The sequence below is a fragment of the Novosphingobium sp. CF614 genome (assembly GCF_900113255.1).
Classification (GTDB): domain Bacteria; phylum Pseudomonadota; class Alphaproteobacteria; order Sphingomonadales; family Sphingomonadaceae; genus Novosphingobium.
The window spans coordinates 225,225-334,442 of sequence record NZ_FOOR01000001.1; the positions used below are offsets into that span (position 1 = coordinate 225,225).

The 109,218-nt window shown below is 68.1% G+C and carries 123 protein-coding genes (2 of these 123 running past the window's edge); 63 read left to right on the top strand and 60 right to left on the bottom strand.

Annotated elements, in window-relative coordinates; genetic code table 11:
* Positions 1-274, top strand: the 3' portion of a protein-coding gene (locus tag BM052_RS01045; RefSeq protein WP_369821487.1) for a VOC family protein. The gene continues 53 nt to the left of window position 1, outside the view; the window shows 274 of its 327 coding nt (coding positions 54-327); the start codon falls outside the window, past its left edge; its stop codon occupies positions 272-274.
* Positions 275-298: 24 nt separating this feature from the next.
* Here BM052_RS01045 and ubiA read toward each other — a convergent pair whose 3' ends face one another.
* Positions 299-1,228, bottom strand: a complete 930-nt coding sequence (gene ubiA, locus BM052_RS01050; RefSeq protein ID WP_091142194.1) for a 4-hydroxybenzoate octaprenyltransferase — start codon at positions 1,226-1,228, stop codon at positions 299-301.
* A gap of 145 nt (positions 1,229-1,373) precedes the next feature.
* On the opposite strand from ubiA, the gene BM052_RS01055 reads away from it, so the two are divergent.
* The 3 genes from BM052_RS01055 to BM052_RS01065 are packed head-to-tail and all read left to right on the top strand — an operon-like array spanning position 1,374 to position 3,880.
* Positions 1,374-2,132, top strand: a complete 759-nt coding sequence (locus BM052_RS01055) for a 16S rRNA (uracil(1498)-N(3))-methyltransferase (RefSeq protein WP_091143000.1) — start codon at positions 1,374-1,376, stop codon at positions 2,130-2,132.
* Between the two features lie 58 nt (positions 2,133-2,190).
* A complete protein-coding gene (locus BM052_RS01060) occupies positions 2,191-3,579 on the top strand; it encodes a glutamate--cysteine ligase (protein WP_091142196.1) in 1,389 nt (462 codons plus the stop codon).
* A gap of 1 nt (position 3,580) precedes the next feature.
* Positions 3,581-3,880, top strand: coding sequence for a putative quinol monooxygenase (locus tag BM052_RS01065; RefSeq protein ID WP_091142198.1), 300 nt, complete (start codon positions 3,581-3,583; stop codon positions 3,878-3,880).
* Positions 3,881-3,901: 21 nt separating this feature from the next.
* Here the strand turns inward: BM052_RS01065 and BM052_RS01070 are convergent, their stop codons facing one another.
* The 5 genes from BM052_RS01070 to BM052_RS01090 form a co-directional block, all read right to left on the bottom strand.
* Entirely contained in the window at positions 3,902-5,254 is a 1,353-nt protein-coding gene (locus BM052_RS01070; RefSeq protein ID WP_091142200.1) for a methyltransferase family protein, read from the bottom strand.
* A 194-nt stretch (positions 5,255-5,448) separates the two neighbouring features.
* The gene (locus BM052_RS01075) at positions 5,449-6,828 is read right to left on the bottom strand and encodes an outer membrane protein assembly factor BamB family protein (RefSeq protein WP_091143002.1); all 1,380 of its coding nucleotides are present in this window, start codon (positions 6,826-6,828) and stop codon (positions 5,449-5,451) included.
* A gap of 23 nt (positions 6,829-6,851) precedes the next feature.
* Positions 6,852-7,652, bottom strand: coding sequence for a tetratricopeptide repeat protein (locus tag BM052_RS01080; protein ID WP_091142202.1), 801 nt, complete (start codon positions 7,650-7,652; stop codon positions 6,852-6,854).
* A gap of 121 nt (positions 7,653-7,773) precedes the next feature.
* Positions 7,774-8,901: a glycosyltransferase gene (locus BM052_RS01085; RefSeq protein WP_091142204.1), complete on the bottom strand. Its 1,128-nt coding sequence runs from the start codon at positions 8,899-8,901 to the stop codon at positions 7,774-7,776.
* 20 nt (positions 8,902-8,921) lie between these two features.
* Positions 8,922-9,818, bottom strand: coding sequence for an alpha/beta fold hydrolase (locus BM052_RS01090; protein ID WP_091142206.1), 897 nt, complete (start codon positions 9,816-9,818; stop codon positions 8,922-8,924).
* 87 nt (positions 9,819-9,905) lie between these two features.
* On the opposite strand from BM052_RS01090, the gene BM052_RS01095 reads away from it, so the two are divergent.
* Positions 9,906-11,321: a protein adenylyltransferase SelO family protein gene (locus BM052_RS01095; RefSeq protein WP_091142209.1), complete on the top strand. Its 1,416-nt coding sequence runs from the start codon at positions 9,906-9,908 to the stop codon at positions 11,319-11,321.
* Positions 11,322-11,472: 151 nt separating this feature from the next.
* On the top strand, positions 11,473-12,882 hold the full coding sequence (locus BM052_RS01100) for a succinylglutamate-semialdehyde dehydrogenase (protein ID WP_369821486.1): 1,410 nt from the start codon (positions 11,473-11,475) through the stop codon (positions 12,880-12,882).
* Positions 12,883-13,168: 286 nt separating this feature from the next.
* Here BM052_RS01100 and BM052_RS01105 read toward each other — a convergent pair whose 3' ends face one another.
* Positions 13,169-13,885 carry a hypothetical protein gene (locus tag BM052_RS01105; protein WP_091142214.1) on the bottom strand — a complete coding sequence of 239 codons (717 nt, stop codon included), beginning with the start codon at positions 13,883-13,885 and terminating at the stop codon, positions 13,169-13,171.
* A 267-nt stretch (positions 13,886-14,152) separates the two neighbouring features.
* Positions 14,153-14,602 (bottom strand): glycine zipper 2TM domain-containing protein, encoded by a 450-nt coding sequence (locus BM052_RS01110; RefSeq protein WP_091142217.1) that lies wholly within the window; start codon positions 14,600-14,602, stop codon positions 14,153-14,155.
* Positions 14,603-14,933: 331 nt separating this feature from the next.
* On the opposite strand from BM052_RS01110, the gene rarD reads away from it, so the two are divergent.
* A complete protein-coding gene (gene rarD / locus BM052_RS01115) occupies positions 14,934-15,839 on the top strand; it encodes an EamA family transporter RarD (protein ID WP_091143004.1) in 906 nt (301 codons plus the stop codon).
* 6 nt (positions 15,840-15,845) lie between these two features.
* Here rarD and BM052_RS01120 read toward each other — a convergent pair whose 3' ends face one another.
* Positions 15,846-17,171, bottom strand: coding sequence for a dihydroorotase (locus tag BM052_RS01120; protein ID WP_091143006.1), 1,326 nt, complete (start codon positions 17,169-17,171; stop codon positions 15,846-15,848).
* A 293-nt stretch (positions 17,172-17,464) separates the two neighbouring features.
* On the opposite strand from BM052_RS01120, the gene BM052_RS01125 reads away from it, so the two are divergent.
* Positions 17,465-17,791 carry a hypothetical protein gene (locus BM052_RS01125; protein WP_091142218.1) on the top strand — a complete coding sequence of 109 codons (327 nt, stop codon included), beginning with the start codon at positions 17,465-17,467 and terminating at the stop codon, positions 17,789-17,791.
* A 362-nt stretch (positions 17,792-18,153) separates the two neighbouring features.
* Here the strand turns inward: BM052_RS01125 and BM052_RS01130 are convergent, their stop codons facing one another.
* On the bottom strand, positions 18,154-18,732 hold the full coding sequence (locus BM052_RS01130; RefSeq protein WP_091142221.1) for a nitroreductase family protein: 579 nt from the start codon (positions 18,730-18,732) through the stop codon (positions 18,154-18,156).
* Positions 18,733-18,792: 60 nt separating this feature from the next.
* Positions 18,793-19,491, bottom strand: a complete 699-nt coding sequence (locus BM052_RS01135; protein WP_091142222.1) for a pirin family protein — start codon at positions 19,489-19,491, stop codon at positions 18,793-18,795.
* Positions 19,492-19,608: 117 nt separating this feature from the next.
* Here BM052_RS01135 and BM052_RS01140 point away from each other — a divergent pair, with 117 nt between their 5' ends.
* Together BM052_RS01140 and BM052_RS01145 are read left to right on the top strand one after the other, a co-directional pair.
* Positions 19,609-20,514 carry a LysR family transcriptional regulator gene (locus BM052_RS01140; protein WP_091142225.1) on the top strand — a complete coding sequence of 302 codons (906 nt, stop codon included), beginning with the start codon at positions 19,609-19,611 and terminating at the stop codon, positions 20,512-20,514.
* 251 nt (positions 20,515-20,765) lie between these two features.
* Positions 20,766-21,518 carry a CAF17-like 4Fe-4S cluster assembly/insertion protein YgfZ gene (locus BM052_RS01145; protein ID WP_091142226.1) on the top strand — a complete coding sequence of 251 codons (753 nt, stop codon included), beginning with the start codon at positions 20,766-20,768 and terminating at the stop codon, positions 21,516-21,518.
* Positions 21,519-21,584: 66 nt separating this feature from the next.
* Here BM052_RS01145 and BM052_RS01150 read toward each other — a convergent pair whose 3' ends face one another.
* The 4 genes from BM052_RS01150 to rplU form a co-directional block, all read right to left on the bottom strand.
* Positions 21,585-22,142 (bottom strand): GNAT family N-acetyltransferase, encoded by a 558-nt coding sequence (locus tag BM052_RS01150; RefSeq protein ID WP_091142229.1) that lies wholly within the window; start codon positions 22,140-22,142, stop codon positions 21,585-21,587.
* A gap of 154 nt (positions 22,143-22,296) precedes the next feature.
* On the bottom strand, positions 22,297-22,884 hold the full coding sequence (locus BM052_RS01155) for a GNAT family N-acetyltransferase (protein WP_091142232.1): 588 nt from the start codon (positions 22,882-22,884) through the stop codon (positions 22,297-22,299).
* A gap of 259 nt (positions 22,885-23,143) precedes the next feature.
* Positions 23,144-23,413: a 50S ribosomal protein L27 gene (gene rpmA / locus BM052_RS01160; protein WP_091142233.1), complete on the bottom strand. Its 270-nt coding sequence runs from the start codon at positions 23,411-23,413 to the stop codon at positions 23,144-23,146.
* 26 nt (positions 23,414-23,439) lie between these two features.
* A complete protein-coding gene (gene rplU / locus BM052_RS01165) occupies positions 23,440-23,736 on the bottom strand; it encodes a 50S ribosomal protein L21 (protein ID WP_091142235.1) in 297 nt (98 codons plus the stop codon).
* Positions 23,737-24,208: 472 nt separating this feature from the next.
* Here rplU and BM052_RS01170 point away from each other — a divergent pair, with 472 nt between their 5' ends.
* The gene (locus BM052_RS01170; protein WP_255405873.1) at positions 24,209-24,784 is read left to right on the top strand and encodes a hypothetical protein; all 576 of its coding nucleotides are present in this window, start codon (positions 24,209-24,211) and stop codon (positions 24,782-24,784) included.
* Between the two features lie 467 nt (positions 24,785-25,251).
* Here BM052_RS01170 and BM052_RS19295 read toward each other — a convergent pair whose 3' ends face one another.
* From BM052_RS19295 to coxB, 16 genes are all read right to left on the bottom strand, one after another.
* Entirely contained in the window at positions 25,252-25,425 is a 174-nt protein-coding gene (locus BM052_RS19295; protein ID WP_255405874.1) for a hypothetical protein, read from the bottom strand.
* An 85-nt stretch (positions 25,426-25,510) separates the two neighbouring features.
* Complete coding sequence (locus BM052_RS01175; protein WP_255405875.1) at positions 25,511-25,966, bottom strand: molybdenum cofactor biosynthesis protein MoaE; 456 nt, start codon at positions 25,964-25,966, stop codon at positions 25,511-25,513.
* A 1-nt stretch (position 25,967) separates the two neighbouring features.
* The gene (locus BM052_RS01180; protein ID WP_091143010.1) at positions 25,968-26,210 is read right to left on the bottom strand and encodes a MoaD/ThiS family protein; all 243 of its coding nucleotides are present in this window, start codon (positions 26,208-26,210) and stop codon (positions 25,968-25,970) included.
* 43 nt (positions 26,211-26,253) lie between these two features.
* On the bottom strand, positions 26,254-27,282 hold the full coding sequence (gene moaA, locus BM052_RS01185; RefSeq protein ID WP_091142239.1) for a GTP 3',8-cyclase MoaA: 1,029 nt from the start codon (positions 27,280-27,282) through the stop codon (positions 26,254-26,256).
* Positions 27,279-27,623: a Rossmann fold domain-containing protein gene (locus BM052_RS01190; protein WP_255405876.1), complete on the bottom strand. Its 345-nt coding sequence runs from the start codon at positions 27,621-27,623 to the stop codon at positions 27,279-27,281. Before BM052_RS01190 ends, moaA begins: the two co-directional genes overlap by 4 nt.
* Positions 27,623-27,994, bottom strand: a complete 372-nt coding sequence (locus BM052_RS01195) for a dihydroneopterin aldolase (RefSeq protein WP_091142243.1) — start codon at positions 27,992-27,994, stop codon at positions 27,623-27,625. The genes BM052_RS01190 and BM052_RS01195 overlap by 1 nt, the downstream gene beginning before the upstream one ends.
* Before the next feature lie 8 nt (positions 27,995-28,002).
* A complete protein-coding gene (locus tag BM052_RS01200) occupies positions 28,003-28,953 on the bottom strand; it encodes a class I SAM-dependent methyltransferase (protein ID WP_091142246.1) in 951 nt (316 codons plus the stop codon).
* Between the two features lie 123 nt (positions 28,954-29,076).
* Complete coding sequence (gene thrC / locus BM052_RS01205) at positions 29,077-30,477, bottom strand: threonine synthase (RefSeq protein WP_091142249.1); 1,401 nt, start codon at positions 30,475-30,477, stop codon at positions 29,077-29,079.
* Between the two features lie 40 nt (positions 30,478-30,517).
* Entirely contained in the window at positions 30,518-31,090 is a 573-nt protein-coding gene (locus BM052_RS01210) for an SURF1 family cytochrome oxidase biogenesis protein (RefSeq protein WP_091142250.1), read from the bottom strand.
* On the bottom strand, positions 31,087-31,491 hold the full coding sequence (locus BM052_RS01215; RefSeq protein WP_091142253.1) for a DUF983 domain-containing protein: 405 nt from the start codon (positions 31,489-31,491) through the stop codon (positions 31,087-31,089). The genes BM052_RS01210 and BM052_RS01215 overlap by 4 nt, the downstream gene beginning before the upstream one ends.
* Entirely contained in the window at positions 31,491-32,312 is an 822-nt protein-coding gene (locus BM052_RS01220) for a cytochrome c oxidase subunit 3 (protein WP_091142254.1), read from the bottom strand. Before BM052_RS01220 ends, BM052_RS01215 begins: the two co-directional genes overlap by 1 nt.
* A 79-nt stretch (positions 32,313-32,391) precedes the next feature.
* The gene (locus tag BM052_RS01225; protein WP_255405877.1) at positions 32,392-33,015 is read right to left on the bottom strand and encodes a cytochrome c oxidase assembly protein; all 624 of its coding nucleotides are present in this window, start codon (positions 33,013-33,015) and stop codon (positions 32,392-32,394) included.
* A gap of 13 nt (positions 33,016-33,028) precedes the next feature.
* Entirely contained in the window at positions 33,029-33,154 is a 126-nt protein-coding gene (locus tag BM052_RS20175; protein WP_255405878.1) for a hypothetical protein, read from the bottom strand.
* Positions 33,155-33,165: 11 nt separating this feature from the next.
* Positions 33,166-34,008, bottom strand: a complete 843-nt coding sequence (locus BM052_RS01230) for a heme o synthase (RefSeq protein WP_369821488.1) — start codon at positions 34,006-34,008, stop codon at positions 33,166-33,168.
* Positions 34,009-34,246: 238 nt separating this feature from the next.
* Complete coding sequence (ctaD, locus tag BM052_RS01235; protein ID WP_091142262.1) at positions 34,247-35,929, bottom strand: cytochrome c oxidase subunit I; 1,683 nt, start codon at positions 35,927-35,929, stop codon at positions 34,247-34,249.
* Between the two features lie 30 nt (positions 35,930-35,959).
* Positions 35,960-36,994: a cytochrome c oxidase subunit II gene (gene coxB, locus BM052_RS01240; RefSeq protein WP_091142265.1), complete on the bottom strand. Its 1,035-nt coding sequence runs from the start codon at positions 36,992-36,994 to the stop codon at positions 35,960-35,962.
* A gap of 220 nt (positions 36,995-37,214) precedes the next feature.
* Here coxB and pyrE point away from each other — a divergent pair, with 220 nt between their 5' ends.
* From pyrE to ruvX, 6 genes are all read left to right on the top strand, one after another.
* Positions 37,215-37,799 (top strand): orotate phosphoribosyltransferase, encoded by a 585-nt coding sequence (gene pyrE / locus BM052_RS01245; RefSeq protein ID WP_091142267.1) that lies wholly within the window; start codon positions 37,215-37,217, stop codon positions 37,797-37,799.
* Positions 37,796-38,566 carry a pyridoxine 5'-phosphate synthase gene (locus BM052_RS01250; RefSeq protein ID WP_091142269.1) on the top strand — a complete coding sequence of 257 codons (771 nt, stop codon included), beginning with the start codon at positions 37,796-37,798 and terminating at the stop codon, positions 38,564-38,566. Before pyrE ends, BM052_RS01250 begins: the two co-directional genes overlap by 4 nt.
* A gap of 16 nt (positions 38,567-38,582) precedes the next feature.
* Positions 38,583-39,041 (top strand): holo-ACP synthase, encoded by a 459-nt coding sequence (acpS, locus tag BM052_RS01255; RefSeq protein WP_091142272.1) that lies wholly within the window; start codon positions 38,583-38,585, stop codon positions 39,039-39,041.
* Positions 39,038-39,973 (top strand): signal peptidase I, encoded by a 936-nt coding sequence (gene lepB, locus BM052_RS01260; RefSeq protein WP_091142275.1) that lies wholly within the window; start codon positions 39,038-39,040, stop codon positions 39,971-39,973. Before acpS ends, lepB begins: the two co-directional genes overlap by 4 nt.
* A 68-nt stretch (positions 39,974-40,041) precedes the next feature.
* Complete coding sequence (locus tag BM052_RS01265; protein WP_091142277.1) at positions 40,042-41,169, top strand: DUF3089 domain-containing protein; 1,128 nt, start codon at positions 40,042-40,044, stop codon at positions 41,167-41,169.
* A gap of 1 nt (position 41,170) precedes the next feature.
* A complete protein-coding gene (gene ruvX / locus BM052_RS01270; protein ID WP_091142279.1) occupies positions 41,171-41,662 on the top strand; it encodes a Holliday junction resolvase RuvX in 492 nt (163 codons plus the stop codon).
* 11 nt (positions 41,663-41,673) lie between these two features.
* Here the strand turns inward: ruvX and BM052_RS01275 are convergent, their stop codons facing one another.
* The 3 genes from BM052_RS01275 to BM052_RS19775 all read right to left on the bottom strand — a co-directional run bounded on the left by BM052_RS01275 (position 41,674) and on the right by BM052_RS19775 (position 43,264).
* On the bottom strand, positions 41,674-42,453 hold the full coding sequence (locus BM052_RS01275) for an esterase/lipase family protein (protein WP_091142281.1): 780 nt from the start codon (positions 42,451-42,453) through the stop codon (positions 41,674-41,676).
* Between the two features lie 10 nt (positions 42,454-42,463).
* Positions 42,464-43,054, bottom strand: a complete 591-nt coding sequence (locus tag BM052_RS01280; RefSeq protein WP_091142283.1) for a DUF3617 domain-containing protein — start codon at positions 43,052-43,054, stop codon at positions 42,464-42,466.
* A gap of 72 nt (positions 43,055-43,126) precedes the next feature.
* The gene (locus BM052_RS19775; RefSeq protein WP_177198265.1) at positions 43,127-43,264 is read right to left on the bottom strand and encodes a hypothetical protein; all 138 of its coding nucleotides are present in this window, start codon (positions 43,262-43,264) and stop codon (positions 43,127-43,129) included.
* A 10-nt stretch (positions 43,265-43,274) separates the two neighbouring features.
* On the opposite strand from BM052_RS19775, the gene uvrB reads away from it, so the two are divergent.
* The 4 genes from uvrB (at position 43,275) to BM052_RS01300 (ending at position 47,840) form a co-directional block, all read left to right on the top strand.
* Entirely contained in the window at positions 43,275-45,464 is a 2,190-nt protein-coding gene (gene uvrB, locus BM052_RS01285; RefSeq protein WP_091142284.1) for an excinuclease ABC subunit UvrB, read from the top strand.
* 56 nt (positions 45,465-45,520) lie between these two features.
* A complete protein-coding gene (locus tag BM052_RS01290; RefSeq protein WP_091142287.1) occupies positions 45,521-45,763 on the top strand; it encodes a FitA-like ribbon-helix-helix domain-containing protein in 243 nt (80 codons plus the stop codon).
* A complete protein-coding gene (locus tag BM052_RS01295) occupies positions 45,760-46,182 on the top strand; it encodes a type II toxin-antitoxin system VapC family toxin (RefSeq protein WP_177198266.1) in 423 nt (140 codons plus the stop codon). Before BM052_RS01290 ends, BM052_RS01295 begins: the two co-directional genes overlap by 4 nt.
* Positions 46,183-46,328: 146 nt before the next feature.
* Entirely contained in the window at positions 46,329-47,840 is a 1,512-nt protein-coding gene (locus BM052_RS01300; protein WP_091142291.1) for a S10 family peptidase, read from the top strand.
* Between the two features lie 82 nt (positions 47,841-47,922).
* On the opposite strand, the gene BM052_RS01305 is transcribed toward BM052_RS01300, so the two are convergent.
* The 5 genes from BM052_RS01305 to tsaD all read right to left on the bottom strand — a co-directional run bounded on the left by BM052_RS01305 (position 47,923) and on the right by tsaD (position 53,286).
* A complete protein-coding gene (locus BM052_RS01305; RefSeq protein ID WP_177198298.1) occupies positions 47,923-48,474 on the bottom strand; it encodes a hypothetical protein in 552 nt (183 codons plus the stop codon).
* Between the two features lie 153 nt (positions 48,475-48,627).
* Complete coding sequence (locus tag BM052_RS01310; RefSeq protein ID WP_091142295.1) at positions 48,628-49,353, bottom strand: OmpA family protein; 726 nt, start codon at positions 49,351-49,353, stop codon at positions 48,628-48,630.
* 296 nt (positions 49,354-49,649) lie between these two features.
* Positions 49,650-51,170 (bottom strand): lipopolysaccharide biosynthesis protein, encoded by a 1,521-nt coding sequence (locus BM052_RS01315; protein ID WP_091142298.1) that lies wholly within the window; start codon positions 51,168-51,170, stop codon positions 49,650-49,652.
* Positions 51,167-52,180 carry an NAD(P)H-dependent glycerol-3-phosphate dehydrogenase gene (locus BM052_RS01320; RefSeq protein ID WP_091142301.1) on the bottom strand — a complete coding sequence of 338 codons (1,014 nt, stop codon included), beginning with the start codon at positions 52,178-52,180 and terminating at the stop codon, positions 51,167-51,169. The genes BM052_RS01315 and BM052_RS01320 overlap by 4 nt, the downstream gene beginning before the upstream one ends.
* Positions 52,177-53,286, bottom strand: coding sequence for a tRNA (adenosine(37)-N6)-threonylcarbamoyltransferase complex transferase subunit TsaD (gene tsaD / locus BM052_RS01325; RefSeq protein WP_091142303.1), 1,110 nt, complete (start codon positions 53,284-53,286; stop codon positions 52,177-52,179). Before tsaD ends, BM052_RS01320 begins: the two co-directional genes overlap by 4 nt.
* Positions 53,287-53,330: 44 nt before the next feature.
* On the opposite strand from tsaD, the gene hemC reads away from it, so the two are divergent.
* The 3 genes from hemC to BM052_RS01340 are packed head-to-tail and all read left to right on the top strand — an operon-like array spanning position 53,331 to position 55,915.
* On the top strand, positions 53,331-54,278 hold the full coding sequence (gene hemC / locus BM052_RS01330; RefSeq protein WP_091142306.1) for a hydroxymethylbilane synthase: 948 nt from the start codon (positions 53,331-53,333) through the stop codon (positions 54,276-54,278).
* Positions 54,279-54,280: 2 nt separating this feature from the next.
* Complete coding sequence (locus BM052_RS01335) at positions 54,281-54,997, top strand: uroporphyrinogen-III synthase (RefSeq protein ID WP_091142307.1); 717 nt, start codon at positions 54,281-54,283, stop codon at positions 54,995-54,997.
* Positions 54,998-55,915 (top strand): MICOS complex subunit MIC60, encoded by a 918-nt coding sequence (locus tag BM052_RS01340; protein WP_091142310.1) that lies wholly within the window; start codon positions 54,998-55,000, stop codon positions 55,913-55,915.
* Positions 55,916-56,250: 335 nt separating this feature from the next.
* Here BM052_RS01340 and BM052_RS01345 read toward each other — a convergent pair whose 3' ends face one another.
* The 6 genes from BM052_RS01345 to BM052_RS01370 form a co-directional block, all read right to left on the bottom strand.
* Positions 56,251-57,675, bottom strand: a complete 1,425-nt coding sequence (locus BM052_RS01345; protein ID WP_091142312.1) for an efflux transporter outer membrane subunit — start codon at positions 57,673-57,675, stop codon at positions 56,251-56,253.
* 18 nt (positions 57,676-57,693) lie between these two features.
* Complete coding sequence (locus tag BM052_RS01350) at positions 57,694-60,873, bottom strand: efflux RND transporter permease subunit (RefSeq protein WP_091142314.1); 3,180 nt, start codon at positions 60,871-60,873, stop codon at positions 57,694-57,696.
* A 62-nt stretch (positions 60,874-60,935) separates the two neighbouring features.
* Complete coding sequence (locus BM052_RS01355; protein ID WP_369821489.1) at positions 60,936-62,189, bottom strand: efflux RND transporter periplasmic adaptor subunit; 1,254 nt, start codon at positions 62,187-62,189, stop codon at positions 60,936-60,938.
* A 20-nt stretch (positions 62,190-62,209) separates the two neighbouring features.
* Positions 62,210-62,629 carry a hypothetical protein gene (locus tag BM052_RS01360; protein ID WP_091142317.1) on the bottom strand — a complete coding sequence of 140 codons (420 nt, stop codon included), beginning with the start codon at positions 62,627-62,629 and terminating at the stop codon, positions 62,210-62,212.
* 423 nt (positions 62,630-63,052) lie between these two features.
* The gene (locus BM052_RS01365; protein WP_091142318.1) at positions 63,053-63,664 is read right to left on the bottom strand and encodes a TetR/AcrR family transcriptional regulator; all 612 of its coding nucleotides are present in this window, start codon (positions 63,662-63,664) and stop codon (positions 63,053-63,055) included.
* 136 nt (positions 63,665-63,800) lie between these two features.
* Positions 63,801-64,091: a 4a-hydroxytetrahydrobiopterin dehydratase gene (locus BM052_RS01370; RefSeq protein ID WP_091143014.1), complete on the bottom strand. Its 291-nt coding sequence runs from the start codon at positions 64,089-64,091 to the stop codon at positions 63,801-63,803.
* Between the two features lie 50 nt (positions 64,092-64,141).
* Between BM052_RS01370 and ccmA the strand changes: the two genes are divergently transcribed.
* The 3 genes from ccmA (at position 64,142) to BM052_RS01385 (ending at position 66,051) form a co-directional block, all read left to right on the top strand.
* Positions 64,142-64,720, top strand: coding sequence for a heme ABC exporter ATP-binding protein CcmA (gene ccmA / locus BM052_RS01375; RefSeq protein ID WP_091142321.1), 579 nt, complete (start codon positions 64,142-64,144; stop codon positions 64,718-64,720).
* Positions 64,717-65,376: a heme exporter protein CcmB gene (locus tag BM052_RS01380; RefSeq protein WP_091142324.1), complete on the top strand. Its 660-nt coding sequence runs from the start codon at positions 64,717-64,719 to the stop codon at positions 65,374-65,376. The genes ccmA and BM052_RS01380 overlap by 4 nt, the downstream gene beginning before the upstream one ends.
* 228 nt (positions 65,377-65,604) lie before the next feature.
* On the top strand, positions 65,605-66,051 hold the full coding sequence (locus BM052_RS01385) for a hypothetical protein (protein ID WP_091142326.1): 447 nt from the start codon (positions 65,605-65,607) through the stop codon (positions 66,049-66,051).
* Between the two features lie 98 nt (positions 66,052-66,149).
* On the opposite strand, the gene BM052_RS01390 is transcribed toward BM052_RS01385, so the two are convergent.
* The 8 genes from BM052_RS01390 to BM052_RS01425 form a co-directional block, all read right to left on the bottom strand.
* Complete coding sequence (locus tag BM052_RS01390) at positions 66,150-66,923, bottom strand: sigma-70 family RNA polymerase sigma factor (protein ID WP_091142329.1); 774 nt, start codon at positions 66,921-66,923, stop codon at positions 66,150-66,152.
* Positions 66,920-69,028, bottom strand: a complete 2,109-nt coding sequence (locus BM052_RS01395) for a flagellar biosynthesis protein FlhA (protein ID WP_177198299.1) — start codon at positions 69,026-69,028, stop codon at positions 66,920-66,922. Before BM052_RS01395 ends, BM052_RS01390 begins: the two co-directional genes overlap by 4 nt.
* Positions 69,029-69,060: 32 nt before the next feature.
* A complete protein-coding gene (locus tag BM052_RS01400; RefSeq protein ID WP_091142334.1) occupies positions 69,061-69,942 on the bottom strand; it encodes a transglycosylase in 882 nt (293 codons plus the stop codon).
* A 107-nt stretch (positions 69,943-70,049) separates the two neighbouring features.
* The gene (locus BM052_RS01405) at positions 70,050-70,382 is read right to left on the bottom strand and encodes a flagellar protein FlgN (RefSeq protein ID WP_091142337.1); all 333 of its coding nucleotides are present in this window, start codon (positions 70,380-70,382) and stop codon (positions 70,050-70,052) included.
* A complete protein-coding gene (locus BM052_RS01410) occupies positions 70,379-70,693 on the bottom strand; it encodes a flagellar biosynthesis anti-sigma factor FlgM (protein WP_091142340.1) in 315 nt (104 codons plus the stop codon). The genes BM052_RS01405 and BM052_RS01410 overlap by 4 nt, the downstream gene beginning before the upstream one ends.
* A gap of 110 nt (positions 70,694-70,803) precedes the next feature.
* Positions 70,804-71,301 (bottom strand): flagella basal body P-ring formation protein FlgA, encoded by a 498-nt coding sequence (locus BM052_RS01415; RefSeq protein ID WP_091142341.1) that lies wholly within the window; start codon positions 71,299-71,301, stop codon positions 70,804-70,806.
* Complete coding sequence (locus BM052_RS01420) at positions 71,298-71,822, bottom strand: hypothetical protein (RefSeq protein WP_091142344.1); 525 nt, start codon at positions 71,820-71,822, stop codon at positions 71,298-71,300. Before BM052_RS01420 ends, BM052_RS01415 begins: the two co-directional genes overlap by 4 nt.
* Positions 71,819-72,487, bottom strand: coding sequence for a MotA/TolQ/ExbB proton channel family protein (locus tag BM052_RS01425; RefSeq protein ID WP_091142346.1), 669 nt, complete (start codon positions 72,485-72,487; stop codon positions 71,819-71,821). Before BM052_RS01425 ends, BM052_RS01420 begins: the two co-directional genes overlap by 4 nt.
* A 198-nt stretch (positions 72,488-72,685) precedes the next feature.
* Here BM052_RS01425 and flgB point away from each other — a divergent pair, with 198 nt between their 5' ends.
* Genes flgB through BM052_RS01490 form a run of 13 tightly spaced genes read left to right on the top strand, consistent with a single transcriptional unit; the run spans position 72,686 to position 82,406 of the window.
* Entirely contained in the window at positions 72,686-73,033 is a 348-nt protein-coding gene (flgB, locus tag BM052_RS01430; protein ID WP_091142348.1) for a flagellar basal body rod protein FlgB, read from the top strand.
* A gap of 23 nt (positions 73,034-73,056) precedes the next feature.
* Entirely contained in the window at positions 73,057-73,449 is a 393-nt protein-coding gene (gene flgC / locus BM052_RS01435; RefSeq protein WP_177198301.1) for a flagellar basal body rod protein FlgC, read from the top strand.
* Positions 73,446-73,769: a flagellar hook assembly protein FlgD gene (locus BM052_RS01440; RefSeq protein WP_091142352.1), complete on the top strand. Its 324-nt coding sequence runs from the start codon at positions 73,446-73,448 to the stop codon at positions 73,767-73,769. The genes flgC and BM052_RS01440 overlap by 4 nt, the downstream gene beginning before the upstream one ends.
* 37 nt (positions 73,770-73,806) lie before the next feature.
* Entirely contained in the window at positions 73,807-74,619 is an 813-nt protein-coding gene (locus BM052_RS01445) for a flagellar hook-basal body complex protein (RefSeq protein WP_091142355.1), read from the top strand.
* Between the two features lie 24 nt (positions 74,620-74,643).
* Positions 74,644-75,402, top strand: a complete 759-nt coding sequence (locus tag BM052_RS01450) for a flagellar basal body rod protein FlgF (RefSeq protein ID WP_091142356.1) — start codon at positions 74,644-74,646, stop codon at positions 75,400-75,402.
* Positions 75,403-75,415: 13 nt separating this feature from the next.
* Entirely contained in the window at positions 75,416-76,204 is a 789-nt protein-coding gene (gene flgG, locus BM052_RS01455) for a flagellar basal-body rod protein FlgG (protein ID WP_091142359.1), read from the top strand.
* Between the two features lie 5 nt (positions 76,205-76,209).
* Complete coding sequence (locus BM052_RS01460; RefSeq protein ID WP_091143016.1) at positions 76,210-76,923, top strand: flagellar basal body L-ring protein FlgH; 714 nt, start codon at positions 76,210-76,212, stop codon at positions 76,921-76,923.
* An 11-nt stretch (positions 76,924-76,934) separates the two neighbouring features.
* Entirely contained in the window at positions 76,935-78,047 is a 1,113-nt protein-coding gene (locus BM052_RS01465; RefSeq protein ID WP_091143019.1) for a flagellar basal body P-ring protein FlgI, read from the top strand.
* The gene (locus BM052_RS01470; protein WP_091142360.1) at positions 78,044-78,382 is read left to right on the top strand and encodes a rod-binding protein; all 339 of its coding nucleotides are present in this window, start codon (positions 78,044-78,046) and stop codon (positions 78,380-78,382) included. Before BM052_RS01465 ends, BM052_RS01470 begins: the two co-directional genes overlap by 4 nt.
* 3 nt (positions 78,383-78,385) lie before the next feature.
* Entirely contained in the window at positions 78,386-79,714 is a 1,329-nt protein-coding gene (gene flgK, locus BM052_RS01475; protein ID WP_091142363.1) for a flagellar hook-associated protein FlgK, read from the top strand.
* Positions 79,715-79,721: 7 nt separating this feature from the next.
* On the top strand, positions 79,722-80,645 hold the full coding sequence (locus BM052_RS01480) for a flagellin N-terminal helical domain-containing protein (protein ID WP_091142365.1): 924 nt from the start codon (positions 79,722-79,724) through the stop codon (positions 80,643-80,645).
* Positions 80,646-80,701: 56 nt separating this feature from the next.
* Positions 80,702-81,565 (top strand): flagellar motor stator protein MotA, encoded by an 864-nt coding sequence (gene motA, locus BM052_RS01485; protein ID WP_091142367.1) that lies wholly within the window; start codon positions 80,702-80,704, stop codon positions 81,563-81,565.
* Position 81,566: 1 nt separating this feature from the next.
* Positions 81,567-82,406 (top strand): flagellar motor protein MotB, encoded by an 840-nt coding sequence (locus BM052_RS01490; protein WP_091142369.1) that lies wholly within the window; start codon positions 81,567-81,569, stop codon positions 82,404-82,406.
* A gap of 101 nt (positions 82,407-82,507) precedes the next feature.
* Here the strand turns inward: BM052_RS01490 and BM052_RS01495 are convergent, their stop codons facing one another.
* The 4 genes from BM052_RS01495 to BM052_RS01510 all read right to left on the bottom strand — a co-directional run bounded on the left by BM052_RS01495 (position 82,508) and on the right by BM052_RS01510 (position 85,285).
* On the bottom strand, positions 82,508-83,485 hold the full coding sequence (locus BM052_RS01495; RefSeq protein ID WP_143084715.1) for an MBL fold metallo-hydrolase: 978 nt from the start codon (positions 83,483-83,485) through the stop codon (positions 82,508-82,510).
* A 167-nt stretch (positions 83,486-83,652) separates the two neighbouring features.
* Positions 83,653-84,039 carry a type II toxin-antitoxin system VapC family toxin gene (locus BM052_RS01500; protein ID WP_091142374.1) on the bottom strand — a complete coding sequence of 129 codons (387 nt, stop codon included), beginning with the start codon at positions 84,037-84,039 and terminating at the stop codon, positions 83,653-83,655.
* A gap of 27 nt (positions 84,040-84,066) precedes the next feature.
* Entirely contained in the window at positions 84,067-84,300 is a 234-nt protein-coding gene (locus tag BM052_RS01505; RefSeq protein WP_091142376.1) for a type II toxin-antitoxin system Phd/YefM family antitoxin, read from the bottom strand.
* Between the two features lie 160 nt (positions 84,301-84,460).
* Complete coding sequence (locus BM052_RS01510; RefSeq protein ID WP_091142378.1) at positions 84,461-85,285, bottom strand: flagellin N-terminal helical domain-containing protein; 825 nt, start codon at positions 85,283-85,285, stop codon at positions 84,461-84,463.
* A gap of 270 nt (positions 85,286-85,555) precedes the next feature.
* Between BM052_RS01510 and BM052_RS01515 the strand changes: the two genes are divergently transcribed.
* The 19 genes from BM052_RS01515 to BM052_RS01605 all read left to right on the top strand — a co-directional run bounded on the left by BM052_RS01515 (position 85,556) and on the right by BM052_RS01605 (position 102,060).
* On the top strand, positions 85,556-86,857 hold the full coding sequence (locus tag BM052_RS01515) for a sigma 54-interacting transcriptional regulator (RefSeq protein ID WP_091142381.1): 1,302 nt from the start codon (positions 85,556-85,558) through the stop codon (positions 86,855-86,857).
* Positions 86,854-87,231, top strand: coding sequence for a flagellar hook-basal body complex protein FliE (gene fliE, locus BM052_RS01520; RefSeq protein WP_091142384.1), 378 nt, complete (start codon positions 86,854-86,856; stop codon positions 87,229-87,231). Before BM052_RS01515 ends, fliE begins: the two co-directional genes overlap by 4 nt.
* Before the next feature lie 6 nt (positions 87,232-87,237).
* Entirely contained in the window at positions 87,238-89,010 is a 1,773-nt protein-coding gene (gene fliF, locus BM052_RS01525; protein WP_091142385.1) for a flagellar basal-body MS-ring/collar protein FliF, read from the top strand.
* On the top strand, positions 89,010-90,017 hold the full coding sequence (gene fliG, locus BM052_RS01530) for a flagellar motor switch protein FliG (protein ID WP_091142386.1): 1,008 nt from the start codon (positions 89,010-89,012) through the stop codon (positions 90,015-90,017). Before fliF ends, fliG begins: the two co-directional genes overlap by 1 nt.
* Positions 90,010-90,639, top strand: coding sequence for a FliH/SctL family protein (locus BM052_RS01535; protein ID WP_091142389.1), 630 nt, complete (start codon positions 90,010-90,012; stop codon positions 90,637-90,639). Before fliG ends, BM052_RS01535 begins: the two co-directional genes overlap by 8 nt.
* Positions 90,633-91,955, top strand: a complete 1,323-nt coding sequence (locus BM052_RS01540) for a FliI/YscN family ATPase (RefSeq protein ID WP_091142390.1) — start codon at positions 90,633-90,635, stop codon at positions 91,953-91,955. Before BM052_RS01535 ends, BM052_RS01540 begins: the two co-directional genes overlap by 7 nt.
* A 286-nt stretch (positions 91,956-92,241) precedes the next feature.
* The gene (locus BM052_RS01545) at positions 92,242-92,667 is read left to right on the top strand and encodes a hypothetical protein (RefSeq protein WP_091142393.1); all 426 of its coding nucleotides are present in this window, start codon (positions 92,242-92,244) and stop codon (positions 92,665-92,667) included.
* 34 nt (positions 92,668-92,701) lie between these two features.
* Positions 92,702-94,180: a hypothetical protein gene (locus BM052_RS01550; RefSeq protein WP_091142396.1), complete on the top strand. Its 1,479-nt coding sequence runs from the start codon at positions 92,702-92,704 to the stop codon at positions 94,178-94,180.
* Between the two features lie 28 nt (positions 94,181-94,208).
* The gene (gene fliL, locus BM052_RS01555; protein ID WP_091142398.1) at positions 94,209-94,793 is read left to right on the top strand and encodes a flagellar basal body-associated FliL family protein; all 585 of its coding nucleotides are present in this window, start codon (positions 94,209-94,211) and stop codon (positions 94,791-94,793) included.
* A gap of 24 nt (positions 94,794-94,817) precedes the next feature.
* The gene (locus tag BM052_RS01560; RefSeq protein ID WP_091143021.1) at positions 94,818-95,702 is read left to right on the top strand and encodes a FliM/FliN family flagellar motor switch protein; all 885 of its coding nucleotides are present in this window, start codon (positions 94,818-94,820) and stop codon (positions 95,700-95,702) included.
* A 20-nt stretch (positions 95,703-95,722) separates the two neighbouring features.
* On the top strand, positions 95,723-96,025 hold the full coding sequence (gene fliN / locus BM052_RS01565; protein WP_091142401.1) for a flagellar motor switch protein FliN: 303 nt from the start codon (positions 95,723-95,725) through the stop codon (positions 96,023-96,025).
* Between the two features lie 5 nt (positions 96,026-96,030).
* Positions 96,031-96,315 (top strand): flagellar biosynthetic protein FliO, encoded by a 285-nt coding sequence (locus BM052_RS01570; protein ID WP_091142402.1) that lies wholly within the window; start codon positions 96,031-96,033, stop codon positions 96,313-96,315.
* Positions 96,312-97,112, top strand: a complete 801-nt coding sequence (gene fliP / locus BM052_RS01575; RefSeq protein ID WP_091142405.1) for a flagellar type III secretion system pore protein FliP — start codon at positions 96,312-96,314, stop codon at positions 97,110-97,112. The genes BM052_RS01570 and fliP overlap by 4 nt, the downstream gene beginning before the upstream one ends.
* 82 nt (positions 97,113-97,194) lie before the next feature.
* A complete protein-coding gene (locus tag BM052_RS01580; protein WP_091142407.1) occupies positions 97,195-97,485 on the top strand; it encodes a flagellar biosynthetic protein FliQ in 291 nt (96 codons plus the stop codon).
* Complete coding sequence (gene fliR / locus BM052_RS01585; RefSeq protein ID WP_091142410.1) at positions 97,482-98,264, top strand: flagellar biosynthetic protein FliR; 783 nt, start codon at positions 97,482-97,484, stop codon at positions 98,262-98,264. The genes BM052_RS01580 and fliR overlap by 4 nt, the downstream gene beginning before the upstream one ends.
* Positions 98,261-99,397 carry an EscU/YscU/HrcU family type III secretion system export apparatus switch protein gene (locus BM052_RS01590; protein ID WP_091142413.1) on the top strand — a complete coding sequence of 379 codons (1,137 nt, stop codon included), beginning with the start codon at positions 98,261-98,263 and terminating at the stop codon, positions 99,395-99,397. Before fliR ends, BM052_RS01590 begins: the two co-directional genes overlap by 4 nt.
* Before the next feature lie 74 nt (positions 99,398-99,471).
* Positions 99,472-100,914, top strand: coding sequence for a flagellar filament capping protein FliD (fliD, locus tag BM052_RS01595; protein ID WP_091142414.1), 1,443 nt, complete (start codon positions 99,472-99,474; stop codon positions 100,912-100,914).
* Position 100,915: 1 nt separating this feature from the next.
* A complete protein-coding gene (locus BM052_RS01600; protein ID WP_091142417.1) occupies positions 100,916-101,287 on the top strand; it encodes a flagellar protein FliS in 372 nt (123 codons plus the stop codon).
* A gap of 170 nt (positions 101,288-101,457) precedes the next feature.
* Complete coding sequence (locus BM052_RS01605; protein WP_091142420.1) at positions 101,458-102,060, top strand: response regulator transcription factor; 603 nt, start codon at positions 101,458-101,460, stop codon at positions 102,058-102,060.
* Between the two features lie 139 nt (positions 102,061-102,199).
* Here the strand turns inward: BM052_RS01605 and BM052_RS01610 are convergent, their stop codons facing one another.
* The 3 genes from BM052_RS01610 to BM052_RS01620 all read right to left on the bottom strand — a co-directional run bounded on the left by BM052_RS01610 (position 102,200) and on the right by BM052_RS01620 (position 105,046).
* Positions 102,200-102,649, bottom strand: a complete 450-nt coding sequence (locus BM052_RS01610; RefSeq protein ID WP_091142422.1) for a hypothetical protein — start codon at positions 102,647-102,649, stop codon at positions 102,200-102,202.
* 266 nt (positions 102,650-102,915) lie between these two features.
* Positions 102,916-104,046 (bottom strand): aminotransferase class I/II-fold pyridoxal phosphate-dependent enzyme, encoded by a 1,131-nt coding sequence (locus tag BM052_RS01615; protein WP_091142424.1) that lies wholly within the window; start codon positions 104,044-104,046, stop codon positions 102,916-102,918.
* Between the two features lie 76 nt (positions 104,047-104,122).
* Entirely contained in the window at positions 104,123-105,046 is a 924-nt protein-coding gene (locus BM052_RS01620) for an HpcH/HpaI aldolase/citrate lyase family protein (protein WP_091143023.1), read from the bottom strand.
* 526 nt (positions 105,047-105,572) lie between these two features.
* Here BM052_RS01620 and BM052_RS01625 point away from each other — a divergent pair.
* The 4 genes in view from BM052_RS01625 to BM052_RS19305 are tightly spaced (at most 16 nt apart) and all read left to right on the top strand, a layout consistent with a single transcriptional unit that may run on beyond the window.
* Entirely contained in the window at positions 105,573-107,561 is a 1,989-nt protein-coding gene (locus BM052_RS01625; RefSeq protein ID WP_091142427.1) for a phage tail sheath family protein, read from the top strand.
* A 16-nt stretch (positions 107,562-107,577) separates the two neighbouring features.
* Complete coding sequence (locus BM052_RS01630) at positions 107,578-108,102, top strand: phage tail protein (protein WP_008831688.1); 525 nt, start codon at positions 107,578-107,580, stop codon at positions 108,100-108,102.
* Positions 108,103-108,106: 4 nt separating this feature from the next.
* Positions 108,107-108,826 (top strand): hypothetical protein, encoded by a 720-nt coding sequence (locus BM052_RS19300; RefSeq protein ID WP_143084716.1) that lies wholly within the window; start codon positions 108,107-108,109, stop codon positions 108,824-108,826.
* A protein-coding gene (locus BM052_RS19305) for a hypothetical protein (protein ID WP_143084717.1) crosses the window boundary here: on the top strand, positions 108,823-109,218 show its start. Its footprint extends 453 nt past the window's final position; only the first 396 of its 849 coding nucleotides appear in the window; its start codon is at positions 108,823-108,825; its stop codon lies beyond the right edge, outside the window. The genes BM052_RS19300 and BM052_RS19305 overlap by 4 nt, the downstream gene beginning before the upstream one ends.

Here is a 109,218-nt window from a genome sequence, read left to right on the forward strand (position 1 = left end):
CAACACGAAACGCGGCCCTGCCGAGACCATCCATGTCGGTGAAGAGGTGTTCAGCTACATCGCGGTCTATACCGATGGGCAACCGCGCGGGCGCTTCGCCAAGGGCGCGCCGCTCAACCACGTCGGGCTGGTGGTCGACGATATCGACGCAGCGGAACGCGTCGTTCTCGCTGCCGGGCTCGAGCCGTTCAACCATGCCGACTACGCCCCGGGCCGGCGGTTCTACTTCTTCGACTGGGACGGGATAGAGTTCGAGGTGGTGAGCTATGAATGAACCGCTGGGCACGCACGGCGCATGTCAGACGATGCCGGCGTTCCCCACCACCCAGCAGGCCAGCGCCATGACGAGGCCGGCATCGCGGTTCGAGCGGAACCGGACGAGTGCATTATCCCCGTCGTCCGGATCGAGCGTCAGCACCTGAAAGCCCAGGTGCACGGCCACCGGCAGCAGCGCGACGAGCGCCACCCAGTCGGGCCGCATCGCCCAGAACGCCAGCGCCCACAAGGCCACGGCGAGCCCGTAGAAGCCGGCGACGCCCAGGCGCACGCGCGTGCCGAGCCGCAATGCCGAGGAACGGATGCCGACCAGCGCGTCGTCCTCGCGGTCTTGCAGCGCGTAGATCGTGTCGTAGCCGATGCACCATGCGATGCTGCCGGCATAGAGCGCCGCAAGCGCCCCAAGGTGATCGCCGCGAATCTCGACCCAGCCCACCAGCGAGCCCCAGGTGAAGACAAGGCCGAGCCAGGCCTGCGGCCACCAGGTGACGCGCTTCATGAAGGGATAGGCGGCGACCAGCGCCAGGCTGCCGAGCGCGACGAGCTGCGCCTGCCAGCGCAATTGCAGGAGGACCACGAGGCCGACCATGCACAGCGAGAGCAGCCACGTCCACGCCGCCTGCTTCGAGACCCTTCCGCTCGCCACCGGACGGCTCGCCGTGCGGGCGACCTTCCGGTCCAGATCGGCATCGACGATGTCATTGTAGACGCATCCCGCGCCGCGCATGGCGATCGCGCCCAGCAGCAGCCAAAGCACCAGCCCCCACCGCGATTCGCCGCCGGCCAGCAGCACGCCCCAGGCGCAGGGCCAGAACAGCAGCCACCATCCGATCGGCCGGTCGAAACGCGCGAGCATCGCGTAAGGGCGCCAGGGCGACGGCAGCAAGGAAACGAGACCTCGGTGCTGCGTGTCGGGAACGCCAAGGTCCGATAGGGGGGTAGGCTCGGTCACGTCCCGAGGACTAGTCGATCATGCGGCTCGTGTCATGGCCGATCGCCAACTTCCGGCGTTGTCCATTGCCTCCATGGCGCGGTATCGACTATCGCCCGACCAAGCCGCCAACCTGCCAACAACCAGCCTGATGGAAGCCGCATTCATGGGAGCAACCCCCGCCTGGCCGCCACGCTCGGCGCCGCGCCTGTTCGTGCCAGGCCCGTTGGCGGCGGGGACGTCGATCGTGATTGAGGCGGGGCAGGCCCACTACCTGGCCAAGGTCATGCGCGTGGCGCCGGGCGACACCGTGGTGCTGTGCGACGACGTGACCGGGGAGTGGACGGCGCGGGTTGCCGCGGCCGGCAAGCGCGATGTCGTGCTCGAACCGCGCGAGCGGCTGCGCGGGCGCGAGCAGGTTCCCGACTTCTGGCTGTGCGCCGCGCTGCTCAAGAAGCCCAATTTCGACCTCGTGCTCGAAAAGGCGACCGAACTGGGCGTCCGCCGCATCCAGCCGATCGTCACCAGGCGCTGCGTCGCCGACAAGCTCAATCCCGAGCGTGCGCGCATGATCGTCACCGAGGCGGCCGAGCAATGCGCCCGCACCGCGTTGCCGGAGCTGGCCCCGGTGGCCAGGCTCGACGCGCTGCTGCGCGACTGGCCGCGTGAGCGCACGCTGTTCTTCGCGGACGAACAGGGCGGCGATCCGGCGGCGGCGGTCTTTTCCGCGCAGGCTGGACCGGCGGCGCTGCTGGTCGGCCCGGAAGGCGGTTTCGATGACGGGGAACGCGCCGCCGTGCGCGCGCACCCCGGCGCCCGCGCGATCTCGCTGGGTCCGCGCATCCTGCGCGGGGAAACCGCCACGATCGCCGCCTGCGCGCTGTGGATGGCCCTGGCCGGCGATTGGTCGCCGCCCGGAAATTGACCGCCGGATGAACAAATAACGCTGGCGTCGGGCCCCGGGGGCCACTACCTCCGCGCCCATGAGCACCCGCGAGGTTTCGGATCGCGACGATCCGCTGATCGAGAGCCTGGACCAACTCGCCGCGCCGATGGCCGCGGGCGAAAAGCCGCGTGACGCCTGGCGCATCGGCACCGAGCACGAGAAATTCGTCTACGATACGGCCGACCACCACGCCCCTTCCTATGACGAGCCCGGCGGCATCCGCGACTTGCTGATGGCCCTTACCGAATTCGGCTGGGAACCGATCGTCGAGGGCGGAAACGTGATCGCCATGAAAGGCGCGGACGGCACCGTCAGCCTCGAGCCGGCGGGCCAGCTCGAACTTTCCGGCGCGCCGCTGGAGAACCTGCACGAAACCTGCAACGAGACCGGGCGCCACCTCGCCCAGGTCAAGATCATCGGCGACCGCATCGGCAAGGGCTACCTGGGCCTCGGCATGTGGCCGGACAAGACGCGCCAGGCCCTGCCGGTCATGCCCAAGGGGCGCTACGCGATCATGCTGCGGCACATGCCGCGCGTGGGCTCGATGGGGCTCGACATGATGCTGCGCACGTGCACCATCCAGGTGAACCTCGACTATGCGAGCGAGGCGGACATGGTGCAGAAATTCCGCACCAGCCTGGCCCTGCAACCGCTCGCGACCGCGCTCTTCGCCAATTCGCCCTTCACCGAAGGCAAGCCCAACGGCTTCCTCTCCTATCGCAGCCACATCTGGTCCGACACCGACCCGGCCCGCACCGGCATGCTGCCCTTCGTGTTCGAGCAGGGCTTCGGCTACCAGCGCTATGTCGACTACATGCTCGACGTGCCGATGTACTTCGTGTTCCGCGACGGCAAGTACATCGACGCCGCCGGCCAGTCGTTCCGCGACTTCCTGAAGGGCAAGCTGCCCGCGCTGCCGGGCGAGCTGCCGCGCATGAGCGACTGGCAGGACCACCTGTCCACCGCCTTTCCCGAAGTCCGCCTGAAATCCTTCCTGGAAATGCGCGGGGCGGACGGCGGGCCGTGGAGCCGGATCTGCGCGCTGCCGGCGCTGTGGGTCGGCCTGCTCTACGACCAGGGCGCGCTCGACGCGGCCTGGGACCTCGTCAAGGATTGGGACATGGAAGGGCGCGAGACGCTGCGCGGCCTGGTCCCGAAGCTGGGCCTCGATGCGCCCCTGCCCCAGTCGGCCCCGGGGGGAAGCGGCACCTTGCGCGACATTGCCGGCCAGGTGCTGGACATCGCCCGCTCCGGCCTTGCGGCACGGGGCAAGCTCAACGCGGGCGGCGACAACGAGACCGGCTACCTCGAACCGCTGGCCGAGATCGTCGCTTCGGGCAAAGTGCCCGCACAGCGCCTGCTCGACCTCTACAATGACGAATGGGGCGGGGACATTTCCCGCGTCTACAGCGTGAAGAGCTTCTGACATGATCGTTGTTACCGGCGAATTCCGGATTCCCGTGGAAGCCCTTGGTTCCACGCTCGAAGCGCTTGAACGCGTGATCCTGGCCACGCGCGCCGAGGCCGGGTGCCTTTCCTACGCCTATGCCTACGATGTGCTCGAACCGGGCCTGTTCCGCATCAGCGAGGCATGGAGCGACCGCGAGGCCCTCGCCGCGCACTTCGAGCAGCCGCACATGAAGCGCTGGCAGGAAGAACGCGCCGCCCTCGGCATGACCGAGCGCCGCGTCGAGCTTCACGACGTCGCGGCGAGCGAGGTGCTCTGATCCCACTTTGAATGGATGGCATCACTCCGCCGGTTGGAGCGGGGCCCGGCGCGGCCGGATGCGGCCGGCGATCTGCGCGAGCGCACGAGTAATCGGTGCGTTCTCGGTCATCCAGGCATGATATTCGCGGTATTTGGGATCTTCGGCCAGGAGGTGCGCTTCCTCGGTCCTGGCGCGCCAGTAGTAGATGCCACTCACCAGCGCCAGCAGCACGGTGTTGCGCACCATGTCGGTCAACGACCCGTTGGTCACCAGGAACGGCAGCGTCGAAGTCCACCAGAACAGGTTCTTGGACAAGTAGGCCGGATGGCGGGTGAAACGATAGGGGCCACCCGTCAGCACGCCGCGATAGGTGAGGTTGGAAAAGCGGATGCCGAAGGCGAACGTCGCCCAGGCGTAGATCGCGGTCAGGAACACCATCAGCGCCGCCCAGCCCCACAGCAGCACATCGTGGCCCTGCATCCAGTAGGCCCAGCCGCCGGTGTTGACCTCGTAGCCCAGCACGTCGGCGCGGCCCATCGTGCCCCAGACGAAGGGCGGATAGCACAGCAGCGCCGCGACCCAGCCGGCCAGGAACGGATTGCCGCTGCGGATATGCGCGTCGAGCGGCCGCAGGGTGAGCAGGTAGCCGACCGTGCCGATCTGCACGTCGATCAGGAACAGCGCCTCGATCAGCATCGATCCGAGCGCCACCGGGTCGGCCGCGATCTGGCCGAAGTCGATCTCCACCACATGCGCGAAGCCCGGCGGCAGGATGGAGATCATGAAGGCACCGAAGAATGCCTTGATCCCCCAGGCGCGCCAATGCTTCTTCACTTCGTCTGCGCTCCAGGCCTCGCGCCCGATCAGCATGGCGCCGAAGTGCCAGGCATGATCGCGCGGGTTGACCATGTAGCGATCGAGCCAGAACACGTAGGGAACCGAGAGCACGAAGACCGGCACCGCCGCGACGCCGATCACTTCCATCGCGAACAGGTACTGTCCGTCCCAATACCAGCGCCCGACGCAATAGTAGAAGCCGATCGCCGCCCAGGTCGCCCACAGCCCGGCGATCTTGGTGATCGAAACGTCGAGCGTTTGCGACAGCGGGCGCGGCGCGCTCCAGTCGATGCCGGTGGAAGGCCGCAGATGAACCTTGTCGACCATGACCGACCACAGGCTCATCGCGGTGCCGGTCACGAACAGCGTCGCGACGGCGGCGTAAGGTCCGCTCATCGGCGCGTGCGGGCCCGGCAGCGCCAGGGCGCCGGCGATCACCGCCCAGTTGCGGCAGACCACCAGCCAGGCGAACAGCGCGACAAGCCCCGACAGGCCGACGCCTGCCGAAACATCACTGGCGGGCCTGCGGCTCGCGGCGGTCCGGGCATTGCTCATGCTCCACGGAACTAGCCGCAAATCGTTAATACCAAGTCTCTCGGGGCGAGACTCGTCTTCTCCCTTCGCCGCCGCGAGGCGCGCGGCCGACGAAGGGAAGGGGAAACCGCGTTCCGATCAATGAGATTTGGGATTACGACACAAAAAGAGGGCAGGGCAATTTGCCCCGGAAGCGCCTCGGCCCGCCCGCCCCGTCACCGATAGGCCGTGATCCGCCCCGAATCGTCGAGAACGTACAGCGTCTGGTTCGCCACCACCGGCGCCAGCGAGACGCCTTCACCCAGCTCCGTGAAGGGTGTCATCGTCCCGCTCGCGGGATCGACGGTGGCCACCAGGCCGCGCGAATTGGCGATCCACAGCTTGTTGCCGGCCAGCACCGGGCCCACCCAGAAGATCGGGTTCTTGCGCTTCTTCTCGTTCTTGTAGCGGGCCAGCCGGGTCAGCCAGCGCACCCGGCCGGTGGACCGCGCGATCGCCAGGATCTCGGCATGATCGTCCAGCGTGAAGACCCAGTCGCCCGCCACCGCCGGGGTGGAGATGCCGGCAAGGTTGAGCTCCCAGATACGCTGTCCGGTAACCAGTTCATAGGCCGCCATGCGTCCGCCCTGGCCGAGCGCGTAGACCCGGCCGCGATCGATGATCGGGTCGGCATCGACATCGGTGAGGCTGCCGACCTCGGTCGAGATCGAAGTGCGCGCCAGCGCGTCGGACCAGAGCTGGCGGCCGTTTTCATAGCGGTAGGCGACCAGCTCGCCCGAGGAATAGCCGGCGATCACCGTCCCCTGCCCGGCGGCCGGGGCAGCGACTCCGAACACGCCCGCCTGGGTCAGCGAGCCCGACTCGTTCCAGATCAGGCTCCCATCCGCGGCGTTGAGCGCGAAGATCTGGTTGTCCTGGGTCATGACATAGACCGCGTCGAAACCGATCGTCGGCGCGCCGCGCAACGGGCCGCCGGGCTTCTTCGTCCAGAGCTGGTTGCCGCTCGCGGCATCCAGCGCCGCCACTTCGCCGACGCCGGTGGTGACGTAGACACGGCCGCCGTCAAAGCTGACGCCGCCGCCGAACACCGACTGCGATCCATCGCCCTTCACCGCGAAGCTCTTGGTCCATAACTGCGAGCCCTTCTGCGCGTCGAAGGCATGGAGGACGCCCTCGGTATCCATCACGTAGAGCCGCCCGTCACCGATCACCGGCGCCGCCGCGAGGCGCTGCCGGTTGGTGGAGCCCGCGATCTGCACGGACCACGCCCGCGCGGGACTGGCCGCCAGCGAGAGGTGGCCGTAGGACTTGGACGCCGGACCACCGGCCTGCGGCCAATCGGCGTTGGCCGCGTCGGGCGGCAGGATCACCGCCACCGTGGCCAGCGTCGGGTCGACTTCGGCGCCGCTCTCGATGCGCGAGAGGATCGGCACGCGCTCACCCACCGTCGGTGTCTTGGGGCCGCCCTTGCCGCCGCCGAACATCTTGCAGCCCGACAGCCCCATGACCAGCGCCAGGGCGATCAACGGCACCACCTTGCGCGCGCCAAGGCCACGAACGGCCGAATGCCGGGTGTTCGAGACGGTTGTGTTCATGCGCGGATCCTCACCAGACATTCTCACTCTCCGCCGGCATCGGCCGGCTTTATGATTTTCGCGGTCAGCTTGGCGATCGGCTCGCCCTTCTCGTCGACCACATCCTGCACCGCGTCGACGCCCAGCACCGCCGCGAGCTGGCGCGCGCGGCTGCGCAGGCCGTCATCGACGTCCTCTTCCTTGGCGATGGCGGCGAACAGCGGGCCGGCCTGGTCCTGTCGGCCCTGCTTGAGGTAGGCCATGCCCACCAGTTCGCCGGCGGCGCCGAACCACGGATTGCCCGGCGCGGCGAGCGGCTTGAGGCGATCGACCACGTCCTGCGGCTTCATCGCATCGAAATTGGCGGCAATTTCTCGCACCAGGGCCAGGTCACGCAGGGGCTGCGGCGCCTTGGCATCGCCAGCGACCTGCCGATAGAGCTTGAGCGCGTCGGCCTTGCGCTGCTGCTCCAGCGCGATGGCGGCAAGCATCAGCCGGGCCGAGGTGGCATTGCCGTCCGATCCCTGGGCGGCGATCGGCGCCAGCCGGGCCTTGGCATCGTCAAGATTGCCGGCCTGCACTTTGTCGAGCGCCTGCACGAAAGATTCGGTGTCCGCCTCGTACTGCTTGGTCTGGCGATGATCCCAGTACAGCCAGCCGCCGAACGCGAGGAGGCCAAGCACGATCACGGCCAGCAACGGCTTGCCGTAGTTCTTCATGAACCCTTCGATCTGGTCCTGACGCAGCGCGTCGTCGACCTCGCGCAGGAACACGTCCTGCTGGGCGGCCTTCTGCGCGGCGGCTTTATCGTTGGATGAAGAAGTCTTGTCAGGAGGCAGGGCCAATGTGGGCGCTTTCCGCGGTAATCAGGATGGTTGCGGGGCTGTTTAGCGAATGGGCGGGGGTTTTCAACGGGGATGATCGCTGCACGTCCCGGGGTGAAGCACGGCTGAATGGCGTTTGCAGTCAGGGAAAGCGATCACGCCCCATGGCCCGGGCATAAGTCTCGCGATAGGCACAGATCATTGTATTCTCGTCGTAATTCGCCTGGGCACGGGCACGATTGGCTTCGCCGATCGCGGCACGCAAGGCATCGTCCGCCGCCAGGGCCGCCAGCGAAGCAGCCAGCGCCGCCTCGTCCCCGGCGGGGGTCACGAATGCGCGGTTATCCACCGATACCATGTCCGCCACGTCCCCGACGGCGGGCGAGGCGACCGCGATCCCGGCCGCCATCGCCTCCACCACCGAGATCGGGAACTGCTCGCTGTCGGAGGACAAGGCGAACAGATCGAACAGCCCGGCAACGCGCGAGGGATCGGCGATGAAGCCCGGCAGGTGGACGCGGTGGGCAATGCCCAGGGCCTGCGCCTGCGCCGCGATCGCGGCGCGCTCCGGCCCTTCGCCGATAATCACGAGCCGCCAGCGTTCGGGCAACGCGGCGAAGGCGCGCACCAGGCGCGGCAGGTTCTTGACCGGGCGCAGGCCGGCAAGCGTGCCCACCCACTTGTCGCCCGGGGCCTTGGCCAGGCCGGGCACCGCGTCGGGCGGGGGCCGGTGGCGATAGGCGGTGGTATCGATGCCGTTGACGATCAGGCGCACGCGCGCGCGCGGCTGGCGCCAGGGCCCGAGCGCGATCGCCTCCAGCCGCCGCGAAGGCACCACCAGCGCCGAGGCGCGCGCCAGCGCGGCGCGGCGGAACGCGTTGCGCCCGGATTTAAGGCCCTGTGCCTCGTCTTCGTTGAAGCCGTCCTCGTGGTGGACGAGCGGACCCAGGCCAAGCGAGGCGTCCAGCAGCCGGTGCGCCAGCACCGCGTCCATGGCACCCCAGTTGTACGTCAGGATCAGGTCGAACCCGCGCATGGCCCGCGCGATGCGCAGCAGCCGCCAGGGCGTGGGGCGGCCCTGCAGGCTGGGAAAATCCGCCGGGAACCGCACGCTCAGCGCGGGATCGAGCACGACCGAGGCGCCATGCGCGCCGGGCTGGGCCGAGACGACGGAATGTTCGATTTCCGGCCCGAAGGCGTTCATCAGCCGCGCCGCGCGCAGTTCCTTGCCGCCCGCCGCAAAGCTCGAGTGAAGGTGGAGGATGCGCAAGGCCGGTTCGTTCCCGCCGTTCAATCCACGCGCGCCAGCAGCCGCTCGACCGCGGCGACCGCTTCCGGCTCGTCGAGCGTCGGCGCATGGCCGACATTCCCGAGCGTGACTGCCTCCGTTCCCGGCAGGCGGCGCACCATTTCGGCCATGGTCGCTTCCGACAGCAGATCGGACAGCGCCCCGCGCAGGACCAGCACCGGCCTGCCCGCCAGGGCTTCCCACGCCGGCCAGAGATCGGCCTGGTTGTCGACGTCGAACTCCAGGAAGGGTTCGGCGATCTTCATGTCGTAATCGAAGACGATGCGCCCGTTGCTGGAAAGCGTCATGATCCGCTTGGCCATGCCGATCCAGAAATCGAGCGGCTGCCCGGGATGGGCAGCGCCCTGCGTACCCTCGATCCCGCGCGCGGCGTGAACCCAGGTGGCATAGCTGCGCCCCTGCCCGACGTAGTCCTTGATCCGCGCCAGCCCGGCAGGTTCGAGCCAGGGGCCGACATCGTTGACCACCACGCCCGCGATCCGCTCGGGGATCACTGTCGCCAGTCCCATGGTCATCAGTCCGCCCAGCGAAGTGCCGATGGCGACGAAGCGGTCGATCCCCTCTCGGTCGAGCAGGGCGAGAACGTCCTCGCAATACTGCATCGGCGTGTAGCTGGCCGAATCCTTCGCGTACTCGCTGTCTCCCCGCCCGCGCATGTCGGGGCAGATCACCCGCCACCTGTCGGAAAGGCGCGGGGCCAGTACATCGAAATCGCGCGCGTTGCGCGTAAGGCCGTGCAGGCACAGGACCGGCGGCCGCGCCTGACCGCCAGCTTCACCGCCTGCCTGACCATCTGTGTGTCCGGGGCCCGGGTAATCGCGAAAGTGCAGCTTCAGTCCATCGCGGCTCGACCAGAACCGATCTTCGAAATCCGTCATGCCGAAACGGCGACCTCCCAGTGCCGGCCAGTGCCGGAGAAACCCGCCCGGCTTGATCGGCGGGCAAGTGGTCCCCACTATCGCCTGATGCGAAGCGAACCGCAAGCAAGTGCCTATCGGCCCGACCCCCGTATCACGGCTATTTCCGAATGGATCGGCGATCCGGTGCCGCCCGCCGGCTTTCCCCGGCATGAACTGCGCTTCCGCAACGACCGGTGGGCGCGCGCGATCGGCCTCGGCGATCTGGACGAGGCGGCGTGGATCGCCCATTTCGGCCGCTTCGAACCGCTGCCGGACAACCTGCCCCGGCCGCTGGCGCTGCGCTATCACGGGCACCAGTTCCGCTCCTACAATCCCGACATCGGCGACGGGCGCGGCTTTCTGTTCGCGCAGATGCGCGGCGGCGATGGCCGCCTGCTCGATCTCGGCACCAAGGGATCGGGCCGGACCCCCTACAGCCGCGACGGCGACGGGCGGCTGACGCTGAAAGGCGCGGTGCGCGAAATCCTTGCGACCGAGATGCTGGAGGCGCTGGGCGTGAACACCAGCAAGACCTTCTCGGTGATCGAGACCGGCGAATCGCTGTGGCGCGGCGACGAGCCTTCGCCCACGCGCTCGGCGGTGCTGGTGCGCCTCAGCCACGGGCACATCCGCATCGGCAGCTTCCAGCGCCTGCTGATGCGGGACGAGCGGGACCACATGGCGGCGCTCGTCGCCTATTGCCTGGAGACTTATCCCGGCGGCGAGCCGCCCGCCGACGCGCCCGGCCGCGACGAGCCGGCGGTGATCCTGCTGCACCAGGTGGTGGAGCGGCTGGCCGATCTTGCCGCCGCCTGGATGGTCGCCGGCTTCGTCCACGGCGTGCTCAATACCGACAACATGAACATCTCGGGCGAAAGCTTCGACTATGGCCCCTGGCGCTGGCTGCCCCGATGGGACCCGCGCTTCACCGCCGCCTATTTCGACCACGGCGGCCTCTATGCCTTCGGCCGCCAGCCCGAGGCGGTGCTGTGGAACTGCGGGCAGCTTGCGGTGGCGCTGCGCCTGCTTGCCGATACCGAGCCGCTGATCGCCGCGCTCGACCGCTTCGGCCCGCTGTACCAGCAGGCCATGGCCCGCCGCTTCACCTGGCGGCTCGGCGTGGAACCGCGCGGGACCGAGGCCGACACGGCGCTGATCCGGGCGGCCGAGCGCGCCATGGCCGAAAGCGGCGAGGCGCCGGAGCGGTTCTTCTTCACCCACCGCGCCGGCCGCGCGTGCGGAGACGACGCCTTCGGGGAACTGCTGCGCGGCTATCGGCCCGCGGCCGACGCCGACGATCCGTTCTGGCGGCGCGGCGCGGCGCCCGATGCAGTGCCCGGCCTGCCGATAGACGAAGTGGAACGGCTGTGGTCGGCGATCGACGAACATGACGACTGGGCACCGCTCCACAAAAAGATCTCGGAGATTCGCGAACTCGGCCGTAGTATCGACACGCCGCCGGAGCCGCGGGGCTTACGATGAAGGGAAGCCTGGCGTTAGCACCCCGGTAGGGATAGCTGTGGCATAGACGTCCCAGTCTGGAATTCTCTTAGCTAACGGATCATTAGCCGTAATGGATGGTGCAGCGACAAGCAAAGCGGCGGCAACCAGCGACCGAGGACCTGTCAGCAACGTGAACACGGCGGAAATCATCTCCTGCGAACCCGCCACGGGCGCGGAGATCTGGCGCGGCAAGGCCTGCGACGTGGACGATATCGTCGCCCGCGCGCGCCGGGCCTGGCCGGCCTGGGCGGCACAGCCGCTCTCGACCCGCATGGAACTGGTCCGCCGCTTCGCCAACGAAGTCCGCAAGGAATCGGAAAAGCTGGCGACCACCATCGCGCGTGAGACCGGCAAGCCCATGTGGGAAGCCCGCGCCGAAGTGGAGCAGGTGGTCAACAAGGTCGAAATCTCGATTCGCGCCTATGCCGAGCGCACCAGCCAGCGCAAGCTCGATTCCGCGCTGCAGGGCACCATGGCCGTGCGCCACAAGCCGCACGGCGTGCTGCTGGTGCTGGGCCCCTACAACTATCCCGCCCACCTGCCCAATTCCCACATCGTGCCCGCGCTGATCGCCGGCAACGTGGTGATCTTCAAGCCGAGCGAGAAGGCCCCGGCTTCGGGCGAACTGCTCGCGCGGTGCTTCAACCGCGCCGGCATTTCCGCCGCGGTCATGCAGTTCGCCCCGGGCGGACCGGCGGAAGGCCAGGCCTTCGTCGCGCACGACGGCATCGACGGCGTATTGTTCACCGGCTCCGCCAACACCGGCATCACCATCAACCGCAAGCTGGCGACGCGTCCGGACAAGCTGGTGGCGCTGGAGATGGGCGGCAACAACGCGATGGTCGTCTGGGACACTCCCAAGCTGACCGACGCCGCCGCCCTGATCGTGCAATCCGCCTTCGCCACCAGCGGGCAGCGCTGCACCGCCACCCGCCGGCTGATCCTCAAGAGCACGATGTACGACGCGGTGATCGCCGAAGTGAAGGCGCTGGCCGACCGCATTATCGTGGGCGCCCCGTTCGACGAACCCGCGCCCTTCATGGGTCCGGTGATCGACAACGCCGCCGCAGACGGATTGACCGAAAGCTTCCTCTACCTGCTCAGCCACGGCGGCCGGGCGATCAAGCACCTTGTCCGCCTGCGGCAATCGCTGCCCTTCCTCAGCCCCGCGATCATCGACACTACGGCAATGAAGGACCGCCCCGACGTGGAACTGTTCGGCCCGATCCTGCAAGTGATCCGCGTCGAGGATTTCGACGAAGCCATCGCCGAGGCCAACAATACCCGCTTCGGCCTGGCCGCCTCGCTGATCGGCGGGACGCCGCAGGAATACAACAAGTTCTGGGCCAACGCGCGCGCCGGCATCGTCAACTGGAACCGCGCGACGGTAAACCCCAGCCACGCCGCGCCGGTGGGCGGCATCGGCCTATCCGGCAACCACCGCCCCACCGGCTACTACGCCGCCGACTATTGCGCCTACCCGGTCGCGTCCGGAGAGATGGAACAGCCCCGCGCCGTCATCGGGGTGGGGCTGAAGTAGAAGCTTCGCTGCCATTCGCGGGGATGACGAAAAAAGGCCAAGGCAGCGTGGTCGAAAATCTGTCTCCCCCCGCTCGTCCGGAGCTTGTCGATAGGGTGTAGGCCCAAATCCCCTTGATCGGAACGCCTGTTCCCCTCCCCTTGGTCATTGCTTCGGCGGCTTCGCCGTCTCGCAATGACCATGGGAGACGATGAGTCTCGCTCCAGGAGATTTGGTATCGGTTCGTTGGGATAGCCTGCCGCCAGCGGTTCATACCGGCATGCGTTTCATGCGACGCGGCCCGGCATCACTTCCCGCTGGTCACCAGGTCCACTTCGGTGATCCCGCCGTCCAGCTTGCGGGCATAGACGACGTAGGCTTTGCCCTCCTTCCGGCCGCCGAGCACGTGGTCGTTGCCGTCCAGCTTGTATTCGGCGCCGTAGCCGGCCCGGCTGGCCTTGGTGTAGTAGAAGCTGATGACGTCGCCAGGCGTGACCGGGGTGACGAAGTTGACCACGCGCAGCGCGCAGCCATCGCCGTCGATGCCGGCCGCTTCCTGCACGGCGCCGCGCGGATAGACCGGGATATCGGCGGGCAGCCTGGCAGCCCAGGTGTTCGAGTACTGGACCTTGGCCGAGCAATCCGCGCTCGCCGCTTTCGATGCCTGCGCCACTTGGGCGGCGGTGGCGGCGCTTTCGGCCAGCGCGGCGGCGGCGCCCTGGCCCGGCTGCGGCGCGGGAAGCAGCGCGCCGCCCACCATCTGCGCCGCTTTCGCCCTGGCGTCCGCGATCGCTTCGGGAGAGCGGTCCTCGGGCGGGAGGGTGATCTGCCCGCCATTGGGCGCGAGCGCGGCGCCGTCCTGCCCGGCCATTTCCGGATCGACCATGATCCGGTCGCCGAGCGCGCCGCTCAGCGCCGGATCGGTTTCGTTGCCGGTCGGGGCCTTGTCGGAGCCGCAACCGGCCAGCAGCAGGGTTCCGGCAAGTCCCAAAACGGTCAGGCGGGCACTGGCAGAAGTCTTCATCGTCGCGTTCCTTTCCCGCCGCGCGCGATCGCGCGGCCCGGATTCCGTGCGGCAGTGAAACGCGAAAACGGCGGCAAGCGCCAGCCGGAACCGGCCGGCGTCCCATTTCGGGAAAGGCGGGACGCCAAAGGTTGAGGGCGCCCGCGATAACGCGGACGCCCTCCCGCCCGGGGGCACATGGGCCGATGAACCGGCCCTAATGCCTGATTGGCACCGTGGCCGGGCGGGTCCCCCGCGCGTCGCCGTCCGCGCGGAGAACGGGATCGGTCAGCGGCAGCGCGAATCGCCGCGGTCGACCTCGCGGCCGAGCAGGGCCCCGCCGACGGCGCCGAGCACGGTGCCGAGCGTGCGATCGCGGCCGCCGTCGATCTCGCGGCCCAGCAGCGCGCCGGCCGCGCCGCCGACGATCAGGCCGGTGGTGCCGTTGTCCTTGCGGCAGTAATAGCGCCCGTCATCGCCGCGCCAGGCGCGCGAATCGCGGTAGACCGGCCGGTCGTAGCCGCGGTAGGAACCGCGATAGTCGCGGCCGTCGTCGTAGGAGTAGCGATAGCCGCGGCGCCAATCCTCGCGCGAATAGCGCTCGCGGCCATGATTGTAGCTCTGCTCGCCGGGCGCGCTGAACTGCGCGTCGTAGCTGGTCGCGGCCGAAGCGGGGATGGCGGCGGCCAGACTGGCGGTCGCGGCGGCCAGGGCGGTGATCTTCAGGAATGCGTTCATCTCGTCTCTCCTCGGTGGTGAGGGGCGGGCCGGCCGGGACGACTCGATCCGCTATGCATTCATCTTTAGGCGGATAAATATGAACAACATGCAACGGGGTTGTCAGAATTGGCGCGACCGGCGAAATGCCGGGCAAGCTTGCGGCGAACCGAAAGCCTTGCGGGACCAGCGGGGTATCCGTAGAGCCGCGTGACGTTACCTTGATCGCCAGCGCGCGCCGCGAGCGGGGCGGCCAACCGGGCCGACCTGACTTCATCCGCCCAACATGGCCCCCATCATGGCCCCAATCATGGGCGGTCTTCGCGCCGGTGCCCATATCCAGAGTGCTTCCATGCCTTCCTCTCCCTCCTCCCGCCTCGCTCCCCGCCTGAACGGCCTGCTCCAGGCCCTCGGCGCCAACCTGATCTGGGCGCTGTTCCCGCTCTATTTCGCGCTGCTGCGCGCGGTCTCTCCGTTCGAGATCGTGGCCTGGCGCGTGCTGTTCGCGCTGCCTTTCTGCCTCGCCATGATCCTGATGCTGCGCCAGGGCGGCGAGCTGCGCCGGGTGCTGGCCGATCGGCGCACGATCGGCGCGCTGGCGCTGAGCGGGCTGCTGATCGGCATCAACTGGCTGGTCTACGTGGTCGCGGTGATGCAAGGCCACGTGCTGGCGGCGAGCCTGGGCTACTATATCAACCCACTGGTCAACGTGCTCACCGGCACGATCTTCCTGCGCGAGCGCCTGTCGCGGCTACAGTGGATCGCCGTGGCGCTGGCGGCCGTCGGCGTCGCCCTGCTCGCCCGGGATGCGCTGCCGACGCTGTGGATCAGCCTGACGCTGGCGCTTTCCTTCGCCGGCTACGGGCTCACCCGCAAGCTCGCGCCGGTCGATTCGCTGCCCGGGCTCACCGTGGAGACGCTGGTGCTGCTGGTCCCCGCGCTGGGGCTGCTGGCATGGCAGGCGGCCGGCCCGGCGGGCCTGAGCATGGGCGCCGCGCCGGGCATCAGCCTGCTGCTGGCCTGCGCCGGCGTGCTGACCGGAACGCCGCTGCTGCTCTATGCCGGCGCCGCGCGGCGGCTCGATCTGTCGGTGCTGGGCTTCATCCAGTTCATGACCCCGACCGGGCTGTTCCTGCTTGGGCTGTTCGCCTTCCACGAGCCGCTGCGGCCGGTCCAGCTGTTCTGCTTCCTGTTCATCTGGACCGCGATCGCGGTGTTCTGCTGGGACCTGCTCTCGCGGCGCCGGGCGGCGGCCTGAAGGCCCTTACAGCGCCCCGCCGAAGCGCAGCGGCTCGCCCAACGCCTGGTTGGCGAGCTGGCCTTCCCACATCGCCGCGTGGCCGCGCACGATCGTGCCGACGACGCGGCCGTCCAGTTCCATGCCGGTGAAGGGCGACCAGCCGCAGCGGCTTTCCACCCAGTCCTCGGTCACGGTGAAGCGGCCCTTGCGGTCGATCACCGTGAAGTCCGCGTCATAGCCGGCGGCGATCCGTCCCTTGCCGACCAGGCCGAACACGCGCTGCACCCCGCTGGAAGTCATGTCGATCAGCCGTTCCAGCGTCATGCGCCCCTTGGCGACGTGGTCCAGCATCAGCGGCAGCATCGTCTGCACCCCGGGCATGCCGGAGGGACTGGCGGGATAGCTCCTGGCCTTTTCCTCCCGGGTGTGCGGCGCGTGATCCGATCCCAGCACGTCGGGCACGCCCTGGCGCAGCCAGTGCCACAGCCCCTCGCGATGCGCGGCCGAGCGGATCGGCGGGTTCATCTGCGCGAAAGTGCCCAGGCGCGGATAGGCATCCTCGGCGGCGAGGGTGAGATGCTGCGGCGTCACCTCGCACGTGGCGATGTCGCGGTGCCGGGCGATCAGCTCGAGCTCCGCCGGGGTGGTGACGTGGAGCACGTGGATCGGCCGCCGCGCCTCGCGCGCGAGGCGCAGGATCCGCGTGGTGGCGCGCAGCGCGCTCTCGTCGTCGCGCCACACCGGATGGCTGGAGGGATCGCCTTCCACCCGCTCGCCCAGCCTTGCCTGCATCCGCGCCTCGTCCTCCGCATGGACGGCGACGCGGCGGCGGCCGTGGGCCAGCACGCGGGCGAGCTGCTCGTCCTCGGCGACCAGCAGGCTGCCGGTGGAGGCGCCCATGAAGATCTTGACGCCGGCGGTGCCCGGGATGCGCTCCAGCTCGGCCAGTTCCCCGGCATTGTCGGCGGTGGCGCCGACGTAGAAGGCATGATCGCAGTACATGCGGTGACGCGCGCGCTCCAGCTTGTCGTGCACGCGCATCAGGGTGTCGGTATTGGGATTGGTGTTGGGCATCTCGAACACCGCCGTCACCCCGCCCATCACCGCCGCGCGGCTGCCGGTTTCGAGGTCTTCCTTGTGTTCGAGCCCCGGCTCGCGGAAGTGGACCTGGCTGTCGATGACGCCGGGCAGCACGTCCAGCCCGGCGCAGTCGATCCGCCGCGCCGCATCGGGATAGCTGCCGATGCCGAGTATCCTGCCGTCGCGCACCGCCACGTCGGCCACGCCCGCACCGCCGGGGGTATGGACAAGGCCGCCGGCCAGCACCAGTTCGGGGGCATTTCGGTTCATCTCACGCGCCTTTTTCCTGATCGAATCCACACGGTCCTGGAACAGGAAACCAGCCCGGCCGCCCCGGCTCGTCGAACGCCGTCCGGGGCTGGAGCCAGCACCCCAAGCCAGGTCCGGGGTGCGCGGATCTCGATTCGGATTTCGTGTTCCCTGCCTTGGACATTATCCGCTCATGCCATAGCCCCGGGCCTGTAGGACAGCATTACGCGCGGACTTTGCCCCGAAATCACCGCCCCAAAATCGCCGTCTTCGCATGGTCTGGTTCGCATCCAGCAGGAACGCCGGAGATCACCGTGCCCGCCACCGACGCACCGCCGCCGCCCGAATCCCGGCAAGTTCTGTCGGACTTCGATCTCGCCGATCTGCGCGGCAAGCCGGACGGGCCCGGCCTGACCGTGATCCGCCCGCGCTGCGCCCAGGGCAATCCGGGCGAAATCGTCGTCTGCGCGCGCGATCCCGAACAGAACCGCCTTCATCCCTTGCCCGCGACCAATGAAGGGCTGCCGCCGGCCCGGTTCAGCCTGGACGGAGGCGTGAAGGTGGATATCCACGTGGACAGCGCGACTGTCGGCGGCGCGCCCAGCAACCGGGTGATGATCGGGGCAAAGCTGGAATTCTGACGCGAGCCGGCTTTTACCAGTCGCGGCGGCGCCATGCGAGTGGCCGCCGGAAACGGGCCGCACGAAAAGCCGGCCCGCCGCTCGGGGGGAAGCGGCGGGCCGGCGCGCGCGGGCGTCAAGGGAGGAGGGAGACGACGCCCGCGGCGGGGGGTATCATGCCAGGTATCGTTGACCGGGCAGCATCTCCCTTCCCGTTCAGGGACAGGGCCATGACATATAGGCCGACCTTGTCCTTCATCGTCGCCCTGAAACAAGTTCAGGGTGACGACCTTGGGAAGAGAATCCCTACATGCGACGGCCCTGCCGCCGAAGCGAACAGACTTGATGCGCCCGGATCACCGGGAGTCTATATAGCGAACCAGTCAGGCGAAAGTTCCGGCCTTCACGATCTCCGAGACCGGCTTGCGGCCGGCCGGGGCCTCGCGCTCCTGGAGGAAGTCGGGGAGCACGTCCTTGGGCGCGCGCTTGCCGATCACGAAAGCGGCTTCCAGCCGGTGGTCGGCGGGGATGCCCAGCGCCGCTTCCGCCTCGCCGAACTTGATGCCGGTCATGCCGTGGGTGTCATAGCCCATGGCCCGCGCCTGCAGCGCCGCCAGCACCCAGGCCGCGCCGGCATCGAAGCTGTGGCTGTGGTTGTCCGAATTGCCCTTGTCCGAGCGCATCTGGCTGTCCGAGACGACATAGACCAGCACCGAGGCCTGCCTGGCCCAGCCCTGGTTGAATTCGACCAGCTGCGAAAGGAACACGTCCCAGTTGGCATCGCCCTTCTTCGCGTAGAGGAAGGTCCAGGGCTGGACGTTGTAGGCGCTCGGCGCCCAGCCGGCCGCTTCGAAGATCACGTCGAGATCCTCCTGCGGAATCTCGCTGCCGTCGAAGGCGCGGGGGGACCAGCGCTCGATGATGAGCGGCTGGACCTTGGGGTTCGCGTTACGTCCGGTCATGTGCATTTCCTTGCTTGATAGTGCGTGGGGGGAGAGGGGGGAGGAGAGGAAAGCGGATGTTCAGGCCGCGTCGACGAGGACCAGTTCGGCGTCCTCGATCGCGGTGACGGAGATCGCATCGACGCCGGTGATGGCAACGCCGTCGCGCGCGCCGGCTTCGACATCGCCGATCCGCACCTGGCCGCTCGCCGCGACCAGATAGACGTGGCGGCCCGGATCGGTCGGATAAGTCACGGTGTCCCCGGCGCGGATCGTGGCGCCGAGCACGCGGGCATCGGCATTGATCGGCAGCGCGTCGCCGTCACCCGCCATGCCGCTCGCCAGCGGGACGAAGCGGCCGGCGCGGTCCCCCTTGGGGAACGGGCGCGCGCCCCAGCCGGGTTGCTCGCCGCGCCGATCCGGCATGATCCAGATCTGGAACAGCGTGGTCTCCTCGTCCTCGAGGTTGTATTCCGAGTGGCGGATGCCGGTGCCGGCGCTCATCACCTGGACGTCGCCCGCTTCGGTGCGGCCGGTGTTGCCCAGGCTGTCCTTGTGCGTGATCGCGCCCTTGCGGACGTAAGTGACGATTTCCATGTCGCGGTGCGGATGCGGCGGGAAGCCGGTGTTGGGCGCGATGGTATCGTCGTTCCAGACCCGCAGGCGCCCCCAGTTGGTGCGCGCCGGATCGTGATAGTCGGCGAAGGAAAAGTGGTGGTGCGCATCGAGCCAGCCGTGATTGGCGGCGCCGAGGCCCTTGAAGGGGCGCAGTTCGATCATGAGGCTTCTCCTACGATGATTGCATCTGGTCTCGTATGACCCGTTGCACCCCAGATAGGGCTTGCCAGCCAATCGGAAAATTGAGATAAAATCGATTAAAATGTTCGGATTTATTGAATGCCTGATCTCGTTTCGCCCAGCCTGGATCACTTGCGCACGTTTCTGTGCGTGGTGGAGGAAGGCAGCTTCAACGCGGCGGCGCGCAAGCTGGGCCGCGCGATCTCGGTCGTCAGCTACGCGATCGCCCAGCTGGAAGCACAGCTGGGCGTGCACCTGTTCGACCGCGAAGGTTCGCGCAAGCCGCGCCTCACCGAGGCCGGCCGCGCGCTCCTGTCCGAAGCGCATGCGATCACCGACGATGTCGACGCCCTGCTCGCCAAAGTGCGCAGCCTGAAACAGGGGCTGGAAGCGGAGCTGTCCTTCACCGTCGACGTGATGGTTCCCGAAAATGTCCTGGCCCGGCTGCTGCGCGATTTCCAGGCGCGGTTTCCCACCGTCCCGCTGCGGCTGCATGTGGAGGCGCTGGGCGCTGTCGCGGCGCTGGTGCTGGAAGGCCGCGCAACGCTGGGGATCGCCGGGCCCGACATCCTCGACCTGGCGGAGATCGAGCGCGAGACCATCGGCTCGGTCGAACTCGTGGCCGTCGCCGCCCCCAGTCATCCGCTGGCATTGGCGCGGCGAATCGCGCCGGGCGAGGCGCGCAAGCACTTGCAGCTCGTGCTGACCGACCGCTCGCCGCTGACCGAGGGCCGCGACTTCTCGGTGTTCAGTCCCCGCACCTGGCGGCTGGCCGACCTGGGCGCCAAGCACGCGCTGCTCAAGGAAGGGATCGGCTGGGGCTCGATGCCGCGCCACCGGGTGCAGGCCGACCTCGAGAGCGGCGCGCTCGTCGAACTGCGCCTGCCCGAAAGCGCGACGATGGACTACGCGCTGGTGGCGCTGTGGCGCAAGGACTGCCCGCCCGGGCCGGCGGCGGTCTGGGTGCTCGACGAACTGCGCGAACGGCTGGCGAGGTGTGCATGAGGCATCGCGCTGACGAACCGCTCCGCCCGCGCTTGTCCCGATACGAAGCCTCGTCGACCCGAACGCATCGAGCGCGCGCCCAAGGGCGGGGTCGTCCCTTTGGAATGCTCACACGGAGACGCGGAGCGAAGAAGGATTTCGCGCCTGGACGCGAACGGACCTGATCTTCTTTCTTCCTCCAGCCGCGACGATGCGCCGCCGGCGCGACCCTGCCCCTTGCGCCCCGCCCCGGTCTGCCCCACTTTCCCGGCATGACCGCCACTCGCCTGTTCGACCGCGCCGTGATCCGCCTTTCCCCGCGCGAGGGATCGGGCGAAAGCGTCGCCGATTTCCTCCAGGGCCTCGTCACGTCGGACGTCAGGAAGCTGCTTCCGGTCTGGACCGGGCTGCTCTCGCCGCAAGGCAAGGCACTGTTCGATTTCGTGGTCTGGCCGGCCGGCGCCGACATGCTGATCGACTGCGAGGCCGCGGCGGCCGATGCCTTGGTGCGGCGGCTTTCCATGTACCGGCTGCGCAAGGCCATCGACATCGCGCGCGACGATGGCGTGTCCGTCCATTGGCGCGCGCACCTGGGCGACGCGGCGGCCGCCGACCCGCGCCTGCCGGGCCTGGGCGAACGCTGGATCGCCGCCATCGACGCCGCCGATCCCGATGAGAGCGAAACCGGCGCCGACGCCGCCTGGCTCGCCCACCGCCTCGCGCTCGGCGTCACCGAGGGCCGGGCCGAGCTGGGCGACGGCGAAACCCTGTGGCTGGAATGCAATGCCGCCGAACTTCACGGCGTCAGCTTCACCAAGGGCTGCTTCGTGGGGCAGGAGAACACGGCGCGGATGAACTGGCGGCAGAAAGTCAATCGCCGCCTGGTGGTGGTCCCCTTGGCGCGATCCGACGAAAAGCGCCGGCGGGTGGCTTATCCGGAGCTGGGGCTGGCGGTCGATCACCTGAGGATCGAGGATATCGCGCCCGAACTCGCGCCCGCCTGGCTCACGGCGGGGCTATCCTGAACCGTCCTTGGGCGCGCGGTCGAAGGCTGTTGGTCCCCCCTTGGTCCCCCGTCGGTCTCCCCTTGGTCAGGCGCTCAACTTTTCACCGGAACTATCGACGCGCGGCCATGCGCGGCGCTCCAGGTCGGCCACATAGAGCCGCGCCAGCGCTTCCCCGCCCCGGCCCGCGCTGTACCGCATGCGTTCGCTGCCGGAATCGCTGAAACCGGCGGCTTCCAGCACCCGAACCGAGGCATGGTTATCAACGAAGTGCTTGGCCACCAGCCGGCGATGCCCCAGCGCGCGCGCCTGGTCGACCACGGCGCGCAGCGCTTCGAGCGCATAGCCCCGGCCGCGATAGGCCGTGGCGATCCAGTAGCCCACCTCGACTTCGCCGCGATAGGGCCCAAGCCCGATGCCGCCCACCAGCTTGGCCCCGCGGGCGCCGCGCAAGTACATGAAAAAATGCGGCATTAGCAGGTCGCGCGGACGATCGAGGTACTCGCGCAGCGCATCGCGCGTGCTCGGCAGCTGCGCCATTGCCACCTGCCGTTGCAGCGTCTCGTCACGGTATGCCTCCAGCAGGTCGTCCAGATCCTCTGGCCAACCCGGTCTTAGAAACAGCCTCTCCGTGCGGATAAACATGTCACGATTCTCCGTCGCCCTTATTCCGCAGGCGCATCATGTACCCAAACGCCTGCAATTGCACGAAGGTTTCTGCGTGACGGGCACCGCGCGCGGCCAACTGTCTGACATTCCCGAATTAACAAAAGATGACCGGCCGGATAGGGACCGGGCATCAGGCGGCGCGCTTCCGCCCCATGGCATCGTCGCCATCGTCGCAGCCGCTGGGCGCTTCGAACACCAGTTCGTACTCGCGCGCCGGGCAGGCCATGCCGCGCCCCTTGCTGTCGCGCTCGACGATGCGCCCGGTGCGCCGGAAGCCGGCTTTTTCGAGGACCCTGCCCGATGCCGGATTGTCGATGAAGTGGCTGGCGACGATGCGGCCATGGCCAAGCATGCGGGCCAGGCCGAGCACCGCCCGCGCCGCTTCGCTGGCATAGCCGCGCCCCCAATGGTCGCGGGCGATCCAGTAGCCGAGGTTGACCTCGCCATCGAGCAGGTTCAGGCCGGCGCCGCCGACCACCCGCGCGCCCATCGCGCGCCCGCTCGCGCCGGGCACCGTAACCAGGAAGCGGGGAAACAGGCGGTCCTGCGGTGCATTGACGAAGCAGCGCGCGTCATCGCCGGTGTCATCGCCGGTATGGGGCCAGGGCACTTTCGACAGGTTGCGCACGATCGCCTGGTCGCCGATCAACGGCAGCAGTTCTTCCCAGTCCTCGGGCCAGCCGGGCCGCAGGAACAGCCGTTCGCTGCGAATGAACATCTTGATTCTCCACTCATCCGCCCCGCGCCCCGATATCCGGAGCGCGTGACATTGCGATTACGCAAGCGGACGTGGAGCGGAGCAGGCGGCCATCGCATTGTTCAAATACGACAGCTGCTCGCCACGGCGACACGCGCTTGCGGTGAACCGAGGGAGAAATGCAAAGAGGGAGACGGGTCTGGCCCTCTCCCTCGTTCAGCCGGACCAGCTGTCCGGCGGGGCCATCCCGTCAGGATGGCCCATCTATCGACCATCCGATCTATTCGGCGGCTTGTGCCATCATGTCGACCGACACGTACTTGCGGCCAAGCTTGCCCTCATGGAAACGCACGCGGCCTTCGGCCAATGCGAAGAGGGTGTGATCCTTGCCCATGCCGACGTTCATGCCCGGGTACACCCGGGTTCCGCGCTGGCGCACGATGATGTTGCCGCCGATCACTTCCTGACCGCCGAACTTCTTCACGCCGAGGCGGCGGCCCGCCGAATCGCGGCCGTTGCGCGAGGAGCCGCCTGCTTTCTTGTGTGCCATTTCAAGTTACTCCGAATGCGAAGGCTTCAGCCGACCGACACGATGCGCAGCAGCGTCATCTGCTGGCGGTGCCCGTTCTTGCGGCGATAGTTGTGGCGGCGGCGCTTCTTGAACACCACGACCTTCTCGCTCTTGGCCTGCGCGATGATCTCGGCCGAAACCGTGACATTCGCGGCATCCGCGATCTCGCCGTCCTTGCCGGCCAGAAGAACGTCGCCCAGCGTGATCGTTTCGCCGGCTTCACCCGCCAGCTTCTCGACCGCGATCTTGTCTCCGGCGGCAACCCGGTATTGCTTGCCGCCCGTGCGCACAACTGCGAACATGGTGCCCTTACCTAATTTCAATGTGCCCGAAACGAGCCGAAACAACCTTGCCCCGGCCGCTCTGGTCCGACGAGAACCGTGGAGCCTTGCGGGCGACGCGCCGACACCCCGCTAGAGGCGAGGGGCCGGAAAGAGTGCGTGCCGTTAGTGCAACACCCGATTCGTGTCAACCGGGGACTCTGCCGGGGGACTCTGTCGAGGACTCTGCCAGGGACTTCGCCGGCGCGGGGCTCTCGCATGTCGATGCTCTCCCAAGGTGCCATGCTCAATACCAAGTTCCTGGGAGCGAGACCCAGCTCCGCCCCTCGTCGCCCTGGATTGCCGCGCCGCCTGCGGCGGCTCGCAATTGTCGAAGGGAAGGGGAACAGAAGTTCCGATCAACGGAACTTGGGCCGAACGGCGAACGAACCCTGGGCCGCAGGCCTGCGCAGCCAGACGAGGGCGCAAGATCGGGGTCCGGAAGCCACGCGCGATGACGAAAGCCTCTCCCTTCGCCCGCGTGCCATGCTATGGCGGCGTCATGATCCGCGCGAAAGCCCGATTGCTGCCCGCCCTGCTGCCGATCCTGGCGGCCGCCTGTTCCACCGATGGCCACTATCCTTCGCTGGGATTGCGCGGCGTCGAGCGAAGCGGCGGCAGCGCGACGCCGGTCGCGGGCGAAGCCGCGCCCCCTGCCCCGGCCCTCCCTCCGGCGAGCGCCGATCTCGTCACCCGGCTGGACGGCCTGGTCGCCGTGGCAAGGGAGGCGGACCGGCGGTTCCAGGCCGATCGCGGCCCCGCCGAACGCGCCGTCGCCGCGGCCGGCAATGTCGCCAGCGATTCGTGGAGCAGCGCCGGCGTGGCGCTCGCCCGCCTCGAATCGAGCCGCTCCAACGCCATGGTCGCGCTCGCCGATCTCGACACGCTCTACGTCGATGCCCGCGTCGCCGCCCCGATCGCGGAATCGCCAAGCACCAGCGCCATCGCCGCCGCGCGCGACGAGGTGAGCGGCTGGGTCGCCGCGCAGGACAAAGTCATCGAAAGCCTGGCCGCGCGGCTGCGCAGCTGATCGGCCCACCCTTCAGCCGATCCATTCCCCGGCCTTGCGTCAGGCCGATCACGCAGGAGATGGGTTCCCGCCTGCGCGGGAAAGACGAGCGATGTGTTTGATACCAAGTCTCTTTGAGTGAGACTCATCTCCCCTCTTCGTCATTGCGACCCGCCGAAGGCGCCGCGGCAATCCAGGGGCGGTTCGTGCTGCCTGGATTGCTTCACCCGCTTCGCGGGCTCGCAAAGACGAAAGAAAAGCGGGTGAGTTCTTATCAATGCGGGTCAGTGTGATACTTGGTGTGGGCCGTTGATATTCGCCCCGAGCGGGCCTGATCCGGATTTCGGGTTCCGCGCTCAAGCGACAAAAAAGCCCCTCCCCCTTGCGAGGGGAGGGGCCCTCCGAACAGTGACCGTCTGCCCAAAAAGCCCCCCGGCTCAGGCAGAAGCGATCACGCGAAGCTGACGATGGCCGCGACCGCCAGGGTCTCAGCCCAGGATCAGCACGGGCAGCATGAGAACCCGTCCGGCCGCATCGCCCACCGTCAGCCTTCCGCCCGGAGTATCGATACCGCGTGCGCTGCGCTGCCTGGGCGCGAGTCCCGGCACGTCGTCGACGACGGCAAGATCCCGGAGATGGTCCCGATTCAGGTGCTGCGACATGGTGCTGATCTCCCAATGCGATCAGCAATGGCGCAATCGAGACGCCCCGGAATTGACGCGCGTCAAACGATCCGCCTTTTCTCGCCTATTCCCAGCGGGCGATATCCTGGAAATCCTGTTCGCGCGGTTCGATCCAGCGCCATGCCCCGGCGGACTTCTCCCGCTTCCAGAACCACGATTCGCTCTTAAGGTGGTCCATGGCGAAATCGGCGGCGGCGAAAGCTTCGCGGCGGTGGCGCGCGGCGGCGGCGACCAGGACGATCGGCTCGCCCGGCTCCATCACCCCGCTGCGGTGGATCACCAGCAGGGCGTCGAGGTCCCAGCGGGCGCGCACGCGCTCCGCCAGCGCCCGCATCGCCGGCAGGGTGAGCGGTTCGTAGTGCCGCAGTTCGAGCGCCTCCACGCCATCCCCGGCGCGCACCTGGCCCAGGAAACTCACGACGCCGCCCGCCTCCGGATACGCGGCGGTGAAGGCCGCCAGTTCGCGCGCCGGATCGAACGGGGCGGCCAGCAGGCGGACATCGGAGGCGGCCGCGTTCATTTCAGCCGCCCGAGACCGGGGGCAGGAAGGCGATCTCGTCACCATGCCTGAGCACGGGAGCATCGGTATCCCGCAGCAGGATGCCGTTGACCGCCAGCTTCACGCGCGGTTCGCGCAGCGCGCGGGCAAGCTCCGGCTCCAAATCGGCCAGGACCGCCTCGATGCTGGCCGCGAAGGGGACGGTGAGTTCGCCGGCGCCGGCCACGTCCTCGATCCGGCCGAGAAAGACCAGCTTGATGCCCAACGCCCCCTCCCGCGCGGAGGGGGAAGCGGCCCCGGTGGCCACTTCAGCCCCCCGTCATCGACATATGACGCGCAAGCGCCGGGACCGCACCGCGTTGCTCGATGGCGAAGTTGTGGCGGGCCGGCTTGATCCGCATCGCGGTGTCGAGCGCCTCGGTCAGGGCCGCTTGCGGATCGGCGCTGCGCAGCGCGGCACGCAAGTCCACCTGCTCGTTGCCGCCCAGGCAGGCATAGAGCTGGCCGGTGGCGGTAACCCGGATGCGATTGCAGCCTTCGCAGAAATTGTTGGTCAGCGGCGTTATCAGCCCGAGCCGCCCGCCCGTCTGCGCGACATCGAAGTAGCGCGCGGGGCCCCCGGTGCGATGATCGCTGGGCGTCAGCGTCCAGAGCTGCTCCAGCTGCTCGCGCACGGCGACAAGGGGCAGGTAGTGATCGAAGCGGTCCTCCTCGACTTCGCCGAGCGGCATCACCTCGATCAGCGTGGCATCGAAGCCCTGCCCATGCGCCCAGGCGACGATCTCCGGTATCTCGCGCTCGTTCATGCCCTTGAGCGCGACGGTGTTGAGCTTGACCTTCAATCCCGCCGCCTTGGCCGCCGCCAGCCCTTCGAGCACCTGGGGCAGCGAATCGCGGCGCGAGAGCCTGGCGAAAGTCTCGCGGTCGAGCGTGTCGAGCGAGACGTTGATCCGCCTGACCCCGGCCGCGACCAGGCCCTCCGCGAATTCGGCAAGGCGCGTGCCGTTGGTGGTGAGGGTCAGTTCCTCCAGCCCATCCCCCAGCTTGCGGCCCAGCGCATGGACCAGCTCCATCATGTCGCGCCGCACCAGCGGCTCGCCGCCGGTCAGGCGCAGCTTGGTGATGCCCCGGTCGATGAAGCCGAGCGCGAGATCGTGCAGTTCCTCCAGGCTCAGCACGTCCTTGCGCGGCAGGAAGGTCATCCGTTCCGGCATGCAATAGGCGCAGCGCAAGTCGCACCGGTCGGTGACCGAGAGGCGCAGGTAGGTGATGCGGCGCTGGAACTGGTCGACGAGGGGCGCGGGAAGGCCCGCTGGGAGGGGTGCTGGCTGGTTCATTGCTGGCAGCATAACACCATACCGGCGCCGGTTCCATCAAGGGGCAACAACTGTCCGGTGACGCCGGCGGCCCCCTCCAGCCACGCGGCGGCAGCCTCGGTCGCCGCCGGCGCGTCGCCCTCCAGCGCATTGACCCGCAAGGGCGCGAACCGGCGCGCGAGGCCCTGCACCACCGCGAGGCGCCAGGCGCGATGCGCGTGGCCGGCCGGCGGGAACACCAGGGTGAACGCGTCGCCGCCGCTCGAAAGGCCCGCCTCGATGCCCGGCAGCAGGCGCGCGTGGAAATCCGCCGCGGCATCGAGCGGATCGTCCGCCAGCGGGCCGATGCGCAGCAGCTCCATCACCGCCGCTCCCGCGACAGCGTCATCCCGATTCGTTCGCCCGCCTCGCTGATCGCCAGCTTGACGATCTTGACCGTCACCGCCTCGACCCGCGCGTCCTGCAGGAACAGCGTCTCGCAGATGTGGTCGGCGACCGCCTCTATCAGCTTGAAGTGCACGCCCTTCGGCAGCGCCTCGCTCGCCGCGAACTTCAGGTCCATGTAGTTCTTGCTGGCGCCCAGCGGCGTATCGGGCGCGTAGCGGTCGGCCGGCGTCAGGCGCACCGCGATCGAAAAGCGCAGCGGCTGCGGCTTGCCGGTTTCCTCGGAATAGATGCCGGTGAGGACATCCTGTTCGAAATCGGCGACTTCAAGGATCAGCGAATCGGCCATGGCGCCCTTTAGCGGGGATTGGACCAGCGCGCGAATATCGCGGTGGGCAGCAGCCGCCTGCGCCCGTCTTCGAAGATATCCTCGCGCACCGCCAGGTCGCCGTGCTCGATCGTGCCGGGCAGGTCGGCGAACAGCTCGTCCACCAGCCCGGCCAGCGCCAGCGAGGACATGCGCACGGCATAGACGGTCAGGAACAGGAAGCGGCTGTCCGCGTCCAGCAGCTTGCGGCAATCGGCGAGCAGGCCGGGCAGGTTCTCCTCCAGCCGCCAGGTCTCGCCATTGGGGCCGCGCCCGAACTTGGGGGGATCGAGGATGATCCCGTCATAGCGCCTGCCCCGCCGCACCTCGCGCGCGGCGAACTTGGCGGCATCATCGACCAGCCAGCGCACCGGGCGATCCTCCAGCCCCGCCAGCACGGCATTCTCGCGCGCCTGGGCCACCGACTTCTTCGAGGCATCGACATGCGTCACCGGCCCGTGCGCGGAAAGGGCGAGCGTGCCGACGCCGGTGTAGCCGAACAAGTTGAGCGTGGAACATCCTTCCCCACCGGCAGAGGTGGCAGGCCCGCCGGCGCCTGACGGAAGGGGGAGAGGGGAATCGCTCAGCATCGCGCGCATCCAGTCCCACACCGGCGCCATGTCCGGGAAGAACCCGAGATGGCGGAACGGGGTGCACTGGGCGGTGAAGGCAACCTCGTTCCAGGCCAGGCGCCAGCCCTCGGCCGGGACGGGCCGGGCGAACTGCCACCGGCCGCCGCCGTCCTCGTCGGAACCCGGCACGAACTCCCCCTGCGCATCCCACCTCGCGAGCCGGGGCGTCCACATCGCCTGCGGTTCGGGGCGGATGAAGCGATAGGGCCCATAGCGCTCCAGCTTGCGGCCCTGGCCGGAATCGACGAGGCCGTAATCGTCCCAGCCCTCGCCCGCGAGGATCACCGGCTGGGTGACGAGGTCAGCCATCGACCTGTTCCGCCTGAACTCCATCCTTCGACAAGCTCAGCATGAGCGGGACGTTCTTGGTGAGGGCCATGCTCCAGCGTCCGCTCGTGCCGAGCCTGTCGAGGCACCCCCGCCGCGCCATCGTCATGGCTTCGGACTGGCGTGCTCGGCCACGAACGCGGCGATCGCCTCGTATTCGCCCGGCAGATCGACGCACTTCTCCTCGCGGTCGAACAAGTCGCCGACGCGCGCGGGAAGGCTCGGGCGATGACCGGTCGCGCGTTCGACCGCCTCGGGGAACTTGGCCGGATGCGCGGTCGCCAGCGTGACGACCGGCGTGCCGGCAGCGATCCCGGCGGCGCGCGCGGCGAACAGCCCGCAGGCGGTATGCGGATCGATCAGTTCGCCGCACATCTCCCAGGCCCAGCGGATGGCCTGCGCCATTTCACCGGCATCGGCGCGGGCCGACTGGAACAGGGCGGCGGCGCCTTCCCGCTGGGCGTTGGTGAGTTGCATCGTCCGGGTGGCCTCGAAACCCGCCATCTGCTCGGCCATGGCCTTGCCGTCGCGGCCGCCCAGGTCGAACAGCAGGCGCTCGAAGTTCGAGGAGACCTGGATGTCCATCGAAGGCGCGGCGGTGGGCGTCACCGTGCCTTGCGAATAGTCGCCGCTCGAAAGCGCGCGGTGGAGGATGTCGTTGACGTTGGTCGCCACGATCAGCCGCGCCACCGGCAGCCCCATCCGCGCCGCGACATAGCCGGCGAAGACATCGCCGAAGTTGCCGGTCGGCACCGCGAAGGCCACTGCGCGGTGCGGCGCGCCAAGCTGCAGCCCGGCCGCGAAGTAATAGACCACCTGGGCCATCAGCCGCGCCCAGTTGATCGAGTTCACCGCGCCGATGGCGAAGCGATCGGTCATCGCGCGGTCGTTGAACATGCGCTTCACCATCGCCTGGGCATCGTCGAACGAGCCTTCGATGGCGATATTGTGGACATTGGGCGCCAGCACCGTGGTCATCTGCCGCCGCTGCACGTCGGAGACGCGGCCCCTGGGGTGGAGCATGAAGATGTCCACCTTCTCGCGCCCGGCCACCGCGTCGATCGCGGCCGACCCGGTATCGCCCGAAGTGGCGCCGACGATCGTCAGGTTGCGGTCCGAGCGGGCGAGGAATTCCTCGAACAGCAGGCCGAGCAATTGCAGCGCCACATCCTTGAAGGCGAGCGTGGGGCCGTGGAACAGCTCCAGCAGCCACTGCTGCTCGTCCAGCTGCCGCAGCGGCGTCACCGCCTTGTGGGCGAAGCGGCCGTAAGCCTGCGTGGTGAGTTCGAGCAGGCGCTCATAGGCCAGGCTTTCACCGACGAACGGCGCCATGATCCTGGCGGCCAGTTCGGCATATGGCAGGCCCGCCATCGCGGCGATTTCGGAGGACGAGAAGCGCGGCCATTCGCGCGGGACGTAGAGACCGCCGTCGGAAGCGAGGCCGGCCAGCGTCGCTCCTTCGAAATCGAGCGCCGGAGCGCCGCCACGGGTGCTGATATATTCCATGGCACGCGCGGTTAGCCCCGGCGCGCCGGTTAGGCAATCCTCAGGACGCCGACGGGCCCCGCTTCATGAGCGCGAGCGCATAGATCACCAGCGCCGTCGCCGCGAACAGGAACCATTGGACCGCGTAGGACAAGTGGTTGTTCGGAATCTCCGAGGGATCGGGAATGGCGTTGGCCTCAAGCCCGCCAAGCGCCGGATCGGCGACCAGGCGCGGGCCCGGGGCGATGATCCCGCGCACTTCCCCGCCCCGCCAGTGCGCCGCCGCATTGGGCTGGCGCGACCAGCCCAGCACGACGCGCGCCGTGACGCCGTCCGGCAGGGTGCAATCGGCGGTCTGCGCCATTCCAAGGTCGCCGGCGCGACTGCGGCCGGCGATGCTGCTGTGACCGGTCACGGCCGAACACGTCAGGCGCGCGCGGCGATAAAGCTGATTCTCGTCCACCCCCTTCGCGGTCCAGGCGATTTCCGCGGCCAGGCCCCGTGCCGCGGCGTAATGGGCGAGCAGCGCCTCCTTTTCATGGAGGCGCCGCAACTGCCAGAAGCCCAGCGAAATCATGATGCCGACCGCGACCAGGACAACCCCGGTGGCAAGGACGGGAATCCGGCGCCTCATTCGTCCTTGATCCGGCCTTCCCCGGCGCGGCGGCGATATTCGGCGCCGAGCAGCCAGGCCTTGGCGATTCGTAGCCCGCCGATCACCAGCGCGGTGGTAAACGGTATCCACAGCAAGGCGTGAACCCAGAACGGCGGTTCGACCGAAAGCTGCAGCCAGATCGCCAGCACCGCGACCACGGCGCCGACGATCAGCGTCAGGAATGCCGCCGGACCGTCACCGACGTTGAACTGCGCCAGGTCCAGGGCGCAGGCCCGGCAGCGCGGCGCGAACTTTGCCACGCCGTCGAACAGCGTGCGCGCGCCGCAGCGGGGACATAGACCGAAAAAGGCAGCCGAAGCGATGTCCGGCTGCCCCTTGGTGTCTTGCCCTTCGGTATCCTGGTTGCCGGGGTCCGGCATCAGTGCGTCGGGTAGCCCCAGCCGCCCCAGATATAGACCGCGACGAACAGGAACAGCCACACCACGTCGACGAAGTGCCAGTACCAGGCCGAAGCCTCGAAACCGAAATGCTGGCGCGGGGTGAAATCGCCCCGGTACGTGCGCACCAGGCAGACGATCAGCATGATCGTGCCGACGATCACGTGGAAGCCGTGGAAGCCGGTCGCCATGTAGAAGGCCGAACCGTAAGTGTTGCCGCCGAAGCCGAACGGGGCATGAAGGTATTCGTAACCCTGGATCGACGTGAACAGCAGGCCGAGCAGGATCGTTGCCCACAGGCCCTTCTTCAGGCCGTCGCGGTCGCCGTGGATCAGCGAATGGTGGGCCCAGGTAACGGTGGTGCCCGAGCACAGCAGGATCAGCGTGTTGAGCAGCGGCAGCGCGAAGGGATCCATCACCGCCTCGATCGCCTTGGGCGGCCACTGGCCGCCGACCGTCTCTGCGATCGTCGAGGGGAACAGCGAGAAATCGAAGAAGGCCCAGAACCAGCCGACGAAGAACATCACTTCCGAAGCGATGAACAGGATCATGCCGTAGCGCTGGTGAAGCTGCACCACCGGGGTATGGTCGCCCGCGTGCGCCTCGTTGACGATCTTGGAGAACCACGTGAACATCGCGGCGAGCAGCAGCGCCATGCCCAGCCAGGGCACGAAGTGCCCGCCAGGCATGCCGTGCATGAACAGGACCATGCCCGAGGTGAACGTGAAAGCGCCGATGGTGGTCGCCAGCGGCACGATGTCCGGCGGAAGAATGTGGTAATCGTGGTGCTTGGTCCCGGCCATGGTGCCTTCGTCCCCGTTTTCGAAACTGTCTTTGGCTTGCGACCCCCAAAGGGCGCCGCGAATGGTTTCCCGTGGGCCCTTAACCGCCCGTCCCGCTCTGGTCCAGTGCCTTTGCGTCACCGGTGGACGTGACGTGGAAAGTATAGCTCAGCGTGATCTGCTCCACGTCCTTGTTGTCCGGATCGTCCAGGATCGCCGGATCGATGTAGTAGATCACCGGCATGCGGGCTTCCTCGCCCGGCTTCAGGGTCTGCTCGGTGAAGCAGAAGCACTGGATCTTGTTGAAATACCGGGCCGCCTGCTCGGGCTCGACGTTGAAGCTGGCGGTGCCGGTGACGGTCCGGGCCGAATCGTTCCTGGCCCAGAACAGCGCCATGTCGCGCACCCCGATGGAAACCGTGTCGGTATGTTGCAGCGGTTTGAATTCCCACGGCATCCCGCGCTCGACATTGGCGTCGAAGCGGATCGACATCGTGCGCCCGCTGTCCTTGACGGTGGCGGCCTGCGCCTCGTCCACGCGCTGGGTGGTGCCGCCAAAGCCGGTTACCTGGCAGAACATGCGGTAGAGCGGCACCGAGGCATAGCCCAGCCCCAGCATGCCCAGCGCCGCCGCGAACGCCATGAGCGCGACCTTGCGGTTGCGGGCCTTGGGGTTGCCGGCCTTGCGGTTGTTGCCCGGGCTCCGTGGGGGCTGATTCGCCACTGCCGCCATCGCCTCAGCTCATCTTGGCGATCGAGATGAAGAAGACCAGGACGACGAAGGCCGCGAGGCTCAGCGCCAGCACGCGATTGCGGCTCTTGCGGATCTGCTCGGCGGTGCGGGAATCGCGGGGGCTTTCCATGGCGTGGTCTTTCAAATGACGATGAAGCGGTCCACCACCAGCGCGGCGAACAGCGCGAAAAGGTAGATCACCGAATAGGCGAAGAGCTGCTTTTCAGGCTTCATCCTGTCTTCCGGCCCGGTCCGCTCGCGAACGGCGACGCGGATCGCCATGGCCAGGAACAGGCTTGAAAGCACCAGTGCGGCGATGCCGTAGACGGCGCCGGCGTGCTCCTTGCCGGGCAGCCACCAGGGCAGCACGCTCAGCGGCAGCAGCAGCACGGCATAGGCGAGGATCTGGCGCCGCGTGGATTTCTCCCCGGCGACCACCGGCATCATCGGGATGCCGACTTTGGCATAGTCGCTCTTCACGAACAGCGCCAGCGCCCAGAAGTGCGGGGGCGTCCAGAAGAAGATGATGGCGAACAGGACCACCGGCATCAGCGTGACGTGCCCGGTCGCCGCCACCCAGCCGATCAGCGGCGGAAAGGCGCCGGCGCCGCCGCCGATGACGATGTTCTGCGGCGTGCGCGGCTTGAGCCAGATCGTATAGACGACCGCGTAGTACACGATCGAAACCGCGAGGATCGCGGCGGCCAGCCAGCCGATCGCGAATCCCATCAGGAACACCGATCCCGCGCACAGCAGGCCCGCGAAATCGCGCGCGGTGGTGCGGTCCAGCCGGCCCTGCGGCAGCGGCCGCCCGGCGGTCCGCTTCATCCCGGCATCGAGATCCGCTTCCCACCACTGGTTGAGCGCGGCGGCGCCGCCCGCGCCCATGGCGATGCACAGGATCGCGGTGAAGGCGAGCACCGGGTGAATCCGCTCGGGCGCGGCGATCAGCCCGCACAGGCCGGTGAAGATCACCAGGCTCATCACCCGCGGCTTGGTCAGCGCGAACAGGTCGCGCCAGTCGGCCGGCAAAGGAACGCCCGGCGCCGAAGGCGGCTGCCGGCAGTCTCCCCTCCCGCTTGCGGAAGGGGCCGGGGGGAGGGCCTGTTTCATCTTACCCACGCAACGCACAAAGGGAGGGCGGCATGCCCTCCCCCGCCCCCTCCCGCAAGCGGGAGGGGAGATTGAGGTGCCCGTTCCCCTGCGGAACGGGCGTGTCCCGTCAGTGGTGAGCCGCTTCCTCGATAACCGGAAGCGTCTCGAACTGGTGGAACGGCGGCGGGCTCGACAGCGTCCACTCCAGCGTGGTCGCGCCTTCGCCCCAGTAATTGCCTGCCGCCTTCTTGCCGGCGGCGAAGGCGTAGATGATGTTGACGAACCACACGACCAGGCTGGCGGCCATCACCATGTAGCCGATGGTGGCGACCTGGTTCCAGTGCGCATAGGCCTCCGCATAGTCCGGATAGCGGCGCGGCATCCCCTGCAACCCCAGGAAGTGCATCGGGAAGAAGATCATGTTCACGCCGATGAAGAAGATCCAGAAATGGACGTGGGCCAGGAACTCCGAATGCATCCGGCCGCTCATCTTCGGGAACCAGTAGTAGAACCCGGCGAAGAGCGCGGTCACCGCGCCCAGCGAGAGCACGTAGTGGAAGTGCGCGACGACGTAGTAGGTATCGTGCAACACGTCGTCGACGCCGCCGTTCGCCAGCACCACGCCGGTCACGCCGCCCACGGTGAACAGGAAGATGAAGCCGAGCGCCCAGATCATCGGCGACTTGAACTCGACCGAGCCGCCCCACATCGTGGCGATCCACGAGAAGATCTTGATACCGGTGGGCACCGCGATCACCATGGTCGCGGCGGTGAAGTACATCTTGGTGTTCACCGACATGCCGGTGGCGTACATGTGGTGGGCCCACACGATGAAGCCGACCACGCCGATCGCGACCATGGCATAGGCCATGCCGAGGTAGCCGAACACCGGCTTCTTCGAGAAGGTCGAAACGATCTGCGAGATGATGCCGAAGCCCGGCAGGATCATGATGTAGACTTCGGGGTGGCCGAAGAACCAGAACAGGTGCTGGTACAGGACCGGATCGCCGCCGCCCGAGGGATCGAAGAAGGTGGTGCCGAAGTTGCGGTCGGTCAGCAGCATGGTGATCGCCGCGGCGAGGACCGGCAGCGAGAGCAGCAGCAGGAACGCGGTGACCAGCACCGACCACACGAACAGCGGCATCTTGTGCATGGTCATGCCGGGCGCGCGCATGTTGAAGATGGTGGTGATGAAATTGATCGCGCCCATGATCGAGCCGGCGCCGGCAAGGTGCAGCGAGAAGATGCCGAAATCGACGGCGGGTCCGGGCGAGCCGGAAGTCGACAGCGGGGCGTAGACGGTCCAGCCGGTGCCGGCGCCCAGGCCCGTGCCGCCCGGCACGAAGGCCGAGAGCAGCAGCGAGCAGAAGCCCGCCACGGTCAGCCAGAACGAGATGTTGTTCATGCGCGGGAAGGCCATGTCCGGCGCGCCGATCATCAGCGGCACGAACCAGTTGCCGAAGCCGCCGATGATCGCCGGCATGACCATGAAGAACACCATGATGAGGCCGTGCGCGGTAATCAGGACGTTCCAGACGTGCAGCGTGGAATTGAAGTCCGGGTTCACCGCGCCGAACCACCTGGCGAAAGTATCCAGGTACTGGATGCCCGGCTGGGCCAGTTCGATGCGCATCATACCCGAGAAGGCACCGCCGATGATCCCCGCGAAGATCGCGAAGATCAGGTACATCGTGCCGATGTCCTTGTGGTTGGTCGACATGAACCAGCGGGCGAAGAACGCCGGCTTGTGATCGTGATCGTGCCCGTGGTCGTCCGCGTGGGCCTGGAAATGTTCAGCGGTGGTTGCCATGTTCTGGTGACCCTGTCCTTGAAATCGCGCTTATTCGGCTTCGGCGGTGGCTTCGGCGGCCGGAGCCTCCGACGCGCCGGCGGCCGGCACCGTCTCGGCCGGCACCACCTGGGCAGCGGCGGCGGGCTTGGCCTGGCCATCGACCACGCCGCCGGCGTGAGTCAGGACCCAGGCATCGTACTTGTCACGCGGGAGCGCTTCGACGGCGATCGGCATGTAGCCGTGCTTGGCGCCGCAAAGCTCGGAGCACTGGCCGTAATAGACGCCGGGCTTCTCGATCATCAGCACCTTTTCGTTGATGCGGCCCGGCACGGCGTCGAGCTTGAACCACAGCGAGGGCACCGCGAACGAGTGGATCACGTCGGCCGCGGTGATCTGCAGGCGGATCGGCTCGCCGGCGGGAACCACCATGCGGTTGTCCACCTCGAGATGCGAGGGGCCGTCCCAGGGCTTGGAGCCGACTTCGCGCACGCCGTTGTTGATGGTCGGCTGGCCAGGAAGGTTCAGCATGTTCGAAATGACTTCGAAATCGCCGTTGTCCGGGTAGCCGTAAGTCCAGAACCACTGGTTGCCGGTGATCTTGACGGTCAACGCGCCCTTGGGGGCGGGCTTGTACTGCTTGGCGATGAGGTCGATCGAGGGGACGGCGATGCCGATCAGGATCAGCACCGGCACCAGCGTCCACACCACTTCGATGAGCGTGTTGTGGCTGGTCTTCGAGGCGACCGGATTGGCGCGGCGGTTGTAGCGGATCGCGATCCAGACCAGCAGGGCCAGCACCAGCACGCAGATCGCGGTGATGATCGGCATCAGCACGATGTCGTGAATCCAGGCGCCGTATTCGCCGAGCTTGGAATACTGTTGCTGCAGGCCGATGCCGTCGGGCACCGGCATGCCGACGCCGGGGGTCGGCTTCATCGGCACGTAGCTGCCGGCCGCGGGTTCGGAAGCAGCGGCGGCCTGGGCAAGCGCGGGCGTGGCCGCGGCGGCAAGGACACTGGCGAGGGAAAGACCGAGAGCCTTCACGGACTGGCTCGCGGCGCTGGCGGTTTTGCCAAATATCATCGTTGTTGCGCTTCCGTTTTCCTTTGAACGCGCTAGCGAGTCGGCCCGCCTGCACGCACCCCTGATGCGGAGGCGAAAGCCCCCCGTCGGCGGGCCTATACGCGCGCTTGCCGCGTGTCTCAAGCGCCTCTAGGGGAATTTTTGACTGGGCGTGCGTCAAACGTGCGCCGGATCAATGCAAATCGCATCAGGGCAAATCGCATCAGGGGTTACGTTCGCAATGACCGACGAAGAGGTCCTCGCCGAGTTTCGCGCCAGCAAGGCTTTGCTTGAGGGGCACTTCCTGCTCTCCTCCGGCCGCCACAGCGCCCATTACCTGCAATGCGCGCGCGTGCTGATGAATCCGAACCGGGCCGCGCGGCTGGCGGTGGCGCTTGCCGCCAGGCTGCCGCACGATATCCGCAAGCAGGTCGGCAAGGTCGTCTCGCCGGCGATGGGCGGGGTCGTCATCGGCCAGGAAATGGGCCGCGCGCTGCAAGTCGACGCGATGTTCGTGGAGCGGCCGACCGGCACTTTCGAGCTGCGGCGCGGCTTCGCGCTGGAGCCGGGCGACAAGGTCCTGCTGGTGGAGGACGTGGTCACCACCGGTCTTTCCAGCCGGGAAGCGATCAAGGCGATCGAGGAAGCCGGCGGCAAGGTCATCGCGGCGGTCTCGCTGGTGGATCGCTCGGCCGGAGCGGCGGAGCTGGGCGTGCCGTTCTTCCCGCTGGTTGCGCTCAACTTCCCGACTTACGCCGCCGACGAGCTGCCGCCCGAGCTTGCCGGCACCCCGGCGGTCAAGCCCGGCAGCCGGGCGCTGTCATGACCCTGCGGCAAGCTCGGGGCGAGCGGGTCGACGCGCCCAAGCCCGGTCGCCTGCGCCTTGGCGTCAACATCGATCACGTGGCGACCATTCGCAACGCGCGCGGCGGCGCCCATCCCGATCCGGTGCGCGCGGCCGAAGTCGTCGCCCGGGCGGGCGGCGACGGCCTGACCGTGCACTTGCGCGAGGATCGCCGCCACATCCGCGACGAGGATCTCGAGCGCATCCAGGCCGCCACCGGCCTGCCGCTCAACCTGGAAATGGCGGCCACCGACGAGATGCTGGAGATCGCGCTGCGCCACCGTCCGCACGCCGCCTGCATCGTGCCCGAACGGCGCGAGGAACGCACCACCGAGGGCGGCCTGGACGCGGCCGGGCAGCACAACCGCCTCGCCCCGATCGTCGCGCGCCTCTCTGACGCCGGCATCCGCGTCAGCCTGTTCATCACGCCCGAACCGCGCCAGATCGAAGCGGCGATGAAGCTGGGCGCACCTGTCGTCGAGTTCCATACCGGCGAATACGCGCATGCCGGCGATGCCGAAGTCGCGGCCGAACTGACGCGCATCGCCGACATGGCCGCGCTCGCGGTCAAGAACGGCATAGAGCCGCACGCCGGCCACGGCCTCACATACGAAAACGTCCAGCCGATCGCCGCGATCCCCCAGCTCGCCGAACTCAACATCGGCCACTACCTGATCGGCGAGGCGATCTTCTGCGGGCTGGAGGCGAGCGTGCGCAAGATGCGGACGCTGATGGACGAAGCGCGATGAGCAGGATCGCGCGCGCATGATTATCGGCCTTGGCTCCGACCTCTGCAACATCGAGCGCATCCAGGCCTCGCTCGACCGCTTCGGCGCGCGCTTCGAGAACCGCGTCTTCACCGATCTCGAACGCGCCAAGGCCGATCGCCGGCCGTTCACCAAGGCCGGCACGCTCGCCAAGCGCTTTGCCGCCAAGGAGGCTTTCTCCAAGGCGGTCGGCACCGGCTTCAAGGCCGGCGTGTTCATGAAGGACATCGGCGTCGTCAACGCCAGGTCGGGCGCCCCCACCCTGGCGCTGACCGGCGGCGCCCGCGCGCGGCTCGATTCGCTCGTGCCCGCCGGCCATGAAGCGGTGGTTCACCTGACGCTCACCGACGATCACCCATGGGCCCAGGCCTTCGTCGTCATCGAAGCCCGCCCTCTTCCTCCGGAGCAGGCGGCCCAGCAGGCCGCCGAACAGGAACCGAGTTACCCCCGACCATGACCGATACCGCCGCGCCCACCGTTTCCGACGCCCAGGGAAAGGGCGCAAGGCCCCAGAAGGTCAACTGGCTGCACGAGATGCGCGGCCTGGCATTGATGCTGCTGGGCGTGCTGGCATTCCATTCGTTCGTGGCCAAGCCGTTCTACATCCCCTCGATCTCGATGATGCCGGGGCTGCTGGTGGGAGACCGGCTGGTGGTGTCCAAATACGCGTACGGCTGGAACTGGTCGTCGCTCAGCTTCCACCTGCTGCCGCGCGATACCTGGCGAATCCTGGGCCGCACCCCGCAATACGGGGACATCGTCATCGTCGTGCCGGGCAACCGCAAGGAAGATCTCATCAAGCGCGTCGTCGCGCTGCCGGGAGACCGCATCGCCGTGATCGACGGGCGCATCCGGATCAACGGCAAGTTCATCCGGCGCGAGGTGGAACCGCCGGTGCAGATCCCGGCCGACGATTCGCTCCAGTGCGAGGGACAGGCGCCGGGCGAATGCTATCGCGGCTTCGAGGCCTTCCGCGTGCGCCTGCCCAGCGGGCGCGAGGTCTACGAACTGCCGACTTATCGCGAAACGCTGCCCAACGGCGCGAGCTATCAGGTGATCGACTATACGGACCAGGGCCTCGACCACTACCCGGAGATCGCGGTGCCGGAAGGCCATGTCTTCCTGATGGGCGACGACCGCGACCGCTCGGCCGACAGCCGGGCCCCGTTCGACACCGACTTCCTGGGCAATCCGGGCGGCGGGCTGGACGGCCCGGTGCCGCTGTCCGACATCGGCGGACGCGCCGAACTCATCACCTTCTCGCTCGACGGCACGCAGACCTGGAACCCGCTGACCTGGTGGAACGCGATGCGCCCGGGCCGCACCTTCACCAGCCTGCGGCCGCCGATCGATCCGGCCCAGCCAGCGAAGCAGGCGGCGGGCCACTGAGCCACTTGGCCGCGATCACCCACCCATGCCCTTGACCGCGGCGCCCCGGCAGGCGAGACGCAGCGCGCATGGCCCGCAAGTTCCTTTACCTGATCGCCGTCTGTCTCGTGCTCTACGTCGGCGTCAGACTGGTCCTGACGTTCTATGCCGAACAGCTGACGGAATTGACCTTCGTGCCGGACGGCCCGTTCCGCGATCGCCAGGCGCTCGCCGCCAAGGCTTATGACGATCGCCGGATGTGGATCGCCCGGCCCGGCATGAAGCCGCTGGACGATCCGGCACGGTGGCTGCCCCCCGGCATCCGCCAGGCGCCCGGCCGGCTCGGCGCCGAGGCCTTCTTCATCCACCCCACCAGCTATATCGAGAAGGGCGACTGGAACGCCGACCTCGGCGACGCCACCTCGCGTGAGCGCGCCGCGCTGTTCGTCAAGGCGATGGCAAGCCCCTTCAACGCCTCCGAAGCCATCTGGGCACCGCGTTACCGCCAGGCGGCGATCGGCGCCTTCCTGACCGACAAGCCCGAAGCGGAACGGGCGATCGACCTTGCCTATCGCGATGTCCTGGCCGCTTTCGACGTCTTCATCCGCGACGTGCCCCGGGACCGGCCGATCGTGCTGGCCGGCCACAGCCAGGGCGCCTTCCTGCTGCGCCGGCTGCTGCGCGACCGGGTGGCCGGAACGCCGCTCGCGGGGCGCGTCATCGCCGCCTATGTGATCGGCTGGCCGGTCTCGATCGATCACGACCTGCCCCGGATGGGCCTGCCGGCCTGCGCCAGGGCCGGCGATTCGGGCTGCGTGCTGAGTTGGCTCACGGTGGCCGACCCGGCGGACACGGCGATGCTGACGAGGGCTTACGGACGCCGCAAGGGGCTGGACGGGAAGCCGGTGGGCGGCAGCGCCTTCCTGTGCACCAATCCGCTCACCGGGCAGCAGGGCGGCTCCGCCGATGCCTCGCAAAACGCCGGCACGCTCGTTCCGGACTTCAGGAGCGGAACCGGCGAACTGGTGGAACACATGGTGCCCGCCGCCTGCGCGCCGGACCACTTCCTGCACATCGGCCCGCCGCCCAAGCTGGACCTTGATGCCTACGTGCTCCCGGGCAACAATTATCACGTCTATGACATGACGCTGTTCTGGAGCAATCTCCGGTCGGACTACGAAAGGCGGGCGGCGGCATGGCAGGAAGCGCATCGCTGACATGAGCGCCGGAGCGAAGCACGGGCTGGTCACCACCGGCGCCATCGCCTTTCGCGAGGCCTTGCCCGACGCGGGCGCGCTGCTGGGCCTGGACCTTGGCACGCAGACGATCGGAACCGCGTTCTGCGATGCCGGCTGGCGCTTCGCCTCGCCCGGCAAGACGCTGCGGCGCGGCAAGTTCGGTGCCGACAAGGCGCTGCTGGAAAGCCTGATCCGCGAACGTTCGGTGAAGGGGATCGTGATCGGCCTGCCGCTCAACATGGACGGCTCGGAAGGGCCGCGCGCCCAGTCGAGCCGCGCCTATGCCCGCAACCTCGCCGTGATCGGCCTGCCGATCCTGCTGTGGGACGAGCGCTGGTCCACCACCGGCGCCGAACGCGACCTTATCGCCCAGGACATGAGCCGCGCCAAACGCGCCGAACGGATCGATGCCGCCGCCGCCGCGGTCATCCTGCAGGGCGCGATCGACGCGCTGGCGGGCGGGATATTCTGAAGAAAGGAAAGTCAGCCCTCGATATCCAATTGCCGCAGCACTTCCGCCACCACCGCCGGGGCTCTCGCGAAATCGAGGTGGGTGCAGCGGATCGATACCGCGCGGTCGCGTTCCTCCGGCCAGCCGCAGGCGGAGCGCGGGGCGATGATGCCGTCGCGCGGGCTCCACAGCGCGATCGTCGGCACTGGCGGCTTTACCGCGAAGTCGCAATCGATCGGCGGCTGGTCGACCGAATGCCCGGTCACCATCTGATAGGCGCGCCAGGCGTTGTTGGCGCGCGGATCGCCTGAAAAGGGCGTGCCCATGGTAATCACCTTGGCCACCATCCATGGCGCCCGCCGGGCGATCTCGCGTGCGAACAGCCCGCCCAGGCTCCAGCCCACCAGCGCCACCGGCGCCTTGTGCTGATGCGCGATCGCGCCCACGCGGCGCATCAGGAAAGCGAAATTCTGCGGGTTGGGACCGAAATTGAAGCCCAGGCCCCACTCGTGGACATGGTGCCCCGCCGCCGCCAGGGCATCGGCCATCGGCTTCATCCGCCGGGGGTGCGAGCCGAAGCCGGGCAGCAGCATCACCGGCATCGGGCGCGCCGCCGGTTCCACCCGCAGCCCCTTGTGGCGGCCCCGGTAGAACGAGCGCAGTTCGGCAAACAGCAGTTGCAGCGGCGGCTTGTGCACGCCGGCGGGATGCGGTTCGCGCGCGAAGGCCGCGCGCCGGGCAATCGCCTCGCGCAAGGAGCCCGGTTGCCGCCGCGCGGTGATGTTCACGTCCGCTTCCCGCCTTCCTTCCATGGCCCGCGCGTCAGGGCTTGCAATCGCCCAGGCGTTCGGTCGTCATGTGCATGGTCATCTTCATGGCGCCCGCCTGGCTCTTGGGGTTCTTCATGTCCAGGACCATGGTCACGTCGGACCCGGTGGATGCGACGGTGCCGGTCAGGTCGATCGTGCCGGTGCCGCCGTCGGGGCTGGAACACGTCATCCGCGCATCGATCGTGCCGCCGCCGACGTCGAAGCGTTCGTAAGTGCACGACTTGGCCGGCCCCGATTCATGGAACATCTCGCGAAAGCCCTTGTCCGCGTCTTCGGCAGTCAGGCAGGTCGTGCTTTGCTTGGTGCGCGCCATCATCGATTTCATCCGATCGGCCAACTGCCGGGGCGCGCCGGGGACCTCCACGTCGGTCACCTCAATGGTCTGCCGGTACTCGCCGGGCTCGGGCCGGTCGAGCTTCGCGGCTTCCTGCCGCACTTCGTCCGGCGTCTTGGGACCGGTGTCGGCGGTGGCCGCCGCCTCTCCGCCGGTGGCTTCGCCGGCCGGAGACTTGTCGGCCGAATCGCAGCCGGCCAGCAAGAACAGAGCCAATCCCGTGGCCGCGGCACTCCAGTATCGTTTCATCCCGTTCCCTTCCCATCGCCCGTTCGCCACGGGACCGGAGGGCTATCACCGGCTAGTCCGGCTGCCAACGACTCATTGCCCAGCCGCCAAATACTGATTTACGTACTGGCCCGATGCTTTCGCCAGCCCGAACGGGCCGACGGCAGTCTTGCGCCAGCGGGAATTCATTTGCGCCCGGCCAACATTGCGGCGGGCGGAGATATACTCCATATGTTCTCCCATGGCAGAACTCATCATCCGTCGCGGGCTGGAGGAACCCGATACCTCGGGCGGCTTCGTTCCCCACAAGCCGCAGCGCCCGGAAAAGTCCCTTCCCGGCAAGCGGTTCCAGATCATCTCCGAATACCAGCCCGCCGGCGACCAGCCCACCGCGATCGCGGAACTGGTCGGCGCCGCGCGGGAAGGGGAGAAAACGCAGGTCCTGCTGGGCGTCACCGGTTCGGGCAAGACCTTCACCATGGCCAAGGTGATAGAGGAACTGCAACGCCCGGCGCTGGTGCTCGCGCCCAACAAGATCCTGGCGGCCCAGCTCTACGGCGAGTTCAAGGACTTCTTTCCGGAGAACGCGGTCGAGTATTTCGTTTCCTACTACGACTACTACCAGCCGGAAGCCTACGTTCCCCGGTCCGATACCTACATCGAGAAGGAAAGCTCGGTGAACGAGGCGATCGACCGCATGCGCCATTCGGCCACGCGCGCGCTGCTGGAACGCGACGACGTGATTATCGTCGCGAGCGTTTCGTGCCTCTACGGCATCGGCTCGGTCGAAACTTATTCGGCGATGATCTTCGACCTGAAAGTGGGCGATACGCAGGACCAGCGCGAGATCATCCGCAAGCTCGTCGCCCTGCAATACAAGCGCAACGACGCCGCTTTCGCGCGCGGCAATTTCCGCGTCCGGGGGGACAACCTGGAGATATTCCCCAGCCACTACGAGGACATGGCCTGGCGCGTCAGTTTCTTCGGCGACGAGATCGAGGAGATCGCCGAGTTCGACCCGCTTACCGGCAAGAAGGGCTCCAGCCTGGAAAAAGTGCGCGTCTACGCCAATTCGCACTATGTCACCCCCGGTCCGACGATGAAGCAGGCGACCGAGGCGATCCGTTTCGAGCTGACCGAACGCCTCAAGGAACTGGAGGCGGAAGGCCGCCTGCTGGAGGCCCAGCGGCTTGAACAGCGCACCCATTTCGACCTCGAGATGATCGCCGCCACCGGCAGCTGCGCGGGAATCGAGAATTACAGCCGCTTCCTCACCGGCCGCCTGCCCGGCGAGCCCCCGCCGACGCTGTTCGAATACCTGCCCGACAATGCCCTGCTGTTCGTCGACGAAAGCCACCAGACGGTGCCGCAGATCGGCGCCATGTCCAAGGGCGACCACCGGCGCAAGATCACGCTGGCCGAATACGGCTTCCGCCTGCCGAGCTGCATCGACAACCGCCCGCTGCGCTTCAACGAATGGGATGCGATGCGTCCGCAGACGTTCGCGGTTTCGGCCACGCCAGGCTCCTGGGAAATGGAGCAGAGCGGCGGCGTCTTCGCCGAACAGGTGATCCGCCCCACCGGCCTGATCGACCCCCCGGTGGAGATCCGCCCGGTCGAGGATCAGGTGCAGGACTGCATCGTCGAGTGCAGGCAGACCGCCGCCAAGGGCTATCGCACGCTCGTCACCACCCTGACCAAGCGCATGGCCGAGGACCTGACCGAGTTCATGCACGAGGCCGGGGTGCGCGTGCGCTACATGCATTCCGACGTCGAGACGCTGGAGCGCATCGAACTGATCCGCGACTTGCGCATGGGCGTCTACGACGTGCTGGTGGGCATCAACCTGCTGCGCGAGGGGCTGGACATCCCCGAATGCGGCCTGGTCTGCATTCTCGATGCCGACAAGGAAGGCTTCCTGCGCAGCGAGACCTCGCTGATCCAGACCATCGGCCGGGCCGCGCGCAACATCGACGGCCGCGTGATCCTCTACGCCGACCGGATGACCGGCTCGATGGAACGCGCCATCGCCGAAACCGACCGTCGGCGCGAGAAGCAGCAGGCGTTCAACCTCGCCAACGGCATCACCCCCCAGTCGATCAAGCGCCGCATCGCCGACATCGTCGCCGACACCGCCAGCCGCGACGGCGTGCTGGTGGAGATCGACGACGGGGAGCGCAACAACCTCGTCGGCCACAACCTGCGCGCCTACATCGAGGAACTCGAGGCCCGGATGCGCGCGGCGGCGGCGGACCTGGAATTCGAGGAAGCCGGGCGCCTGCGCGACGAGATCCGGCGCCTGGAAGCGACCGAGCTCGGCCTGCCGGAGGGCGAGCACAAGGCGCCCAAGGTCGGGCGGAGCAACGAAGGCAAGCCGGGGACCCGCAAGGGCCGGTTCGGGCGGGAGAGCAAGCGCAAGTGGGGGCGGTGATGCTTGCATTTTGCATGTATTTTCCCTATGAAAATGCATGCATCCGGAGACATCCCATGGCTACGCTTACGGTCCGAAACATTGACGACAAGCAACTCGCCGGCCTTGCCGAGGAAGCGAAGCGCAACGGCAGGTCGGTCGCCGCCGAAGTGCGCGAGATGATCGCCGAACGCGACCGTCTGCGCCGACGCAAGCAGCTTTTCGGGGAAATGCACGCGTTCGTGAAACGCGATCCGCTCAAGCTGCCCGACGGCATGACCTCGCTCGACCTGCTGCGCGAAGAGCGCGACAGTTGGTGATCGTCGTCGACGCCAGCCTGGCGGTAAAGTGGTACTTGCGCGAAGCCCTGACTTTCAAAGCGCTGGACATTCTCTACGAACACGGCGGCGGCATCATCGTCCCGGACCTGTTTGTCTCCGAAGTCACCGGCGCGCTGGTGCGGCGCGCCAATATCGACAAGGCCCGACGCCCCGACAGCGAAATCGCCATCGCGCGCTTCATGGGCCTGTTCGAAACTGACGCTCTCACCGCGATCCGCAGCGCCCCGGAAACCCTGACCCGCGCCGCCGCCCTCGCCATGGATCTCGGCCATCCGCTGAAGGACTGCATCTACCTGGCGCTGGCGATGGAGCGGGAATGCCCGCTGGTGACGGCGGACGCTAAGTTCGCCGTGAAGGCGCGCGAGGTTTGGGAAGCGGTGAGGGTGTTGGGGGCGTGAGGGGACGGAGACGAACGGGGCGCGCGCAAGGGGCGGTCTTGGAAGAAGAGCAAGTGGCGGCCGCCCCCTTGCGGCGCGCCGCTTCGGCGTTACGGTACATGTCTTCCGGCACCCTCGCACCCACCCCCAATCCGAGGTCATCTTCCATGCGCTTCATGTCGCTTGCCGTCTCGGCATTGCTGCTTTCCGCCGCCGCTTCCGTCTCCCAAGCCGCCGACGGGCCCGGCGACGCCACGGCCGCCGAAAAGGCCGATGACGCGTTCGACAAGGACCTCGCCCCCTTCCCCGAACCCAAGTCGATCAGGCAATCGGCGGTGATCGGCGGCAAGACCGTCAGCTACACCGCCACCGTCGGTTCCATCCCGGTGAAGGACGGCAAGGGCAAGGTCATCGGCGAAGTGGTCTACACCGCCTATACCGTGCCCGGCGCGCCGGCGGACCGCCCGGTCACTTTTGCGTTCAACGGCGGCCCGGGGGCGGCTTCGGTCTATCTCAACCTGGGCGCGATCGGGCCGAAGCGCGTCCGTTTCGGGGCGCAGGGCGATGCGCCGTCGGACCCGGCGGTGCTGCGCGACAATCCCAATTCCTGGCTCGACTTCACCGATCTCGTCTTCATCGATCCGATCGGCACCGGCTTTTCGCGCACGCGTGAGGACGAGGAGAAGAGCAAGAAGGACTTCTACACCGCCGATGCGGACATCCATTACCTCAGCCGCGTGGTCTATGACTGGCTGGTCGCCAATGACCGGCTGGCCAGCCGCAAGTACCTGGCCGGCGAAAGCTATGGCGGCTACCGGGTGCCGCGCCTGGCCTACCACCTGCAGACGCAGGTGGGTGTCGGCATCTCGGGCATGACGCTGGTCTCGCCCTATCTCGACCCGCCGGCGATCGGCGAGGACGACGCGCTTTCGCCGCTGCCCTGGATGATCGCCTATCCCTCGATGGCTGCCGGCCATTTCGAACGCCAGGGCCGGCCGCTCGACGATGCGACCATGGGCCCGGTCGAAACCTACATGCGCACCGAGTTCGTGCAGGACTTCATCGCCGGCCCGCGCGACAAGGCGGCGACCGACCGGCTTTCCGCGAAAGTCGCAGAGCTGACCGGGCTCGATCCCGCGCTGGTGCGCCGCATGGACGGGCGGGTCGATGCCTCCACCTACTTGCGCGAGATCCGCCGGGACCTGGGGCAGGTCGGATCGGTCTACGATTCGAACTACACCGCGTATGATCCCTTCCCGGCCAGCGCCCAGCCCAAGTACGAGGACCCGCTGCTCACCACGCTGATCGCGCCGACCACTTCGGCCATGGTCGATTTCATCACCCGGCAGGTCGGCTGGAAGGTCGACGGCCGCTACAACGCGCTGTCCTACGACGTGAACGAGAAATGGGACAGCGACCATACCGACAGCCCTGTCACCGACTTGCGCAAGGCGATCTCGGTCGATCCCCGGATGACGGTGGACATCGTCCACGGCTGGGACGACCTGTCATGCCCCTATTTCGGCTCGCGGCTGATCCTGGCGCAGCTGCCCGGCTTCGGCGCCGGGCAGCGGGTGAAGCTGCACATGTATCCGGGCGGCCACATGTTCTATTCGCGCACCGACAGCGGCGCCGCGCTGCGCAGCGACATCATGGCAAGCTACCGCCAGACGGGGTGATATCACCGCCTCTCGGAATGAGCCGGCAAGTTCCGGATCAAGTCCGGGAAGACGAGACGATCGCCGGCCGCGCCGGCGCACCCTACAGCTTTCCGAATTTCGCCTCATAGGCGCCGGTGTCGCCGCTCGCCAGCAGCCTGGCCTGCTCTACCCAGTTGTCGCGGCGGGGGCGGCCGGCGAAAGCGCCGAGCTTGGTGTCGAGATCATCGAGATCGGCGTCGGTCCAGCCGGCGATCTGATCGAAGCGGGTAATTCCCAGCGTCTGCAACAGGGCAAGCATCTTCGGGCCCAGGCCCTTGATCCGGCGCAGATCATCCGCCCCGCCGATGGCGGGGGCGGGCGGCGGATCGAGATTGTCGACTTCTTCCTGCGCGGCGACCGCGATCACTTCGCCGATGCCGGCCATGGTTCCCGCCATCGCCGGCGGATCGATATGGGCGGGCGCATCGAACCGCGCGGCCGGCGGGGCATCGATCAGCGCCTGGTTGCGCTGCGCGGGCGCGGCGCCTTCGTCGAGCACATCCGGCCGATGCGATCGCCGGGCGGGCTTCGATCCATGGACGAAGACCCAGTACGCGACGACAATGCCGATCAGCAGCGCGGCGACGAAGATCAGCCAGTTGGCCTCGGTCATTTGCAGCACGATCTATCCCCTCCGGTTCCACAGCAACCAGCCGATGCCGAAGCCCGCTCCATAGGTCAACAGCACCGAAACGGCCATTTCAAGCCATAGCGGCATGTTGCGTTTCCTTCATAGTGCTCCCCGGCATAGTGTTCCCCGGCGAATTCATCCCGGCCCCGGCGTGTCGATCGGCGTCGGCTTGATCGGCGCCGAAAAAATCACCGAGAATTCGATGCGGCGGTTGGCCGGGTCGAGCGGATCGAGGCCCGCGATCGGATGCTTCGAACCCAGCCCGGCGGCGCGCAGCCCGTCGGCCGGGATGCCGCGCCCGATCAGGGCCCAGCGCACCGCCTCGGCACGGGCCATCGAAAGCGCGGTGTTGGTCCGCGGGTCGCCATTGCCGTCGGTGTGCCCGGTCACGGCGATGATGCTGCCCACGCACGGGCGCAGCGCATGGGCGACTTCGTCCAGCAGCTTCTCGCTCGCCGGGTCGATCCGCGCGCTCGCTTCGGTGAAACGGATCGTGCGGGTTTCGAGGATGCGCGCGACGTCGTCCTGGCAATGCAGCGGGGCGACCCGCATCCCATCGCCTTGACGCGCCCAACTGATGCCGCCGATCCCGGGGACGTGCGCCACGCGTTCGGCGACGCGGGTGCGGGTGGCGGAATCGAGCCCGGCGCCGCCTGACAGGATCGGATGGCGCGTCAGCCAGCCGTAGCGATCGCGAAAGGCCAGCTTCACCCCCTTGCCGCCGGCCGCGTCGCGCGCGGCGCGTGCCTGGCGGTCAAGCCCGGCGATGAATACCGGGCCATTCCAGTTGGTCGCCGCGAACGACAGCGCCAGGCACAAGGCCGCACCGGCGGCAACGATCGAGGCTCGGCGTGGATTCATGGCGCCAAGCCTAGAGTCTTCGGGCCGATATGTCATACCCAGTTTCCGGGGGAGAGGCTCGTCTGTTCCCCTTGGTCGCTGCAAGCCGTCGAACGACGAAGCGGCCGGAAGCAGGAGCACCGAACAAGCGATTCGGGATCGGCCATCGACGCGAGCAGCGGTCCGCTTGGTTCGGAGCCTGCGAAGCGGGTGAAGCAATCCAGCGCAGCACGAACCGCCGCTGGATTGCCGCGCCGCCTTCGGCGGCTCGCAAGGACGAAAAGGGGGAGATGAGTCTCACTCAAAGAGACTTGGTATCAGACGGTCTTGGTCTTCTGGAACAGCTTGCGGTCTTCCGGGCCGAACGCCTTCTTCCAGATCACCAGCAGGTAGGAGCCCAGGATCGCCGGGATGCCGAAGGCCAGTTCCGCCCATTCGGGCAGGAACCGCGTGGCCAGGTAGCCGAGCACCACCGCCGGCGCCGCCGCCCAGATCAGCGCCCAGCGCCAGTTGTTGATCGGCTGGCCGAGGAAGCGCGCCAGCATCCGCGACTTGACGATCGAGGCGAGCCCCAGCGAGACCATCAGCGCGGCGGCGGCGGTCGCGGCCTGGTACAGCGAATTGTAGCCCCAGCGCTGCATCAGCAGGATCCCCCCCAGTGTCAGCGCCGCCTGCAGGCCGATCGTCAGCAGCGATACGACCAGGTTCTTGACGCGCGCGACGTAGACCAGCGCCGCTTCGCTGACCACGGCGGTAGCCGCGACGACTTCGGCCGCGAGCAGCAGCGCCAGCGCGCCGGTGCCGCCCACGAACTCGCGCCCGACCAGGCCCATCACCCCTTCGCCGGGAATGGCCAGCGCCAGCGCGATGCCGGCTTGCGCGGCGGTGATCCAGAAGCCGACCTGGCAGACCTGCCGCGCGATCGCCCCGTAGTCCTTCAGCTTGAGGTTGCGGGTGATGACGGGCCCCAGCACCGGCTCGAAGCTGGTCTTGAGCTTCTGCGGCAGGCTCGCGACCTGCTGCGCGGCATAGTAGACGCCGACGGCGGAAGGCGGGGCGAGGAAGCCGAGCAGGAAGATGTCGACGCGGCGCGTGCCCCATTCGATCGCGTCGGCCAGCGCGATCGGCAGCGATCGCACCGCCAGCTTGCGCATCTCGCGCGGTTTGGGCCGCCAGCCCCTCGGCACCCCGTATTCGCGGAAGAACGGCACGAAGGCGGTGAGCGCGGCAGCCAGGATCGAGGCGATATAGGCCAACGAAAGGCCGCTTTCCGGCGCGATCCAGATCATCGCGCCGGCCATGATCGAGATCGTCCAGGGCTCCACGATGGCGCGCGACCAGACGGTCGGGCTGATCCGCAGGCGATAGGCGAGCGCGGCCAGCCATATCTCGGTCAACGTGAGCGGCGGAATGGCGATCACCATCAGCCGGTCGATCTCGGTAAAGTTTCCTCCGGGAAACATCGGCGCGGGCACCAGGTAGAACAGCAGCGCCGCGCCGCAGCTGGCGATCACTGCCAGGATCGTGCCGTCGGCGATGACGTTGGCCGGGTGGACATGCCCCTCGGCCTCGGAAAGCCGCTGGGCCAGGCCGCGCTTCTCGCCCATGGTGCACAGCATCGCGGTCAATTCGATCACCACCAGCGCCGAGGCGAAGCGGCCCAGCGCCTCCGGGCCATAGGCGCCGGCGCGGCCGGCGATGAACAGGAACGGGATGCGCGCGGCCAGACGCAGGAAGAAACCGAAGAGGTTCGCACGCCCCCCCTTGGCGAGCGCGGCGATATCGTCGTGCTCGCGGGTTTCCCGTACTGCCGCCTCGCGCGCCGGGGAATCGTTCAAAGAGCAGGCTCCTGTTCGGCCCGGAGCGGCCGCGACAGCAGCCGCGACACGACCGCGCCGGCCGGTGCCGCGCCGTCAAGCAGGAGGCGGACCGCCTCCACGATCGGCATCTGGATACCCTCGCGGCGGGCCAGGTCGGCCAGCACCGGCGCGGTGGCGGCACCTTCGGCGACGCTGTTCTTGCCGGCCAGCGCCTCTGCCGCCGTCAGTCCCTGGCCGAGCGCGAGGCCCAGCGAGAAATTGCGGCTGGAAGTGGACGAACAGGTCAGGACCAGATCTCCCAACCCGCAGAGCCCCGACAGGGTTTCCCCCCGTGCGCCGCGGGCGAGGCCAAAGCGCAGCATTTCCGCGTAGCCGCGTGCAATCAGCGCCGCGCGCGCGTTCTGGCCCAGCTTCAGCCCCTCCACCACGCCGCAGGCGATGGCGAGCACGTTCTTCACCGCGCCGCCGATTTCGGCACCGATCACGTCGTCCGAATAATAGGGCCGCAGCGCCGGCCGGGCGATCAGCGGCGCCAGCCGGTCCCACTGCGGCTCGCCGCCGGAGCAGGCGAGGGTGACGGCGGTGGGCAGCCCGGCGGCCACCTCGTGCGCGAAAGTCGGGCCGGAAAGCACCGCGAGGCGCGCGCCGGGCGCGGCATCGGCGGCGACATCGGCCATCAGGCGGCCGGTCCCGGCCTCGATCCCCTTGGCGCAGAGCACCAGATCGCGCTCGCCGCCGTCCTTCATGGCCGGCAGCCCGGCGATCACCGAGGCAAGGAACTGCGCGGGCACGACCACCAGCAGCACCGGCAGCGCGGCCAGATCGGCGAAATCCCCGGTGGCGCGAATGGAACCGGCGAGCGCGGCGCCGGGCAGGTAGAGGCTGTTGCGGCGCTCTGCGTTGATTTCGCCGACCAGCTCCGCCTCGCGCGCCCAGAGCACCACTTCGCTGCCGTCGCTGGCCAGCGCCTGCGCCAGCGCCGTGCCCCAGGCACCCGCCCCGATCACGCCGATTCGCGCCGCATTCATGCCTTCACTCCCGCGCCGCGCACCGTCTCGGCATCCGGATCGAGCGGCCAGCGCGGCCGCGCCGCCACGTCGAGCGGATCGGACTGGCCCAGTTCGAGCCGCTCGATACCGGCCCATGCGATCATTGCCGCGTTATCGGTACACAGCGTCAATGGCGGAGCGATGAACGGCAGGCCGTGTCCGGACGCCAGCGCTTCCAGCGCGGCGCGGATCGCCTGGTTGGCGGCGACCCCGCCGGCGACCACCAGCGCATTGACCGGGCCCACTTTCGCCAGCGCGCGGCGGGTGCGATCGACCAGGCAGTCGATCGCCGCCTGCTGGAACGAGGCGGCGATATCGGCGTCGGTATAGTCCGGCCCTTCGGCAAGCTCGGGGCCGGCGGCATTCCCGCTGAAACCGATCCCCTCCCCCGCGCCTGCCGGGCCGGTCGAGGCGCTTTTCGCCCGCATCACCGCGCTTTTCAGCCCAGCGAACGAAAAGTGCGGTTCGGCCGAACCCAGCAGCGGGCGCGGCAGCGGCACCTTGCGCGCATCGCCGGCAAGCGCCAGCCGCTCCAGCGCCGGGCCGCCGGGATAGCCGAGGCCCAGCACTTTGGCCGACTTGTCGAAGGCCTCGCCCAGCGCGTCGTCGATCGTGGTGGCCAGGCGGCGGAACCGGCCCACCCCTGTCACCAGCAGGATCTGGCAATGCCCGCCAGAGACCAGCAGCAGCAGGTAGGGATATTCGAGACCAGGATCGGCCAGGCGCGGCGAGAGCGCGTGGCCTTCCAGGTGATTGACCGCGATCAGCGGCTTGCCGGTCGCCATCGCCAGCGCCTTGGCCGTCACCAGCCCGACCATCACCCCGCCGATCAGGCCGGGGCCGGCGGTGGCGGCGATGGCGTCCACCGCGTCCAGCCGCATGCCGGCATCGGCCAGGGTCGCCTCGATCAATGGCGCGAGCCGCTCGGCATGGGCGCGCGCCGCGATCTCGGGCACGACGCCGCCATAGGGGCGGTGCGCATCGTCCTGCGAGGCGATGCGCTGGGCGAGAATCACGCGCTCGCCAGTGACCAGCGCCGCGGCAGTCTCGTCACAGGAAGATTCGATGCCGAGAACTATCCTCATCCCACCTTTCCCTGAACGACATTGACGGGTAGCACAAGCCGCCCATGGAAACGCAGACACATACCCAAGACCAGACTTTCCGCCTCGGCACCCGCCGCTCGCCGCTCGCCATGGCCCAGGCCGGGGAAGCGCGAGACCGGCTGGCGAAGGCGCATGGAATCGATCCCGCGCATATAGAGATCGTGGCCGTCACCGCCAGCGGCGATCGCATCCAGGATCGCGCGCTCGCCGAGATCGGCGGCAAGGCGCTGTGGACCAAGGAACTCGACGCCTGGCTGGCGAGCGGCGAGATCGACTTCGCGGTCCATTCGGCCAAGGATGTGGAAACGCTGCGGCCCGAGGGGTTCGCGATCGGCGCGGTGCTGGAGCGCGAGGACGTGCGCGACGTGCTGGTCGGCGCCGCCAGCATCGCCGCGCTGCCGCAAGGCGCGGTGGTCGGCACCAGCGCGCCGCGCCGCGCCGCGCAGTTGCTCCATGCCCGGCCGGACTGCAAGGTCGTCACCTTCCGGGGCAACGTGGCAACGCGGCTTGCCCGGCTGGCGGCCGGAGAAGCCGACGCCACGTTCCTCGCCGCCGCCGGGCTGAGGCGGCTGGGCGAGGCCGGCACCGGCCACCCGCTCGACGCCGAACACTGGCTGCCCGCGCCGGGGCAGGCGGCGATCCTGGTCGAATGCCGCGCCGACGATGCCCGCACCCGCGCCTTCCTGTCCGCGATCGACGATGCGCCCAGCCGTGACGCGGTCCTGGCCGAGCGCGCGCTGCTGGCGGGCCTGGGCGGCAACTGCCACAGCCCGGTCGCCGTGCTCACCCGCGCCGAAGGCGGCGAGCTGGTCATGCGCGCGGCGCTCTACAGCCCGGACGGGGCCGAGCATGTCGAAGGCGAAGCGCGTTTCGCGGCAGGCGACGCGCGCGGCCCGGCCCGCCTCGCCGCCGACCTGCTCGCCCGCGCGGCGCCCGCCATTGCCGTCCATTTCGGCGGTCCCGGCGGCTGACCATGGCGCTTCCGGTGCTCGTCCTGCGGCCCGAGCCGGGCGCCACGGCGACCGCCGGCAAGGCCCGCGCGATGGGCCTTGATGCCCACGCGTTCCCGCTCTTCGCGGTCCGCCCCCTGCCCTGGGAACCGGTCCCGCGCGGGGAGATCGACGCGGTGCTGCTCGGCAGCGCCAATGCCGTGCGGCATGGCGGCCCGGCGCTGGCGGCCTATCGCGGCCTTCCCGCCTATGCCGTGGGCGCGAAGACGGCCGATGGCGCGCGGGCGGCGGGCCTCGATGTCGTCGCCGCCGGCGCGGGCGGGCTGCAACCGCTGCTCGGCGCGCTCCGGCCGGACCACCGGAGGCTGCTGCGCCTTGCCGGGCGCGAGCGGGTGGAGCTGGACGTTCCCAAGGGCATCGGCCTGGTCACGCGCGAAGTCTATGCCAGCGATCCGCTGCCGCTGCCGGCCGGGCTGGCCGGGCTGCTGGCGCGGCCAGCCCTGGCCCTGCTGCATTCGGGCGAGGCCGCCGCGCGTTTCGCGAGGCTGTGCGACGAAGCCGGGATCGAGCGCGGGCGGATCCTGCTCGCCGCGATCGGCCCGCGTGTCGCCGCGCGCGCCGGGACCGGCTGGGCCATGCTGCGCGGCGCGCAAGTGCCCGATGACGCCGCATTGCTGGCCTTGGCCGTCCGGATGTGCGAAGAGGCGCTTTCGGGATCACAACTGCCAGAACAAGACTGAATGCAGGACTACTCCGCGACAATTTCGCCGCCCCCGCTCCGCCCGCGTTCGCGCGGCGTGACGCTGTTCGTCGCCCTGGTGGCTTTCGTTCTCGGCGCGGCGGTGTTCGCCTGGGCTTCGTCGCAAGGCTATCTTTCGAAAGTCCTGCCCCGGCCTGAAGCCCAGGAAACCGCCGCGGTCGTCCTCGCGGTTCCAACCGACGAGTCCGGCCAGGAGATCGTCCCCACGCCGCCGAAGTCCACCGCCGCGCAGATGGCGGCGATCGGATCGGTCGAAGGCCGGCTGGCGCTGCTCGAAGACCGGATTTCGCGCATCGATTTCCAGACCGACGCGGCATCGGGCAATGCCGCGCGGGCGGAAGGCCTGCTGATCGCCTTCGCCGCGCGCCGCATGATCGACCGGGGCGAACCGCTCAGCTACGTCGCCGACCAGCTCAGGCTGCGCTTCATGAACGCCCAGCCGCGCGCGGTGGAAACGATCATCGCGTTCAGCCGGAGCCCGGTCACCATCGACGAACTGACCGCCCGGCTCGAGGCGCTTTCACCGCAACTGACCGTGGCCGAGGACAAGCTGAGCCTGTGGGAACGGGCGCGTCACGAACTCGGCTCGCTGTTCGTGGTCCGGCGCGATTCCTCGGCGCTGATGACGCCCTCGGCACGCATCGACCGCGCCCGGGTGATGCTCACCGCCCACCGCATCGACAATGCCGTCAGCGAAGTCGAGCGCCTGCCCGGCGCCGAAGCCGCCGACATATGGATCACCGACGCGCGCCGCTATGAGCAGGTCCAGCAGGCACTGGACCTGCTCGAAACCACCGCCATGCTCGAACCCAGCCGCCTGCAGGACGCCGCCGGCCACAAAATCGACCAGCCCAGCCCCCTGGCGACGCCGGCACCGGCGCCGCCGAAGCCCGAGTAGCGCTGCCGCGCGAAAGCGCTTGCCAAAAACGGCGTGGCACTTTTTCCTTGACATGCGTAACCATATAGGTTATACATGTCCTCATCGACGCAAGACCATGACCCCTCGTTTCATCATTGCGAGCCACCGCAAGCGGTGTGGCAATCCCGGGCGTTCGGCGGCCGCCTTGGATCGCTTCGGCGGCATCGCGGCAATGGCGGGCGGGCAAGGGCGGGCGAGATGATACCAAGTCTATCGAAGTGAGACTCAATCTGCGCCCTTCGACGAGGGGGAGATGAGTCTCGCTTCAAGAGACCGGGTATGACCCATCCGATGGCCCACAGCCGGAAAGAAGATCAGGAGGCCGCGCCGGGCCCGTCCTGCCAGGTGCCGCCAAGGGCGCGGAACAGGTCGACCTGGGCGAAGGCCACCGCGCGGGTTGCCTGCGCATATTCGGCTTCGGACTGCGCCAACGTGCGCTGCGCGTCCAGCACGGCGAGGGCGTCCGCCTGCCCCCTGCTCTGGCGCGCAAGGCTTACTTTCGCCGCGCGATCGGCCGCATCGCGGGCAGAGGCCAGCCGGGCCTTGCGCAGCAGCGCATTGCGATAGGACGAAAGCGCGGTCTCGGTTTCCTCCAGGGCATGCAGCACGGCCCCGTCGAACGCAGCAAGGTCCGCCTGCGTATCCGCCTTCGCTGATCCGATGCGCGCGCGGATGGCTTCCTGGTTGGGGAAAGCCCATGAGATCAGCGGGCCGAACAGCCAGCGCAGCGGCCCGCCGCCCAGCACGTCGGTCGCGCCTATTGCCGTGGTGCCGATCGAGCCGCCCAGGGTGATGCGGGGATAGAGGTCCGCGGTCGCCACGCCGGTCCGCGCGGTGTCGGCCGCCAGGCGGCGTTCGGCCGCCCGGACATCGGGCCGCCGGGCCAGCAGCACCCGCCCGTCGCCAACCGGGATCGGCTGACCAACGTCCGGCGTGGTGGTGCGCAGGCGCGCCGCTTCCGGCAGCGCCTGGGGGGTACGGCCGGTCAGCGTCGCCAGCCGGAACAGCGCGGCATCGCGCGCCGCCTGCAACGCGGGGATCGCGGCGGCCTGCTGATCGCGCAACTGAGTCACGCGGATCACGTCGAGCCGTTCGTTGAGGCCGCGCTCGAACCGGGCATTGGTGATCCTGACCGAACGATCGAGCAGATCGACCGTGCGCCGTGCGACCGTGAGTTGCTCGGCAGCGCTGGTGGCATCGACATAGGCACGCACGGTATCGGCGACCACGGTCACGCGCACCGCGTCGGCATCTTCGCGCGTGGCTTCCAGATCGGCCCGCGACGCCTCGATCCCGCGCTTGACGCGGCCGAACAGGTCGAGTTCGTAGGCAACGGAGAACTCGCCGTCGATGGTCCGGCCCTCCCGGTCGGCGCCGGGCAGGACCTGGCTTTCGGAAGCACGGCCATAAGTGCCCGAAGCGTCTATTCCGGTTTGCGGCAAGGCGTTCGAGCGCGATCCGCGCAAGCTTGCGCGGGCCCTTTCGATCCGCGCCACCGCGACCCGGATATCGGTATTGGCGGCGAGCGCATCGGCGACGAGACCGTCGAGCACCGGATCGTCATAGAGCCGCCACCAGGCCGCCTGCGGCGCCGCGGTCGAAACGTCAGGCGACTGGCTCCCGGCGAAGGGCGCCTCGGCCGCCACCGGCGGGGTCGGCGCGACATAATCGGGGCCCACGGCACAAGCGGCGAGGCTGGTCGCGGCAAGCAGCGCCGCGACGAGGTTGCGCGTTTTCATGACGTCGTTTCCTCCTAATTATTCCGCCGGTTGCAGCGCATGGTCGCCGGGGCAACGGTGGGCGGGCCGCAGCCGCTCCGCGAGGCTGCGGCAGACCACGTAGAAGGTGGGCGTGAACAGCAGGCCGAAGCCGGTGACGCCCACCATGCCGAAGAACACCGCCGTGCCCAGCGCCTGCCGAAGCTCCGCGCCCGCGCCCTGGGCGATCACCAGCGGCACGGTGCCAAGGATGAAGGCGAAGCTGGTCATCAGGATCGGACGCAAGCGGGTACGGGCGGCATGAACGGCGGCCTCGACCGGGGACATGCCGCGTTCCTCCTCCGCCTGCTTGGCGAACTCCACCACCAGGATCGCGTTCTTCGCCGCCAGCGCGATCAGCACGACGAGGCCGATCTGGGTCAGGATGTTGTTGTCCATTCCCCGGATCTGGACGCCGGCCATCGCCGCGAAGAGACACATCGGCACGATCAGGATGATCGCCAGCGGCAGAGTCAGGCTCTCATACTGGGCGGCGAGCACCAGGAAGACGAACAGCACCGCCATGCCGAACACCAGGCCCGCGGTATTGCCCGCCGTCGACTGCTGGTAGGCGATGCCCGTCCACTCGTGGCCATAGCCCGCCGGCAGCGTCTGATCGGCGATCTTCTCCATCGTCGCCAGCGCCTGGCCCGAGGAGTAGCCCGGCGCGGCGCTGCCGTCGACCTCGACCGCCGGCTGCAGGTTGTAGCGCACGACGCGGTAGGGGCCGGTCTTGTCCTGGAAGGTCGCGACCGAACCGATCGGCACCATCGCACCCGAATTCGAACGGGTCTTGAGATTGGCGATGTCGGCGGTCGATCCCCGGTAAGGCGAATCGGCCTGCGCCGTGACGCGATAGGTGCGGCCCAGCAGGTTGAAGTCGTTCACGAAGGCCGAGCCGAGGTAGACCTGCAAGGCTTCGAACACCCGCTCGGGCGGCACGCCCAGCATATCCGCCTTGCGCCGATCCACATCGGCGTAGACGCGCGGCGTGTTCATGTTGAACAGTGTGTAGACCTGTTTCAGTTCGGGCGACTGGTTGGCCTGCGCGAGGAGCGCGCCGGTGGCCTTGGCAAGTTCCGCGTAACCGCGCCCTTCCTTGTCCTCGACGATCATGCGGTAGCCGCCGGGAGGGACGATGCCGTTGATCGTCGGCGGCGGGATCAGCAGCACCTGCGCCTTGTCGAAGCCCTGCATCGCCTGCTGCGCCTGCGCCATGATACCCGCATCGGTCACGCCCAGTTTCTTGCGCTCCTCGAAGCTCTTGAAGGGGAAGTAGACCGCGGCGGCATCGGGCGACGCGGTGCGGGAGGGGCCATGGAAGCCCGCGAACATCACGGCGCCGCGCAGCCCCTTGATGGGGAGGATGCGCCGGGCGACCTCCTGCGTCGCCTCGTCCGTGCGCGCAAGCGACGAGCCGGGCGGCAGGAAGATCGCGGCCAGGAAGTAGCCCTGGTCCTGCTGCGGGATGAAGCCGGCCGGCGTGGCCCAGAACAGCCCGCCGGTGGCCGCGATCAGGGCGCCATAAGTCGCCATCATCCGCAGCGGCCGCTTCACGAGCTTGAGCGTCAGCCGCGAATAACCGGCGCTCAGGCGCTCGAACCCGTGGTTGAAGCGATCCGCCGCGCCTTGCAGCACGCGCTTCCAGCGCGGAGCATCGGCGGGAAGGGCATGGCGCTCACGCAGCAGCACCGCGGCCAGCGCCGGCGAAAGCGTCAGCGAGAGCAGCAGCGAGATCACCGTCGCCGTCGAGATGGTCACCGCGAACTGCTTGTAGAACGCACCCGAGATGCCCGAGATGAACAGCGTCGGCACGAAGACCGCGCAGAGCACCAGGACGATGGCGACAAGCGCGCCCGAGACTTCGTCCATCGAGCGGCGGGCCGCCTCGATCGGCTTCATCCCGCCCTCGATGTAGCGCTCGACGTTCTCGACGACGACGATCGCGTCATCGACGACGATGCCGATCGCCAATACCAGGCCGAACAGCGAAAGGTTGTTGAGCGAGTACCCGACCGCCGCCAGCATCACCGCCGTGCCGATCAGCGACACCGGGATGGCGATGATCGGGATCACCGCCGCCCGCCAGTTCTGCAGGAACACCAGGATGACGAGGACGACCAGCACCACCGCTTCGAACAGGGTCTGGTACACCGCGTCGATCGACTGGCCGATGAACTCCGTGGGATTGTAGATCACCGAGTATTCAAGGCCGTGCGGGAACGACTTGGCCAGTTGGTCCATCTGCCCCCGGACCGCCTGGGCCGCATCGAGGGCGTTCGAACCCGGGCGCTGCATGACCGCGATGACCACGGTCGGCTTGCCCGACAGGTAGGTGTTGGTGGAATAGTCCTGCGCGCCGAGTTCCACCCGCGCGACGTCCCGCACGCGGACCTGGCGGCCATCGGCATCGGTGCGCACCACAACGTCGCCGAACTGATCGGGCGTGGTGAGGCGGCCCTGCATCTCGACGCCGATCTGATAGGCATTGCCGGTGTCGAACGGCGGCTGGCCGAGCGCGCCGGTGGAGACCTGGACGTTCTGCGACCGCAGCGCCGAGACGATCTCGCTCGCGGTCAGGTCAAGCGCGGCGGCCCGGCCGGGATCGATCCAGATCCGCATGCCATAGTCACGCGCGCCGAACAGCCGCACGTCGCCCACGCCGTCGAGCCGCGCCAGCTTGTCCTTCACTTGCGTCAGGGCATAGTTCGAAAGGTAGTCCCGGCTGAAAGTGCCGTCGGGCGACTGCAGGTTCACGACCATCAGGAAGTCGGGAGAAGTCTTGCGGGTGACGACGCCGAGCTGCTGCACTTCGGTCGGCAGGCGCGGCGTGGCCACCGCCACGCGGTTCTGCACGAGGACTTGCGCGGCATCGAGGTCGGTGCCGATCTTGAAGGTGACGGTGATCGTCACCTTGCCGTCGCCGGTCGACTGCGAATCCATGTAAAGCATGTTGTCGACGCCGTTGATCTCCTGCTCGATCGGCGCGGCGACGGTGTCGGCCACGGTCTCGGCGGAGGCGCCGGGGTACTGGGCGGTAACCGTTACCGTCGGCGGGACGATGTCGGGATACTGGGTGACGGGCAGGCCGAAGAACGCAAGCGCACCCACCACGGTGATGATTACCGCGATAACGCCTGCGAAGATCGGCCGGTCGATGAAGAACCGGGAAAATCGCATGGATATGTACCCTCGTGTGGGGAGCGCCCGCAGGGTGCGGACGCCGGCCCGTTACGGGTGGATCAGTCGGCGAGCGTTGCCTGCGCGGCCATCGGCGCGGCGGCACCGGGGGGAGCCGCGACCGTATGGGGATCGGCCGCAATCACGCCGCGCCGGGTCACGACCTTGGCTCCGGCAACGGCGGCCTGGTAGTTCGAGATCACGACACGGTCATGCGCCGACAGGCCGGACCGGATGACCCGCAGGCCATCGACCAGCGGCCCGAGCTCGACCGGCCTGGCCGCGACCGTGCTGTCCTTGCCGACAACCAGCACGACCTTGCGCGCCTGGTCGGACTGGATCGCATCGTCCGGCACCAGCAGGGCCTTGACCGTGCCGCCTTCGGCCATGCGCATGTTGCCGAACATGCCCGGCGTCAGGAAACCGTCGGGATTGTCCAGCACGGCGCGCACCCGGATCGTTCCCGAACGCGGATCGAGCCCATTGTCGGTAAAGTCGAGCTTGCCGTTCCAGCGATAGTCGGCCTCGTCCTGCAGGCGCACTTGCACGTCGGCGGCAGCCTTGCGTTCGGCCCGCGCCCGCTGCGTCTTGAGGAACAGCGCCTCGGAGGCATCGAAGGTGAAATAGATCGGATCGAGCGCGTTGATGGTCGTCAGCAGGGTCGCGTTGGCATTGTTGTCGCCCGAGACAAGATTGCCCACGTCGACGCGGCGGTCCGAAATCCGGCCGGAAATCGGCGCGCGGACGGTCGCGAACTCGACTTCGAGCGCGCGCTGGCGTTCGCGGGCCTGGGCTCCTGCCAGCGCGGCGGTGGCGGCGCGCAGCTTGGCACGCAGCTGGTCCACCTCGCTGGCGGCCATCGCCTCGTCGCCGGTGAGCCCGGCCACGCGGTCATAGTCCGACCGCGCCAGCGCCAGCGCGCTGCGCGCCGAGGCTACGTCCGCCTGGGCCTCCGCCAGCGCGGCGCGATAGGGGCGCGGATCGACCGTGAACAGCGGCTGGCCCTGCCGGACATAGTCACCGTCGCGGAAGAATATCCGGGTGACCGCGCCCGACACGCGTGGACGCACTTCGACCGTCTTGCTGGGGGCGAAGCGGCCGACGTAGTCGTCCCACTCCGTCACCTCGCGCGTCAGCGGCCGGGCGGTCTGCACCGACGGCAGCGGCATCGGCACGGCATCGGCGTCGGCATCGTGGAACAGGTTCCAGCCGAGGCCGGCGACAACCACGATGGCGATCACGGCGATCACGGCATTGCGGCGGCGCAAGGATCGCCGGCGCGCTTCGGGGATTTCCGGCGCATCGTAGGCCGGCAATTCGATCGTTGCGGGAGAATTCACGCGGCAAGCCTCCGGAACGGCGTGCGGGCACGATTGACGGCGTCTATGACGGCGCCGACCTGCGCCTCGCTGTAGCCCGCGTCGCGGGCTTCCTTCAGCGCGGAGCCCGGCAGCGCATGGCCCTTCCGCCATGCCTGGACCGCAAGCCTGCGCAGCGCTTCGAGCTTTTCGTTGGCAAGCATGGCCGCCGGCGCGGGCGGACCCAGGATCAGCCGGGCAAGCCATGAGCGCTTTTGCGGGGGGCGCAGCGTTTCGAGACCGTCGGCACGGGCCAGTTCGATGATCCGCTGCTCGAGCGCCGAAAGCTCGTCGGCTGTTTCGGAGGCGGTTTCGGAAATCCGGCCGTGGGCGGACACGTTGAAAGTGGGAACGGGCAGCGTCCGGAGCGCTGCCGCGTTGAAGTCGATGAAGGCCATGTTTCGTGCTCCCTGAAAGGCCCCGGCGCGCGCCCCGGGGGGTGGGGAGAGCGCGCGCGCCGGGGCGATCTCCGGCTGGGGGGACGCCGGAAAATCCGTAGGTGCAGCGGTAATGCCCGCAGGCGAAAAGCCCGACACGCAGCCGCGTTGATTCGTTTGTCAGCAGCCCCCGCAAAAACGGGTGGCGCCAGCCGTCGGCCGGTCAGGACCGGTACGGCGTGTTCCAGCATCGGACCTCCCGCAATGCGGTGATTCGGATGCCTTCATTCTGTACTGATCGGTATATATCGCATGCTGCGCCGCGTCAAGCGGGTTTCTATACTGATCGGTAAAATTAGCGTCCGGACGCCTTTTTCAAGAGCTTGAACGCCGGGCCGGCCAAATTTTTCCCGGCGCGGAAACCGGAACGAACCGATTCGGCCGTCAGCGACTCGGCCAGATCGCCAGGAAGGTATCGACGACGCCTTCCAGGTCTTCCCGGCTGGCACCGCTTTGCGCCTTGACCGAAATACCCTGGACGACCGCCGTAAGGCACTGGGTCAGCGCCCGTGGATCGACGCTTTCGGACAAGTCACCTTCGGCCTTGGCGCGTTCGAAGCGCGCAACCACAGCCGCTTCGGAAGAGGCGCGCCGGGCAACGACGTGTTCGCGGATCGAGGCCGCCTCGCTGGCGCAGACGACCGTGCTGATGACGCCCATGCACCCCTGCGGGTCGCTGCCGCCGCAATGCGTATCCAGCGCGCCGCGAAGCAGCCGCTCCACCACCTCGCGTGAGGTCGGTGCGTCAAGCGCGGCCTGGATGTAGCAGAGCTTCTCGCGCTCGTAGAGATCGAGCGCCTTCTTGAAGAGCGCTTCCTTGTTGCCGAAGCAGGCATAGAGGCTGGGCTTGGTAATGCCCATGGCCTCGGTCAAGTCGGCCATCGAGGCGCCTTCGTAGCCGTGCTGCCAGAACACGCGAAGCGCGCTCGCCAGCGCTTTCTCGGGATCGAATTCCCGAGGACGGCCGCGAGCCTTGATGGTGATCGGACATTCCATACCGACCGGTATATAGGTCCGCGCCGAGCCTCCGTCCAGTGCCGCGACAAGGTTCCGGGCGTCGCGGCGCCCCCGACGCCCGGAAACCGGTTCGTAAAGCGGGCAATGGAAAGTCCCGGCAAGCGGCGGCGGCGTTTCAAACGATCCCGTCGATAAACCGCGCCATCCGCACGTCCCGCGCGCTCAGGCCCCCGGCGTCATGCGTCGTCAACCGCACGCGGATCTTGTTGTAGACGTTGGACCATTCGGGATGGTGATCGGCTTTGTCGGCATATAGCGCGACCCGGGTCATGAAGCCGAAGGCTTCGTTGAAATCGCCGAATTCCAGGTCGATCTCGATCGCCTGGCCACCCTCGCCGAGGCTCCAGCCGGGCAAATCCTTCAGCGCTTGGTCGCGTTCGGCATCGGTGAGGCAGGGAATGGCCATTTCGCTCTCCTCCTTGGCAGTACCTGCGGTTTCCACTATCGCACGGCGCCATGCAAGGGGCCGCCGTTTCCGTCACCGATCTTGCCTGCCGACGCGGCGACAGGGTGCTGTTCCGGGGCCTTTCGCTGCGCCTGAAGCCCGGGGAAGCGCTGCAAGTGACGGGAAGCAACGGCATCGGCAAGTCGAGCCTGCTGCGTATCCTCGCCGGGCTGGCGCCGGCCTATGCCGGTTCGGTGGAGATCGCCGGCGCGGTCAGCCTGCTCGACGAGCGACCCGCGCTCGACCCGGTATTGCCGCTGGGACGCGCGCTGGGGTTCTGGCAGCGGATCGACGGAGCGGCGGACAACGAACTGGCGCGGCTGGGCCTTGCCGGGTTGCTGGACGTGCCGGTGCGCTATCTCTCCACCGGGCAGAGGAAACGCGCCGCGCTGGCCCGGCTGCTCGGGCAGAAGGCGCGCGTGTGGCTGCTGGACGAACCGCTCAACGGGCTGGACGGCCATGCGGCGGCGCTGGCCGAGACGCTTGCCGCCGGGCATTGCGCGGCGGGCGGGATCGCGCTGATCGCCTCGCACCAGGCTTTCGCCCTGCCCGGCATGCGGGCACTGGCGCTGGCGGACTACGCGGCATGACCGGGCGCGCCTGGCCGCTCCTGAAGCGCGACCTCGCCCGGCTGCTGCTGGGCGGGCGCGGCGGCGGGGCGTTGCTGCCGGTGCTGTTCTTCCTGGCGGTGGCGATGCTCTATCCCTTCGCGGTCGGGCCCGACGCGCCGCTGCTCGCCCGGACCGGTGGCGGGGTGATCTGGGTCGCCGCGCTGCTCGCCGCGATCCTGCCGCTGGACCGGCTGGTGGAGCCCGACATCGAGCTCGGCATGTTCGACCAATGGGCCCTGCGCGGCATTTCCGAGGAACTGGTGATCGCGGTGCGCGTGCTGGCCCACTGGCTGAGCTTCGGCCCGCCGCTGATGCTGGCGAGCCTGCCCGCCGCCGCCCTGCTGGGGCTGGACGGCGCGACGCTGCGCACGGTCGAGATCGGTCTGCTGGCCGGCACGCCGGGCCTGGCCGCGCTGGGCGTGACAGTGGCGGCGCTCACCGCCGGTCTGCGCGGCGGCGCGGCGCTGTCCGGCCTGCTGGTGATCCCGATGGCGGTGCCGGTGCTGATCTTCGGCGCCGGCAGCCTGGGCACGGGCGGGGAGAGCGGGCTTGCCTTGACCGCCGCCGCCAGCCTGGTGCTGATCGCGATCGCGCCCTTCGCCGGGGGCGCCGCCGTCCGCACCGCGCGCGGCTGAAGCTTCGTCGGGGGCGCGACTTTCCGCGCGGGTCTTTATCTACAAGGGGAAAAAATGGGCCGGGCGGCCTGGGGAGAGGTTGAAAGGCCGCCCTGGCCCAAGTCTACAGGAGGGAACCGACGCCCCATGACAAGCACCGGATCCGCGAGGGGCTTGACCAGGGAGCCAAGCCGCGTCACATAGCTATTGATAATCATTCGCAATTGCAACCCCCTCTGGAGATTCGGCATGTATCAGTACGTTGACCGCCCCTTGAACACCCTGGACGAGGGTTGCCGCTTCCTTGTCTGGTCGATGCGCGCCTGGGTCACCGCGATCGGGCACAAGCGCTGCCCGGCCCAGCTGCTGGCGCCGGCCTTCGCCAAATGGCAGATGATCGGCGGCCTCCAGCCCTTCCACCGCGCGATGATGCTGTTCAATCGCGACGCCCTGGAAACCTTCGCCTTCTGCGCGCTCACCTGCCCCCACGTTTCCGAACATGAAGCGGTGATCCTCGAACTCATCACCAGCCTGCGCGACCGGGGCGCCCAGGCCACGCGCGAGACGCTGGAAATGGTGATGGCCGAAGAAAGCGTGGGCGACATGCTGGAAACGCTTGCCCGCCTGGGCGCGGCCATGGCGATCGCCGGCATTTTCCCGGGTGAACCGGTGGAAGCCAGGAACGCGGGGGAATAGAAAGCCCATCCCGTCACCGAGCCGGTTCTGGTCGCGGTGTCTTGGCCGGATGCGTGCATTGCGAGGCGAGTCGCCGAAGGCGGGCTGCCCGCCCCGGTTCACAGGAGCTCCGCCACCCCTTCCAGGCTTTCGCGCAGCTTGGCGAGCGCTTGCGCCTTGAGCTGGTGGACGCGCGGGATCGAGACCTGGAGGACCTGCGCGATCTCGGCCAGGTTCAATTCCTCCACGAAGTAGAGCTGGACCACCAGTTTGAGCCGCTCGGGCAACTCGGTGATCGCCTCGATCACCGAACCGCGCAGTTCCTCGTCGGCCAGCAGCGAGAAGCTGTCGGGGGTCTCGTCGGCGAAGGCCATGTTCTGGTCGGAATAGACCTCGTCGATGGGATCGAAACGCAGCGGCTGGCTGGAATCGCGCAAGGCGGAAAGATCGGCCTCGTCGATGCCCATGGCCGCGGCCAGTTCATGCCCATGCGGATCGCGGCCGAGATCACCCCGCAGCTCGGTCTCCTTCTCGGCGAGCAGCCGGCGGCGCTCGCTGGCCCCGCGCGACATCGGCACGGTGCGGCGGATGAGGTCCACCATGGCGCCGCGCACGCGCATCTTCGCATAGGCGGCGAAGCCATCCTCGGTCGGCCCGGAATGCTTCTGCGCGCATTCGGTCAGCGCTACGAGGCCGGCCTGGACGAGATCCTCAAGCTCGATCCCGGGACGCCCGGTGCCATGGACATGCCAGGCGAGGCGCCGGACCATCGGCAGGAAGCGGCGGACCCGGTCGCCGACGTCGCCCTGATAGGCCCCGGCTATGCGATTTGGCCGGACGCCGGGAACCGGCGTGACGGGAGCCGTGGTGAAAACCCTGTGTTCTTGTCTCATGCGGCCATGCTCTCAGCTTGGTCATGGTGGTCGGGGCGGGTGGAATCGGGGTGCGGCAGGCCTGGCGGCTGATGGGCCGGGGGCGCCGCGCCTATGACATCGATGACTTCGATCGGCTGCGTCGCGGGCAGTTCGGCGATCGAGAGGACGAGGCACGAGGGCGCGCGCAGCCGCAGCAGCGCGGCCAGCGCCCGCCGCGCGCGCGGCTGCACGACCAGCGTGAGCGGGATCGCGCCGGGACCGCGCGCTTCGCCAAGCCCGGCGATCCTCTCGCCGATCATGCGCGCGAGGTCCGGTTCGATCACCGGCTGACCGGTGACCGGATCGTGCATGCCCTGGATGATCGCCGATTCGAGCCCGGCGTCGAGCGTGATGACCGGCAGCCGCTCGTGCGGGGGGCAGATGCGCCCGACGATCAGCCCGCCAAGATCGGCGCGGACCAGCTCGACCAGCCGTTCGTGGTCGACCGTCTGCTGCACCGCGCGCGAAAGGCTGGCGAGAATCGGCAGCGGATGCGCGATCGGAATGTGGTCCTCCAGCAGCGAGCGCAGCACCCGGGTGAGCGCGGCGAGCGAAAGCGGCTGCGGATGGATCGTCTCCACCAGCCCGCTCGCGTGTTCCTTCAGCGATTCCAGCAGCACCTTGACCTGATCGGGTCCCAGCAGGTCCTGCGGCCGTTCCGAGAGCAGCTGGTTGAGGTGCGTGGCGATCACCGTACCGGCATCGACAGTGAGGAAACCCTCGGCAGTGGCGTGGTCGCGCGCGGCGGGGTCGATCCACAGCGCGGGACAGCCGAAGCTGGGATCGCGCGTCGCCTCTCCCCGCAAGGTGTGATTGCGGCGCACTTCGCCCGCGTCGATGGCAAGCACCTTGTCGGCGCGGATCGTCGCGCCGCCCAGGTTCACACCGCCCAGCACGATGCGATATTCGTGCGGCGGCATGTCGAGCGCGTCGCGCACCCGGAACTGGGGGACGATGAAGCCAAACGCCTGGCTGAGCTGCTTGCGCACCCCGGTGATGCGCGTGACCAGCGGCGAGCCGCGACGATCGTCGACCAGCTGCACCAGGCCGTATCCCAGTTCGATGGTGACCAGCGTGTGGTCGGAAACGTCCTCCAGATCGATCCGCGCCGGATCGATTTCGGGCGGGGGGACGACAATCGGAATGGCGGCGCGCGCGGCCCGCTTGCGCAAGGCGTGCCAGAGCCAGAAGGCGAGCCCGGCGGCGGGCAGGAACACCGTCTGCGGCATGGCCGGGATCATGCCGATCGCGCCCAGCACGACGGCAACCGGCAGCCAGGTGCCGGGCGCGGCGAACTGGCCGCCGATCTGCCCGGCCAGGTCGCGACTGTCGGACACGCGGGTGACGATGACGGCAGCGGCGATCGAGAGCAGCAGCGAGGGCACCTGCGCCACCAGCGCGTCGCCAATGGCCAGGGTGATGTAAGTCTGCGCGGCATCGGTTGCCGACAGGCCGTGGCTAATCATGCCCAGGCAGAAGCCGGCGATGATGTTGACGCCCAGGATCAGGAGGGCGGCGATGGCATCGCCTTTCACGAACTTGGACGAACCGTCCATCGAGCCGTAGAAATCGGCCTCGGTCGCGACTTCGCGGCGCCGGGCCTTGGCTTCCTCGGCGGTCATCAGGCCGGCGGCAAGATCGGCGTCGATCGCCATCTGCTTGCCCGGCAAGGCATCGAGGGTGAAACGGGCGGAAACTTCCGAGACGCGGCCCGCACCCTTGGTGACGACCACCATGTTGATGATGACCAGGATCAGGAACACGAAGATGCCGACCGCGAAGTTGCCGCCGATCAGGAAGGCGCCGAAGGATTCGATCACCTTGCCGGCAGCCGCCTCGCCTTCGTGCCCGTGGACCAGCACGACGCGGGTCGAGGCGACGTTGAGCGCCAGGCGCAGCAGCGTCGCGAACAGCAGGACCGAAGGGAAGGAGGAGAAGTCCAGCGGCTTTTCGGCATTCATCGCCGCCATCAGGATCGCCACCGAAAGCGCGATGTTGAGCGTGAACGAGATGTCGAGGACGACCGCCGGAACCGGCACGATCATCAGCACGATCAGGATCAGGATGCCGGCCGGCAGCGCCATCGCGCCCGGATCGTTGATGCGCTTGAACGGGTTCACAGGTTGAACCTCGCCAGCTTGGCATAGGCATCACGCACGTGGGCAGGGGCGGCCTCGGCCGAAGTACCGAAAGTGCCCCGCAGCGTATCGGCCATGGACCGGGTCGCGACTTGCGGCGCCTGCGCCGTTGACGGGAGGCCGGCGTGGAATTCGCGGGCGATCGGCCCCATCGGCGGCTGCCAGGCCGCCGCCTGGTAGCCCGGCGCCTCCTGCTCGGCGGGCGCGCCGGAAATGTCCCGTGCGCCGCCGGCGCTGGCCCAGAGCGCGGCATCGCCGCTTTCCATGGCGCCGCTCACCTTGCTGCGCATCAGGTCCATGACGGCGCCGACGCTGCGCGGGGCACCCCCGGCATAGAAGATCGAGCGATTGGCGGCGGCTGCCTTGGGCAGGATCGCCGCGGCGCTCTGCGAAGGATCGGTCGCGAGCGCGGAAAGGAACTGGCTGGCGCCGGAACTGCCGAGGAAGTGGGCGAGGTAGAGTTCGGAAGCATCGGGCTCGCGGCCCAGCTGCGCGGTCAGTTCGGCCTTGTTGTCGCTGGCAAGCTCCGCCGCCATCATCGCCGAGGTATCGGCATCGTAGCGCAGCCCCATGACTTGCGCGCGAAGGCGCGGATCGGAGATGCGCCCGCCCTGGATGGCATCGTTGACCCAGGCCATGCCATGGCTCGAGCCATGACGGTCCAGCGTCTCCAGCCATGTTCCCTGAGTGAATTGATAGAGGCCCGCCGCGCTGGACGTAGCGGCGCGGGCGCTGGGATCGAGGCTCGATTCCAGCTTGGCCTGCGCCAGCAGGTACTGGAAGTCGACCCCGGTGGCCTCGGAGGCCCGGGCGATGGCGGCGCGCGCCTGCGATCCCCTGGTCGCAGCGGCGCCGCCCATCCCCCCAATGACTTGTCCCTCGCTCAACCCGAAGCTCCCGGTACAAATGCTACCGGTCAGGTTCTAGCAAGGGTCGTGCCAAATCCTTTCCCAAACGCTTTGGTGGATCAGGCGCGCCCTCCGGCGACGGCATAACCGGCCCCGGCCCGATAGAGCTGCGGCGCACCGGTCAGCGCATTGAGCCGCTTGGTGACGTTGGCGGCGATAATATTGCGAACCTGGCGGTTTACCTCGTTCAGGCGCCGCGCCGTGTCGAGCATCCCGCGGCATTCCTCGTCGAGCTGGATCGCATCGACCGTGTCGAGCGTGCCGCAAAGACGATCCTTGTCGTGGGTCGCGCCGATGATCGCGTCGAGATCCAGCCCGGCAAGCGCCTGCCGCTCCTCCTCGAGGACGGCAAGCATCTGCCGCAGGATTTCGCGAAGATCGGAAGGGGTCATTGCTTCGGGCTCCTCAGCAGCACGCCGGCTGCGATCATGGCATCGGCGATCTTTGCGGGGATCAAAGGGTAAGTGCCGGATTCGACAGCCTTGCGAATGTCCTCGACGCGTTCCGCATCGACCGGGGCTTCGCCCGGATCGAGCGCGCCCGAAGTCTCCACCGCCGGGCTGGCGGTGGCGCTGGCCTTGTTGGCACTGCGGTTCGCCGCGACGCCGTTGGCGCCAGGCAACGATTCACCGCCCGCCGCGCGGGCCAGCCTTGCATCGATCGCCGTTGCAGCGCGTGCAGGTCCCACTTCGATAGGTGGCATAATGCCGCTCCTTGAAAGTTCCTGCACTAAGAACGGAGCGGCGTGGAATTATTTAAGAGGGGCGGCAAGAATCTGCCATGAACCGGCAAAACACGCAAAAATCCGCCGCCCTACGGCAGCGGAAGCATGACCAGGCCCGGTCTTTCGATGCGTGCCCGCATCGGTTCGCTGCGGGAATTTCCGGCGGCGGCCGGCCGAACGCGAATCCATCCGCCCACCGGTCCTCCCTCCATGGCCTCTCCGGGTTGCGAAACCGTAAAGCCGTCACCCGTAATCGCAATCGCGATGGCATCGCCGCGACTGATCGCATTGGGCGCGGCTGCGGCCGCGGCGGTCGGAACCGGCCGCCGGACCGGCACGAACAGCCGCCAGCCCTGGGCATCGCCGCACTGGACGACGACGCTGTCCTGCGAAGTCGTGCGCCAGGACAAGGCAAGGCCGCTGCGACAAGGCTGCAAGTGCAGGCGCCGGTCGACCGGCGTCAGCGCACCGCCGACATCGCCGACGGCGGCGCCGGTGAACCCGGCCACCTGACGGTCTATGGCGTCGAGATCGGCGAATGTTCCGGATACCGCGGCCGCGGCAAGAAGGACAAGGCTGGGGCTCATGGCATGGACTTCCCGTCGATTGGACTTTCGCCTGGCGAATTTTCGCTTGAGCTAAGCAAGTCTTGTGCCACTTTTGCACCGGAATCCACGCCGCGCGGCGCATCGTAGGCCAGCACCACCCGTGCCGGCCCCTCGCCGGGTTCGACCACGACGCGCGCGGCGCGGCCTTGCGCGCCCGCCTGCGTCAGCAGCCGCGCGGCCTCGGCCAGCGCCCGGGATTGCCCCCCGGGATCGGAACCGTATCGCGCGGTGATGGTCAGCTGCTGGCGCGGATCGGCGGCCTGATCGCCGAGCCATTGGGCCAGCGGCGGCGCATCGGACGCGGCAAGGTAGACAGAAAGCGGCTCCGTCTGCGGCGAAGGCGCGGCCGAGGCCTTGTCTTGCGACGCTCTATCGGGCTGACGGCCGGCCGGCGGATGGCTGGCCGGCTGGCGGCTCACCGCGGCGGCGGTGACCATGAACAGGATCAGCGAGAGATCGGCCAGCGAAGTCTGCCAGCCATAGGCCCCGCGCTCGCTCATCGCCCGTGTCCCACCCCGTGCAGCTTGGCCGTCCCGGGCAGCGCGGCGCCGACCTGCTGCTCCAGCCACTCGACCACGCGCTGGCGCTCCTGCTCTTCCAGCGAGGCGCGCCGCGCCACTATGCGGCCGAGCGGCGCGAAGACGATATTGCCCAGCAGCAGGCCATAGAGCGTGGTGAGCACCGCCATGGAAATGGCCGCGGTGAAATTGCCGCCCGAACCGTCGCTCGCCGGCAGCTGGCTGAGCGAGATCAGCGTGCCGGCAAGGCCGAACACCGGGGCCAGGTCGGCCGCCTGGTTCAGCGTGCGCATCGCCCGCAGGTTCTGCCTGACGCGGCGGCGCTTGTGCGTGATGTGGGCACCGTGCAGCGCGGAGATCGAGCGGGTGCCGATCAGCGCATCGGTCGCCTCGTCAAGCTCCGCGTCGCCGAAGTGATAGGGCTCGGTGCGGATCACCCCGTCCTTCTGCATCTCGCGGACGTGAACGGCGAGTTCGGCGCGCGCGCGCGCGGCATCGAAGCGCTTGCCGCCGATACCCGCAAGGGCGGCCAGCGCGGCAAGGGCGGCACGGGTATCGCCCAGGCCGCAGCGCAGGACGGTGGCCAGGCACGTCCCGCCCACGACGATCAGGGCGCTGGTGGCATCGAACAGGTTTTGCAGCTGCATCGGCGCAGTTCTCCTTCAGCACGGAGAACGGCAGCGGCGGGCACGTTTCAGCCGGGGGCGCGCATTTGCCGTTTTCCGGCAAGCCTTTGCCGCCGCCGCCGGGGCCGACCGGCGCATCGCCCGGAATTCGGGCTACCGAAGGCAATTGGCACGATGCTTGCGAAACGGGTGGGCAGGCAATTGTGGAACAAGAAAGACATGGCCCACGACCTTTTCGGGATCAATGGCAAGGCGCTGGAACTGCGCTCGCAGCGCATGGGCCTGCTGGCCTCGAACATCGCCAATGCCGCGACCCCCGGCTACAAGGCGAAGGACATCGACTTCACCGCGGCGCTCAAGACGGCCGAGGGTGGCACCGATGTCTCGACCGCCGCCGAGCGCTCGACGCTCTACCGGGTGCCGGTGATGCCCTCGCTCGACGGCAACACGGTCGAGCTGCAGAACGAGCAGCTCGCCTTTTCCGAAAACGCCGTCGGCTATGCGGCCACGCTCCAGTTCATCCGCGCCCGCGTCGATACCGTGACCCGCGCGCTGAAGGGAGACTGACGGTGGCCGGCGACCAGCAACCCATGACCCTGTTCGGCCTGGCCCAGCGCGGGATGTCCGCGCAGCTGGTGCGCATGAACGCGGCGGCTTCCAACCTCGCCAACGCCGGCTCCGTCGCGGGCAGCGAACAGGAAGCCTACAAGCCGATCCGCGCGGTCTTCGCCGAAGACCTCGATCGCGCCAGCGGCCTTGCCACCGTTGAGGTGCAGGGCGTGGTGCGCGAACAGGCCGCCGCCGTGCGCCAGCACAACCCCGACCACCCGCTCGCCGATGCCAACGGCGATGTCTGGGAAGCTCCCGTCGATGAAAACGCGGAGATGGTCGAAATGCTCGAAGCCTCGCGCCAGTACCAGAACCTGGTCGAGGCCCTGACCACTGCCAAGCAGCTTATGCTCGACACGATGAGGATGAAATGACCGTCACTTCCGTAACCTCGACAAGCACCTCCACCGCCTCGTCCAGCACCGTCGGCCAGGGCCTCGGCTCGCTCGACCAGGGTGACTTCCTGAAGCTGATGACCGCGCAGATGCAGCAGCAGGACCCCTTCGATCCGGTCGACCAGAAGGAAATGCTGGCCCAGATGGCGCAGTTCTCGCAGCTCGCCGGCACGACGGAGATGGCCGACACGCTCAAGACCATCTCGTCGCAGCTCGATACGCTGGTGTCCGCCCAGACCGCCACGCAGCAGGCTGTCACCGCGCTCACCGCCGCCACCGATTCCCAGGCCGCTGCCTGATCCGCCCGCCCGATCCGCTCTCAAGGAGTAACGCAAGATGTCCTTCTACACTTCCCTCAGCGGTCTGAAGAACGCCCAGACCGACCTCAGCGTCATCTCGAACAACATCGCCAATGCCGAAACCGGCGGTTTCAAGAAAAGCAGCACCGCCTTTTCGGACATCGTCGCCTCCTCGATCATGTCCGATCCTTCGATGACCACCGGCATCGGCTCCCGCATCGCCGCGATCAAGCAGGACTTCTCGCTCGGCCCGATCGAGCAGACCGGCAACGCGCTTGACGTCGCGGTCAACGGCGAAGGCTTCTTCACGGTGGTCTCACCGCTTTCGGGCGATACCCAGTACACCCGCAACGGCTCGTTCACGGTCGACGGCGAGGGCTACGTCAAGAACGCGCAGGGCGCCCAGCTGCAGGTCTTCCCGGTCGATGCCACCGGCGCGGTCAGCGGCACCACCCTGCAGGCGGCGCAGATCCCCGCGACCAACGCCAGCGGCGCCGACTTCGCCGGGGTGACGATCGGCGAGGACGGCAAGCTCGTCGCCACTTATGCCGACGGCACCAGCGCCACGGTCGGCGTGGTGGCGCTCGCCACCTTCCTTTCGCCGACCGGCCTCAAGCAGCAGGGCAACGCCACCTGGGCGGCGACTGGAATCTCGGGCACCGCCACTTACGGCCAGCCGGGGACGAGCAGCAACGGCAAGCTGCTGTCGGGCGCGCTGGAGCGCTCGAACGTCGATATTGCCGAGGAACTGGTCTCGCTGATTACCGCGCAGCGCAATTTCCAGGCCAATGCCAAGGCCATCGATACCGCCACCCAGATCTCGCAGGCCATCATGAACCTGCGGACCTGACGCGCCGCATCCGGGGGCTGATCGATGGACCGCCTGATCTACACCGCCGTTTCGGGCATGAACGCCTCGCTCAACCGCGAGCGCGTGATCGCCAGCAACATGGCCAATGCCCAGACCATCGGCTTCAAGGCCGAGATCCTGCAAGCGACGCCGATGACGCTGGAAGGCCCGCAGCTGGAAGTGCGGGCGATGACCAGCACCGAAGTGCGCAGCGCCTCGATGAAGGAAGGCGCGCTGACCCAGACCGGCTACGCGCTCGATATCGCGATGCAGGGCGACGCCATGCTCGCGGTGCAGGCCTCCGACGGGCAGGAAAGCTACACCCGGCGCGGCGACCTTTCGATCACCGTGACCGGCGTGCTGCAGAACGGCGAGGGCCTGCCGGTGATCGGCGAGAACGGCCCGATCTCGGTGCCGCCTGGCTCGACCGTGACGATCTCGCCCGATGGCAGCGTGATGCTCGCCAACCCGGCCACGCCGGACCAGCCGCCGGTGCGTATCGACCGGCTCAAGCTGGTGAGCACCACCGGCACGCAGATCTCCAAGGATATCGACGGGCAGTTCCGCGTGCCCGGCGCCAATGGCTCCGGAGAAGGTGTGCTGCCGGTGGATGAGAATGCACGGGTGATCGCCGGCTCGCTCGAACAGTCCAACGTCAACCCGTCCGAAGTGCTGATCGAGATGATCTCGGCCCAGCGCCTCTTCGACATGCGTACCAAGCTTGTGCAGACCGCCGGCCAGCTCGACGAAGCCGGCGCCCGTCTCATGCGCATCGATAGCTGAGGAAGAACCAGACATGCCCAGTTCCGCTCTCCAGGTCGCCCGTACCGGACTCGAGGCCCAGGACACGCGCATGCGCGTGATCGCCAACAACCTCGCCAACGTCGGCACCACCGCCTTCAAGCGCGACCGCGCCAACTTCGCCACGCTCGCCTACCAGGACGCGCGCGTCGCCGGCGCGCAGTCCTCGAACGAGACCGCCTATGCCACCGGCCTGAACCTGGGCACCGGCGTCGGTGTCCAGTCGACCACCCGGATGGAGACACAGGGATCGTTGCAGACCACCGGCAATTCGCTGGACATGGCGCTCGACGGCGACGGCTATTTCCAGGTCGCCCTGCCCGGCGGCCAGCTCGCCTATACCCGCGCCGGCAACTTCACCCGCTCGTCCGAAGGCCAGCTGGTGACCGCGCAAGGCTACGTCGTGCAGCCGCCGATCACCATTCCGGAAGGCGCCACCGCGATCACGGTGTCGGAAGACGGCACGGTCTCGGCGCAGATCGCCGGCCAGAGCGATCCCTCGCAGCTTGGCCAGATCACCATCGCCAGCTTCACCAATCCCGCGGCGCTCCAGGCGTCCTCCGACAACTTCATGCTGGAGACCGCGGCGAGCGGAGCCGCCCAGATCGGCATCGCCGGCGAGGCCGGCCGCGGCCAGATCCGCCAGGGCATGCTCGAGGCATCGAACGTCAACATCGTCGAGGAGCTGGTCGACATGATCGAGACCCAGCGCGCCTACGAGATCAACTCGAAGATGATCTCGGCGGTCGACGAGATGCTCAAGAACGCCAACCAGACGCTGTGATGACGATGCACACCGCCTCGAACAGGTCCCCGACACCGCTCGTCCCGAGCTTGTCGAAGCAGGCCGGCCTGGCGCTGGCGGTGGGGGCGATCCTGGCCGCTTCCCCCGCCCTCGCCCGCAAGGCCCCCAAACTTTCCGGTTTCGAGCCGACCCTGCCGGTCGCGCAGCCGGTGCAGCCGCCGGCGGCCACCGGCGGGATCTTCAGCGTATCGACCGGATATGCCCCGCTCTACACCGGCACCCGCGCCGCGCGCGTGGGCGATCCGGTGACGATCCTGCTGACCGAGACGACCACCACGTCGAAGTCGGTCAGCTCCAAGAGCCAGAAGGGCGGCGGCGTTTCGATCACCCCGCCGACCGCCGGGCCGCTCGCCATCAACCCCAATGCACTTAATGCCAGCTCTTCCTCGACGTTCAATGGTCAGGGGAACGCCGCCCAGACGAGTTCTCTCGCCTCCACGCTTTCCGTGACCATCGCCGAGGTTCGCGCCAACGGCACCGCGCTCGTCAAAGGGGAAAAGAAGATGCTGCTCAGCCAGGGAGACGAATGGGTCCGGTTTTCCGGCATCATCCGCCTGGCCGACATCGACCAGGAGAACCAGATCCCCTCCACCCGTGTCGCCGATGCCCGCATCGAATACACCGGCAAGGGCGCGCTGCAGCAGGCGAGCAAGCAGGGCTGGCTCGGCCGGTTCTTCAACCTGATCTCGCCGTTCTGATGGGGGTCCTGATGAACCGCTGGCTGCCTTTCATTCTCGCCGCCCTGGTGGCGGTGCTCACCATTTTCATGGCCCCGGTCCATGCCCATGCCGAGCGCGTGCGCGATCTTGGGCAGTTCCAGGGCGTGCGCTCGAACCAGCTGACCGGCTACGGCATCGTCGTCGGCCTGCCGGGCACGGGGGACGACAACCTCGAATACCTGACCCAGGCGATGAAGGGCGTTTCGGGCCGCATGGGCCTGACCCTGCCCGCCGGCGTCGCGCCGGGCCTGAAGAACGCCGCCGCCGTCATGGTCACCGCCGACCTGCCCGCTTTCGCCAAGCCGGGCCAGCGCATCGACGTGACCGTCTCGACCATCGGCAAAGCCAAGTCGCTGCGCGGCGGCGCGCTGATCCTCACGCCGCTCTACGGCGCCGATGGACAGATCTACGCGATGGCGCAAGGCAACCTCGCGGTCGGCGGGCTCGATGCCGGCGGCAAGGACGGGTCGAAAGTCACGATCAACATCCCGACCGTCGGCCGCATCGCCGACGGTGCCAGCGTGGAACGCGCGGTCGCCACCGGGTTCGACAGTTCCGACGTGCTGCGCTGGAACCTGTTCGACGCCGATTTCCTCACCGCCGCCCGGGTGCGCGACGCGATCAACACCCGCCTGCCCGGCACCGCCTCGGTCGAGGACGGCGTGACGCTGGCCCTGCGCCTGCCGCTCGATTCCAACACCCGCGCCAGCGTGATGGCGGCGATCGAGATGATCGACGTCGATCCGGCGCAGACCGCCGCGCGCGTCATCGTCAACAGCCGCACCGGCACCGTCGTCATCAACTCGGCGGTGCGCCTCTCGCCCGCCGCGATCAGCCACGGCAAGCTGACGGTGCGCATCGACGAGAACCCCACCGTGGTTCAACCCGGGCCGTTCAGCCGGGGCCGCACCGCCGTGCAGCAGGATTCCACCATCTCCACCGACGAGGAGAAGCGTTCGGTCGCACTGTTCCAGCCCGGCGCCTCGCTCTCCAAGGTGGTCGACGCGCTCAACATGCTGGGCGTCACCCCGTCGGACCTCGTGGCGATCCTCGAGGCCCTGAAGCAGGCCGGCGCGCTCAAGGCCGAGATGGTGGTGATATGAGCACGATCCTGCCTTCGCTCCCCGGCCTGACCGCCGCGCCCACCGCAACCGACCGCGAAAAGCTCTCGGCCGTCGCCAAGCAGTTCGAGGCGATCTTCGTCCGCCAGATGCTGGCCGCGGCGCGCAAGACCGACTTCGGCGGCGACGACTTGTTCGGCAGCCAGGCGATGGACACCTTCCGCCAGTTGCAGGACGAGCATTTCGCCGATGCCGCCGTGCAGACAGGCGCGCTCGGCCTCGCTTCCATTCTCGAGCAGCAGATGGCGCGTTTCCTGCCCGCCGATGCCGCGACCGGCTCGACGGCCAGCTCGGACAGCAGCGGGGGGGCGGCATAAGCCATGGCCACCGACCTTCTCTCGATCGCCAGATCAGGCGCCCGCGCCGCCAAGGCCGGGCTGGACGTGACCGCGCAGAACATCGCCAACGCCTCCTCGACGGGGTACGTCCGGCGCAGCATCGCCGTTTCGGAACTTGCCGCCAGCTCGGCCAGCTCCTCTCCCACGGCGACCACCCTGGCCGGCGTGCGCATAACCGGCGTGGTTCGCAACGCGGATGTGTACCGCCAGGCCGAGGTGCGCCGCACCGGCGCCGACGCGGCCCGCGCGAATGCCGAAGTCGAAGGCCTCGAAAGCATCGAATCCGCCGTCGAACAGACCGGCGTCTACGATTCGATCGTCGATTTCGAGGCCGGGCTGCAACAGCTGGTCTCCGATCCCACCGACGGCAGCCTGCGCGCCGCCGTGATCGAGCAGAGCCGCACCCTGGCCCAGACCTTCAACACCGCCGCATCGAGCCTCGACGCAGTGGGAGAAGGCCTGCGCTTCGAAGCCCAGGACGGCGTCGACAACGTCAACCGCATCACCACCGAGCTGGCGCGCCTGAACCTGAGCCTGTCGCGCACCACCGGCGACCAGACCAGCCTGCTCGACCAGCGCGACGCACTGCTGGAGGAACTGAGCGGACAGGTCGGCATTTCCACCAGCTTCGATGCGAAAGGCGCCGTCTCCGTCACGCTGGGCGGTTCGTCCGGGCCTTCTCTCGTCAGCGGCAGCACCGCCGGAACGCTCGCGATGACGGCCGCTTCGGACGGTACGATCTCCTTCACGCTCGACGGCAACGCGGCAACGGTGGCCTCCGGCGCGATCGCCGGCAAGAGCCAGGCGCTGGCCGAAGTCGCCAGCACGCGCGGCCAGCTCGACGCCATCGCCGCCCAGATCGTCAGCGTGGTCAACGCCGCCCAGGCGAACGGCGTGGATCTCCAGGGCAACACCGGCCAGCCGATGTTCTCCGGCACCGGCGCCGCCGACATGGCCATGGTCGCGACCAGCGGCAACGCAATCGCCACGGCGCCGGCCGGCAGCGCCGCCAACAGCCGCGATGGTTCCAACCTCGCGTCCCTGCGCACCGCGCTCTCCTCCACCGATCCCGCCGGATCGATGGACACGCTGCTGTTCGGCATTTCCAGTGCCGTCGCCGGCCGCACCGTCACCCGCGACGCGCTCGATTCGGTCGCCACCACCGCCAAGTCAGCGCTCCAGGCCCAGGCCGGCGTCGACCTGGACGAGGAAGCCGTCAATCTGGTGCGCTTCCAGCAGGCGTTCCAGGCATCGGGCCGCGTGATGCAGACCGCCTCCGAAATCTTCGACTCCATCCTTTCCATCAGGTAGACCCGCCATGCCGATCGTCTCGACCAGCACCAGCGCCTTCTTCGACAGGGCCCGCGCCAACATGAAGAACCTGCGCGCGCAGGCCGAGACGTTGCAGACCCAGCTCGGCAGCGGCCAGAAGCTGGCGCGCTCCTCGGACGACCCGGTGGCCGCCTCGCGCCTGCGCGCGCTGTCGCGGCTCGATACGCTCTCGCAGGCCGATACCACCAACGCCAGCCGCGCCAACAACGACCTGACGCTGGCCGATTCGGCGATGTCCGAAATGTCCGACGCGATAATCCGCGCCCAGGAACTGGCGACCCAGGCCGCCAGCACCACGCTCAGCGACGACCAGCGCGGTGCGATCGGGGACGAGCTGAACCAGATCCACGGCTATCTGCTGACGCTTGCCAACGCGCGCGATTCCAATGGCAATGCGCTGTTCGGTGGCCAGAATTCAGGCGATGCCTATTCGCTCGACGCCTCCGGCAACGCGGTCTACATCGGCACCGGCGCCAGTGGTGACCTGCCGATCGGTGAGGGCCTGAGCGTGTCCACTTCGCTGTCCGGGCCGGATTTCCTGAACTTCACCGATGCGAGCGGCAACCAGACCGACGTGATGGCGACGATCAAGTTGCTCGCCGACGCGCTCAAGGGCGCCTCCACCGATCCGACAGGAGCGGCCAAGGACGCGCTGACTTCGCTCCAGTCCGGGCTCGACACGCTTTCCACCGCTCAGACCGTGGTCGGCACCCGGCTCGCCTGGATCGATCTCACCAGCGAACGGCGCACCGACCTGTCGGAACTGCGGACCGCCGAGGAATCGGAACTGGGCGCGACCGACATCGCCACCACCGTCACCCAGCTTCAGGAGACACTGACCGTGCTCGAGGCCAGCCAGGCCAGCTTCAGCAAGCTCGCCAGCCTCAGCCTGTTCGACAAGCTGGGCTGACATCATTGTTCCGGCCCATCGGCAAGGGCGGGGTTTTTCTTCGGGGGTAGTCCATCATGTTTGCAATCATCGGCGTCGTTATCCTGCTGGTGATGGTGTTCGGCGGCTTTGCGATCACCGGCGGCGCGCTCGGCCCGGTTTTCCACGCGATCCCGCACGAACTGCTCATCATCGGCGGCGCGGCCGTGGGCGCGATCGTGACCGGCAACTCGATGCATGAGCTCAAGGCGCTCGGCAGCGCCTTCGGCCGTGTCTTCAAGGGCCCCAAACACAACAAGCAGGATCACGTCGACGCGATCATCCTGACCACGCGGCTGATGAAGATCCTGCGCTCCGAAGGTCCGGTCGCGCTGGAAAGCCACGTCAACGATCCCAAGACCTCCTCGCTCTTCGCCGAGTTCCCCCGCCTGCTCGCCAACCAGGCGCTGGTCCACCTGATCTGCGACACGCTGACGCTGATCGTCGTTTCGTCCGGCACGCTCGAGGTTCATGCCGTCGAGGACGTGATGGACAACGCGATGAAAACCCATTTCCACGAGCTGCACGAACCGCAGCACGCGCTCCAGGGCCTGGCCGACGCGCTGCCCGCGCTCGGCATCGTCGCGGCGGTGCTGGGCGTGGTGAAGACGATGGGCTCGATCGACAAGCCGCCCTCGATCCTGGGGGCGATGATCGGCTCGGCGCTGGTCGGCACCTTCCTGGGCGTGCTGCTGGCCTATGGCATCGTCGCGCCGATGGCCGGCCGCCTCAAGCAGGTGAACGAGCAGGACGAGCAGATCTTCCAGGCCGTCAAGCAAGTGGTCATCGCCAGCCTGCACGGCTGGCCGCAGCCCCTGGTCGTGGAATCGGCCCGCTCCGGCCTGGGCCACGCCTTCCGGCCGGGCCTGTCGGAACTGCTCGATGCGATGAGGGGCCGCTGACGTGGCCGTGAAACGGGGCAAGAACGATCTGCCCAAGCCCATCATCGTCAAGAAGATCACCGTGGTCGCCGCCGGGCACCACGGCGGCGCCTGGAAGGTCGCCTACGCGGACTTCGTGACCGCGATGATGGCGTTCTTCCTGCTGCTGTGGATCCTGGGCGCCACCACCGAGAAGCAGCGCAAGGGCATCGCCGACTATTTCACGCCCACGCTGGTCAAGAACAAGGACGCCTCCGCCGGTTCGGCCGCCGGTCTGCTCGGCGGATCGTCGCTGACCGATTCGGACGACTACCCGCACCGCGCCGGCCAGACCGGGACCCGCAGCCTGACCATCCCGCGCGACGCCACCGGCGGCCCCAAGGAAGGCGGCTCCAAGATCAAGCGCAACGCGCAAACCAAGGAAGCGCTGGAAAAGAAGCTGCAATCGACCGAGCAGCTGCGCAAGCTGGCCAAGCAGGTGCGCCTTGTCGACACCACCCAGGGCGTGCGCATCGACCTGGTCGACGATGCCGACTTCTCGATGTTCCGCCTCGGCACCACGGTGCTCACGCCCGACGCCGCCCAGTTGATCGACGCGATCGCCCAGGCGGTGGCCGCGGACCAAGGCCGGCTGACCATCCGCGGCCATACCGACGCCCTGCCCTACAAGTCCGGCACTTACGGCAACAACTGGTCGCTCTCCGCCGGCCGTGCCGAAGCCACCCGCCAGGCACTGATGCGCGACGGCGTCGTCGAGGACCGCTTCAGTCGGATCGAGGGCGTCGCCGACAAGGAGCTGCTGATCCCCACCGACCCCCATGACCCCAGGAACCGCCGCATCTCGATCACCGTGCTGGACTGACACGGGCATGCCGCCGCCCCGACCGCCCTCGGACGGGTCGGCGCCTTTCGCCGGTCTCAGCAGCAAGATTGCGTGCACCGTCGCCGTAGCTCGACATGGCGTCAGGGGAATCGTTGGTCCTTGCTGTCGAGCGGCACCAGCGTTTCGAGCGAAGGTGGCGGGGCCATCGTAACGGTGTCGCCAAGCTCGAAGGTCATGCGATCCTCGCCGATGACAAGCGCCCCGGCGTAGCCTGCCGCGCGCGTTCGCGCGACGATCCGGTCTGCGGCCTCCGGCTCCGTCAGGTCCTTGGTCACGATGTGGGAAAAGACCATCAGTTTCGGTCTTGCCAGCTGAGCCATCCGGGCGGCCTGCTCAGGTGTGGTCAGCTTCGCGAGCACGCCCTGCATTTCGGGCTTGCCGTCCAACCGGTCACTGAAAGCGATCACGTTCTGGACCAGCAGGTCCGCGTCGCGAGCGGCAGTCACCAACGCTTCGCTGTACGTCGTATCGCCCGACAGAACGACTTTCCGGCCCTGCCACTCGACCGCATAGCCGAACGCCGGATTGCCCTCCGCATGCTCGACCGGGAAAGCCGTCACCTTGACGCCGTCATGCTCGAACACCGTGCCGGCCGCGACCTTGTGGACGCGAATGTCCAGGCCTTGCACCGGGTTGAACGGGTTGACGCGACGGGTAAGGTCGTGGCTGTACATGGCCCGCATCCCGGCGACCATTTCAGCGCTGCCTTCCGGTCCCCAAAGGTCAAAACCGTGGTCGCGCCCCAGCAGGAACCAAGGCGTCATCCACAGTTCGGGCAGGCCGTCGAAATGGTCGCCATGGAGATGGGTGAGGAATATGCGCGAGATATCCCTGGGATTGACCCGACTCTCGTACAGCCGCTGCCCTACACCTCGACCGCAATCGAAAAGCAGCACCTGGCCTCCCGCGACGATCAGTGTCGCCGGCCCCAGCCGATCGGGGAAATACTCGGGTCCGGCCGTTCCCAGAAGAATAACCTTCATGGGCGGCTCCCCGGCCATCGCCGGGATGGGCAGGCTCAGCAGCAGCAATGACAGCAGGCCAAACAAAGTGCGCACGACATCCCTTTGCGATGATGACAGGGTGGCAGTGCACTTATTTGATTATCTTCTCGGCCGCAAAAATTGAGCGCCCCGTCGCCGTAACCCTAATTTCGTTGGATATCCTGTTGCTGCTCCAGCAGAGGTGCGCATGTGCCGAACTTGCCGCACTGGCATGCTCGACGCTACCAGAAGCGTTTGACGGCGAAGCCGTCGAACAGCGCTTCATTCGATACCAGTATCATGTCCTCGGCCTGCGCCTGGGCGATCAACATGCGGTCGAACGGGTCCTTGTGGGCGATGTTCATCTCACCGGCGAGCCTGGCGTGGTGAACCATGATCGCCAGTTCGGTAAAGCCCTGATCGGCAATGATCGCCTCGAAGTCCCGCGCCAGCAGTGCCGCGTCGGGCAGCTTGCCGATGCGGAACTTGGTCGCGACCTCCATAGCGGAAGCGGCGCTGACGGCAACGCCGTTCGCCTCGTCGGTGATCGCCTCGCGGGCGCGATCGCTCAGGGCCCTGTCGCCCGCCAGCCACCAGATCAGCGCATGGGTATCGAGCAGGAGCCTCATTTCACCCCGCGCCGGGTTTGAGCGCCGTCACGCCGGATTCCAGCCACCGAGTTCCTCCTCGGGCAACGGCTCGTCAAAGCGGGCATCGATGGCGATCCTGCCCTGGAGCGCTCCGAAGCGGCGACGCCCGCGTGGCGCGACCGGCACCAGACGCACCACGGGCACGTTGCCACGGGCAATGACCACATCGCCGCCCGCCAGCGCATCAGCAATCAGACGGGACAAATTGGTCTTGGCATCGTGAACCGAGAACTGGGCCATGGGCGCCTCCTTGGCTAACTGTATAGCTAGGCAAGACCGCTCCGGGCAAGAACATATCCTCACCCGCCGCGCACAGCAAAAAAGGGCCCGGCGGTCTGGGGAAACCCGCCGGGCCCGAAGACCTGCTTGGTTAGGGCAGGCCTGGTTAAGCTGCTACCGGTTAACGCAGCAGCGAGAGGACGTTCTGCTGGCTCTGGTTGGCCTGGGCGAGCATCGCGGTGGAAGCCTGCGAGAGGATCTGGGCCTTGGCCATCGCCGTGGTTTCCGCCGAATAGTCGGCATCCTCGATCCGCGAACGGGCGTCCGACAGGTTCGTGACGTTGTTGGTCAGGTTGTTGATCGCCGATTCGAGGCGGTTCTGGCCGGCACCGAGCGAAGCGCGGGCGGTGTTGACGTCCGCCAGGGCGAGGTCGACGTTGTCGATCGTGGTCGAAGCGGTCGAGGCCGTGGACACGTCGAGCGCGCTGGCGTCGATGTTGGTGCCGTCGATCGCGGTCGAGGTCAGCGTGATCGTCTCGCCCGAGTTGGCGCCGGTCTGGATGTCGAAAGTGACGTCGGTGCCCGAGGTGGTCGAGAACAGCGTGTTGCCGTTGAACTCGGTCTGCGAGAGGACGTCGTCGATCTGCTCGGTCAGCGCGGTGACTTCAGACTGCATCGCGGTGCGGTCGGTATCCTGGTAGGTCGCCGAGGAACCCTGGACCGCCAGTTCGCGGACGCGCTGGAGCATGTTGCTGACTTCCGAGAGCGCGCCATCGGCGGTCTGGGCCAGCGAAATGCCGTCGTTGGCGTTGCGGATGCCCTGGCTCATGCCCTTGATCTGCGAGGTCATCGAGGTGGAGATGGCGAGGCCGGCGGCATCGTCCTTGGCCGAGTTGATGCGCTTGCCGGTGGACAGGCGCTCCATGACCGTGCTCTGCATCTTGCTGGCCGCGGTCGACGCGTTGGAAGCGCGGATCGCGCTGATGTTGGTATTGATGACTGACATGTAAAAGCTCCCGTTAAGTGTCCCGAACTCCGGGCACCCTTGCCGGCCCATCCGGCGTGGCTGCCAACGCATAGACCGGCAACGGACCGGCAAAATTAAGCCGCTTCGTTGCCGGATGCTTGCCGGACGCTTGCCGGATGCCCTGCAGACGCTTGCCGATTTACGGCAAATTTAGGGGTTAATACGGGGACTTAAATTTTCGATCCTTTGGACGTTTGGAACCCATAAGCGCCCTTGGAACTGGTTAATTCCACGGGGGACAATCGAGACATGGCCGCTCTGGCTCTTAACGATAAATTCGTGCGCCTGCATGGCCCGTTGGCCCAGCGCGCGGGGGCAATCGCAACTTCGCTTTTCGATTGTGGTGCAATCGAATTGCGCGACATCGCCGACGCTTCGCCGCTTCACCCGAAGATGCGCACCGTGCGGCTCGCCCGGGGACAGGCGACCGCGATCGGGCGCACCGGGCCGGAACAGGTCGATCTGACTTACGGCGATCCGGTCAGCGAAGCCTCGCTCGCCATGCTGCTCGCCGCGATGGCCGGCCCCGAGGACCCGATCGCCGCCGATCCGGAAAGCCTTTCCGTCTTCGCGCTGGCCGAGCGACTCGCCGCCAGCAACATCCCGGTGCTCATCAACGGCCCGACCGGCACCGGCAAGGAAGTGCTCAGCCGCTTCATCCATTCGCGCAGCGATCGCCGCGACCGCCCGTTCATCGCCGTCAACTGCGCGGCGATGCCGGAAACCATGCTGGAGGCGATGCTGTTCGGCCACCAGAAGGGCGCCTTCACCGGCGCCACCCAGGCGAGCGAAGGCTTCATGCGCGCCGCCGACGGCGGCACCCTGCTGCTCGACGAGATCGCCGAATTGCCGCTCCTGCTCCAGGCCAAGCTGCTGCGCGCGCTGCAGGAACAGGAAGTGGTGCCGATCGGCTCGACCCGTCCGATCAAGATCGACGTGCGGGTGATCGCCTGCGCCAACCGCGACCTGCCCACCGAAGTCGCCGAAGGCCGTTTCCGCGCCGACCTCTTCTATCGCCTCAACGTCTTCCCGCTGACGCTGAGCCCGCTGCGCGAACGCCCTGACGACATCGCCCCGCTGGCTTTCGCGATGGCGCTGCGCCACGCGCCCGACCAGGCCCGCGTGCCGGTGCTGTCGGAAGGCGCCCTGGCCATGCTCAAGCTGCATTCCTGGCCGGGCAACGTGCGCGAACTGGAAAACGTCGTGCGCCGCGCGCTGCTGCTGTCCTTCGGCAAGGGCGTGATCGCCCCCGAGCACGTGGTCTTCGACAGCCCCGCCCGCCTCATCAACGCCCCGACGGCCGGATTCGGAGCCGGGTTCGGAACCGGCGGCGCGGAAATGCCGGAAGCCGAAACGCCCCGCAGGCTTTCCAGCGTGGTGCAGATCTCCGAAGCCCGCGCGATCATGGAAACGCTCGATGCCTGCGGTGGCAGCCGCATACGCGCCGCCCGCGAACTGGGCATTTCCGAACGCACCTTGCGCTATCGCCTCGCTTCGCTGCGTGAGGCCGGGATCGAGATCGGCCGTACCGCCATGGGCGGCCGGCGATGAGCGGCATCTCCGGGATCGGCGGGGGCGCCGGCGGCATCCAGCAGATCATGGCCATGCGCCAGCAGATCATCCAGCGCAACGACCTGCTCAAGCAGCTCCATTCCACCCAGGGAACGGACGCCGCCGCCGGCGCCACCAATGTGCAGGCCCCGGCGCAGGGCTTTGCCGACACGCTGAAGAACGCCCTCGACGGCGTCAACGCGGTGCAGGACAAGGCCGATGGGCTGACCGAGGCCTACCAGAAAGGCGAAGTGACCGACGTCGCCAAGGTCATGCTCGCCCGCCAGGAAGCCGGCGTCGCCTTCGAGGCGACCCTGCAGGTCCGCAACAAGCTGCTGTCCGCCTACCAGGACATCATGCGGATGGGAGTCTGATAGGACATGTCCGATCTCGTTCCCGCGACATCCGGCGGCGCCCAGGGTTCCACGCTTCCCCCACGCTCCTCGATGTTCGCGCCCTTCACCGATCCGGCCGGCGGCAGCGTGCTCACGCGCCTGTCCGCCTTCACCGCCCAGCCTCCGGTCAGGAAGATGCTTCCCGTCTTCGTCGGTCTGTCGGCGGTCGGCGGCGCGCTGCTTGCCTGGAGCGCGATGGCGCCATCGCCGCAGCGCACGCTCTACGCGCAGCTCGGCGACAGCGAGCGCGCCGGTGTTGCCGCCGCGCTCGACCAGGCCGCGATCGACTATCACATCGACAGTTCGACCGGCGCGCTGACCGTCTCCGAGGGCGATTTCTACAAGGCGCGCATGCTGGTCGCTTCCGATGGCGCGCTGGCAACGCCCGAGACCGGCGACCAGATGCTCGACAAGCTGCCGATGGGCGCCAGCCGCACGCTGGAGGGCGAGCGCCTGCGTTCGGCGCGCGAGCGCGATCTGCAGCTCACCATCATGGAGATCGACGGCGTCGATTCGGTTCGCGTCCATCTGGCCCAGGGCGAAAAGTCCGTCTTCGTGCGTGACAACACACCGCCCACCGCCTCGGTCATGGTGCGCCTGAAATCCGGCCGGCAGCTGAGCGAAAGCCAGGTCAGCGCGATCGTCAACCTCGTCGCCGGGTCGGTCCCGGGCCTTTCGGCCGATGCGGTGCGCGTGGCCGACCAGCACGGCCGCCTGCTTTCCGAAAGCGGCGGGGCCGAATCCGATCGGCTCGACTTGCAGACACGCATGGAAAGCAAGCTGCGCGACCAAGTTTCCCAATTGCTGGGCCCAATGCTGGGCGACGGCAACTTCACGTCCGAGATCCAGGTCGAGCTCGACATGAACGAAGTGACCGCCGCGCGCGAAAGCTACGACAAGGACGGCGTGGTCCGTACCGAGACACAGCAGCAGTCGCAATCGACCGGCCCCGGACAGGCGGCCGGCGTGCCCGGCGTGCTCGCCAATACCCCGCCATCGGCGACCCAGGCGACGCCAACGGCGCCGCAGGGCACCCCGCCCGCGCCGGCCACCCCATCGAACAACGGTGAATCATCCACTTCCCGCACTTACGAGCTCGGCCGCGAGGTTTCGGTCTCGAACAGCGGCCCGGGCGCCATCAAGCGCCTCTCGGTCGCCGTCGCGATCAGCGCCGACGCCATGAAAGGCGCCAAGGCCCAGGATCTCAAGGACCTGGAAGCGCTGGTCAGCGCCGCGGTCGGCGCCAGCGCACAGCGCGGCGACCAGGTCAAGGTCCTGACCCGCAGCTTCGAGCAGGGGCCCGACGACGAGGCGCTGCCGTTCTACGAGACCGGCTGGTTCGCCATGATCGTGCGCAACGGCGCGGCGGTCCTGGCCGTGCTGCTGGTCCTGATGCTCGGCGTGCGGCCGATGGTCAAGGCGCTGCGCGGCGACAAGCCCGAGAAGGCCAAGACAGGGAAAGGCAAGAAGGCCAGCGGCGCCGATGGCGATGACGGGCCGGACGACGACGATCTGGGCGAAGCCCCGCCGCGCGGCCGCGAGGGCCAGCCGGCTCCGCCGCCGCCGTTGCCGCGCCGGTCCGAGATTCCGGGCGTGGACGGCGTCGATATCGAGATCAACCGCTCCGACGTCCTGAGCCGCCAGCTCGACCTTGCCCAGCGGCTCGTCGCCGAGCGGCCGGGCAGCGCCGTCGCGGCGCTGCGCCAGATGCTCAACGATCCTCCGGCCGAGGCCAATCCCAAGCAGGAAGCCGCCTGATGAGTGAAGTCGTACCCCTGCGCGCGGCGGACAATGCCGCGGTCATGATGATGCTGCTCGACGAGGACCAGACCACCCGGATCCTGGCCGAGCTGGAGCCCGAGGAACTGCGCCTGCTGGGCGAGAAGATGTGCGCCCTGGGCGAGATCGGGCCGGAAGTGATCGCCGAGGCGATCGCCGGTTTCGTCGACAAGACCGAGAAGCTCGGCCTGGTCGCGCACAACCGCGTCGGCCAGGTGCGCTCGATGATGAACCGCGCGATCGGCGAGGTGAAAACCGAGAACACGATGCGCTGGATCCTGCCCGACGAACCGCAGGGATCGACCCTGGAACTGGCGCGCTGGCTCACGCCCGAGGCGCTGGTGCCGCTGGTCAAGGGCGAGCATCCGCAGGCCATCGCCGTGCTGCTGGTCCAGCTCGACCCCGAAGTCGCCGCCGAAGTGCTGCATTCGCTTCCGCCCCAGGCGCAGCCCGAGATCGTCCACCGCATCGCCACGCTGGGTCCCGTCGCGCCCGAGGCGATCGAGATGCTGGAGGAACTGCTCGCTCGCCGCATCACCGAATGCCACGGCCAGCGCCCCTTGCAGATGGGCGGCACGCGCGAGGCGGCGGATATCATCAACGGCGCCGGAAAGGTTGCCGAAAAGCGCATCATGGGCGAACTCAACAAGCTCGACAAGGCACTCGCCAAGAAGATCGAGGAGGAAATGTTCAAGTTCGAACACCTCTTCGTGCTCGATCCGATGGCCATGGGCACGCTGCTGCGCGACATTCCCAACGACACCCTGATCGATGCCCTCAAGGGCATCGGCGAGGAGGAACGCAACGTCTTCTTCCGCGCCATGTCGAGCCGCGCCGCCGACGGCGTCAAGGACGAGATCGCCGCCCGCGGCCGTACCAAGCTGGCCGATGTCGTCTCCGCGCAGAAGGAAATCGTGATGATCGCCCGCAGGCTCGCGGCGGACGGCTCGATCGTGTTCGGTTCGGGCGATGACGACTATGTCTAACCTGGGGTTTCCGGTTCCCAGGCCCGGCTTCAACCTGCTCGAAGTGCTGGGACAGGCCGGCGGGTTCACGCCCGATACGCGTTTCGGCGGGACTTTGCCGATACCCGAGCCGGCGCCCCGGCCCGAACCGGTGGCCATCGAGGAAGAGGCACCCGATCCGGTCGCCGAGGCCTTTGCCGCCGGCTTCGCCGCCGGCCACGAGCAGGCGCGCGGCGAAGCCGAGGCCCGCGCCGCCGCCGATGCCGCCGCGCGGGAAGGGCTGATGCTTTCGTTCCACCGGTTCGACAACGCGCTGGAAGAGGAACTGCGCCTGCGCCTGCGCGATACCGTCGCCGCGCTGTGCGAGGCTTCGATCGCGCCGCTCGCGCTCGACGAGGAAGCGCTGCTGCGCCGCATCGCCCGCGCCGTCTCGATGCTCGCCCGCGCTGACGACGAGCGGGTGATCCGTCTCCATCCCGAAGATCTCGGCCTGGTCTCCCCGCGCCTTTCCGCCGAATGGCAGGTGCAGCCCGATCCGAAGCTGGAACGCGGCACGATCCGCATCGAAAGCGCCAACGGCGGCGTCGAGGACGGTCCCGCGACCTGGCGGCTGGCCATTGCCGAGGCGCTTCAGCAATGCTGAAGCTGTGGGAACCCATCCTCACCGACATGGCGGTCGAACGGGTCGATCTGGCGCCGCGCCGCTTCGGCCGCGTCACCGCCTGCGACGGCGGCCTGCTGGAAGTGAGCGGGTTGACGGTGCCGGTCGGCGCGATGTGCCGCATCGTCCAGGGCCGCAACACGACGCTGTCCGCCGAAGTCATCGGCTTTCGCAACGGCCGCACCATGATGATGTTGCTGGGCGACACCATCCTGCTGCGCCCCGGCGCCCGCGTCTGTCCGCAGGGACGGCCCGGCATGCTGCCGGTGGGCGAGAGCTTTCTGGGCCGCGCGGTCGACGGCGAGGGCCTGCCGATCGACGGCGGGGCGCCGATCCACAGCCGGCTCGAATGGCCGGCCGGCGGCGTGCGCACTTCCGCGCTGGACCGCAGCCCGGTGCGCGAATGCTTCGACACCGGCGTGCGCGCGCTCAATGCGCTCACCACCTTCGGCGTCGGCCAGCGCATCGGCGTGATGGCCGGCTCGGGCGTCGGCAAGTCGGTGCTGATCGACATGATCGCGCGCGGCTCCAGCGCCGATATCGTCATCGTCGGCCTCATCGGCGAGCGCGCGCGCGAGGTGTCGGACTTCGTCGAGCGGCACATGAACGCCGACAAGAAGGACAAGACCGTGGTGGTAGCCGTGCCTGCCGACCACGCCCCCAACCTGCGTCTGCGCGGGGCGATGCTCGCAACCTCGATGGCCGAGCATTTCCGCGCCCAGGGCAAGCGGGTGCTGCTCATCATGGACAGCCTGACCCGCGTCGCCCATGCCGCGCGCGAGATCGGCCTGCTGCTGGGCGAACCCGGCGCGGCGCGTGGCTATCCGCCCTCGGCGCTCGCCACGATCACCAAGCTGGTGGAGCGCGCGGGCAATTCGGCGGCGACCGGGGGCTCGATCACCGGGCTCTACACGGTGCTCGCCGACGGCGACAACCAGGACGACCCGGTGGTCGATACCGCCCGCTCGATCCTTGACGGGCATATCGTGCTCTCGCGCGACCTCGCCCAGCGCGGCCAGTATCCGGCGGTCGACATCGCCGCCTCGCTCAGCCGCGTGATGAACGACATCGTCCCGCCCCGCCACCAGCAGCTCGCCCGCGAGTTCCGCGCCCTGACCGCCAGCTACGAGGCCAACCGCGACCTGGTGCTGATGGGCGCCTACCGCGCCGGCGCCGACCACCAGCTCGACCGCGCCATCGCCATGCACGAATTGCTGACCGCATTCCTGTGCCAGCCGGCCCGCGACACCATCGACCTCGACGACAGCGCGGCGCAGCTTTCGGCGCTGCTGGGATGACGTCCGGCGCGGCATCTTCCCCGGGCGCGAGTCGGATTCCTTCGAAGTTTCACGCGGCGGCGCGGGCGCGCGGAACAGAAAAGGATTTCGCGCAAAGGCGCAAAGGCGCGAAGGGACCGTGCTTGCGGCGAAGCCGTTTTCCAGACATCCGCCCGCTTCAGGCACAACGTTTGGTCGGTATAAAAGCGCCTGCGGCGCAGCGCGACCCCTTCGCGCCTTTGCGCCTTTGCGCGAAACTCAAATTCTCCGCGTCTCCGCCCCCCCGCCCCTCCGCGAGGCCGGGGATATGAAGGAAGAGCGCAAGCGGCTCGCCCGGCTCCACCGGCTGGAAAAAATCCGCGACATCGCCAAGCAGACCGCCGCTGCGGAAGCGGCGCGGGCGGAAAGCACGCTTTCGCAGTTGCGCACCCTCTCCGATCGCACGCGGCGGCTCGCCTCCGACTATGCCAACCGCCGCGAAGCCGCGGACGGCGCCGCGCTGCACCAGCTGGGCAGCTTCGTCAGCGGCTTGCAGGCGCTCAGCCGCACCACCGACGGCGACGCCCTGCGCGCGCAGTCGATCGCCGATGCCAAGCAGCAGCAGCTCGCCGAGGCCGAGCGCCGCCGCGCCGCCATCGAGGAACGCGCCGCGCTTCAGGCGCGCCTGATCGCCAAGGCCGCGCACCAGCCCATCCTGAGCGGCAGAAAGACATCTGGCACGGGTCTTGAATAGAGTCCGGCGTCGCCACGACGAGGACCCCTGTCGCATGATCCAATCCACTGCCCCCACGCTTGCCGCCGGCCTCTCGCAGGTCATCGGCAATGCTTCCCCGGGTGCCGCGAAGGCGGTGGGAATGGGCAGCTTTTCCGCGATTCTGGGGGATACCGACAGCCCCGACACGATGCCTGCCGAGCCAGCTGTCGAAGCCGGCGCCGCGCTGGCCGCACTGCTGCCGCGCGCGGCCGGCAATGCCCTCGGCAAGATGGGCGGCAAGATCGACGGCAACATCGACGGCAAGGCGGGCGGCAAGATTCTGCCGGATACGGCCAAGGACCTGTCCGGCAGGACCGAGACCGAAACCGAAACCGATTCCGCTCCCGTGGAAGCGACCCCTGCCGACGTATCGCTGACGCTTGCCGGCATCCTGTCGCTTCCCGTCCCACCGCTGCCCGGGACCAGTCCCGTCACCATTACCCAGTCCCGGGCAGCGGGCCCCGTTTCCACCGCGAACACCGGCGCGCCGGCACTCGCTCAAGCGGCCGCCAGCGCGGTTGGCGCCGCGAGCGCAAACGTCGCCGCCATCGGCATGCCCGCCGCGCCGCATGGCAATGGAACCGCGAACGATCCCGCCATCACGCTGGCCCCGATCGAGATCGTCGCCGAAGGAACGGCGCCGGCAACCGGCGACCGGCCGGCCGCGACCGCCGCGCAGCTGGCCCTGCGCGCATCGGCGGGCGACGAGGCCGCGACGGCCGCGCCCATCGCGGTTTCGGCGAACGGCACCTCGCAGACCCGGTCCGAGACAGATCGTCAGCGCGGCGCCCGCGCGCTCGATCCCCGCGCTTCGCTTGCCGCCCCCGCCGCCAGCGCCGGGTCCGCCGTGCCAACCGCGCAGCCCGTTGCCGCCAGCGACAGCGCGCTCTCGCCGATGGCCGACCCCGGCCAGGCCCAGGCTTCGCAGGCCGCGGCTTCCCAGGCCCAGGCTTCCACCACCTCCGTGCCCACCGCCGCCGGGGCCGCATCCGCCGCGCAGCCGGCCGAAGCACCGCAGGACTTCGCCACGCTCGTCGCGCGCCTTGCCGAAGCCCGCGCCGAAGCCCGCGAGACGGCGAGCCCGCACCTGGTACGCACCGCCATCGCCCATGCCGAGTTCGGCCAGATCTCGCTGCAATTCCGGCATGAGGGCAGCGCCCTTTCCGTCACCATGGCAAACAGCGATCCGGGCTTCGCGGGCGCGGTGCAGGCCGCCGCCAGCGCCGCGCTGGCGAACGGTGCCAACGGCAACGGCGACAGCCCAGCGCAGCAGCAACCGCAGCATTACAGTCCGGCTTCGGCCCAGCAGCAGGCCGCCGCCAGCGGCACCGGCGCCGGAACCGGCCAGAACCAGAACCAGCAGACCCGCGCCGACCAGGCCGGACAATCGACGAACCGCGAGCAGGCAGCGGCATCCCGCCCGCAAGACCAAGAGGCGTCCGCGCCCCGCCAGACCCGGGACGGCACCCGGCGCGCCGGCATCTACGCCTGATCTTTCGAATACCAGGGGGAATTTTTGAATGAGTGAGAAACCTGCCAAGGGCGAAAAGACCAAGGGCAAGGGCAAGCTGGGATTGATCCTGGTTGCCGCGGCCATGCTCGTGCTCGGTGGCGGCGGGGTCTTCGGCCTCGTCATGGCTGGCGTGATCGGCGGCGGCCATGGCGAGGAGAAGAAGGAAACCGGCCCGCAGCTGATCCGCAAGGGCGAGGAAGATCCCTATCTGCCCAAGGCCAAGGAAGGCGAAGGCGATGGCGCGCTGGAAGTCGAGGGGGACGGCGGGGACGAATACCGCACCGTCTATTACACCTTCTCCGACGATTTCACCTCGAACCTCAAGAACTCCGACGCGCTGATCCAGACCAGCATCGCCTGCTCCACCCGCCGCGACGGCCGCGTGTTGCAGTGGCTGAAAAAGCACGAACTGGCGATCCGCTCCAGGCTGCTCCAGATCCTGGCCGACACGCCCGAGGATGAGATCTACACGATCCCGGGCAAGGAACGCCTGCAGAAGCGCATGACGGCGGCGATCAACCAGGTTCTGATCGGGAAGGAAGGCTTCGGCGGTGTCGATGCCGTCTACTTCCGCACCTTCATCATCCAGTGATCGGGCAGTGATCGGGCAATGACGATGAGAACCGCACATTCCGGCCAGCGGACCAGGGCAAAGCACTGCTCCGAGCTGCTGAACGCCGGCCCCACCATCGACGAGCTGGTGCCGGCGCTCTCGCTGCTGGGCGAAAAGCTGTCCCGCGCGCTGCCCGCCGGGCTGTCCCGCTTCTCCGGCGGTGAGCCGCCGCTGGTGCGCACCGGCATGCCGATGGACTGCACGCTCGGCTCGATCCAGGCCGAGATCGAAACGCTGGCCGCGCACACGCTGATGACGGTCGGCCCCAAGCGCCTGCCGCTGCTCGCCACTTTCGAGGCCGCGCCGGTGCTGCGCCTGGTCGATCGCGCCTTCGGCGGACGCGGCGTGGTGCCCGAACCCCTGCCCGATACCTTCCCGCTCTCCGCCGAACTGCTGCTCACCCGCATCGAGGAAGCCGTGGCCGACGCGCTCACCGCCGTGTTCGGCGAGCAGCACAAGGTCCGCACGCTGCGCCGCGACACCAGCCTGCGCCAGCTCAACCCCTTCGACAAGCGCGAGGAACTGCTGCAACTCTCGCTCGAAGTGGAAGAGCCGGGCGTCACCCCGTGGTCGCTCTCGCTCGCCTTTCCCCAGGCGACGCTTGCCGCGGTCATGGCGGTGCCGCGCCATCCGGTCCGGGGCCGCGCGCGTCCGGCCGCGCCCGATCCCGCCAGCGAGCCCTTCGCCTCGATGCCGGTTTCAGTCAACGCGGTGCTGGTCGACATGACGATCGGCTTCTCGCGCCTTTCGTCGCTGAAGCCGGGCGACGTGCTGCCCGTCGCGGTGGCGCGTTCGGTGCCGCTCCAGGTCGAAGGGCGCACGATCGCCACCGGCACCATCGGCGAAGTCGAGGATCGCGTCGCGGTCCAGATCCTTCAAGCATTCTGATACACGGAAAGAGCCATCCCATGACCATTCATCCCCGTGGCCTCGATTTCCTTCGCGATGTCGACGTCCGCCTCTCCGTCGAACTCGGCCGCACCCAGATGAAGCTGAAGGAGGTCCTCTCGCTCGGGCCGGAAAGCCTCGTCGTGCTCGACCGGATGACCGACGAACTGCTCGACGTGCTGGTCAACGGCAAGCCGATCGCCAAGGGCGAGGTCGTCTCGCACAATGGCCGCTTCGGGCTGCGCATCGTCGAGATGGTCGGCATCGAGGATTCCGCGTCGGCGGCCGCCCCGGCTGCCCTGCCGGACAGCGACGAGGCCTGATCGCCATGCTCTGGTACATCCTCAAGCTCATCATCCTGCTGCCGCTGATCGGCCTCCTGGCCTGGGGCTGCCTGAAGCTGGCCAAGAAGCTGCAGGACCGCGCCGGCATCGGCGCCGGCTCGAAATCGATCCGCATCGTCGAAACCACCATGCTTTCGCCCACGCTCAAGCTGGCGGTGATCGAGTTCCATGGCCGCGAGATCCTCGTCTCGTCGTCGCGCCAGGGCCTCACCCGCCTTGCCGAGGCCCCGGCGCGCGAAAGGCCCCAGGCGGAAGGCCTGCCCCGGTGAAGCGCCTCCTCTCCCTGATCGCGGCGGCGCCGGCGCTGCTCCTCCCGGCGGTGGCCTACGCCCAGGTCCAGGCCCAGACCCAGGCTCAGGCCCAGGCAATGGCCGCTCCCAGCGCCATCCCCGGCGCGCTCGACCGCGCCTTCGGCTCGCTGGGCGGGACCGAGGGCCCCGGCATGAACCTTTCGCTGCAGCTGCTCCTCATCATGGGGCTGCTGACGATCCTGCCCAGCCTGATCCTGATGATGACCAGCTTCACCCGCATCCTGGTGGTGCTGGCGATCCTGCGCCAGGCGGTGGGGCTGCAGCAATCGCCGCCCAACCAGGTGCTGATCGGGCTGGCGATGTTCCTTTCGCTGTTCGTGATGGCGCCCACGCTGGAGAAGGTGAACGCCAACGCCATCGCGCCCTACTCCGCCGACCAGATCAACGCCGAGCAGGCCATCGCCAATGCCGGCAAGGAATTCCACGCCTTCATGATCCGCCAGACCCGCGAGCGCGACCTCACGATGTTCGCGGACATGGCCAAGGCGCCCAAGTTCGCCAGCGCTGCCGAGGTGCCCTTCTCGATCCTGCTGCCCGCCTTCGTCACCAGCGAGCTCAAGACCGCGTTCCAGATCGGCTTCATGCTGTTCCTGCCGTTCCTGGTGATCGACCTGGTGGTCTCCTCGGTCCTGATGTCGCTGGGCATGATGATGATGAGCCCGATGGTGGTATCGCTGCCCTTCAAGCTGCTGCTGTTCGTGATGGTCGATGGTTGGGCCCTGCTGATGGGCTCGCTGGCGGCGAGCTTCGGATGAGGGACGCGGACGTGTCTGGACCGGCACGCGGCGCTCGCGGCGAGACCCCGCCCCTGACGGGGAGGGGAGCGAAAGCCTGACCATGGAAGACATCACCACCCTTCTCGCGCTGGCGGACAAGATGCTGTGGGTGACCGCGCTGGTGGCCGCACCGGTGCTGATCGCCGCGCTGGCCGTGGGCCTTGCCGTGGGCGTCGTCCAGGCGGCGACCTCGGTCAACGAACAGACCCTGACTTTCGTGCCCAAGCTGGCCGTCGTCGCGCTGGTGCTGGTGCTGTTCGGCAGTTCGATGATGACGCTGATCGGCGACTTCACGCAGGAAATCTTCGCGCAGATCGCCAGCACCGGCCAGGCCGAGCAGGTCGCCCCGTGATTAACCTGGACTTCGGCTTCGGTCCGCTCGAGGCCGAGTTCTGGCGGCTGCTCTTCGTCATGACCCGGATCGGCGCGGCCCTGGTCGCGGCGCCGATGTTCGGAACCGTTTCGGTGCCGCCGCAGCTGCGGGTGATCGGCGCCGGCGCGATCGCCGTGATGATCTGCGCCTGGACCGACGTCCAGGCCCCGGCGGCGCTGTTCTCGCTTGCCGGCATGCTCAGCGTCGCCGGCGAGGTGCTGGTGGGCCTGACGCTGGGCTTCGTGCTCCAGCTTTCGTTCGCCGCGCCGGTCGTCGCCGCCGAAGTCATCGGCGGCGGCATGGGCCTGAACATGGCGATGGCGGTCGATCCCACCTCGGGCACCCAGTCGCCCGCGCTCGGCCAGTACTTCATGGTGGTGCTGACGCTGATCTTCCTGGCGCTGGGCGCGCATCTGCAATGGTTCGCGCTGGTGGTGGACAGCTACCGGGCCTTTCCGCCCGGCCACACCTGGCTTGGCGCCGAGCGCTTCGCCACGGTCGCCGGCTTCGCCACGCAGATGTTCGTGACCGCCGTCACCATCGCGCTGCCGGTCAGCCTGGTGCTGCTGATCGTCCAGATCGTGACCGGCGTGCTCAGCCGCTCGGCCCCCTCGCTCAACTTGTTCTCGCTCGGCCTGCCCGCCGGCGTCATGGCCGGCATCGCCGCGCTGGTGCTGTCCGCGCCGGTGCTTACCGACCTCGTCGTGCGGCTTTCCGCCGACGCCATCACCGCCACATCGGAGATCATGCGCAAATGAGCGAGCAGGGCGGCGAGAAAAGCTTCGCGCCAACCGAAAAGCGCAAACGCGACGCCGCCCAGAAGGGCGACGTCATCCGCTCGCGCGAGCTGGCGACGGCCGCCTCCGTCGCCATCGGCGCGGCCTGGCTCCTCATTGCCGGGCCCTGGCTGCTGGGCCTGCTTGCGGACTCGCTGCGCGCCGGCTTCACCTGGGACCGCGCCACCCTGGACGACTTCACGCCCGGGCGGATGCTGACCGCCGCGCTGATCGGCATCCTGCCGCCGGTGCTGGTGCTGGGCGTGGCGGTGATCCTTGCCTCGCTGGTATCCCAGCTCGGCTTCGGCGAGGGGCGGTGGATCGGCGGCAACCTGGCGCCCAAGGGTTCGCGGATCGATCCGCTTGCCGGGCTCAAGCGCATGTTCGGGCCGAACGGATGGATCGAGATCGGCAAGGGCCTCGCCAAGGTGGCGCTGCTCGGCACCATTGCCTGGACCTGGGCGAACGGCCGCATCGCCACTTTCGCGCGGCTTGGCCAGGGAGACCTGCTGGACCAGCTTTCCTGGGCCTGGGACGCGGTGATCCTGCTGCTGTTCTGGCTTGCCGCCGGCCTCTTCGTGATCGCGCTGTTCGATCTGCCGGTGCAGCTGTTCCGCCGCCTGACCCGCCTGAAGATGACGCTGCAGGAAGTGCGCGACGAACAGAAGGATGCCGAAGGCGCGCCGGAGAAGAAGGCCGCGATCAAGGACCGCCAGCGCAAGATCGCCATGGGCGGCCTGGTCCCGGCAATGAAGGAGGCCCAGTTCGTCATCACCAACCCGACACACTTCTCGATCGCCCTCGCCTACGATCCAGGGAAGGCCTCCGCGCCGATCGTGCTGGCCAAGGGGCGCGGCGACAAGGCGCTGGCCATGCGCGAGCTCGCCGCCGAATACGCGGTGCCGGTGCTCGAATACCCGGCGCTCGCCCGGTCGGTCTTCTACACCACCCGCGAACGCCAGGTGATCCGCGAGGAACATTACGCCGCCGTCGCCGCGATCCTGGCTTTCGTGCTCGCGCTCAAGCGCGGCGAGAAGCGGACCGCGCCGCAAGTCTCGGTGCCGGTCACACTGCGCTTCGATGCCGACGGCCGGCTCGACCCGGCCAGCGTGTGAACCGCGGCCAGGGCACCCCGCAAGAACCCGCTATCCGCCCTTAACCTCCCCTCCCGGAAGCCGTCCTAGAACCCATGGCCACCACCACTTCAACCACCAGCACCACGTCCGCCAGCTCGACGCTGAAGACCACGTCGCTCGTGACGGCGCTGGGCGGCGGCAGCGGCATCGACATGGCGGCCCTGGCCAACAACCTGGCCACCGCCCAGTTCGAGGCCCGGTCCGCGCGGCTCACCGACAAGTCGGAAACGCTCACCACCAAGGTCTCGACCGCGTCCAACATCAAGTCGATGCTGCTCAGCCTCGACACCTCGCTGGGCACGCTGGTGCGCTCCGGCAGCCTCGCGCGCACGCCCAGCGTTGCCAACAGTTCGGTGGCCACCGCCACGCTCTCGGGCTCCAGCCAGCCCACCGGCAGCTATTCGCTCGAAGTCACCCAGGTGGCCAACGGCCAGCGGCTTGCCGGCAGCGTCTACGGTTCCTCCACCAGCACCGTCGGCGCCGGTACGCTCACCTTGCGCTTCGGCACGGTGGCGGGCAGCAGTTTCACCGAGGACACCAGCCAGTCGTCGATCGACATCACCGTCGAAAGCGGCGATACCCTCGCCGATGTCGCCACCGCCATAAACGCCTCCGGCGCCGGCATCACCGCCTATGTCGCCACCACCTCCAGCGGGGCGCAGCTCGTCCTCAAGGGCCAGGAAGGCACGACCAACGGCTTCATCATCGAGGCCGGCGATTCCAGCCTGTCCAATCTCGCCTGGTCCCCCGGCGCCTCCACCGGGACGCTGCTCGCCACCGCGCAGGACGCGACCTTCGAGATCGACGGGCTTTCCTACACATCGGCGTCGAACACCATCACCGACGCCATCCCGGGGGTGAAGCTCCAGCTTACCGGCACCAATTCAGGCACGCCCACCACCGTCAGCTTCAGCGACCCGTCCGACAGCATCGCCAGCTCGATGCAGGACTTCACCGACGCGCTCAACGAACTGATGACCGAACTCAACACCGCCACGGCGCTCGGCGGCGACCTCGTCAACGATGCCGGCGCCCGCTCGCTGAAACGCGCGCTCGCGGGGCTGGCCGGGACCACGGTCATGCCCAACGCGACAGGCGCCGCCAAGACCCTGGCGGACCTTGGCCTCTCGACCCAGCGCGACGGCACCTTCACGCTCGATACCAGCCGCCTCTCGGCCACGCTGGCGGCCGACCCGGAAGGCGTCGCGGCGATGTTCACCAACGGCGTCTACGGCGTCTACGCAAGTTACGACAAGATCTACCGCGCCGCCATTTCCACCACCAACTCCAATTCGCTGGGTGGGTCGATCACGCGTTACAACAAGCAGCTCACGCAGGTCACCGAGGACCAGAGCGACCTCGCCACCCAGCAGGAAGCCTTGCGCGCCCGGCTCGCGTCGCAGTTCACCGTTTCCGAAAGCAGGATCGGCGTGCTGAAATCGACGCTGACCATGATCGAGAACCAGATCGCCCAGTGGAACAAATCGAGCAGTTGACATGCTGGTCCAGCAATCCCCCCATGAAGCCTATCGCCGCGTCGACTTCGACGCCCGCGTGAACGGCGCCAAGCCGGCCGAACTCGTCCACTTGTGCTACGAGCATCTCGTCAGCGCGCTGGGCACGGCGATCCATGCCAACCGCAACGGCGACAATGGACTCAAGAGCCGTTCGATGACGCGCGCGCTGACCGCGGTCACCGCGCTGCAGATGGGCGTTTCCAGCGAGCACGGCGTGGCCACGGCGCTCAACCAGCTTTATGAAGGCGCGCGCCGCACCATCCTCGACAGCGCGTTGGCGTTCGATTCGCAGCGGATCGAGACACTGCGGGACGACTTCGCCGAAATCGGCCGCGCGCTCCTGGCTGGATAAATCCGCCGATCGGGCCGGATGTGGACCTTTCCGGCGCACGATTTGCACAAGATTACCACCGCGTTAGGCATTACAATTCCCGGCAGTCGGTCGATTCCGGAGCAGGTCGCGCGCGCGTTCGCGGGCCGATGCGAATATCTCCCTAGGCACAAACCGCAGGGAGCAGGCCCATGGAGCGCATCTCGAATCTGATCCTCATCGACAGCGACACCCGCCGGCGCGCGACGATCAGCCACGCGCTGTCATCGGCCGGCATCCACGTCGAACCCTTCGAGAACATCCTGGAGCTTGCGGGCGCCTGGCCGCGTTCGGGCGTGATCCTGATCCATGACCAGGCCGGTGCGATCGACGATCTGATCGAGAACATGGCCCATTACGGCGAATGGTTCCCGATCATCGCCTTCAGCGAGGACCCCGGCGCCCAGCGCATCGTCCAGGCCGTGCTGGACGGCGCGATCGACTACATCGCATGGCCCATCACCGCCGACGAGCTGACCACGACGCTCTCCCACGCGATCGAGCGCGCCGAGAACGTGGGCAACGCGAAGCTGCGCGAGGTCATGGCCCGCGCCCGGGTTGATCGCCTGACCCGGCGCGAGCGCGAAGTGCTGGGCGGCGTCGCCAGCGGCCTGTCCAACCGCCTGATCGGCGAGAAGCTTTCGATCAGCCCGCGCACGGTCGAAATCCACCGCGCCAACATGCTGAACAAGCTGGGCGCCAACCACACCTCCGACGCCATCCGCATCGCCATCGAGGCGGCGCTGGTCGGTTGAGGCGGTGCGGCAATCCAGAGTGCCGGCCAGGACGGTTTTGTACTGCCCTGGATTGCTTCGGCGGCGTCGCCGCCTCGCGGGCGACGGGGGGAGGAGATGAGTCTCGCTTCAAGAAACCTGGTATCAGCCCCGCGACCCCTCAGTGCAGCCGCGAGGTCGGGCGCTGGAAGGGGGTGGGCCCATTGCGGTCGAACCCGGTCAGCAGGCCCGTCGCGTAGGCGGCCAGCAGGGCCAGGGCCAGCGTCGAGCCTTCCGCCGCCACTTCCTCCACGCCGTCCGGACCATCCGGGCCGTCCGTCACGATCATCGTCACCAGGCAGGTGCTGCTGCCCCCGCGCGAAAGCATGAACACCGCTTCCGGGCCGATCAACGCCAGGACCGCGCTTTCGGCCGCGCCGCAGGCCAGCATCGCTTCCAGCACGACGGGATCGACGCCGCCGGCGCCGTCGCGCTGAAACAGCAGCGCGGCCTCGCGCACGCGCTGCAATTCCTCGCACGGCGTGCTCGCCACGCAATCCTGCACGAAGTCGCGCAGGCGCGCGGCCCATGCCTGGGGATTGGGAGCCTTGTCGTCCATGGTGCCCGTCATCAAGATGCCGCCTGTCCGCGTCGGGGGAGCGCCACAGTCCCGAACCAGCTCCAACTGTCAATCCGCACTACAGCGGAATGCGCTCAGGTTGAGGCAGATCCCGCTCCATTTGTTGTTTATTTTCAGTATTTTGGGAGTCGTCGGGCGATACCGCCCGACTTCAAAATGCTCTGATCCCGGAGGATAAGACCACATACCAGGTTGCTGCAAGCTGACCGGATGTGGTGAAGGCACCGTTCAGCTTTATCCCGGCGGGAACGCGCGGCTCACCGCCGCGCGGCGAACCAGGGCACCATCCGTTCGATCGCCTGCTCCACCAGCGGGGTCGAAACCGCGAAGCTGAAACGGATGAAGCGGTTGCCGTCGACCGGATCGAAGTCGATCCCCGGCGCGGCGGCGACGCCGGTTTCGCGCAGCAGTTGCCGGCACAGGGAAAGGCTGTCGTTGGTCAGGTCGCCGACGTCGGCATAGATGTAGAACGCCCCGTCCGGCGGCGCGATGCGCCCCAGGCCCAGGCGCGGCAGCGCGGCCAGCAGCAGCTCGCGGTTGCGGGCATAGGCGCGCACATGGCCTTCCAGCTCCTCGCGGCAGTCGAAGGCGACCAGGCCGGCATGCTGCGCCAGGACCGAAGGCGTCAGGAACAGGTTGGTCATGCGCGCCCGCGCCGTGGCCACCAGCTCCGGCGGCACCAACAGCCAGCCCAGCCGCCAGCCGGCCATGCTGTAGTACTTGGAGAAGCTGTTCACCACCAGGGCGTCGGCCGAATGCTGCAGGATCGATTGCGCGGCCTCGGTATAGCAAAGGCCGTGGTAGATCTCGTCCGAAACCACGCGGATGCCCTTGCGCGCGCAGACCGCGGCGATGGCGGCCAGTTCCCCCGGCGCGATGATCGTGCCGGTGGGATTGGCCGGGCTGGCGACGATCACGCCCTGGGGCACGGGATCGAGCGCGTCGAGCGCGGCGGCGGTGATCTGGTAGCGCTCGGCCGGGCCGCAGGGCACCTCCACCGGCTCGATGTAGAGCGCCCGCAGCGTATTGCGGTAGGCGACGTAGCCGGGCCGCGCTAGCGCCACCCGCGCGCCCGGCTCGAACAGGCTGGACAGCGCCAGCACGAAGGCCGGCGAGGCGCCGCAAGTGAGGAGCACCTGCTCGCTTTCGACCGCCACGCCATAAGCCTCGCCATAGTGGCGGGCGATGCGCTCCATCAGCGCGGTACTTTCCCAGTAGCCGCCGGGATCGCTGTCCAGCACTTTATGCGCCGCGGCGATCGCCGCGGCCGGGGCCCCGGTGGAAGGCTGGCCGTACTCCATGTGGATCACGTCCTGCCCGGCCTCCGCCAGCGCATAGGCGAGCCGGCCGATGGCGACCGCGTGGAAGGGTTCGACTTGAGCAACCATGCCCGCGTGCTAGGCGTGCGTAGAGCGATGCACAAGCGGGTCGCTGGGATGCCGGCTGTGTCGCGCCAGACCGCGTTTAGACCCCGGTGGGACCCCGGTGGGACCCCGGTTGGGTCGGTCGGGCCTGCCGCAGCAGGCGCTCGGCACGGGCGAGGTAAGGCCGGTCGAGCATGCCCCCCCTCCAGCCGATCGCGCCGGCGCCCGGGTTGGCGGAAAAAAGGTCAACGATTTCCTGCGCTTCCGCCACCTCCTCGGCCGTGGGGGTGAAAGCCGCGTTGATGACCGGCACTTGCGCCGGATGAATCGCCAGCATCCCGCGAAAACCATCACGCCGCACCCTCCCGGCCCGGATCGCCAGGGCATCGAGATCCTTGAAGTCGGCGCTGATCGTATCGATCGCCGTGACCCCGGCGGCGGCCGCGCCCAGAAGGGTCAGGCTGCGCGCAAGTTCGTAAGTGAAGGCATAGGAACCGTCGGCATTCAGGTTCGACGACGCGCCGATCGCATCCGCCAGGTCCTCCGCACCCCAGGTCAGCGCGACGACGCGCGGCGCGCCCTTGTAGTCGCCGGTGCGGAACATCGCCTCGGCGGTTTCGGTGATGAGCACGATGACCGGGGTCGAACCTTCCTCGATCCCGTTGGCCACCTCGAGCGCGGACAGGCAGTGATCCAGCTTCTCCACATCGGCGCGCCCATGGACCTTGGGCAGCATGATCCCGCCCGGGCTGGCCGGCATGATCGCGGCCAGATCGGCCAGGGTGTGGGAACCGTCGAACGGATTGACGCGCACCCAGAGCCGGCGGCGCTGCTCCGGGCGGGCCTGGATGAAATCGCGCACCATGGTCCGGGCGGCGGCCTTGTTGCCGGGCGCGACGGCATCCTCGAGGTCGATCAGGACGATATCCGCCTCGCCTTCCATCGCCTTGGCCATCTTCTTCTCGCTGTCCCCCGGCGCGAACAGCCAGGAGCGGGCGGAAACGGGTTCGTGGCGGTAGGGCATGAACGGATAGTCCTCTCGATCGGCCGCCGCGAGGCCTGCGCCGCGCGGAATCGCGAAACCGCTTCCTATCAACTTCGCCGCGATGCTGAAGCTGTTTCAAGCCCGCGACTTGCGGCGAAGGGGGGCTCGGACCGGCGACTCGGGAACCTGCCGACGCGGTTCGGCGCCCGCTCCGCATCCCCGCCCGGCCACGGCAGCCCCGCCCCGGGTGCACCGCACCATGACTTTGCGGCAAACGCGAAGAAATACGCCGCAAGGCGCGCGAATCCACGAGAAATCAACTTTCAGACTGGTTTTCGATTTGGTAACCGCCAACCACCCACCGCAACAGAAACTCGCCTCGTCGAGTTACCTCAACAATATCCTAACAGTGATCGTCATGTTGCCATGCCGTGATGGCGATGGTAGCTATTGCTGTGTGTAGTTGTGGTCGCTCAGTACTCTTACATAACTGTCACAATAACCATCGATTCGGTGCAAAATTGAGCCACTCTTCAACAATGAAGAGGGGAGAAGGAGAGTTTTGATGCCTATCGTACCGACTTATCCCGGCGTCTACGTCGAAGAACTGAGCAGCGGCGTGCGCCCGCTTGCCGGGGTCCCCACCGCCATTGCCGCCTTCGTCGGCTATACCGCGCGCGGGCTGGACAACCGGGCGACGACGATCTTCAGTTACGCGGACTACGAACGCGGATTCGGCGGGCTCGCCGCCAACAGCGAACTCAGCTACGCGGTCCAGCAGTTCTTCCAGAACGGCGGCGGCCAGGCGATCGTCGTGCGCGTGCCCAAGAGCGACGGCGTGGCCGCGAAGATCGACCTCAAGGAAGGCATCTCCAATCCCGCCAAGGTGAGCTTTACCCTCACCGCGACCAGCAAGGGCGCCTGGGGCAACAAGATCATCGCCGACGTCGACTATGACGGCGCCGCCGCGAACAACTTCAACCTGACGCTGACCGACCTGGGCACGGGCGAGACCGAGCGCTGGGCCGATCTCAGCGTCTCGACCGCGTCCACCCGCTTCATCGAGGCCATTCTCAACGATCCGGCCAACGGCTCGAAGCTGGCGACGGCGAAGATTCCCGCGGCCAATCCCGGCGCCCGGCCGGCGGAAAGCGGCGTGGTCGGCACCGACTTCACGGTGACCGGCGCCGGCATCACCGGCCTTGCCAACGACAAGGACTACAAGGTCCTGGTCACCGCCAATCGCCCGGCAGGGGCGATCGCCAACCTCAGCGTGACGCTCATCAAGCAGAACGAGACGCTGCCGACTTCGGTAGTCGCGCTGGCCCGCCTGCTCGAACGCCGCTTCAACGAAGCGCTCGGCGCGGCGCTGCCGGGGGCGGCGGTCAGGGTCGGCGTCACCGGATCGGGCAAGGGCCTGCGCATCGTGCCGACGTTCGATCCGGCGCTGCTGCCGGCCGCGACCGACACCATGCTTTCGCTGGCCGATGGCGCACCGGCAGGCGCGCTGGCCATGCTCAAGCTGCCCTCGGCCAACTTCAACGTCGGCCGCTACCGGCTCGGCACCGGCACGGCGGAAGCGGCGCAGCGTACTCCGGTCGCCGGCGCGGACGGCGTCCAGCTTCCCCAGAGCGCTGACCTGATCGGCAATGCCGCCGCCTTCACCGGCATCCATGCGCTGGAAAAGGCCGATATCTTCAACATCCTGATCCTGCCCGACGCCACGCGCGCCAGCCCGAGCGATCCCAACGCGCTCGCCAGCGGGCTCGATCCGAATGCGATCTACCAGGCCGCGCTCGATTATTGCGCGAAGCGCCGCGCTTTCCTGCTGATCGATCCGCCGCCGACCGTGAACACGGTGGACCGCGCCTTCGAGTGGATATCCTCCGGGCTGACCGTCAAGGGTCCCAATGCCGCCGCCTATTTCCCGCGCGTGCGCATGGCCGATCCGCTCAATGACTTCCAGCTGCGCACGTTCGGGCCTTCCGGCGCGATCGCCGGGCTCTATGCCCGCACCGACGCCGAGCGCGGCGTGTGGAAGGCGCCCGCCGGCACCGACGCCCAGCTGCGCGGCGTGCGCGGGCTGGTCTACAAGCTTTCCGACAGCGAGAATGGACTGCTCAATCCGCTCGGGCTCAACTGCATCCGCGCGCTGCCGGTCTATGGTACGCTTTCATGGGGCACCCGCACCCGCGTGGGCGCCGATGTCGAGGCGAACCAGTGGAAGTACGTGCCGGTCCGCCGCCTGGCGCTGATGATCGAGGAAAGCCTGTTCCGGGGCACCCAGTGGGTGGTGTTCGAACCCAATGACGAACCGCTCTGGGCGCAAGTCCGGCTCAACCTCACCACGTTCATGCACGGGCTGTTCCGCCAGGGCGCGTTCCAGGGGCAGACCCCGCGCGACGCCTACCTGGTCAAGTGCGACAAGGAGACGACGACGCAGGCCGACATCGATCGCGGCATCGTCAACATCCTCGTCGGCTTCGCGCCGCTCAAGCCGGCGGAATTCGTGATGATCCGCATCCAGCAGCTCGCCGGCCAGGCGACATCGTAAGAGAGGGGGTGCTCCAATGGCTCAGTTCAATGTCAACGCCCAGCGTTTCGACCCTTACAAGAACTTCAAGTTCCGGGTGAAATGGGATGGCCGGTATGTCGCCGGCGTCAGCAAGGTGAGCGCGCTCAAGCGCACCACCGAAGTGGTCAAGCACCGCGAGGGCGGCGATCCGTCGTCCAGCCGCAAGTCGCCCGGCCGCAGCGAGTTCGAGGCGGTCACCCTCGAACGCGGCGTCACCCACGACGTCGAGTTCGAACGCTGGGCTAACAAGGTGTGGAACTTCGGCTCCGCGCTCGGCGCCGAAGTCTCGCTGGCCGATTTCCGCAAGGACATCACCATCGAGCTTTACAACGAGGCCGGACAGCCCGCGATCGTCTACCGCCTGTTCCGCTGCTGGATCAGCGAGTTCCAGTCGATGCCCGATCTTGACGCCAATGCCAACGCGGTGGCGATCCAGCACATCAAGATCGAAAACGAAGGCTGGGAGCGCGACTATGCGGTGACGGAACCGTCCGAGCCGAGCTTCGTCGAACCGCAGTAGTGCCATGTTGGACAATCCGGTCGAGAACCTGCTCGCCCTTTGGGAGGCGGGCACGAACCCGCTCACCCTGCTTTCGGCGGCGCGCGTGGAGAGCGGCGACACCCCACTCGCCGCGCTGCCCCTGGGCGCGCGCGACGCCGCGCTGATCGAGGTCCAGCGCGGCCTGTTCGGCCCGGCGATCGAAACCACCGTGCCTTGCCCCGCCTGCGGCGAGACGGCGGAAGTCGTGCTCGACGCGGGGGACCTGCTGGCATCGGCCCGGGCGCCGGATCGGGGCGCCACCCTCCCCCGCGTTTCGATGGCGGGCTGGGAGATCGAGGCACGCCCGGCCGACAGCCGCGACATGGCCACGATCGCCGGGCTCGGTGACGTGGACGAAGCGGCCCGCGCCCTGACCAGCCGGCTGGTCACCTCCTGCCGCCACCATGGCCGCGAAGCCGACCCCGCCACGTTGCCCGCCGAGGTGATCGCGGCGCTGGGCAATGCCCTGGAAGCCGCCGACCCGCTTGCCGCCATCGCGGTCGAGATCGCCTGCCCCGGGTGCGGGGGGCCGATCGCCGCCCTGCTCGATCCGGCCCACCACCTCGCCCGCTCGGTCGCCGCCGAGGCGCACCGCCTGCTCGGTGAAGTCGCCACCCTGGCGCGCTTCTACGGCTGGCGCGAGGCCGATATCCTGGCGCTCAGCCCGATGCGGCGCGGCGCCTACCTGGAGCTGGCGCAATGAACGGTTATTTCGCCGGCATCGCCTCCCGCGCGCTGGGCCGCGCCACGGTGCTGACCCCGCGCCCGCGATCGCTGTTCGAGCGATCCGGGCCGGAAGCCGGCTTCGAGGAACTGGAGAACGAACGCCGCGCCGCGCCGGCATCGCGTTCGCCAGCGCCGCCGCCGCCGGAAACGATCACGGAGCCCGCCCCGCCGATGCCGGCTGCCGCCCTCCCGCGACCGACCCCGGCGCGCCGCGATGGGGCGCCGGCGCCGGAACCGGTGCCCGCCATCACCCGGATCTTCGTGACCGCGCCGGCATCGACCCCGCCCCGACAGGTCCATCCAAGCCCACCACAAGCGGCGATGGAAAGCCGGCCGGCAGCACAGACCCCGCAAGGCCCCGCGCCGGCC

Excerpts from the sequence above, each read along its gene's own strand:
- BM052_RS01055 (WP_091143000.1), top strand. The coding sequence starts at position 1,374 with ATGGGAGCAACCCCCGCCTGGCCGCCACGCTCGGCGCCGCGCCTGTTC.
- BM052_RS01060 (WP_091142196.1), top strand. The coding sequence starts at position 2,191 with ATGAGCACCCGCGAGGTTTCGGATCGCGACGATCCGCTGATCGAGAGC.
- BM052_RS01065 (WP_091142198.1), top strand. The coding sequence starts at position 3,581 with ATGATCGTTGTTACCGGCGAATTCCGGATTCCCGTGGAAGCCCTTGGT.
- BM052_RS01070 (WP_091142200.1), bottom strand. The coding sequence starts at position 5,254 with ATGAGCAATGCCCGGACCGCCGCGAGCCGCAGGCCCGCCAGTGATGTT.
- BM052_RS01075 (WP_091143002.1), bottom strand. The coding sequence starts at position 6,828 with ATGAACACAACCGTCTCGAACACCCGGCATTCGGCCGTTCGTGGCCTT.
- BM052_RS01090 (WP_091142206.1), bottom strand. The coding sequence starts at position 9,818 with ATGACGGATTTCGAAGATCGGTTCTGGTCGAGCCGCGATGGACTGAAG.
- BM052_RS01095 (WP_091142209.1), top strand. The coding sequence starts at position 9,906 with ATGCGAAGCGAACCGCAAGCAAGTGCCTATCGGCCCGACCCCCGTATC.
- BM052_RS01105 (WP_091142214.1), bottom strand. The coding sequence starts at position 13,885 with ATGAAGACTTCTGCCAGTGCCCGCCTGACCGTTTTGGGACTTGCCGGA.
- BM052_RS01110 (WP_091142217.1), bottom strand. The coding sequence starts at position 14,602 with ATGAACGCATTCCTGAAGATCACCGCCCTGGCCGCCGCGACCGCCAGT.
- rarD (WP_091143004.1), top strand. The coding sequence starts at position 14,934 with ATGCCTTCCTCTCCCTCCTCCCGCCTCGCTCCCCGCCTGAACGGCCTG.
- BM052_RS01120 (WP_091143006.1), bottom strand. The coding sequence starts at position 17,171 with ATGAACCGAAATGCCCCCGAACTGGTGCTGGCCGGCGGCCTTGTCCAT.
- BM052_RS01130 (WP_091142221.1), bottom strand. The coding sequence starts at position 18,732 with ATGACCGGACGTAACGCGAACCCCAAGGTCCAGCCGCTCATCATCGAG.
- BM052_RS01135 (WP_091142222.1), bottom strand. The coding sequence starts at position 19,491 with ATGATCGAACTGCGCCCCTTCAAGGGCCTCGGCGCCGCCAATCACGGC.
- BM052_RS01140 (WP_091142225.1), top strand. The coding sequence starts at position 19,609 with ATGCCTGATCTCGTTTCGCCCAGCCTGGATCACTTGCGCACGTTTCTG.
- BM052_RS01145 (WP_091142226.1), top strand. The coding sequence starts at position 20,766 with ATGACCGCCACTCGCCTGTTCGACCGCGCCGTGATCCGCCTTTCCCCG.
- BM052_RS01150 (WP_091142229.1), bottom strand. The coding sequence starts at position 22,142 with ATGTTTATCCGCACGGAGAGGCTGTTTCTAAGACCGGGTTGGCCAGAG.
- BM052_RS01155 (WP_091142232.1), bottom strand. The coding sequence starts at position 22,884 with ATGTTCATTCGCAGCGAACGGCTGTTCCTGCGGCCCGGCTGGCCCGAG.
- rpmA (WP_091142233.1), bottom strand. The coding sequence starts at position 23,413 with ATGGCACACAAGAAAGCAGGCGGCTCCTCGCGCAACGGCCGCGATTCG.
- rplU (WP_091142235.1), bottom strand. The coding sequence starts at position 23,736 with ATGTTCGCAGTTGTGCGCACGGGCGGCAAGCAATACCGGGTTGCCGCC.
- BM052_RS01170 (WP_255405873.1), top strand. The coding sequence starts at position 24,209 with ATGACGAAAGCCTCTCCCTTCGCCCGCGTGCCATGCTATGGCGGCGTC.
- BM052_RS19295 (WP_255405874.1), bottom strand. The coding sequence starts at position 25,425 with ATGTCGCAGCACCTGAATCGGGACCATCTCCGGGATCTTGCCGTCGTC.
- BM052_RS01175 (WP_255405875.1), bottom strand. The coding sequence starts at position 25,966 with ATGAACGCGGCCGCCTCCGATGTCCGCCTGCTGGCCGCCCCGTTCGAT.
- moaA (WP_091142239.1), bottom strand. The coding sequence starts at position 27,282 with ATGAACCAGCCAGCACCCCTCCCAGCGGGCCTTCCCGCGCCCCTCGTC.
- BM052_RS01190 (WP_255405876.1), bottom strand. The coding sequence starts at position 27,623 with ATGGAGCTGCTGCGCATCGGCCCGCTGGCGGACGATCCGCTCGATGCC.
- BM052_RS01195 (WP_091142243.1), bottom strand. The coding sequence starts at position 27,994 with ATGGCCGATTCGCTGATCCTTGAAGTCGCCGATTTCGAACAGGATGTC.
- BM052_RS01200 (WP_091142246.1), bottom strand. The coding sequence starts at position 28,953 with ATGGCTGACCTCGTCACCCAGCCGGTGATCCTCGCGGGCGAGGGCTGG.
- thrC (WP_091142249.1), bottom strand. The coding sequence starts at position 30,477 with ATGGAATATATCAGCACCCGTGGCGGCGCTCCGGCGCTCGATTTCGAA.
- BM052_RS01210 (WP_091142250.1), bottom strand. The coding sequence starts at position 31,090 with ATGAGGCGCCGGATTCCCGTCCTTGCCACCGGGGTTGTCCTGGTCGCG.
- BM052_RS01215 (WP_091142253.1), bottom strand. The coding sequence starts at position 31,491 with ATGCCGGACCCCGGCAACCAGGATACCGAAGGGCAAGACACCAAGGGG.
- BM052_RS01220 (WP_091142254.1), bottom strand. The coding sequence starts at position 32,312 with ATGGCCGGGACCAAGCACCACGATTACCACATTCTTCCGCCGGACATC.
- BM052_RS20175 (WP_255405878.1), bottom strand. The coding sequence starts at position 33,154 with ATGGAAAGCCCCCGCGATTCCCGCACCGCCGAGCAGATCCGCAAGAGC.
- BM052_RS01230 (WP_369821488.1), bottom strand. The coding sequence starts at position 34,008 with ATGAGCCTGGTGATCTTCACCGGCCTGTGCGGGCTGATCGCCGCGCCC.
- ctaD (WP_091142262.1), bottom strand. The coding sequence starts at position 35,929 with ATGGCAACCACCGCTGAACATTTCCAGGCCCACGCGGACGACCACGGG.
- coxB (WP_091142265.1), bottom strand. The coding sequence starts at position 36,994 with ATGATATTTGGCAAAACCGCCAGCGCCGCGAGCCAGTCCGTGAAGGCT.
- pyrE (WP_091142267.1), top strand. The coding sequence starts at position 37,215 with ATGACCGACGAAGAGGTCCTCGCCGAGTTTCGCGCCAGCAAGGCTTTG.
- BM052_RS01250 (WP_091142269.1), top strand. The coding sequence starts at position 37,796 with ATGACCCTGCGGCAAGCTCGGGGCGAGCGGGTCGACGCGCCCAAGCCC.
- acpS (WP_091142272.1), top strand. The coding sequence starts at position 38,583 with ATGATTATCGGCCTTGGCTCCGACCTCTGCAACATCGAGCGCATCCAG.
- lepB (WP_091142275.1), top strand. The coding sequence starts at position 39,038 with ATGACCGATACCGCCGCGCCCACCGTTTCCGACGCCCAGGGAAAGGGC.
- BM052_RS01265 (WP_091142277.1), top strand. The coding sequence starts at position 40,042 with ATGGCCCGCAAGTTCCTTTACCTGATCGCCGTCTGTCTCGTGCTCTAC.
- ruvX (WP_091142279.1), top strand. The coding sequence starts at position 41,171 with ATGAGCGCCGGAGCGAAGCACGGGCTGGTCACCACCGGCGCCATCGCC.
- BM052_RS01275 (WP_091142281.1), bottom strand. The coding sequence starts at position 42,453 with ATGGAAGGAAGGCGGGAAGCGGACGTGAACATCACCGCGCGGCGGCAA.
- BM052_RS01280 (WP_091142283.1), bottom strand. The coding sequence starts at position 43,054 with ATGAAACGATACTGGAGTGCCGCGGCCACGGGATTGGCTCTGTTCTTG.
- BM052_RS19775 (WP_177198265.1), bottom strand. The coding sequence starts at position 43,264 with ATGGAGTATATCTCCGCCCGCCGCAATGTTGGCCGGGCGCAAATGAAT.
- uvrB (WP_091142284.1), top strand. The coding sequence starts at position 43,275 with ATGGCAGAACTCATCATCCGTCGCGGGCTGGAGGAACCCGATACCTCG.
- BM052_RS01290 (WP_091142287.1), top strand. The coding sequence starts at position 45,521 with ATGGCTACGCTTACGGTCCGAAACATTGACGACAAGCAACTCGCCGGC.
- BM052_RS01300 (WP_091142291.1), top strand. The coding sequence starts at position 46,329 with ATGCGCTTCATGTCGCTTGCCGTCTCGGCATTGCTGCTTTCCGCCGCC.
- BM052_RS01305 (WP_177198298.1), bottom strand. The coding sequence starts at position 48,474 with ATGACCGAGGCCAACTGGCTGATCTTCGTCGCCGCGCTGCTGATCGGC.
- BM052_RS01310 (WP_091142295.1), bottom strand. The coding sequence starts at position 49,353 with ATGAATCCACGCCGAGCCTCGATCGTTGCCGCCGGTGCGGCCTTGTGC.
- BM052_RS01320 (WP_091142301.1), bottom strand. The coding sequence starts at position 52,180 with ATGAATGCGGCGCGAATCGGCGTGATCGGGGCGGGTGCCTGGGGCACG.
- tsaD (WP_091142303.1), bottom strand. The coding sequence starts at position 53,286 with ATGAGGATAGTTCTCGGCATCGAATCTTCCTGTGACGAGACTGCCGCG.
- hemC (WP_091142306.1), top strand. The coding sequence starts at position 53,331 with ATGGAAACGCAGACACATACCCAAGACCAGACTTTCCGCCTCGGCACC.
- BM052_RS01335 (WP_091142307.1), top strand. The coding sequence starts at position 54,281 with ATGGCGCTTCCGGTGCTCGTCCTGCGGCCCGAGCCGGGCGCCACGGCG.
- BM052_RS01340 (WP_091142310.1), top strand. The coding sequence starts at position 54,998 with ATGCAGGACTACTCCGCGACAATTTCGCCGCCCCCGCTCCGCCCGCGT.
- BM052_RS01345 (WP_091142312.1), bottom strand. The coding sequence starts at position 57,675 with ATGAAAACGCGCAACCTCGTCGCGGCGCTGCTTGCCGCGACCAGCCTC.
- BM052_RS01350 (WP_091142314.1), bottom strand. The coding sequence starts at position 60,873 with ATGCGATTTTCCCGGTTCTTCATCGACCGGCCGATCTTCGCAGGCGTT.
- BM052_RS01360 (WP_091142317.1), bottom strand. The coding sequence starts at position 62,629 with ATGGCCTTCATCGACTTCAACGCGGCAGCGCTCCGGACGCTGCCCGTT.
- BM052_RS01365 (WP_091142318.1), bottom strand. The coding sequence starts at position 63,664 with ATGGAATGTCCGATCACCATCAAGGCTCGCGGCCGTCCTCGGGAATTC.
- BM052_RS01370 (WP_091143014.1), bottom strand. The coding sequence starts at position 64,091 with ATGGCCATTCCCTGCCTCACCGATGCCGAACGCGACCAAGCGCTGAAG.
- ccmA (WP_091142321.1), top strand. The coding sequence starts at position 64,142 with ATGCAAGGGGCCGCCGTTTCCGTCACCGATCTTGCCTGCCGACGCGGC.
- BM052_RS01380 (WP_091142324.1), top strand. The coding sequence starts at position 64,717 with ATGACCGGGCGCGCCTGGCCGCTCCTGAAGCGCGACCTCGCCCGGCTG.
- BM052_RS01385 (WP_091142326.1), top strand. The coding sequence starts at position 65,605 with ATGTATCAGTACGTTGACCGCCCCTTGAACACCCTGGACGAGGGTTGC.
- BM052_RS01390 (WP_091142329.1), bottom strand. The coding sequence starts at position 66,923 with ATGAGACAAGAACACAGGGTTTTCACCACGGCTCCCGTCACGCCGGTT.
- BM052_RS01395 (WP_177198299.1), bottom strand. The coding sequence starts at position 69,028 with ATGGCGCTGCCGGCCGGCATCCTGATCCTGATCGTGCTGATGATCGTG.
- BM052_RS01400 (WP_091142334.1), bottom strand. The coding sequence starts at position 69,942 with ATGGGCGGCGCCGCTGCGACCAGGGGATCGCAGGCGCGCGCCGCCATC.
- BM052_RS01405 (WP_091142337.1), bottom strand. The coding sequence starts at position 70,382 with ATGACCCCTTCCGATCTTCGCGAAATCCTGCGGCAGATGCTTGCCGTC.
- BM052_RS01410 (WP_091142340.1), bottom strand. The coding sequence starts at position 70,693 with ATGCCACCTATCGAAGTGGGACCTGCACGCGCTGCAACGGCGATCGAT.
- BM052_RS01415 (WP_091142341.1), bottom strand. The coding sequence starts at position 71,301 with ATGAGCCCCAGCCTTGTCCTTCTTGCCGCGGCCGCGGTATCCGGAACA.
- BM052_RS01420 (WP_091142344.1), bottom strand. The coding sequence starts at position 71,822 with ATGAGCGAGCGCGGGGCCTATGGCTGGCAGACTTCGCTGGCCGATCTC.
- BM052_RS01425 (WP_091142346.1), bottom strand. The coding sequence starts at position 72,487 with ATGCAGCTGCAAAACCTGTTCGATGCCACCAGCGCCCTGATCGTCGTG.
- flgB (WP_091142348.1), top strand. The coding sequence starts at position 72,686 with ATGGCCCACGACCTTTTCGGGATCAATGGCAAGGCGCTGGAACTGCGC.
- flgC (WP_177198301.1), top strand. The coding sequence starts at position 73,057 with ATGACCCTGTTCGGCCTGGCCCAGCGCGGGATGTCCGCGCAGCTGGTG.
- BM052_RS01440 (WP_091142352.1), top strand. The coding sequence starts at position 73,446 with ATGACCGTCACTTCCGTAACCTCGACAAGCACCTCCACCGCCTCGTCC.
- BM052_RS01445 (WP_091142355.1), top strand. The coding sequence starts at position 73,807 with ATGTCCTTCTACACTTCCCTCAGCGGTCTGAAGAACGCCCAGACCGAC.
- BM052_RS01450 (WP_091142356.1), top strand. The coding sequence starts at position 74,644 with ATGGACCGCCTGATCTACACCGCCGTTTCGGGCATGAACGCCTCGCTC.
- flgG (WP_091142359.1), top strand. The coding sequence starts at position 75,416 with ATGCCCAGTTCCGCTCTCCAGGTCGCCCGTACCGGACTCGAGGCCCAG.
- BM052_RS01460 (WP_091143016.1), top strand. The coding sequence starts at position 76,210 with ATGCACACCGCCTCGAACAGGTCCCCGACACCGCTCGTCCCGAGCTTG.
- BM052_RS01465 (WP_091143019.1), top strand. The coding sequence starts at position 76,935 with ATGAACCGCTGGCTGCCTTTCATTCTCGCCGCCCTGGTGGCGGTGCTC.
- BM052_RS01470 (WP_091142360.1), top strand. The coding sequence starts at position 78,044 with ATGAGCACGATCCTGCCTTCGCTCCCCGGCCTGACCGCCGCGCCCACC.
- flgK (WP_091142363.1), top strand. The coding sequence starts at position 78,386 with ATGGCCACCGACCTTCTCTCGATCGCCAGATCAGGCGCCCGCGCCGCC.
- BM052_RS01480 (WP_091142365.1), top strand. The coding sequence starts at position 79,722 with ATGCCGATCGTCTCGACCAGCACCAGCGCCTTCTTCGACAGGGCCCGC.
- motA (WP_091142367.1), top strand. The coding sequence starts at position 80,702 with ATGTTTGCAATCATCGGCGTCGTTATCCTGCTGGTGATGGTGTTCGGC.
- BM052_RS01500 (WP_091142374.1), bottom strand. The coding sequence starts at position 84,039 with ATGAGGCTCCTGCTCGATACCCATGCGCTGATCTGGTGGCTGGCGGGC.
- BM052_RS01505 (WP_091142376.1), bottom strand. The coding sequence starts at position 84,300 with ATGGCCCAGTTCTCGGTTCACGATGCCAAGACCAATTTGTCCCGTCTG.
- BM052_RS01510 (WP_091142378.1), bottom strand. The coding sequence starts at position 85,285 with ATGTCAGTCATCAATACCAACATCAGCGCGATCCGCGCTTCCAACGCG.
- BM052_RS01515 (WP_091142381.1), top strand. The coding sequence starts at position 85,556 with ATGGCCGCTCTGGCTCTTAACGATAAATTCGTGCGCCTGCATGGCCCG.
- fliE (WP_091142384.1), top strand. The coding sequence starts at position 86,854 with ATGAGCGGCATCTCCGGGATCGGCGGGGGCGCCGGCGGCATCCAGCAG.
- fliF (WP_091142385.1), top strand. The coding sequence starts at position 87,238 with ATGTCCGATCTCGTTCCCGCGACATCCGGCGGCGCCCAGGGTTCCACG.
- fliG (WP_091142386.1), top strand. The coding sequence starts at position 89,010 with ATGAGTGAAGTCGTACCCCTGCGCGCGGCGGACAATGCCGCGGTCATG.
- BM052_RS01535 (WP_091142389.1), top strand. The coding sequence starts at position 90,010 with ATGTCTAACCTGGGGTTTCCGGTTCCCAGGCCCGGCTTCAACCTGCTC.
- BM052_RS01540 (WP_091142390.1), top strand. The coding sequence starts at position 90,633 with ATGCTGAAGCTGTGGGAACCCATCCTCACCGACATGGCGGTCGAACGG.
- BM052_RS01545 (WP_091142393.1), top strand. The coding sequence starts at position 92,242 with ATGAAGGAAGAGCGCAAGCGGCTCGCCCGGCTCCACCGGCTGGAAAAA.
- BM052_RS01550 (WP_091142396.1), top strand. The coding sequence starts at position 92,702 with ATGATCCAATCCACTGCCCCCACGCTTGCCGCCGGCCTCTCGCAGGTC.
- fliL (WP_091142398.1), top strand. The coding sequence starts at position 94,209 with ATGAGTGAGAAACCTGCCAAGGGCGAAAAGACCAAGGGCAAGGGCAAG.
- BM052_RS01560 (WP_091143021.1), top strand. The coding sequence starts at position 94,818 with ATGAGAACCGCACATTCCGGCCAGCGGACCAGGGCAAAGCACTGCTCC.
- fliN (WP_091142401.1), top strand. The coding sequence starts at position 95,723 with ATGACCATTCATCCCCGTGGCCTCGATTTCCTTCGCGATGTCGACGTC.
- BM052_RS01570 (WP_091142402.1), top strand. The coding sequence starts at position 96,031 with ATGCTCTGGTACATCCTCAAGCTCATCATCCTGCTGCCGCTGATCGGC.
- BM052_RS01580 (WP_091142407.1), top strand. The coding sequence starts at position 97,195 with ATGGAAGACATCACCACCCTTCTCGCGCTGGCGGACAAGATGCTGTGG.
- BM052_RS01590 (WP_091142413.1), top strand. The coding sequence starts at position 98,261 with ATGAGCGAGCAGGGCGGCGAGAAAAGCTTCGCGCCAACCGAAAAGCGC.
- fliD (WP_091142414.1), top strand. The coding sequence starts at position 99,472 with ATGGCCACCACCACTTCAACCACCAGCACCACGTCCGCCAGCTCGACG.
- BM052_RS01600 (WP_091142417.1), top strand. The coding sequence starts at position 100,916 with ATGCTGGTCCAGCAATCCCCCCATGAAGCCTATCGCCGCGTCGACTTC.
- BM052_RS01605 (WP_091142420.1), top strand. The coding sequence starts at position 101,458 with ATGGAGCGCATCTCGAATCTGATCCTCATCGACAGCGACACCCGCCGG.
- BM052_RS01610 (WP_091142422.1), bottom strand. The coding sequence starts at position 102,649 with ATGACGGGCACCATGGACGACAAGGCTCCCAATCCCCAGGCATGGGCC.
- BM052_RS01615 (WP_091142424.1), bottom strand. The coding sequence starts at position 104,046 with ATGGTTGCTCAAGTCGAACCCTTCCACGCGGTCGCCATCGGCCGGCTC.
- BM052_RS01620 (WP_091143023.1), bottom strand. The coding sequence starts at position 105,046 with ATGCCCTACCGCCACGAACCCGTTTCCGCCCGCTCCTGGCTGTTCGCG.
- BM052_RS01625 (WP_091142427.1), top strand. The coding sequence starts at position 105,573 with ATGCCTATCGTACCGACTTATCCCGGCGTCTACGTCGAAGAACTGAGC.
- BM052_RS01630 (WP_008831688.1), top strand. The coding sequence starts at position 107,578 with ATGGCTCAGTTCAATGTCAACGCCCAGCGTTTCGACCCTTACAAGAAC.
- BM052_RS19300 (WP_143084716.1), top strand. The coding sequence starts at position 108,107 with ATGTTGGACAATCCGGTCGAGAACCTGCTCGCCCTTTGGGAGGCGGGC.